The sequence below is a fragment of the Streptomyces sp. NPDC002701 genome (genome assembly GCF_042889045.1).
Lineage (GTDB): Bacteria > Actinomycetota > Actinomycetes > Streptomycetales > Streptomycetaceae > Streptomyces.
Genome location: NZ_JBIAQL010000011.1, coordinates 168,991 through 262,861, shown reverse-complemented (window position 1 = coordinate 262,861; position 93,871 = coordinate 168,991). Strand labels below are relative to the sequence as shown.

Annotated in this window: 77 protein-coding genes, 1 pseudogene and 1 riboswitch (1 of these 79 cut by a window edge); of the genes and pseudogenes, 36 read left to right on the top strand and 42 right to left on the bottom strand. The window is 72.3% G+C overall.

Annotated elements, in window-relative coordinates; translation table 11 throughout:
- The first annotated feature begins 429 nt into the window (after positions 1 to 429).
- The gene (locus ACFYXC_RS27275) at positions 430 to 879 is read left to right on the top strand and encodes a PTS glucose transporter subunit IIA (RefSeq protein ID WP_388918525.1); all 450 of its coding nucleotides are present in this window, start codon (positions 430 to 432) and stop codon (positions 877 to 879) included.
- 77 nt (positions 880 to 956) lie between these two features.
- Entirely contained in the window at positions 957 to 2,627 is a 1,671-nt protein-coding gene (gene ptsP / locus ACFYXC_RS27270) for a phosphoenolpyruvate--protein phosphotransferase (protein WP_388918522.1), read from the top strand.
- Between the two features lie 81 nt (positions 2,628 to 2,708).
- Here the strand turns inward: ptsP and ACFYXC_RS27265 are convergent, their stop codons facing one another.
- Both ACFYXC_RS27265 and ACFYXC_RS27260 read right to left on the bottom strand, forming a co-directional pair.
- Positions 2,709 to 3,605, bottom strand: coding sequence for a hypothetical protein (locus ACFYXC_RS27265; protein WP_389554406.1), 897 nt, complete (start codon positions 3,603 to 3,605; stop codon positions 2,709 to 2,711).
- Positions 3,606 to 3,693: 88 nt separating this feature from the next.
- Positions 3,694 to 5,661 carry an acetoacetate--CoA ligase gene (locus ACFYXC_RS27260; protein WP_389554405.1) on the bottom strand — a complete coding sequence of 656 codons (1,968 nt, stop codon included), beginning with the start codon at positions 5,659 to 5,661 and terminating at the stop codon, positions 3,694 to 3,696.
- 212 nt (positions 5,662 to 5,873) lie between these two features.
- Here ACFYXC_RS27260 and ACFYXC_RS27255 point away from each other — a divergent pair, with 212 nt between their 5' ends.
- Positions 5,874 to 8,237 (top strand): glycoside hydrolase family 31 protein, encoded by a 2,364-nt coding sequence (locus ACFYXC_RS27255; protein WP_389554403.1) that lies wholly within the window; start codon positions 5,874 to 5,876, stop codon positions 8,235 to 8,237.
- 33 nt (positions 8,238 to 8,270) lie between these two features.
- On the opposite strand, the gene ACFYXC_RS27250 is transcribed toward ACFYXC_RS27255, so the two are convergent.
- A complete protein-coding gene (locus tag ACFYXC_RS27250) occupies positions 8,271 to 8,807 on the bottom strand; it encodes an NUDIX domain-containing protein (RefSeq protein WP_388918511.1) in 537 nt (178 codons plus the stop codon).
- 59 nt (positions 8,808 to 8,866) lie between these two features.
- Entirely contained in the window at positions 8,867 to 9,676 is an 810-nt protein-coding gene (locus ACFYXC_RS27245) for a M15 family metallopeptidase (RefSeq protein ID WP_389554401.1), read from the bottom strand.
- 264 nt (positions 9,677 to 9,940) lie between these two features.
- Between ACFYXC_RS27245 and ACFYXC_RS27240 the strand changes: the two genes are divergently transcribed.
- The 5 genes from ACFYXC_RS27240 (at position 9,941) to glpK (ending at position 15,952) form a co-directional block, all read left to right on the top strand.
- Positions 9,941 to 10,375: a Zn-ribbon domain-containing OB-fold protein gene (locus ACFYXC_RS27240; protein ID WP_389554427.1), complete on the top strand. Its 435-nt coding sequence runs from the start codon at positions 9,941 to 9,943 to the stop codon at positions 10,373 to 10,375.
- Positions 10,372 to 11,562, top strand: coding sequence for a lipid-transfer protein (locus ACFYXC_RS27235; RefSeq protein ID WP_389554399.1), 1,191 nt, complete (start codon positions 10,372 to 10,374; stop codon positions 11,560 to 11,562). The genes ACFYXC_RS27240 and ACFYXC_RS27235 overlap by 4 nt, the downstream gene beginning before the upstream one ends.
- 114 nt (positions 11,563 to 11,676) lie before the next feature.
- A complete protein-coding gene (locus ACFYXC_RS27230) occupies positions 11,677 to 13,323 on the top strand; it encodes an EAL domain-containing protein (RefSeq protein ID WP_389554397.1) in 1,647 nt (548 codons plus the stop codon).
- Between the two features lie 356 nt (positions 13,324 to 13,679).
- The gene (locus ACFYXC_RS27225) at positions 13,680 to 14,405 is read left to right on the top strand and encodes an MIP/aquaporin family protein (protein WP_388918502.1); all 726 of its coding nucleotides are present in this window, start codon (positions 13,680 to 13,682) and stop codon (positions 14,403 to 14,405) included.
- A 35-nt stretch (positions 14,406 to 14,440) separates the two neighbouring features.
- Positions 14,441 to 15,952 carry a glycerol kinase GlpK gene (glpK, locus tag ACFYXC_RS27220; protein ID WP_389554395.1) on the top strand — a complete coding sequence of 504 codons (1,512 nt, stop codon included), beginning with the start codon at positions 14,441 to 14,443 and terminating at the stop codon, positions 15,950 to 15,952.
- Between the two features lie 64 nt (positions 15,953 to 16,016).
- Here glpK and ACFYXC_RS27215 read toward each other — a convergent pair whose 3' ends face one another.
- From ACFYXC_RS27215 to ACFYXC_RS27200, 4 genes are all read right to left on the bottom strand, one after another.
- A complete protein-coding gene (locus tag ACFYXC_RS27215) occupies positions 16,017 to 16,619 on the bottom strand; it encodes an ATP/GTP-binding protein (protein ID WP_388918565.1) in 603 nt (200 codons plus the stop codon).
- Between the two features lie 99 nt (positions 16,620 to 16,718).
- A complete protein-coding gene (locus ACFYXC_RS27210; RefSeq protein ID WP_388918496.1) occupies positions 16,719 to 17,114 on the bottom strand; it encodes a DUF742 domain-containing protein in 396 nt (131 codons plus the stop codon).
- A 9-nt stretch (positions 17,115 to 17,123) separates the two neighbouring features.
- A complete protein-coding gene (locus tag ACFYXC_RS27205) occupies positions 17,124 to 17,564 on the bottom strand; it encodes a roadblock/LC7 domain-containing protein (RefSeq protein ID WP_388918492.1) in 441 nt (146 codons plus the stop codon).
- On the bottom strand, positions 17,561 to 20,521 hold the full coding sequence (locus ACFYXC_RS27200) for a nitrate- and nitrite sensing domain-containing protein (RefSeq protein WP_389554393.1): 2,961 nt from the start codon (positions 20,519 to 20,521) through the stop codon (positions 17,561 to 17,563). Before ACFYXC_RS27200 ends, ACFYXC_RS27205 begins: the two co-directional genes overlap by 4 nt.
- Positions 20,522 to 21,127: 606 nt before the next feature.
- Between ACFYXC_RS27200 and ACFYXC_RS27195 the strand changes: the two genes are divergently transcribed.
- Positions 21,128 to 21,670 carry a hypothetical protein gene (locus tag ACFYXC_RS27195; RefSeq protein WP_389554391.1) on the top strand — a complete coding sequence of 181 codons (543 nt, stop codon included), beginning with the start codon at positions 21,128 to 21,130 and terminating at the stop codon, positions 21,668 to 21,670.
- A gap of 48 nt (positions 21,671 to 21,718) precedes the next feature.
- Here the strand turns inward: ACFYXC_RS27195 and ACFYXC_RS27190 are convergent, their stop codons facing one another.
- Entirely contained in the window at positions 21,719 to 22,975 is a 1,257-nt protein-coding gene (locus tag ACFYXC_RS27190) for an NAD(P)/FAD-dependent oxidoreductase (protein ID WP_389554389.1), read from the bottom strand.
- Between the two features lie 244 nt (positions 22,976 to 23,219).
- Entirely contained in the window at positions 23,220 to 23,540 is a 321-nt protein-coding gene (locus ACFYXC_RS27185) for a bifunctional 3-phenylpropionate/cinnamic acid dioxygenase ferredoxin subunit (RefSeq protein ID WP_388918480.1), read from the bottom strand.
- A 212-nt stretch (positions 23,541 to 23,752) separates the two neighbouring features.
- Here ACFYXC_RS27185 and ACFYXC_RS27180 point away from each other — a divergent pair, with 212 nt between their 5' ends.
- From ACFYXC_RS27180 to ACFYXC_RS27145, 8 genes are all read left to right on the top strand, one after another.
- Complete coding sequence (locus tag ACFYXC_RS27180) at positions 23,753 to 24,571, top strand: IclR family transcriptional regulator (RefSeq protein WP_389554387.1); 819 nt, start codon at positions 23,753 to 23,755, stop codon at positions 24,569 to 24,571.
- A 213-nt stretch (positions 24,572 to 24,784) separates the two neighbouring features.
- The gene (locus ACFYXC_RS27175) at positions 24,785 to 25,870 is read left to right on the top strand and encodes an S-(hydroxymethyl)mycothiol dehydrogenase (protein WP_388918474.1); all 1,086 of its coding nucleotides are present in this window, start codon (positions 24,785 to 24,787) and stop codon (positions 25,868 to 25,870) included.
- Positions 25,867 to 28,359, top strand: a complete 2,493-nt coding sequence (locus ACFYXC_RS27170; RefSeq protein ID WP_389554385.1) for an FAD-dependent oxidoreductase — start codon at positions 25,867 to 25,869, stop codon at positions 28,357 to 28,359. Before ACFYXC_RS27175 ends, ACFYXC_RS27170 begins: the two co-directional genes overlap by 4 nt.
- A gap of 132 nt (positions 28,360 to 28,491) precedes the next feature.
- Positions 28,492 to 29,646 carry an N-methyl-L-tryptophan oxidase gene (solA, locus tag ACFYXC_RS27165; protein ID WP_389554383.1) on the top strand — a complete coding sequence of 385 codons (1,155 nt, stop codon included), beginning with the start codon at positions 28,492 to 28,494 and terminating at the stop codon, positions 29,644 to 29,646.
- Between the two features lie 11 nt (positions 29,647 to 29,657).
- Positions 29,658 to 30,809, top strand: a complete 1,152-nt coding sequence (locus ACFYXC_RS27160; RefSeq protein ID WP_388918465.1) for an aromatic ring-hydroxylating dioxygenase subunit alpha — start codon at positions 29,658 to 29,660, stop codon at positions 30,807 to 30,809.
- Positions 30,802 to 32,268, top strand: a complete 1,467-nt coding sequence (locus ACFYXC_RS27155) for an aldehyde dehydrogenase family protein (protein WP_389554382.1) — start codon at positions 30,802 to 30,804, stop codon at positions 32,266 to 32,268. Before ACFYXC_RS27160 ends, ACFYXC_RS27155 begins: the two co-directional genes overlap by 8 nt.
- Before the next feature lie 156 nt (positions 32,269 to 32,424).
- Complete coding sequence (locus ACFYXC_RS27150; protein ID WP_388918459.1) at positions 32,425 to 33,999, top strand: APC family permease; 1,575 nt, start codon at positions 32,425 to 32,427, stop codon at positions 33,997 to 33,999.
- On the top strand, positions 33,996 to 35,576 hold the full coding sequence (locus ACFYXC_RS27145; protein WP_389554380.1) for a GMC family oxidoreductase: 1,581 nt from the start codon (positions 33,996 to 33,998) through the stop codon (positions 35,574 to 35,576). Before ACFYXC_RS27150 ends, ACFYXC_RS27145 begins: the two co-directional genes overlap by 4 nt.
- A gap of 126 nt (positions 35,577 to 35,702) precedes the next feature.
- On the opposite strand, the gene ACFYXC_RS27140 is transcribed toward ACFYXC_RS27145, so the two are convergent.
- The 4 genes from ACFYXC_RS27140 to ACFYXC_RS27125 form a co-directional block, all read right to left on the bottom strand.
- Positions 35,703 to 40,433, bottom strand: a complete 4,731-nt coding sequence (locus ACFYXC_RS27140) for a hypothetical protein (RefSeq protein WP_389554379.1) — start codon at positions 40,431 to 40,433, stop codon at positions 35,703 to 35,705.
- A gap of 110 nt (positions 40,434 to 40,543) precedes the next feature.
- Positions 40,544 to 41,422 (bottom strand): hypothetical protein, encoded by an 879-nt coding sequence (locus tag ACFYXC_RS27135; protein WP_388918450.1) that lies wholly within the window; start codon positions 41,420 to 41,422, stop codon positions 40,544 to 40,546.
- 130 nt (positions 41,423 to 41,552) lie between these two features.
- Positions 41,553 to 43,079 carry a hypothetical protein gene (locus tag ACFYXC_RS27130; protein ID WP_389554377.1) on the bottom strand — a complete coding sequence of 509 codons (1,527 nt, stop codon included), beginning with the start codon at positions 43,077 to 43,079 and terminating at the stop codon, positions 41,553 to 41,555.
- A 123-nt stretch (positions 43,080 to 43,202) separates the two neighbouring features.
- Positions 43,203 to 43,898, bottom strand: coding sequence for a GntR family transcriptional regulator (locus ACFYXC_RS27125; RefSeq protein WP_389554375.1), 696 nt, complete (start codon positions 43,896 to 43,898; stop codon positions 43,203 to 43,205).
- Positions 43,899 to 44,072: 174 nt separating this feature from the next.
- Here ACFYXC_RS27125 and ACFYXC_RS27120 point away from each other — a divergent pair, with 174 nt between their 5' ends.
- Genes ACFYXC_RS27120 through ACFYXC_RS27100 form a run of 5 tightly spaced genes read left to right on the top strand, consistent with a single transcriptional unit; the run spans position 44,073 to position 48,576 of the window.
- Positions 44,073 to 45,392 (top strand): MFS transporter, encoded by a 1,320-nt coding sequence (locus tag ACFYXC_RS27120; protein WP_389554373.1) that lies wholly within the window; start codon positions 44,073 to 44,075, stop codon positions 45,390 to 45,392.
- Complete coding sequence (locus tag ACFYXC_RS27115; protein WP_389554372.1) at positions 45,389 to 46,243, top strand: putative hydro-lyase; 855 nt, start codon at positions 45,389 to 45,391, stop codon at positions 46,241 to 46,243. The genes ACFYXC_RS27120 and ACFYXC_RS27115 overlap by 4 nt, the downstream gene beginning before the upstream one ends.
- A gap of 43 nt (positions 46,244 to 46,286) precedes the next feature.
- Positions 46,287 to 47,093 (top strand): LamB/YcsF family protein, encoded by an 807-nt coding sequence (locus ACFYXC_RS27110; RefSeq protein WP_389554370.1) that lies wholly within the window; start codon positions 46,287 to 46,289, stop codon positions 47,091 to 47,093.
- The gene (locus tag ACFYXC_RS27105) at positions 47,090 to 47,704 is read left to right on the top strand and encodes an allophanate hydrolase subunit 1 (protein ID WP_389554369.1); all 615 of its coding nucleotides are present in this window, start codon (positions 47,090 to 47,092) and stop codon (positions 47,702 to 47,704) included. Before ACFYXC_RS27110 ends, ACFYXC_RS27105 begins: the two co-directional genes overlap by 4 nt.
- On the top strand, positions 47,704 to 48,576 hold the full coding sequence (locus ACFYXC_RS27100) for a biotin-dependent carboxyltransferase family protein (RefSeq protein ID WP_388918431.1): 873 nt from the start codon (positions 47,704 to 47,706) through the stop codon (positions 48,574 to 48,576). The genes ACFYXC_RS27105 and ACFYXC_RS27100 overlap by 1 nt, the downstream gene beginning before the upstream one ends.
- 171 nt (positions 48,577 to 48,747) lie before the next feature.
- On the opposite strand, the gene ACFYXC_RS27095 is transcribed toward ACFYXC_RS27100, so the two are convergent.
- The 5 genes from ACFYXC_RS27095 to ACFYXC_RS27075 form a co-directional block, all read right to left on the bottom strand.
- Positions 48,748 to 49,602, bottom strand: a complete 855-nt coding sequence (locus tag ACFYXC_RS27095; RefSeq protein ID WP_389554368.1) for an SGNH/GDSL hydrolase family protein — start codon at positions 49,600 to 49,602, stop codon at positions 48,748 to 48,750.
- Entirely contained in the window at positions 49,599 to 50,792 is a 1,194-nt protein-coding gene (locus ACFYXC_RS27090; protein ID WP_389554367.1) for a glycosyltransferase, read from the bottom strand. Before ACFYXC_RS27090 ends, ACFYXC_RS27095 begins: the two co-directional genes overlap by 4 nt.
- Positions 50,789 to 51,952 carry a glycosyltransferase family 4 protein gene (locus ACFYXC_RS27085; RefSeq protein WP_388918422.1) on the bottom strand — a complete coding sequence of 388 codons (1,164 nt, stop codon included), beginning with the start codon at positions 51,950 to 51,952 and terminating at the stop codon, positions 50,789 to 50,791. The genes ACFYXC_RS27090 and ACFYXC_RS27085 overlap by 4 nt, the downstream gene beginning before the upstream one ends.
- Positions 51,953 to 52,126: 174 nt before the next feature.
- Complete coding sequence (locus tag ACFYXC_RS27080) at positions 52,127 to 53,545, bottom strand: HEAT repeat domain-containing protein (protein ID WP_389554366.1); 1,419 nt, start codon at positions 53,543 to 53,545, stop codon at positions 52,127 to 52,129.
- 298 nt (positions 53,546 to 53,843) lie between these two features.
- Complete coding sequence (locus tag ACFYXC_RS27075; protein ID WP_388918416.1) at positions 53,844 to 54,236, bottom strand: ankyrin repeat domain-containing protein; 393 nt, start codon at positions 54,234 to 54,236, stop codon at positions 53,844 to 53,846.
- Positions 54,237 to 54,557: 321 nt separating this feature from the next.
- Here ACFYXC_RS27075 and ACFYXC_RS27070 point away from each other — a divergent pair, with 321 nt between their 5' ends.
- A complete protein-coding gene (locus tag ACFYXC_RS27070; RefSeq protein ID WP_235799508.1) occupies positions 54,558 to 54,752 on the top strand; it encodes a hypothetical protein in 195 nt (64 codons plus the stop codon).
- Between the two features lie 37 nt (positions 54,753 to 54,789).
- Positions 54,790 to 56,388 (top strand): hypothetical protein, encoded by a 1,599-nt coding sequence (locus ACFYXC_RS27065; RefSeq protein WP_389554365.1) that lies wholly within the window; start codon positions 54,790 to 54,792, stop codon positions 56,386 to 56,388.
- A 222-nt stretch (positions 56,389 to 56,610) separates the two neighbouring features.
- Here ACFYXC_RS27065 and ACFYXC_RS27060 read toward each other — a convergent pair whose 3' ends face one another.
- Complete coding sequence (locus ACFYXC_RS27060; protein ID WP_389554364.1) at positions 56,611 to 58,110, bottom strand: PLP-dependent aminotransferase family protein; 1,500 nt, start codon at positions 58,108 to 58,110, stop codon at positions 56,611 to 56,613.
- Positions 58,111 to 58,210: 100 nt separating this feature from the next.
- Here ACFYXC_RS27060 and ACFYXC_RS27055 point away from each other — a divergent pair, with 100 nt between their 5' ends.
- The 4 genes from ACFYXC_RS27055 (at position 58,211) to ACFYXC_RS27040 (ending at position 61,663) form a co-directional block, all read left to right on the top strand.
- Positions 58,211 to 58,888, top strand: a complete 678-nt coding sequence (locus ACFYXC_RS27055) for a YitT family protein (protein WP_389554363.1) — start codon at positions 58,211 to 58,213, stop codon at positions 58,886 to 58,888.
- On the top strand, positions 58,885 to 59,652 hold the full coding sequence (locus ACFYXC_RS27050) for a glycerophosphodiester phosphodiesterase (protein WP_389554362.1): 768 nt from the start codon (positions 58,885 to 58,887) through the stop codon (positions 59,650 to 59,652). The genes ACFYXC_RS27055 and ACFYXC_RS27050 overlap by 4 nt, the downstream gene beginning before the upstream one ends.
- A 19-nt stretch (positions 59,653 to 59,671) precedes the next feature.
- On the top strand, positions 59,672 to 61,033 hold the full coding sequence (locus tag ACFYXC_RS27045; RefSeq protein ID WP_389554361.1) for an MFS transporter: 1,362 nt from the start codon (positions 59,672 to 59,674) through the stop codon (positions 61,031 to 61,033).
- Between the two features lie 255 nt (positions 61,034 to 61,288).
- Positions 61,289 to 61,663: an RNA polymerase-binding protein RbpA gene (locus tag ACFYXC_RS27040; RefSeq protein ID WP_003977404.1), complete on the top strand. Its 375-nt coding sequence runs from the start codon at positions 61,289 to 61,291 to the stop codon at positions 61,661 to 61,663.
- A 300-nt stretch (positions 61,664 to 61,963) separates the two neighbouring features.
- On the opposite strand, the gene fxsA is transcribed toward ACFYXC_RS27040, so the two are convergent.
- The 4 genes from fxsA to ACFYXC_RS27020 all read right to left on the bottom strand — a co-directional run bounded on the left by fxsA (position 61,964) and on the right by ACFYXC_RS27020 (position 66,172).
- Complete coding sequence (gene fxsA, locus ACFYXC_RS27035) at positions 61,964 to 62,572, bottom strand: FxsA family membrane protein (RefSeq protein WP_389554360.1); 609 nt, start codon at positions 62,570 to 62,572, stop codon at positions 61,964 to 61,966.
- A gap of 105 nt (positions 62,573 to 62,677) precedes the next feature.
- Positions 62,678 to 63,451 carry a polyprenol monophosphomannose synthase gene (locus tag ACFYXC_RS27030; RefSeq protein WP_389554359.1) on the bottom strand — a complete coding sequence of 258 codons (774 nt, stop codon included), beginning with the start codon at positions 63,449 to 63,451 and terminating at the stop codon, positions 62,678 to 62,680.
- Positions 63,452 to 63,965: 514 nt separating this feature from the next.
- On the bottom strand, positions 63,966 to 65,654 hold the full coding sequence (locus ACFYXC_RS27025; RefSeq protein ID WP_389554358.1) for an amidohydrolase: 1,689 nt from the start codon (positions 65,652 to 65,654) through the stop codon (positions 63,966 to 63,968).
- 77 nt (positions 65,655 to 65,731) lie between these two features.
- A complete protein-coding gene (locus tag ACFYXC_RS27020; RefSeq protein ID WP_388918388.1) occupies positions 65,732 to 66,172 on the bottom strand; it encodes an Lrp/AsnC family transcriptional regulator in 441 nt (146 codons plus the stop codon).
- A gap of 265 nt (positions 66,173 to 66,437) precedes the next feature.
- On the opposite strand from ACFYXC_RS27020, the gene ACFYXC_RS27015 reads away from it, so the two are divergent.
- Entirely contained in the window at positions 66,438 to 66,875 is a 438-nt protein-coding gene (locus ACFYXC_RS27015; RefSeq protein WP_389554357.1) for a hypothetical protein, read from the top strand.
- 348 nt (positions 66,876 to 67,223) lie between these two features.
- Positions 67,224 to 67,481: a hypothetical protein gene (locus ACFYXC_RS27010; RefSeq protein ID WP_388918382.1), complete on the top strand. Its 258-nt coding sequence runs from the start codon at positions 67,224 to 67,226 to the stop codon at positions 67,479 to 67,481.
- Here the strand turns inward: ACFYXC_RS27010 and ACFYXC_RS27005 are convergent.
- Positions 67,444 to 68,616: an acyl-CoA dehydrogenase family protein gene (locus ACFYXC_RS27005; RefSeq protein ID WP_388918379.1), complete on the bottom strand. Its 1,173-nt coding sequence runs from the start codon at positions 68,614 to 68,616 to the stop codon at positions 67,444 to 67,446. The genes ACFYXC_RS27010 and ACFYXC_RS27005 overlap by 38 nt on opposite strands.
- Before the next feature lie 321 nt (positions 68,617 to 68,937).
- On the opposite strand from ACFYXC_RS27005, the gene ACFYXC_RS27000 reads away from it, so the two are divergent.
- On the top strand, positions 68,938 to 70,209 hold the full coding sequence (locus tag ACFYXC_RS27000; RefSeq protein WP_389554356.1) for a glycoside hydrolase family 18 protein: 1,272 nt from the start codon (positions 68,938 to 68,940) through the stop codon (positions 70,207 to 70,209).
- Here ACFYXC_RS27000 and ACFYXC_RS26995 read toward each other — a convergent pair.
- From ACFYXC_RS26995 to ACFYXC_RS26985, 3 genes are all read right to left on the bottom strand, one after another.
- Positions 70,202 to 70,870 carry a TetR/AcrR family transcriptional regulator gene (locus tag ACFYXC_RS26995; RefSeq protein ID WP_389554355.1) on the bottom strand — a complete coding sequence of 223 codons (669 nt, stop codon included), beginning with the start codon at positions 70,868 to 70,870 and terminating at the stop codon, positions 70,202 to 70,204. The genes ACFYXC_RS27000 and ACFYXC_RS26995 overlap by 8 nt on opposite strands.
- 98 nt (positions 70,871 to 70,968) lie before the next feature.
- The gene (locus tag ACFYXC_RS26990) at positions 70,969 to 71,115 is read right to left on the bottom strand and encodes an SCO1431 family membrane protein (protein WP_388918371.1); all 147 of its coding nucleotides are present in this window, start codon (positions 71,113 to 71,115) and stop codon (positions 70,969 to 70,971) included.
- 179 nt (positions 71,116 to 71,294) lie between these two features.
- On the bottom strand, positions 71,295 to 72,671 hold the full coding sequence (locus tag ACFYXC_RS26985; RefSeq protein ID WP_389554354.1) for a peptidase C39 family protein: 1,377 nt from the start codon (positions 72,669 to 72,671) through the stop codon (positions 71,295 to 71,297).
- Positions 72,672 to 73,006: 335 nt separating this feature from the next.
- On the opposite strand from ACFYXC_RS26985, the gene ACFYXC_RS26980 reads away from it, so the two are divergent.
- A complete protein-coding gene (locus ACFYXC_RS26980) occupies positions 73,007 to 73,633 on the top strand; it encodes a uridine kinase (protein WP_389554425.1) in 627 nt (208 codons plus the stop codon).
- A 433-nt stretch (positions 73,634 to 74,066) separates the two neighbouring features.
- Positions 74,067 to 75,947: an AAA family ATPase gene (locus ACFYXC_RS26975; RefSeq protein WP_389554353.1), complete on the top strand. Its 1,881-nt coding sequence runs from the start codon at positions 74,067 to 74,069 to the stop codon at positions 75,945 to 75,947.
- Between the two features lie 150 nt (positions 75,948 to 76,097).
- Here ACFYXC_RS26975 and ACFYXC_RS26970 read toward each other — a convergent pair whose 3' ends face one another.
- From ACFYXC_RS26970 to ACFYXC_RS26925, 10 genes and pseudogenes are all read right to left on the bottom strand, one after another.
- Positions 76,098 to 77,189 (bottom strand): hemolysin family protein, encoded by a 1,092-nt coding sequence (locus ACFYXC_RS26970; RefSeq protein ID WP_389554352.1) that lies wholly within the window; start codon positions 77,187 to 77,189, stop codon positions 76,098 to 76,100.
- Positions 77,186 to 78,562 (bottom strand): hemolysin family protein, encoded by a 1,377-nt coding sequence (locus tag ACFYXC_RS26965; RefSeq protein WP_389554351.1) that lies wholly within the window; start codon positions 78,560 to 78,562, stop codon positions 77,186 to 77,188. The genes ACFYXC_RS26970 and ACFYXC_RS26965 overlap by 4 nt, the downstream gene beginning before the upstream one ends.
- Before the next feature lie 199 nt (positions 78,563 to 78,761).
- The gene (locus ACFYXC_RS26960; RefSeq protein WP_389554350.1) at positions 78,762 to 79,238 is read right to left on the bottom strand and encodes a PH domain-containing protein; all 477 of its coding nucleotides are present in this window, start codon (positions 79,236 to 79,238) and stop codon (positions 78,762 to 78,764) included.
- A gap of 23 nt (positions 79,239 to 79,261) precedes the next feature.
- Complete coding sequence (hisG, locus tag ACFYXC_RS26955) at positions 79,262 to 80,119, bottom strand: ATP phosphoribosyltransferase (RefSeq protein WP_388918354.1); 858 nt, start codon at positions 80,117 to 80,119, stop codon at positions 79,262 to 79,264.
- Positions 80,120 to 80,184: 65 nt separating this feature from the next.
- Positions 80,185 to 80,457, bottom strand: coding sequence for a phosphoribosyl-ATP diphosphatase (locus ACFYXC_RS26950; protein WP_388918351.1), 273 nt, complete (start codon positions 80,455 to 80,457; stop codon positions 80,185 to 80,187).
- A 34-nt stretch (positions 80,458 to 80,491) separates the two neighbouring features.
- Positions 80,492 to 80,977: a 6,7-dimethyl-8-ribityllumazine synthase gene (gene ribH / locus ACFYXC_RS26945; protein ID WP_362025837.1), complete on the bottom strand. Its 486-nt coding sequence runs from the start codon at positions 80,975 to 80,977 to the stop codon at positions 80,492 to 80,494.
- Between the two features lie 25 nt (positions 80,978 to 81,002).
- Positions 81,003 to 82,292 (bottom strand): bifunctional 3,4-dihydroxy-2-butanone-4-phosphate synthase/GTP cyclohydrolase II, encoded by a 1,290-nt coding sequence (locus tag ACFYXC_RS26940; RefSeq protein ID WP_389554349.1) that lies wholly within the window; start codon positions 82,290 to 82,292, stop codon positions 81,003 to 81,005.
- Positions 82,289 to 82,933: a nicotinamide riboside transporter PnuC gene (locus tag ACFYXC_RS26935; RefSeq protein ID WP_389554348.1), complete on the bottom strand. Its 645-nt coding sequence runs from the start codon at positions 82,931 to 82,933 to the stop codon at positions 82,289 to 82,291. Before ACFYXC_RS26935 ends, ACFYXC_RS26940 begins: the two co-directional genes overlap by 4 nt.
- Positions 82,930 to 83,538: a riboflavin synthase gene (locus tag ACFYXC_RS26930; RefSeq protein ID WP_388918342.1), complete on the bottom strand. Its 609-nt coding sequence runs from the start codon at positions 83,536 to 83,538 to the stop codon at positions 82,930 to 82,932. Before ACFYXC_RS26930 ends, ACFYXC_RS26935 begins: the two co-directional genes overlap by 4 nt.
- Before the next feature lie 152 nt (positions 83,539 to 83,690).
- A riboswitch (FMN riboswitch) is annotated at positions 83,691 to 83,821 on the bottom strand.
- A 1,146-nt stretch (positions 83,822 to 84,967) separates the two neighbouring features.
- Positions 84,968 to 85,855 (bottom strand): annotated as a pseudogene (locus tag ACFYXC_RS26925) (ROK family transcriptional regulator); the annotation flags it as partial.
- 133 nt (positions 85,856 to 85,988) lie between these two features.
- Here ACFYXC_RS26925 and ACFYXC_RS26920 point away from each other — a divergent pair.
- Positions 85,989 to 87,218: an MFS transporter gene (locus tag ACFYXC_RS26920; RefSeq protein ID WP_389554347.1), complete on the top strand. Its 1,230-nt coding sequence runs from the start codon at positions 85,989 to 85,991 to the stop codon at positions 87,216 to 87,218.
- 108 nt (positions 87,219 to 87,326) lie between these two features.
- On the top strand, positions 87,327 to 88,757 hold the full coding sequence (locus tag ACFYXC_RS26915) for a uracil-xanthine permease family protein (RefSeq protein WP_389554346.1): 1,431 nt from the start codon (positions 87,327 to 87,329) through the stop codon (positions 88,755 to 88,757).
- Here the strand turns inward: ACFYXC_RS26915 and ACFYXC_RS26910 are convergent.
- Entirely contained in the window at positions 88,739 to 89,872 is a 1,134-nt protein-coding gene (locus ACFYXC_RS26910; RefSeq protein ID WP_389554423.1) for a glycoside hydrolase family 6 protein, read from the bottom strand. The genes ACFYXC_RS26915 and ACFYXC_RS26910 overlap by 19 nt on opposite strands.
- 173 nt (positions 89,873 to 90,045) lie before the next feature.
- Here ACFYXC_RS26910 and ACFYXC_RS26905 point away from each other — a divergent pair, with 173 nt between their 5' ends.
- Positions 90,046 to 90,777: a DUF5995 family protein gene (locus ACFYXC_RS26905; RefSeq protein WP_389554345.1), complete on the top strand. Its 732-nt coding sequence runs from the start codon at positions 90,046 to 90,048 to the stop codon at positions 90,775 to 90,777.
- A gap of 153 nt (positions 90,778 to 90,930) precedes the next feature.
- Here the strand turns inward: ACFYXC_RS26905 and ACFYXC_RS26900 are convergent, their stop codons facing one another.
- From ACFYXC_RS26900 to ACFYXC_RS26890, 3 genes are all read right to left on the bottom strand, one after another.
- On the bottom strand, positions 90,931 to 92,622 hold the full coding sequence (locus ACFYXC_RS26900) for a flavin monoamine oxidase family protein (protein WP_389554344.1): 1,692 nt from the start codon (positions 92,620 to 92,622) through the stop codon (positions 90,931 to 90,933).
- Between the two features lie 56 nt (positions 92,623 to 92,678).
- Positions 92,679 to 93,473, bottom strand: a complete 795-nt coding sequence (locus ACFYXC_RS26895) for a carbon-nitrogen hydrolase family protein (RefSeq protein ID WP_389554343.1) — start codon at positions 93,471 to 93,473, stop codon at positions 92,679 to 92,681.
- A 334-nt stretch (positions 93,474 to 93,807) separates the two neighbouring features.
- Positions 93,808 to 93,871, bottom strand: partial view of an MFS transporter gene (locus tag ACFYXC_RS26890; RefSeq protein ID WP_388918324.1) — the 3' end only. 1,139 nt of this gene lie beyond the right edge of the window; the window shows 64 of its 1,203 coding nt (coding positions 1,140–1,203); its start codon lies off the right edge, out of view; it ends in the stop codon at positions 93,808 to 93,810.

Genomic DNA, 93,871 nt, shown 5'->3' with positions numbered 1-93,871 from the left:
TATCAACATATCTGGCGTTGATTTTTGGCACGCTGTTGAGTTCTCAAGGAACGGACGCTTCCTTCGTACTCACCCTCTCGGGCTTTCCTCCGGGCGCTTCCCTTCGTGTTCCCAAACTCTATCAGTGAATTTCCGTCTCTCTGACCACCGTTCCGCGGACATGCGAAACGAGACCCCGAGATAGGATCTGACAATTTGGGTGCTGCCTGGCCAGGACGCATGACTCGCATCGCTCGGCCTCAAGCAGGTGTATGACTCTACATCGGGCTCCGGAGCCGACGCAAATCGTTTCCGCCGGGCCCGACGTCCACCGGCCGGATCCTCTCGCGCGGAACCGTCAGTTCCCATGACTTACGCTGCTCAACAGGGCGCCGTCCGGGACAGGCAGTGACGGGCCCCCTATGAATCCCCGCCCCCGGGAGGCTTCCCATGACCACCGTGACGTCCCCTCTTGCAGGACGCACCATCGGACTCACCGCTGTACCCGATCCGGTCTTCTCCGGGGCCATGGTGGGCCCCGGTACCGCGATCGACCCCGTCCGGGAGGCTTCCGCGGCCGTCGCCCCCATCGACGGCGTCATCGTCTCGCTCCACCCGCACGCCTTCGTCGTGGTCGACGAGGAGGGGCACGGAGTGCTGACGCACCTCGGCATCGACACCGTTCAGCTCAACGGCGAGGGTTTCGAACTGCTCGTCAACAAGGGGGACACCGTGCGGCGCGGCCAGTCCGTGGTGCGCTGGGACCCGGCCGCCGTCGAAGCGGCCGGCAAGTCCCCCATCTGTCCCGTCGTGGCACTCGAGGCCACCGCCGAGTCCCTCTCCGACGTCAGCGTTGACGGCGAAGTGAAGGCTGGCGACGCTCTTTTCAGCTGGCGCTGACCTCATCGCCGTCAGCGACGGCACGCACAGCACGACAACACGGCGGCAGGCCCGCCGCTCTATCGGAGACGGGTGACATGGAGACAACGCTGCGAGGCGTCGGCGTGAGCCACGGTGTGGCGATCGGCGAGGTTCGGCACATGGGGACGGCGGTGCTCGAGCCGCCTGCCAAGCAGATACCGCCGCAGGACGCGGAGCGCGAACAGGGGCGCGCCCGCCAAGCCGTGGAAGCCGTCGCGGCCGATCTGATGGCGCGGGGCAATCTGGCGGGCGGTGAGGCGCAGGGCGTCCTCGAGGCCCAGGCCATGATGGCGCAGGACCCGGAGCTGATGGCCGACGTCGAGCGGCGTATCGCGGTGGGAAGCACGGCGGAGCGTGGTGTGTACGACGCGTTCGCCTCGTACCGCGCGCTGCTGGCGAATGCCGGTGAGTACCTCGCGGGCCGTGTGGCGGACCTCGACGACGTGCGGAACCGTATCGTCGCCCGGCTGCTCGGTGTGCCGATGCCCGGTGTGCCCGACAGCGACGAGCCGTACGTCCTCATCGCCCGTGACCTCGCGCCGGCCGACACGGCTCTGCTGGACCCGACGCTCGTCCTCGGTTTCGTCACCGAGGAGGGCGGGCCGACGAGTCACAGCGCGATCCTGGCGCGGGCGCTCGGTGTGCCCGCCGTGGTGGCGCTGCCGGGAGCCGGTGAGCTGGCCGAGGGCACCATGGTCGCCGTGGACGGCAGCACCGGTGAGATCTTCGTGGACCCGAGTGCGGAGAAGAAGGCCGAGATGGAGGCCGCGGCGGCTGCGCGCCGGGCAGCGCTCGCCGCGTCGTCCGGGCCCGGTGCGACCTCCGACGGGCACAAGGTGCCGCTGCTGGCCAATATCGGTGGTCCCTCGGACGTTCCGGCGGCGGTCGAGGCCGGTGCCGAGGGCGTGGGTCTGTTCCGCACCGAGTTCCTCTTCCTGGACGACAGCAAGAACGCGCCGTCCGAGGAGAAGCAGGTCGAGGCGTACCGCAAGGTGCTCGAAGCGTTCCCCGAGGGACGGGTCGTGGTGCGTGTGCTGGACGCGGGTGCCGACAAACCGCTCGACTTCCTGACGCCTGCCGACGAGCCGAACCCGGCGCTGGGCGTGCGTGGTCTGCGGTCGCTGCTCGATCACCCCGACGTGCTGCGTACGCAGCTGACGGCGCTGGCGAAGGCGTCCGAGGGTCTGCCCGTCTATCTGGAGGTCATGGCTCCGATGGTCGCGGACCGCGCGGATGCCAAGGCGTTCGCCGACGCGTGCCGGGCGGCCGGGCTGCAGGCGAAGTTCGGTGCCATGGTCGAGATCCCGTCGGCCTCGCTGCGGGCGCGCTCGATCCTGCAGGAGGTGGAGTTCCTGTCGCTGGGGACCAACGACCTCGCGCAGTACACCTTCGCCGCCGACCGTCAGGTGGGCGCCGTGTCCCGGCTCCAGGACCCGTGGCAGCCCGCGCTGCTCGACCTGGTCGCGATGTCCGCCGAGGCGGCCCACGCCGAGGGCAAGAGCTGCGGTGTCTGCGGCGAGGCCGCTTCGGACCCGCTGCTGGCGTGTGTGCTGACGGGTCTGGGTGTCACCTCCCTCTCCATGGGCGCGGCGTCGATTCCCTACGTCCGGGCGACGCTGGCCAAGTACACGCTGGCGCAGTGCGAGCGGGCCGCGGCGGCCGCGCGTGCCTGCGACAGCGCCGAGGAAGCGCGCACGGCGGCTCAGGCGGTGCTGTCCGGCGAGTAGTCGTCGGGCCGCGCGCCGGCTGCGCCGGATGGCTTCGATCATGGGGCGCCCCACCTGCCGGGTGGGGCGCCCCACGTGTGTTCAGTGGTCGTGTGCGGTCGTGGGCCGCCCTTCGTCGCCCAGGTCCGGCGGGACGCAGTAGTCGACGCCCGATTCCGGGGAGACGAGGTCGCCGGATTCGACGTCCGTGCAGTAGGCGTCGAAGACCTCCCCGGCGGTGAGCGGCTCCAGTCCTTCGCCCCGCAGGCGCCAGCCGTAGACCCGGTCGGTCGTGCCGGGCGTGCTGGTGCGCATGACGAGGCCGCCGGCGGTCCGGGTGGCGATGCCCAGGGCGAGGACGGTGGTGAACTCCAGGGCCTCGCCCTCGTCGAGGTGCGGTGTCCCGCGCTCGTCGTCGCTGCGCAGGACCGCGACCAGTGCCTCGGGCTCGGTGGAGACGCTGCACACGAGGTGCCGGTCGCCGGGGCCGGAGACTTCGAGGATGCGGACGAGCAGCTCCGAGGCGCGCAGGAAGGCGGCTCGGCCGATGTCCTCGCCGCAGGCCGCGCAGGTGCCGATGCGGGACAGGAGTGTGGTCGCGTACTCCCAGGTCGCCCGGCGGACGGCTTCGTCGATGAGGTGGGGGACGAGGGTGTCGAGGGTCTGGCCCTCATAGGGGACGGTCGCGCCGGTCGCGGCGAGCTCCGCCGTGAAGCGGGTGCGGGCGGCCGCGGTGTCGGGGTCCAGGTCGTGCTCGGCGCAGAATTCCGCGTACTCCTCGGGGTCGAAGAGCGCCACCGTGGTGTGGCCGCCCTGGGAGGCGAGGGTCCGGAGCAGGGTTTCCACCTGCTGGAGATAGCTCGCGTGGTCGTCGAAGGTGAAGGTGCGGTAGCGCCGCCGCATCGCGGTGAAGTCCTGCTCGTCGGTCAGCAGGCCGATGGTGCCGGCGATTTCGCGGCGCAGGACGCGTCGCATGGTCCGGTGCTGGGTGTGCGCCATGATTTCCCCCTGAGCGCGGTGATCAATGCTCACTCACCGTAACCGGCGGCACTGACAACGCCTTCCGGTCCGCGCCCTCGCGGGCCGGTCAGGCGCGGTCGCGGGCCAGTTCCGCGTAGAAGCGGAGGAGGTCGAGGTTGTCGACGGAGCCGGGATTGACGGCCTTTTCGAGGGGGGTGCCCTGGAGGAGGCGTTTGACCGGTACCTCGATGCGCTTGCCGGTCAGGGTGTGGGGTACGCCGGGGACCTCGATGACCTCGTCGGGGATGTGGCGGGGTGAGAGCTGTTCCCGGATGGTCTGTTTGATGCGGCCGAGGAGGGCCTCGTCGAGTACGGCTCCCGGTGCGAGGTGGACGAAGAGGGGCATCCAGTAGCCGCCGTCGGCCTGTTCGATGCCGATGACGAGGGACTCGCGGATCTCCGGGAGGCGTTCGACCGCTTCGTAGATGTCGGCCGAGCCCATGCGGACGCCCTGGCGGTTGAGGGTGGAGTCCGAGCGGCCGTGGATGACGACGGAGCCGCGCGAGGTGACGGTGATCCAGTCGCCGTGGCGCCACACTCCGGGGTAGGTGTCGAAGTAGCTGTCGTGGTAGCGGCTGCCGTCGGGGTCGTTCCAGAAGCGGATCGGCATGGACGGCATGGGGTTGGTCACGACGAGTTCGCCGACCTCGTCGGTGACGGGTCTGCCGCTGGGGTCCCAGGACTGGAGGTCGGTGCCGAGGCCCGGGGCCTGGAGTTCGCCGATGTGCACGGGGAGGGTGGGGACCGCTCCCGCGAAGCAGGAGCACACGTCGGTGCCGCCGCTGACGGACGCGATCCAGAGGTCGTCGCGTACCTCGTCGTGCAGCCAGCGGAATCCGTCGGGCGGCAGGGGCGAGCCGGTGGTGGCGACGCACTTGACGCGGGAGAGGTCGTAGTCGCGGGAGGGGTGGACGTCCGCCTTGCGGCAGGCCATGACGTACGCGGCCGAGGTGCCGTACAGGGTGGCGCCGGTGCGTTCGGCGATGCGCCACTGGGCGCCGGTGTCCGGGTGGCCGGGGCTGCCGTCGTAGAGGACGATCGTGGTGCCCGTCAGGAGGCCGGAGACGAGGAAGTTCCACATCATCCAGCCGGTGGACGTGTACCAGAAGAAGCGGTCCTCGGGGCCCAGGTCGCAGTGCAGGCCGAGCTGTTTGAGGTGCTCGACGAGGATGCCGCCCTGGGACTGGACGATGGCCTTGGGGAGGCCGGTCGTGCCGGAGGAGTAGAGCACCCAGAGGGGATGGTCGAAAGGCACCTCTTCGTAGACGGGTGCCACGTCCGCCGAGGTGAGGGCGGACCATTCCAGGGTGCCTTCGGGGGGATCGGTGCCGAGGAGCGGGATGTGGACGACGGCGCGCAGGGTGGGCAGTTCGCGGCGCAGTTCGGCGACCGTGTCCCGGCGGTCGTGCTCCTTGCCTCCGTAGCGGTAGCCGTCGACCGTGAAGAGGACGACGGGTTCGACCTGCTGGAAGCGGTCGAGGACGCTGCGGGCGCCGAAGTCCGGGGCGCAGGACGTCCACACGCCGCCGACGGCGGCGGTGGCGAGGAGGGCGACCACGGCCTGCGGGACGTTCGGGAGGTATCCGCTGACGCGGTCCCCCGGGCGCACGCCCAGGGCACGCAGTTCGGCGGCCAGGGAGCCGACCTGTCGGCGTAGTGCGGTCCAGCTGACGGGGCGGGGCTCGTGGGTCTCGTCGACGTACAGGAGGGCGGGTTCGTCCGCTCGGGTGTCGGCCGCGCGCAGGGCGTGCTCGGCGTAGTTGAGGGTGGCGCCGGGGAACCACTGGGCCCCCGGCATCGAGCGGTCGCCGAGCACGCGCGCATAAGGGGTGGAGAACCGAACGCCGAACCACTCGGTCACGGCCTGCCAGAAGGTGTCCAGTTCGTCCACGGACCACCGGTGGAGGGCGGCGTAACCGCCGTCGGCGGGGGCTCCGTGGTGTTCGGCGGCCCAGGTGTGGAACCGGGTGATCTGTGCCTGGGTGATGCGTTCCCGGTCGGGCTGCCAGAGCGGTGAGGGGTTCGGTGAGGTCATGGGGCGGCTCCCGGACTGCGCGCGTCGTGTGCGTGGACCGCGCACGGCTCGGGTGTGCGCGTCACGCGGCTGGGACGGACGATGCCATGTGATCGACTTTCACACCAGGGCGGGCCCCACATGGTCGGGCTCGTGAACATGTGGTCCTACCACGGGTGAACGGAAGCTGAACGAAGCGGTCGTAGGCCCATTCGGGTGGCAGGCTGAGCAGCATGAACGGTCGTGACCTGGTGCGTTCGATGAAAGCGGTCGGTTCGGCGGGGGCGGTCCAGGGCTTGCTCACCGTGCGGGCCGCGTGGCGCAGGAGGCGTACCGACGCCTCCGGGCTGCCGCCGCGGGGCGCCGAACGCGCGCGGGTTCCCGGGCCCGTGCTGTCCGTGGAGCCGGCGCCCGGCGGCGGTGTCGTCCGCTTCACCCGGTCGGAGCTGCGCATCACCGTCACGGCCGGCGGGGCGCTCTTCTGGGGGTGGGACGGAGCGGGGCCGGGGCCCTCGTACGCGCTGGCGGACGCCGCTCCCGAACCGGACCCGCGGGCCGTGCTCGAGCCCGACAAGGACGGTGCCTGGCGGGTGGTGGCGGAGCGGATGACGGTCGTCGTGTCCCGGCACGGCGCCGTGGAGGTGCTCACGCCGGGCGGGGTGAGTCTGCGGCGTGATCTGCCGCCGCGGTGGTGGGAGCCGGTAGGCGGTGGTCCCGCGCGCTGGATGCAGCGGTCCGAAGTGGCGGCGGACGCGCGGTTCTTCGGGCTCGGCGGGCGGGCGTCGGGGCCGCGGCTGCGGGGCGGGGTGTACCGGCTGTGGAACAGCGACCCCGGGCGGGCCTTCGGTCCGGGTGACGATCCGCTGTACCTCACCATGCCGGTGCAGATGGTGGTGGCCGACGCGGCCACGCATCTCGTGTTCCACGACAGTTCCTGGGACGGCTCCGTGACCCTGCGCGAGGGCGAGGAGGGTGCCGGGTCCGGGCACGACCGGGTGGGGACGAGTGAACTGCGCATGGACGGGGGGCCGTTGCGCTGCTGGGTGATGGTGGGCACTCCCGCGCGCGTGCTGCAGACCTGGTCCTCGCTGACCGGCGCGGCCGCGCTGCCGCCTGCCTGGGCCCTGGGGCACCAGCACGCGCGGGAGGACTTCGGGAACGAGCAGGAGGTACGGCGGGTCGTCGGCGGGTACCACGAGCGCGGGCTGCCGTTGGACGCCGTACATCTCGGCATCGACCATTTCGAGGCGCGGCGGGTGTTCACCGTCGACCGTGACCGCTTCCCGAAACTGCCGGTCCTCGCGGAGGAGTTGCTGCGGGACGGGATCCGGTTGGTGTCGGCCGTGGATCCGGCGGTCGGGGCGGAACCCGGAAACGCCGTGTACGACAGCGGCAGCGCCGAGGACGCCTTCGTGCGGGACGCCGCCGGAGAGGTGGTGCGCGGCGTGGCGCGGCCGGGCGAGGTGGTCCATCCGGACTTCACGCGCGCGCGTACGCGCCGGTGGTGGGGCGCGCTGTACGAGGAGCGGCTCGCGCAGGGCTTCGCCGGTTTCCGGCACGACATGAACGAGCCGGTGTCCTTCGCCGCGTTCGGTGAGTCGACGCTGCCCCGTTCGGCGCGGCACGACCTGGAGGGCCGGGGCGGCGATCACCGGGAGGCGCACAACGTGTACGCGCTCGCCATGGCGAGGGCGGCCTTCGAGGGGCTCCGTGAACTGGCGCCGCAGGAGCGGCCGTTCCTGATCTCTCGCTCGGGGTGGGCCGGGATGCAGCGTTACGGAGGGACCTGGTCCGGGGACGTGGCCACGGGGTGGCCGGGTGTGCGGGCGTCGCTGTCGCTGGTGATGGGGCTCGGTCTCAGCGGAGTGCCCTACTCTGGACCGGACGTGGGAGGTTCCGACGGCCGCCCGTCCCCCGAGCTGTATCTGCGGTGGTTCCAGCTGGGCGCGTACCTGCCGTTCTTCCGTACACACGGGGGTCCGCGGGCGGGGCGCAGGGAGCCCTGGGAGTTCGGTGACGAGGTCCTGGAGCACGCGCGTGCGGCGCTTGTCGAGCGGCGGCGGCTGCTGCCGTACTTCATGACGCTGGCGCATCTGGCCCGGCGTTCGGGGGCGCCGTACGTGCGGCCGTTGTGGTGGGGCGCACCGGAGGACAGGGCGTTGCGGGACTGCGAGGACGCCTTCCTGCTCGGTGACTGTCTCCTGGTGGCCCCTGTGCTGGATCCGGGTACGGACCGGCGTGCGGTGCAACTGCCGCGGGGCCGCTGGTACGACGTGGTGACCGAGGAGGCGTACGAGGGGCCCGCGCAGGTGCTGCTCGACGCTCCTCTGTCGCGCGTTCCGGTCCTGGTCCGCGCGGGCGCGGTCCTGCCGGTGCGGGGCGACGACGGTTCCGTGGAGCTGGAGGTGTGGGCGCCCGCCCGCGGACGGACCGGGGGCGGGCTGGTGGTCGTCGACTCCGGGGACGGCTGGGCGGAGCCGGAGGTCGAGCGGTATGTGACGCGCCGACAGGGCGGGCGCGTGGTCGTCGAGCGGGACGGGGACGACGGCCCGGGCGCGCCGTCCCTTCCCGTACGGGTACGAGGGCTGGAGTCCTGATCGCCTGGCGTCCGGGCGCAATCTCGGGGGTCCTTACACGTACCGGCCCTCGAACCAGGCCCGGGCCGCCAGGGTGTGCAGCGGGAAGGCGAGTTCGGCCGCCCCGCGCAGCAGGTGCCAGCCCTCGGTCTCGTCCGTCGCGGCGGACGGCGGCAGGTCGGTCGCCGGGCGCTCCGGGAGGGCTCCGAAGAGGAGCAGGTGCCCGTCGGGTGAGCTCAGTGCGTCGACGAGCCGGACGTCACGGCTCGCCGCGACGATGCCCGTCTCCTCCTTGAGCTCACGGACGACGGCCTGCCGCCAGTCCTCCTGGTGGTCGATGAACCCTCCGGGGAGGGCGATGCCCCCGCGCGCGGGGGCTATGGTCCGGGTGATGACGACCAGGGCCGCGCCCTTCGTGTCGTACACGGGCTGCAGGGCCACCGCGACCGGCAACGGGTTGCGGTAGGCCACGGCGCCGCAGGAGGTACAGGTGCGGGGCCAGCCGGAGACGTCTTCTCCGTAGGCTGCGCCGCAGCTCGAACAGTGGGTGCCCGGCGCGGAGTTGGCGGGCGGGTTCTGGGATGGGGACACGCCCGGGACTGTATCCGATGATCACAAGGACGTTTTGGCTGGCCGCCTCGAAGGGGGCCTCAGGGAGAGGCGACGAGCGACTTGGCCGACACCGGGAAGTCGAAGTACGTGTCGGGGTATGCCTCGGGCTTGTGGGTGAAGTGCCACCACTCCTCGGCCAGGTTCACGAAGCCGAGACCTTCGAGGGTGTCCTTTAGGAGCAGTCTGTTGGCCCGCTGGGTCCCCTGGACACGCGGGTCGAGCGTGTGCGACAGGGTGTCGAAGCAGTCGTACCCGGTGCCCATGTCCACGGAGTTGTCGGGGAAGCGCTCGTCCTGGGGCGCGAAGCAGGGCACGAGGGCCTCTCCGGGGACGTACGGCCGCGTCGGCTTCGCCGGAACCTTCACGAGCGTGAGATCCACGGTCGAGCCCCGGCTGTGGCCGGACTTCTCGGCGATGTAACCGTCCTCGAACAGGCGGGTCTTGTCGACGTGCGGGTAGAACTCGCCCTTCATGGTCTGGTCGTCGAGGTCCTCGGCCCAGCGGACGAAGTGGTCGACGGCGCGCTGGGGCCGGTAGCAGTCGTAGACCTTCAGGGAGTACCCCTGGGGCAGCAGGTGCCGCTGGGCCGCGCGCAGGGCCTCGGCGGCGGGCCTGGTGAGGATGCAGAGCGGTTGCCGGTAGCCGTCGACGCGCTCGCCGACGAAGTTGTGCGGGGTGAAGTAGCGGATGTCCTGGATGATCGTGCGGTCCACGGACGCGAGGGCCACGAAGTCCGAGGGGGCCTTCGGTCCTGGGGTCGCCCGTGAGGTGGCGGAGGCGCCGGTGACGGCGAGCAGGGCGGCGAGCGCGATGACGAGACCGCGTACCGCTGTGGTGAGTCGGGTCATGACCATGCGTCTATCAGGCGCGGGTTCGCCGGGGGAAGCGGTCGGATACGAAAGTGCTCCGCTGCGGTCCGTACCGGCAGGAACGGCCGGAACCACCCCCGTGGGCCCCGGCCGCCCCTACCGATGGTCGGACGCACAGGAGGCCCCGGCGGTTCTCGCCGGCGCGCTCCGGACCCCTGCCCGATCGGCGGGGTCCGTGGCAGACTTCTGACGTTCCGTCAGATCCCGTGCCGTGGAGGAACCGTGTCCCGCACCCGTACCCCCGTGGTCCCCGGCTGGTTCACCGGCGAGGGAGAGGACTTCCGGCTCCTCGGCACGCGCTGCTCGGCCTGCGCGTCCGTGTTCTTCCCCCGGGAAGACGCCTTCTGCCGCAATCCGGGTTGCTCGGGTGGCGATCTGGTGGAGGTGACACTGTCCAAACGCGGTCGTATCTGGTCCTACACGGACAGTCGGTACCGTCCGCCGTCACCCTACGTGTCCGATCCGGAACTCACATGGCGTCCCCACACGTTGATCGCTGTGGAGCTGCGGGCCGAGCGCCTCGTGGTGCTCGGGCAGGCGGTTCCCGGGGTCTCCGTCGCCGATCTGACGGTGGGCATGGAGGTGGAGGCCGTCCCCGGCGTACTGAACGAGGACGCGGAGACGACCTGGACGACCTGGCACTGGCGGCCGACGGGGGCGAAGGGAGTGGGGGCATGACGGGTGATGTGGCGGTGCTCGGTGCGGGCATGCACCCCTGGGGCAAGTGGGGCCGGGGTTTCGTCGAGTACGGGACGGTGGCCGCGCGCGAGGCGCTGTCCGACGCGGGCCTCGACTGGCGGGAGGTCGGCTCGGTCGTCGGCGCGGGCACGGTGCGGGGCGGCTATCCCGGGTACGTGGCGGGGGCGACGTTCGCCAAGGCACTGGGTTGGCAGGGAGCGCGGGTGGCGAGCGTGTACGCCGCGTGTGCCTCCGGGGCGCAGGCCGTCGCCACCGCACGGGCGCAGATCCTCTCGGGGCTCGCGGACGTGGTGCTCGTGGTGGGTGCGGACGCGGCGCCGAAGGGGTTCTTCCGGCCCGCGGGCGGGGACAGGCCCGACGATCCGGACTGGCTGCGGTTCCGTGTCCTGGGGGCGACGAATCCGACGTACTTCGGGCTGTACGCGCGGCGGCGGATGGCGGTCCACGGGGACACCCTGGAGGACTTCGCGCAGGTCAAGGTGAAGAACGCGGCGATGGGCGCGCTGAACCCGAACGCCCGCTACCGCAAGCCGGTCACGGCCGGGGAGGTCGCGGCGTCGGCCGTGGTCGCGGATCCGCTGCGGCTGCTCGACATCTGCGCGACCTCGGACGGTGCGGCGGCGCTGGTGCTGTCCAGCATGGAGTTCGCACGGCGGCACGGAGCGGCGGATCCGGTACGGATCCGCGCGGTGTCCACGGTGACACCGCGCTATCCCCACACGGTCCTCGACCTGCCCGACATCGCGACGGACTCGGCGGTCGCGGCGGAGCCGTCCGCCGACACGTTCCGCGCGTCCGTCGCGAGGGCGGCGTACGAGGAGGCGGGGATCGGCCCGGAGGACCTCTCGCTCGCCGAGGTCTACGACCTGTCCACGGCCCTGGAGTTGCAGTGGTACGAGGACCTCGGGCTGTGCGGCGAGGGCGAGGCCCCCAAGCTCCTGCGGGAGGGCACGACAACCCTGGGCGGACGTATACCCGTCAACGTCAGCGGCGGGCTCTCCTCCTTCGGCGAGGCCGTTCCCGCGCAGGCCATCGCCCAGGTCTGCGAGCTCACCCGGCAGTTGCGGGGCACGGCGGGTGACCGGCAGGTCGTGGGGGCTCGGGCCGCAATCACCGCGAACCAGGGGCTGTTCGGGCACGGATCGTCCGTGATCGCCGTCAGATGAGGCGACAGGCAGCCTCCACAGGACCACGGGCACGCTGTGTGACCGGCACGGAATCGTGCGTGAACAGCTCGTGAACCGGGCCTGGGCGTCCGCGGGTGCCGCCATCATGCTGACGTGCCCTCCTGGACGGATACTCTCCGATTCGCCTTCCAGCCGGTTGTCAACCTCACGACCGGAGGGGTCGCGGCGCTGGAGATACTCGTCCGCCCCGAGTCCGGAGACGTACTCGCCCAGGCCCGCCGGGACCCCGAACTCGACGGCACGCTGGCCGCGTCGGCGATGCGTGCGGCCGCCCGGCAGGAGACGCTCCTGCCGCTCCACGTGAACGTGTTCGCCGGCACCCTCGCCGATCTCGGCGGTCTCGCCGCGCTCCGCGACGCGGTGCGCGAGGCCGGGCGCATGCCGTGGGAGATCACGGTCGATGTCGGCCCGCCCTTCACCCATGTGCCGCACCGGGCGCTGGTCGAGGCGGTGGCGGCGCTGCGCGAGGAGGGCTTCCACATCTGCGCGGACGGCATCGGCGACGGGGACGTACCCCTGCGGGTGCTGGCGGACCTGGCGCCCGGCCTGGTGAAACTGGACGCGTCCCTGTTGTCGCGGCCCGCCGTGGTGCGGGCGATGCGGACCCTGTGCGAGCAGCTCGGCGCGCTGCTGTCGGTCGAGGGGGTGGAGACCGAGTCGCAGTGCGCGGCGGCGCTCGCGGCGGGCGCGCAACTGGCGCAGGGTGATCTGTTCGGGCCTCCGGCCCGCAGGCCCGCGGCGGATGTGTACGTGCCGGCCCTCTCCCCCGTCGCCGCGGCGGTGCCGCCCGACGGGCCGCCCGACGGGCCGCCCGTGCGGCAGTTCGTACGGCCCGCCGCGCTGTTGCCCGCTGTCGCGTCCGCGGGGCAGGTGCGGGCGCTGCTGACCGGATCGCCCGAGGTGTCCGGGGTGGTGCTCGTCGACGCCGCGGGGGTGCCCGTACGGTCGGTGCAGCGGTCGCGGTTCCTGCTGTCGATGTCGGCGCGCTACGGGCACGCCCTGTACGCCGACCGGCCGGCCGCCCGGCTCGGCGATCCGCCGCGTACGGTCGGGGTCGACGCCACCGCGTGGGAGGTCCTCGACGTGGTGGCGGACGGGGCGCGTGACCGTACGTCGGACGACGTGGCGGTCGTCGACCGGCTCGGGCGCTGCGTGGGCGTCGTACGACTGGCCGATCTCGTACGGGCGCTCGCCGAGAGCCGCGTGGAGGAGGCGGCCGGGCTCAATCCGCTCACCCGGCTGCCCGGTTCGGACGCCATCACCGAAGAGGTGGACCGGCGGATCCTCGGCGGCCGGCTGTTCTCGTTGAGCTGGCTGGACGTCGACGGCTTCAAGCAGGTCAACGACGGTGCGGGGTTCGCGGCGGGCGACGAGCTGATCCGCGCGGTGGGACGGGCGCTGCAGGCCGCGGCGGCCGGGGCCACCCGGGTGGGGCACATCGGCGGCGACGACTTCCTGGTCCTGGCGGACCCGGACGGGCTCGATCCGCTGGCCGCGTCCGTGCTCGACGCTCCCTGGTCGGCGGGCGGGCCGGCCGTCACGCTGTCCCTCGCGACCGTGCTGTGCGCTCCGGGGAGTGTGACCGACCACCGTCAGGCCGCCGCCTGTCTGGCCCCTCTCAAGAAGGCCGCCAAGGCCCTGCGCGGGACCAGCTGGGTGCTGGGCCGTGCGGGGGTGCAGGGTCACGAGGTCCGGCGCGGGTCGGACGCGGCACCGGCCCCGGCCGGCAGCCGGGCCTGAGCGGTCGAGGATCCGGGGCGCCGGGGCGGACCGCCGGCCGTCGGTCGGTGGGAGGCGTGCCCGTGAACCGTTGTCGCCCGCGACCTTGACGCTCCCACAGTGCCGGTGAACACTTCCGGTGTCAGTCGGCATCGTCGCATTCCGGCGCAATCAAGGCACTGTGCCGCGCGGTCTCCGGTCCGCGCCGACGGGTCATCCCCCACGGGCGATTCGACTGCTACGGCACGCTCGTCACGGACGCCGGGCGGGGCGCGGGACGTCCCTGCCTTCGGCTGAAGTCGCCAAGTCGCCATGGGAAACGCACCCTGCACGGTGGCCCGGAGCGGTCCGCCCCGGGCCTGGGCCTAGGAGCCGCCATGAGCAATGGAGATGTCTTCGTCGGTGAGGTCATCGGCACAGCGATTCTGATCCTGTTCGGCGCCGGCGTGGTCGCCGCCGTCGTACTCAACCACTCCAAGGCGAAGGACGCCGGCTGGGCCGTCATCGCTTTCGGCTGGGGCTTCGGCGTACTGGCCGGCGCGTACACGGCCGCGCCGCTGTCCGGCGGACACCTCAACCCGGCGGTGACGCTCGGCATCGCGATCGACACCGGCGACTGGGACCAGGTCCACTTCTACGTGGCCGGTCAGCTGGTCGGTGCCTTCCTCGGCGCGGTCCTGTGCTGGCTGGTCTATTTCGCACAGTTCCAGGCCAACGCCGAGGACGAGATCGCGCAGCCCACGCTCGGGATCTTCTCCACCGCGCCCGCCATCCGCCATCCCGTGGCCAACCTCATCACCGAGATCATCGCGACCGTCGGTCTGGTCCTGCCGATCCTGGCCTTCGGGCTCACCGAGGGACTCGGCCAGTCCGGCACCGCCATCCTGATCGTCGCGTTCCTGGTGGTCGGCATCGGTCTGTCGCTCGGCGGTCCGACGGGATACGCCATCAACCCGGCCCGTGACCTGGGCCCGCGCATCGCGCACGCCGTCCTGCCGATCCCCAACAAGGGCACGTCGGACTGGAGCTACTCGTGGATCCCGGTGGTGGGGCCGCTGATCGGCGGCGCGCTGTCCGGGCTCATCTTCAACGCGGCTTTCTAGCGCGGTCCACCGCAGAATCCGACGAAGGGGACGTCATGACGGACAGGTTCGTCGCCGCAATCGACCAGGGCACCACGTCCAGCCGCTGCATCGTCTTCAACCAGGACGGCGCGATCGTCGCCGTCGACCAGCGTGAGCACCGCCAGATCTTTCCCAAACCCGGCTGGGTGGAGCACGACGCCACCGAGATCTGGTCGAAGGTGCAGGCCGTCGTCGCGGGCGCGGTCGCGAAGGCCGGGCTCCGCGCCGACCAGCTCAGCGCGCTGGGGATCACCAACCAGCGCGAGACGACGGTCCTGTGGGACCGCGCCACCGGCAAGCCCGTACACAACGCGATCGTCTGGCAGGACACCCGTACCTCCGCGCTCTGCGCCGAACTCGGCGGGGCGGACGGGCAGGACCGGTTCCGCGAGCAGACCGGGCTGCCGCTGGCCAGCTACTTCTCCGGGCCCAAGGCGGCCTGGCTGCTCGACAACGTGCCGGGGCTGCGGGCCCGCGCCGAACACGGCGAGATCGCCTTCGGCACGATCGACTCCTGGCTGATCTGGAACCTCACCGGCGGTACCGACGGCGGCCGGCACGTCACCGACGTCACCAACGCCGGCCGCACCATGCTGATGAACCTCGAGACGCTGCAGTGGGACCCGTCCATCCTCTCCGCGATGAACGTCCCCGAAGCGGTCCTCCCCGAGATCAGGTCCTCGGCCGAGGTGTACGGAACCGCCGTGGGCCAGCTCGCCGGGGTCCCGGTGGCGTCCGCGCTGGGCGACCAGCAGGCCGCGGTGTTCGGCCAGGCGTGCTACGACGTGGGCACGGCCAAGAACACGTACGGGACGGGCAGTTTCCTGCTGCTCAACACCGGGAACACGCCCGTGCCCTCGAAGAACGGCCTGCTCACGACGATGGGGTACAAGATCGGCGCGGAGGCGCCGGTCTACTGCCTGGAAGGGTCCATCGCGATCACCGGCGCGCTGGTGCAGTGGTTCCGCGACCAGCTCGGCATCATCCGCACCGCCGACGAGATCGAGACCCTGGCGACGAGCGTCGACGACAACGGCGGCGCGTACATCGTGCCCGCCTTCTCGGGTCTGTTCGCGCCGTACTGGCGTTCGGACGCGCGCGGAGTCGTCACGGGTCTGACCCGGTACGTCACGAAGGGACATCTGGCGCGGGCCGTCCTGGAGGCGACGAGCTGGCAGACGCGTGAGGTCGTGGACGCCATGTTCCAGGACTCCGGGGTGCGGATCACAACCCTGAAGGTGGACGGCGGCATGACGAAGAACAACCTGCTGATGCAGCACCAGGCGGATGTCCTCGACGTGCCGGTGATCCGCCCGAAGGTCTCCGAGACGACCTGTCTGGGAGCGGCGTACGCGGCCGGTCTGGCGACCGGGGTGTGGAACGACCTCGACGAGCTGAAGTCGCACTGGCAGAAGGACGTCGAGTGGACGCCCTCCATGGAGGCGTCGGTCCGTGACCGCGAGTACCACAACTGGCGCAAGGCGGTGGAGAAGAGCTTCGGCTGGCACGAGGACGGCGCGGACTGAACCGGCGTTCCGCGTACCGAAGACCGTGGCCCGTACCTCCGTCCCCGGGGGTACGGGCCACGCCCTAGCTGGTGAGGGTGTGGCGGCGGTCGGCGAACGTCATCGCGTGCTGGACGACCTCGATGAGCACCTCCTTGACCGACTCCCGGCCGCGGGCGTCGCACAGGACCACGGGGACCGCGGGGTCGAGGTCGAGGGCCTGGCGGACGTCCTCGACGGGGTAACGGGCGGCGCCCTCGAAGCAGTTCACGCCCACCACGAAGGGGATGGCGCGCCGCTCGAAGTAGTCGACCGCCGCGAAGCAGTCCTCCAGGCGACGGGTGTCGGCGAGCACGACGGCACCCAGGGCGCCGGTGGCGAGCTCGTCCCACAGGAACCAGAACCGGTCCTGGCCGGGGGTGCCGAAGACATACAGCACGAGGTCCTCGCGGAGCGTGATGCGCCCGAAGTCCATGGCGACCGTGGTGGTGTGCTTGCCCTCCACCCCGCTGGTGTCGTCGACGGGGCGGCCCGCCTCGGTCAGGAGTTCCTCGGTGCGCAGCGGCTTGATCTCGCTGACGGCGCCGACCAGGGTGGTCTTGCCGACGCCGAAACCGCCCGCCACCAGGATCTTGAGGGTGACGGGCTCGACCGGGGCCTTGCCGCGTTCAGTGCGCCCGAGGATCATCGGTCTTCTCTCCAGCTTCAGCTTCAGTGGTGTCACGTGCTTCGGTGGTGCCGCGTGCTTCGGTGGTGCCACGTGGGCAGGGCGGGCCGGGCTCGCGGTTCACAGTGCTCGGAGGCCGCTGATCACGTCACGCAGAATGCTTTCGTCCGGCAGTTCAGCCGGCGGTACGGGGCGCCTCACACGAACCAGCTCGTCCTCCACCAGGTCGCCTATGAGGACGCGGACGACCCCGATGGGCAGGTCCAGTTCGGCGGCGAGTTCGGCGACCGACTGGGGTGCGTCGCGGCAGAGTTCGACGATGTCCACGTGCTCCGGGGACAGCGAGTTGTCCGCCTCCGGGTCCTGCGCGTGCTGCTCCGCCACCACCACCGCGATCAGGTCGAGGCGGTGCTGGCCCGGGCTGGTGGTGCGACCGCGCGTCATGGCATACGGACGGACCACCGGTCCGGCCTCGTCGTCGAACCAGTGGGACATCCCCTCACCGTCTCCGCTCATACCGTCCCACTACCCGCCCGCGGACAGTTCGCTGCGCGGGGCCGCCGCGAGATGCACGCCGACCCTCTTCACGAGGAGCGTCATCTCGTACGCGACCTGCCCGACGTCGGAGTCGGCGTCCGACAGGACGGCGAGGCAGCTGCCGTCACCCGCCGCCGTGACGAACAGGAACGCCTCGTCCAGTTCGACGACCGTCTGCCGGACGCTGCCCGCCTCGAAGTGACGGCCGACGCCCTTGGCGAGGCTGTGGAACCCGGAGGCGACGGCGGCCAGATGTTCGCTGTCCTCCCTCGTCAGGTCGGTGGAGACCCCCGTGGGGAGGCCGTCTCCGGAGAGCACGAGTGCCTTGCGGATGCTGGCGACACGCGCCACCAGGTCGTCGAGGAGCCAGTTGAGCTCCCCCGTCGCCGTGGTGGTCGTGGTGTGGCCGGCGGCCTTCGGTCCGGTCATCGACCGTCTCCCTTAGTCGTTCCTGGTGCTGTGCCGTCCTGGGCCTCGTCGCCCGCGGCGTTCTCCTCGCGGCCGCGCTGCCAGCCGCGCTGGAGCGAGGCCATCCGGCTGCGTACTTCGTCCGCGTCACGCTCCGCGGGCTCCGTCGTACGGGCCGCGCCACCGGCGGTGCGCCGGTCGGGGCCCTCCCTCAGCTGCGGGGCCAGACTGGCCTGCCGTACCCGCCGGGGCAGCGAACCGCCACCGCCGCCGGACGAGGGGGCGGGGCGGGTGTCGCCACTGCCGCTGCCGCTGCCGGCCGGGAGACCGGGACGGGTACCGCCCGGTTCGATCCCGCGACGCGCCCCGCGCCGGGGCAGGGCCGGGGCTTCGCCGTCCCCGCTCTCCCCGGCTCCCGGTCCACGCACGGCCGGGCCACCCGGCTCGGCGCCCGGACCCGCGGGCCAGTCGTCGACCGCGCCACGGCGGGTGGCGGACGCGTCCCCGGGCGCACGGACCCCCGGTCCCCGCCTGGCGCCCCTCGACCGCTTCGGCAGCTTCTCCAGCACGCCGGAGCGCTCGGGGGTCTCCGGGGCCGCCGACGGAGCCGGCCCGGGCCGGTCCGCGACCGCACCGGTGTCCGCGCCGTCCACCGGCTCGTCGCGCCGCGGTCCGGACCGGGTCACGGGACGCCCGTGGGAACTGACGAGCTTGGGGGTGCGGCGCCGCGGCAGGGGGACGCCGGGCTGCTCTTCGTCACCGCCGGAGAGCCGTGACGACTCGCGCGGCGGCTCGCGCCGCTCGTCCGCCGCCGTCTGGCCGCGGGAGCGGCGCGGGCGGAAGATACCGCCGTGTTCGGTGTCGTCGTCCCCGAGGGCGCCGGGGAAGTCGTCGAGTGCGTCCAGGTCGACGGGCGCCTCCAGTTCGACCGGTCCGTCGAGGATCGACGTCGACAGGCCGGGGAGCGTGACGGGCACCTGGGACAACGCGGCCCTGCGGCCCTCGTCGGCGGCGTTCTTGGTGTTCTGCGCGTTCTTCGCGGGCAGTGCCCGGTCGAGCCGGAACCCGACGCCGTTGGTGTCGGGCACGTCGTCGGAGAGCAGCGCGTCCGGCACGAAGACCACGGCGGTCGTCCCGCCGTACGGGGACGGCTGCAGGGAGACGCGTACGTTCTGCCGCTGGGCGAGCCGGCTGACCACGAAGAGGCCGAGCCGGTCGGTGTCGGAGAGCTCGAACTCGGGGGTCTCGGCGAGCCGGAGGTTGGCGTCGAGGAGCGCCTCGGCGGCCATGCCGAGTCCGCGGTCGTGGATCTCCAGGGTGAAGCCGTTGGCGACGCGCTCGCCGTGCACCTGCACGGCCGTGTGTGGCGGCGAGAACACCGTCGCGTTCTCCAGGAGTTCGGCGACGAGGTGGGTGAGGTCGGCGACGGCGGAGCCGGTGACGGCCATCCGCGGCAGCCGCCTGACCTCGATGCGCTCGTAGTCCTCGACCTCGGCGACGGCGGCACGTACGACGTCCATCAGCTGCACCGGCTTGCGCCACTGCCGGGAGGGCGCCGCTCCGGAGAGGATCACCAGACCTTCCGCGTGCCGGCGCATACGGGTCGTCAGGTGGTCCAGGCGGAAGAGGTCGGCGAGCTCGTCGGTGTCCTCGGTCCTGCGCTCCATCGTGTCGAGCAGGGTGAGCTGCTTGTGCAGCAGGACCTGGCTGCGGCGGGCGAGGTTCACGAACACCTCGGAGACGCCACTGCGCAGCTCGGACTGTTTGACCGCGGCCTCGACGGCCGAGCGCTGCAGGCTGTTGAGGGCCTGGCTGACCTCGCCGATCTCGTTCTTCTCGTACTCCAGACGCGGGACCTCGGTCTCGACGTCGACCTGCTCGCCCGCGGAGAGGCGGCGCATCACGCTGGGCAGCCGCACCTCGGCGGTCTCGTGGGCCTCCTGGCGCAGGCGGCGCAGGTCGCGGATGAGGCTGCGGCCGATGCGTACGGACATGAAGAGGGAGACCAGCACCGCGGCCAGGCCGAGTACGCCGGCGATGACGGCCTTGACGATGACGCCGACCGCGACGGGGCGGACCCGGTCCTGGAAGCGGTCGCCGGCCTGGGTGTTGAGCTTGTCGAGGCCGTCGAGGACCCCGTCCGCGAGGCCGTCCCAGCTCTTCGCGCTGACTCCTCGCGGGGTGCCCGGCGCGGAGGCGAGGACGGACTGCTCGGCGACGCGCAGGGGTGCGGTGGCGGCGTTCTTCCAGTAGCGGTCGTAGCGGACGCGCTCGGTGGAGGGCATCTGCGGCAGGTTGATCTCGTACAGGATCGAGCGCTGGGCGACCAGGTCGGAGATGTCGCGGGCCTCGTCGCGGGTGACACGGCCGACGACGAGAGCGGAACCGAGCAGGGCGTCCTCGCGGGCGAGCAGCTCACGGGCGCGCGACATGTTGACGAGGGCACGGCCCTGCTTGTCCACGTCCACGTTCTCGAGGACCTGGAGGTTGGCCAGCAGGATGTAACAGGGGTCGACCAGGCGGTTGTAGAGGTCGAGGGCCTGGGCGCGGGTGACGGTGTTGTCCTCGACGCTCTGGCGCAGCGACCCGACACCGTCGAAGGCGTCCAGGATCGCGGTGAGGCGCTCGGTGGTGTCGAATCCCATCTCGTCCCGGACGTCGTCGTCCCTGGCGTTCCTGCGGATCTTCGACACGACCTCGTCGGTGGCGGTCCGGGTCCGGCGCAGGTCGGTGAGGGCGTCGGAGGCGCGGGGGTCCGCGAGGTAGACGAGGGTCTGGCGCCGCTCGTCCTGGAGAACGCTGATGACGTCCTCGGTGGGATAGCCGATCTCCTGGACGATGAACGTCGTGTCGAACAACTGGTTGACCTCGCGTCCCGTCAGGACGGTGGCGAAGCCCCAGATCCCGGTCAGGGAAACGAGCGGCACGAGAAGCAGCGCCACGATCTTCCGGCGGATCGACTTCCCGCGAAAGCGCATGGCCTCCCCCAGCTCGACCCCCGGACACCGGGGGCACACATGTACGTCAACAAACGGCGTGAGCCTACTACCGACGCACAAGTATCTCGAAGACCTGTCCGGGCCGACTCGGCGCGCGGAGGAACGGGACATCCGCAGTTGTCCGTTCATTGCGGGAGATTGCCTCCCCGAATCCGACACGGGGCGGCGCGGGCGCTCCGGCCCGTACCTCTGATCTTTTTGGCCGGTTTTTTTCGGTCGCCGGGAATCTTCGGCTTACGTGGATCGTCTGTCTGTATGGAAGTTGGGGCGGAATCGGCTGCAGATGCCGGATGCCGCGGCCAGGCGGCATAATACAGCGCAAGCCGGGCAGCCGATGGGGAGCCGGAGTCTCGTGACACCGGAGCGAGCGGCTGTCGGGCGGTGGGGAGTGACGAGTTGATGGGCACGGCGGAGCGGTACGGGGCATCCGGGACTGGTGTTGCGACGATCGCGGAGGCGGAGCGGAAGCCACAGACCTCGGGCCGCGGCATTCCGGCCGATATTGCGGCGAGGAACCTCCCGTCCGGGGCGGGGCGGGTGAGCGGGGCCGGGACCGCGCCCGTCGCCGAGGTGCGGACGGCACCCATGACGACGGCGGGGACGGCTCCCGTCACGGACCTCACGAGGACCACGGAGACCGGTGAGATCAGTGAGAACGGTGGGGTCAAGGGGATAGAGACCCACGTCCTGCCGGACAGCGGCAGCGAACCGGTCCCGGAGGCCGAAGACCGGGGGCACTACCGGCCGTTGTGGGTGGAGGAGCCGGCGACCAGGCGGCGGCTGCCGGATCCCGTGCGGACGTCCGCGGTCCGGGCCGTCATCATCATCGCCGTCACCCTGATCCAGGCGATGGTCGCCTTCCTGTGCACGCTGGCCGGTTCCTGGCTCGCGTTCCCCATGGTGCTCAGCAGCGTGGCGAGCACGGTGGTGGCCACCTGGGCCGCCCTGGACGTCTGGGTGACCCGCCAGGTGTGGAACCAGCGCAACGGCGTGGTGTCGGAGCCGAGCAGCACCGCGCGTGCCCTGCGGCGCGAGCGGCGCAAGGCACGCCGTCAGGAGCGGACGGCGGCGCGGGCCGACGAGCGGATACGCCGGCGGGGCGGGGCGGGCCGGCTGTCGCACTCGTGACGCAGCGCCTCCCGAACGTCGCCCGCGCGGCGACGGTGCGCCGGTGTCCTAGGAGGCGGCCGCCCCCATCTCGTCGGCAGCACGGGCGAGTTCACGTCGGACGCGCATGAACGGGCGCGGGCGGTCCACGGAGAGCACCGCGGTCGTCCGGCCCCCGCGCTCGTACAGTGCGAGGAGACCGCCCTCGCCCGGCGCTCCGTCGGTGACCGTGCCCTCCGCGATACGGACGGTGTCGGTGTCCCGGCGCCGTCCGGCGAACTGGATCCGCGCTCCGTACTGGTCGGACCAGAAATAGGGCAGCGGTCGTACGGTCTCCGCGGTGTGCCCGGCGAGGAGGTTGCGCACGGCGACCCTGGGCTGCTCGGTGGCGCTGGTCCAGTGTTCGGCGCGGGTTCCGCCGACGCGGGCCACGTCTCCGACGGCGACCACCTGCGGCAGGGCCGTCACGCAGCCGGCGTCGCACGGCACGCCGTCGCCCGGCAAACTGTCGCGCGGTGCGAGAGGTGAGCCCTCCAGCCACGTGGTGTTGGGGATGGTGCCGATGCCTACGATCACGAGGTCGGCGGGGAGGCGGCGGCCGTCGGTGAGTTCCACCGCGGTGACCGTGTCGCCCCGGGTGGGGCCCGCGGTGGTGCCGTGCAGCGCGGTGGTGCCGTGCAGCGTGGTGGTGCCCTGCAGTGCGGTGACGCCCGTGCCGGTGATCAGGTCGACGCCACCGCGGCGGTGCAGCGCGGCGCACAGGGCCGCCATCCGTGGGCCGAGTTGCGGCACCAGTGGCAGCGGGGCCGCTTCCACGACGGTGACGTGGTGGCCGAGTCCGGCGCACGAGGACGCGGTCTCGGCGCCGATGAATCCCCCGCCGATGACGACGACGTGACGCGGGCCCGCGGTCAGTTCGGCGCGCAGGGCGCGGGCGTCGTCGAGGGTGCGCAGGGTGTGGACTCCGGCGGGTGCCGGGCCCGGGAGCCGGCGGGCCGAGGCCCCTGTGGCGATGACGACGCCGTCGCTGGGGACGGTGCGGCCGTCGTCCAGGAGGACGGCGCGGCCGCGGGCGTCGAGACCACGGGCGCGGACGCCGAGCAGCCACTCGGCGCCGAGTGCGGCGCTCTCCTCGGCGTCGCCGAGGGCGAGGTGTCCCTCGTCGGACCGGCCGGTGAGGAAGTCCTTGGACAGGGGTGGGCGGTCGTAGGGCGGGTGTGGTTCGTCGCCGACGATCACCAGCCGGCCGTCGAACCCCTGGTCGCGAAGCTCGCGGGCCGCGTACAGCCCGGACAGTGAGGCCCCGACGACGGTGACGGTCCTCATGCGCGGGGTGCCGGGCGGGGAGCCTGCGCGGGGCGGGCACCGTCGGCGGCCGGACCGGAGACCGGCGCGGCGCCCCACCCGGGAGAGCCAGGGGACACCCCGGCCCCGCGACCGGAGCGGCCGGGGCGACCGACGGCCGTTGCGGCGCCGCGTTGCGCGGTCCGCGTGGTGCCGTCCCCGGTGGTGGGCGTGGGAGGGTGGGGTGGCGGGCCGGGCGCCGTCGCGTTGTCCGTGGGGCGGGACGTCATGCCGCCGTTCCTTCCTCGGCCGCCAGGTGGACGTGGATGACGCCGTCGTCGACGGTGACGCGGTGGGTACGGACGGCGCGGCGCGCGGGAAGGCACGCCGGCTGCCCCGTGCGGAGGTCGAACGAGGCGGCGTGCAACGGGCATTCCACCAGGCAGCCCTCCAGCCACCCCTCGGAGAGGGACGCGTCCTGGTGGGTGCAGGTGTCGTCGATGGCGTACAGCTCGCCGTCGGCGTTGAAGACGGCGATGGGCGGCACGGTGTCGACACGGGCGGATTCGCCCTCGGGGAGGTCATCAAGGCGGCAGACGGGAATCACGGGCCCCCCTCTCGGTCCAGGGCACAGCCCCGGACCTCTCAGGTCCGGTCTGGTCCGAGACCTTCCTGGTCTTGGACTGTTCGGTAACATGATGTTTCGTATGGCGCACGAGGGAGCGCTATGCGCAACAGAATCCGCGCGGGACGCCCGTCACGTCAAGGGCTTCCGGCAGATGCGGCTCAAACGGGCCGCCAGGTGGTGAGAGCTGACCCATGACCCGCACTCAGAAACAGGCCGACCGAACAGAGGAGACGCCGGAGAGGCTGGGCAGAGGCGCGGGGAGCGCCGTCCAGTCGGTGGACCGCGCGGTGAGCGTGCTGGAGATCCTCGCCCGGCTCGGCGAGGCGGGCGTCACCGAGATCGCCGACGAACTGGAGGTGCACAAGTCCACGGCCTTCCGGCTCCTCGGCGTGCTGGAGAACCGGGGCCTGGTCGCCCAGGCCAAGGACCGCGGGAAGTACTTCCTGGGTGCCGGCGTACTACGCCTCGCGGGGGCGGCGGCAGTGCGTCTGGACATCTCCCAGGAAGGCGTCGGCGTCTGCCGCGAACTCGCGGACGAGCTGGGCGAGACCGCCAACATCGCGGTCCTCGACGACACCGCGGCGGTCAACATCATGCAGGCCCGCGGCGCCGCGTCCGTCACCGCGCAGAACTGGCTGGGAAGGCGCACCCCGCTGCACGCCACCTCCAGCGGCAAGGTGCTGCTGGCCCATCTGCCGGAGACGCTCCGCGAAGGGCTGCTGGCCAGGACTCTCCCGCGGTTCACCGAGCGCACGATCACCGGCACGGCCGCGCTGCGTGCCGAGCTGGAGACGGTGGTCGAGCGGGGTTACGCGATCGCCAGGGAGGAGCTGGAGCTGGGTCTGGCCGCGACGGCGGCGCCGGTGCGCGCCCACGACGGCAGGGTGATCGGCGCGATCAGCGTCTCCGGTCCGGTGTACCGGCTGGACGCGGACCGTCTGCCGGAGCTCGCCGAGCGCACGGCGGCGGCCGCCGCCGAGCTGTCGCGCCGGATGGGGTACGGCTTCTGACGGAAACGGAACCGGACACACCGGGGACGCAGGACAGGGCGCGGGGCCGGGAACACCTGGCCCCGCGCCGCTGTGTGTCGGGCGGATTTCGTGCGGCCCGCACCTTTTGCCAAGGGTTAACCTCCCCCTCTTGACGGCTCGCTCACGGCCTTCTCACTATGTTCCTCACAGCGCAACCCATAGTGCACTGCGCAACAGCAGAGGAGCCAGGTCGTGCCATACGAGGTTCGTGCCGTAGTCGCTGTGAAGAAGGGCGCACCCGTCGAGGTGCGGACGATCGTCGTTCCTGATCCCGGTCCGGGCGAGGTGCTCGTCACCGTGCAGGCCGGCGGGGTCTGCCACACGGATCTGCACTACCGGGAGGGCGCGATCAACGACGACTTCCCGTTCCTGCTGGGGCACGAGGCGGCCGGCACGATCGAGGCGGTCGGTGCGGGCGTCACCGACCTCAGGACCGGCGACTACGTGGTCCTCGCCTGGCGGGCCCCCTGCGGTTCCTGCCGCTCGTGCCGCCGTGGCCGCCCCTGGTACTGCTTCGACTCGCGCAACGCCGCTCGGCCCATGACCCTCCTCGACGGCACCCCGCTCAGCAACGCGCTGGGCATCGGCGCCTTCGCCGAGAAGACCCTGGTCGCGGCCGGTCAGGCGGTGAAGGTGGACGCGGCGGCCCGCCCCGAGGCCGCGGGCCTGATCGGCTGCGGGGTGATGGCCGGATACGGCGCGGCGGTGAACACGGGCAACGTCGGGCGCGGTGACACGGTCGCGGTCATCGGCTGTGGCGGTGTCGGCGACGCGGCCATCGCCGGCGCGTGCCTCAACGGGGCCATGAAGGTCATCGCCGTCGACATCGACGACAAGAAGCTCGACCTGGCGGAGCGGTTCGGCGCCACGCACACGGTCAACTCCCGTGGCACGGACGCCGTCGAGGCCGTACGCGCCCTCACCGACGGTTTCGGGGTCGACGTCGCCATCGACGCGGTGGGCCGCCCGGAGACCTTCCTGCAAGCCTTCTACATGCGTGACCACGCCGGTCTGCTGGTGCAGGTCGGTGTCCCGTCCCCGCAGACGAAGGTGGAACTGCCGCTGATCGACGTGTTCTCGCGCGGCGGCGCGATCAAGTCCTCCTGGTACGGGGACTGTCTGCCGAGCCGCGACTTCCCGTTCCTCGTCGACCAGTACCTCTACGGCCTGCTGGACCTGGACGCGTTCGTCACGGAGACCATCGCGCTCGACCAGGTCGAGGAGGCGTTCGCGAAGATGCACCGCGGCGAGGTGCTGCGTTCGGTGGTGGTCCTGTGAGCGAGCGGGCGAGCGAGCGGCGGGGCAGGTCCGGGGCGAACCCCCGCGTGGTCGTCGTGGGCGCCGGTATCGTCGGCTGCTCCCTCGCGGACGAACTCACCGCCCGCGGCTGGACCGACGTCACCGTCCTCGAACAGGGCCCGCTGCCCGCCCCGGGCGGCTCCACCTCCCACGCTCCCGGCCTGGTCTTCCGGACCAGCCCGTCCAGGACGCTCACCGCCTTCGCCCGGTACACGGTCGAGAAGTTCACCTCCCTGCGGGTGGACGGGGTCTCCTGCTTCGACCCGGTCGGCGGGCTGGAGCTCGCGACGACTCCCGAACGGCTCGCCGAGCTGCACCGCAGGGCCGGTTACGCCGCCTCCTGGGGCGTACGCGGCGAGGTCGTCGACGCGGCCCGCTGCAAGGAACTGTGGCCGCTGATCGACGAGTCGGTCGTCCTCGGCGGCTTCCACACGCCCGACGACGGCTTGGCCCGCGCCCTGCTCGCGGCCCGGGGGCAGCGGGAACGGGCCGAGAGCCGGGGCGCCCGCTTCCTGGACCGGCACACCGTCACGGGGATCGAGAAGGAGGACGGCCACAGGGGTGGCGGGCAGGCCGCCGGGGTCACCGCCGTCGTCACCGACCGGGGTGTCTTCCCCGCCGACCACGTGGTCTCGGCGGCCGGGTTCTGGGGCCCGGTCATCGGCCGCATGGCCGGCGTCGACGTACCGCTGCAACCGCTCGCCCACCAGTACGCGCGGACGAAGCCCCTCCCCTGTCTGTCGGGAGCCACCGCGGAGGCATCGAGGCCCATCCTCCGCTTCCAGGACCGCGACCTCTACTTCCGCGAGCACACCGACCGCCTCGGCATCGGCAGTTACGCCCACAAGCCGCTCCCCGTGGACCCCTTCACGGTCCTCGGCCACGGCGAGGCGCGCGCGAACGGCCTGCAGATGCCGTCCTCGCTCCCCTTCACCGAGGAGGACTGGGCGCCGAGCTGGGACGACTGCCGCCGGCTGCTGCCCGCTCTGCGCGACAGCGAGATCGAGGAAGGCTTCAACGGCGTCTTCTCCTTCACCCCGGACGGCATGCCGGTCCTCGGCGAATCACGTGCGGTACGGGGTTTCTGGCTGGCGGAGGCCGTGTGGGTGACCCACTCGGCCGGTGTCGCCAAGGCCGTGGCCGAGTGGATGGTCGAGGGCCGCCCGGGGCTCGACGTCCACGAGTGCGACCTCACGCGTTTCGAGGACGCCCAGCGCTCCCCCGCGTACATCAGGGACCGCGGCTCGCAGCAGTTCGTCGAGGTGTACGACGTGCTCCACCCGCTCCAGCCGATGGAGCGGCCGCGCCCCCTGCGGGTCAGCCCGTTCCACGCCCGCCAGCAGGAACTCGGCGCGCACTTCCTGGAGGGCGGCGGCTGGGAGCGTCCGCACTGGTACGAGGCGAACGCGCCGCTCGCCGCCGCCGCGGACGTACCTCCGCGGGACGCCTGGTCCGCGCGGTACTGGTCGCCCGTCGCGGCGGCCGAGGCGAGGACGACCCGCGAGAGGGTCGCCCTCTACGACATGACCCCGCTGCGCCGCCTCGAGGTCACCGGCCGCGGAGCTCTCGACTTCCTGCACGGCATGACCACCAACAACCTCCGCAAGAAGCCCGGCGCGGTCACCTACACCCTGCTCCTGGACGGGACCGGCGGCATCCGCTCCGACCTCACCGTCGCCCGCCTGGGCCCCGACCGCTTCCAGGTGGGCGCCAACTCTCCCGCGGACCTGGACTGGCTGACCAGGCATGCCCCCGACGGTGTGCACGTCCGGGACATCACGTCCGGCACCTGCTGCGTCGGCGTCTGGGGGCCGCTCGCCCGCGACCTCGTGCAGCCGCTCACCGGCGACGACTTCTCGCACGAGGGTTTCGGCTACTTCCGGGCCAGGGAGACGTACCTCGGCCATGTCCCCGTCACCGCGATGCGACTGAGTTACGTGGGCGAACTGGGCTGGGAGCTGTACACGACCGCCGACCTGGGGCTGCGGCTCTGGGACACGCTGTGGGAGGCGGGGCGGCCGTACGGCGTGATCGCCGCCGGGCGCTCGGCCTTCAACAGCCTGCGCCTGGAGAAGGGGTACCGGGCGTGGGGCGTCGACATGACGGACGAACACGATCCCTACGAGGCGGGGGTCGGGTTCGCCGTCCGGCTGGACAAGGGCGACTTCCTGGGGAAGGAGGCGCTGCGCCTGAGGGGTGAGCCCCGGCGCCGGCTCACTCCGCTGCTCCTCGACGATCCGGCGTCCGTCGTCCTCGGCAAGGAGCCGGTGTACGTCGACGGGGTCGCGGCCGGGTACGTGACCAGTGCGGCGTACGGCTACACGCTGGGGCGGTGTGTCGCGTACGCCTGGCTGCCGGTGCTGCCCGTGGGGACGGGGGTCTCTGTCGAGTACTTCGGGGAGAAGGTGGGCGCGACCATTGCGGACGAACCGCTGTTCGATCCGGAGATGAGCCGGATCCGGTGCTGAACGCTTCGCTTGGGGATTGTGTGTCGCGTGCGGGTCCGTGGGGGCTGGTCGCGCAGTTCCCCGCGCCCCTGAAGGCCCCGGTGGAGCCGCGCGTCGATACAGCCCCGCCACCCCTGGAAAACGGAGGTTCTCGTGTCCCCTTCCTATGACGTGATCGTTGTCGGGCTCGGTGGTATGGGCAGTGCCGCCGCCCATCACCTCTCCTCGCGTGGCGTGCGGGTGCTCGGGCTCGAGAAGTTCGGGCCCGTGCACAACCGCGGGTCCAGTCACGGCGGTTCACGGGTCACCCGGCAGTCCTACTTCGAGGACCCCGCGTACGTGCCGCTGCTGCTGCGCGCATACGAGCTGTACGAGGACCTGGAGCGGGCCACCGGCCGGGACATCGCCACGCTGTGCGGCGGGGTGATGGTCGGACGGCCCGACTCGCAGACCGTCGCCGGTTCCCTGCGCTCCGCCACCCAATGGGATCTGCCCCACGAGATGCTCGACGCGGCCGAGATCCGCCGCCGCTTCCCCACCCTCGCCCCGCACGACGACGAGGTCGCGCTCCACGAAGAGAAGGCCGGCCTGGTCCGCCCCGAGAACATGGTCGCCGCACATCTCCAACTCGCCACACGGCAGGGCGCCGACCTGCACTTCGACGAGCCGATGACCCGCTGGGAGCCGTACCGGGACGGTGTTCGCGTCCATACCGCCGAGAACACGTACACGGCGGGCCAGTTGGTGATCTGCCCCGGTGCGTGGGCGCCGCAGCTGCTCACCGACCTCGGCGTGCCGTTCACCATCGAGCGGCAGGTCATGTACTGGTTCCAGCCCCGGGGCGGGGTGCGGCCCTTCCTGCCGGAGAACCATCCCGTCTACATCTGGCAGGACGCGGCCGGCGTCCAGGTCTACGGGTTCCCGTCCATCGACGGGCCGGAGCTGGGCGCCAAGGTCGCCTTCTTCCGCAGGGGCCGCCCCTGTACGCCGGAGACCATCGACCGGACCGTCCACGCGGACGAGATCGGGGCGATGGCGGACCACATGGCCCGCTGCATCCCCGACCTGCCCGGCACCTTCCTCAAGGCCGCCACCTGTATGTACTCCAACACCCCCGACGAGCACTTCGTCATCGCGCGGCATCCCGCGCACCCCGAGTCCGTGACCGTGGCCTGCGGTTTCTCCGGGCACGGCTTCAAGTTCGTGCCGGTGGTCGGCGAGATCCTGGCCGATCTGGCCCTGACCGGCACCACGCGCCACCCGATCGGCCTGTTCGACCCCCACCGCCTCGCCGCCGCGCCCGCCTGAGGAGCCCGTCCGTGACGACGACCCCCGCCTCCCCCGCCGCCGCTCAGCTGCCTCCGAGCCTGGTCAGCACGCTGCCGGGGCACTACTACACCGACCCCGAGGTCTTCCGGCAGGAGCAGGAACGGCTCTTCGAGTCGATGTGGTTCTGCGCGGTCCGCAGCGCCGATCTGGGCGCTCCCGGCGCGTTCCGCACGGTCCAGGTCGGCCGCGAGAGCGTCCTGGTCACCCGGTCCCGTACCGGCGGGCTGCGCGCCTTCCTCAACGTCTGCCGGCACCGCGGGGCCCGCCTCTGCACGGAGGAGGCCGGCGAGGTCCGGCGCACCCTGCAGTGCCCGTACCACGCCTGGACGTACGACCTCGACGGGAAACTGATCGCGGCGCCGAACCTGGTGCGGATGCCCGATGTCGACCGCACGGAGTACGGCCTGGTCAAGGTCGCGCTGCGGGAGTGGCTCGGGTACGCCTGGGTGTGCCTGGCCGACGAGCCGCCGTCCTTCGAGGAGACGGTGGTGGGCGCGGCCGTCGAGCGGCTCGGGAACGCGGCGGCCATCGAGCACTACGGCACGGAGAACCTCGCGCTCGGCAGGCGCATCACCTATGACGTGCGCGCGAACTGGAAGCTGATCGTCGAGAACTTCATGGAGTGCTATCACTGCGCGACGATCCACCCCGAACTCACCGATGTGCTTCCGGAGTTCGCCGACGGCTACGCCGCCCAGTACTACGTGGGCCACGGCGCCGGGTTCGGCGAGGAGGTCCGTGGCTTCACGGTCGACGGGAGCGCGGGATTCGACAGGCTCCCCGAGGTCGCCGAGGAGCAGGACCGCCGTTACTATGCGATAACGGTCAAACCCACCGTGTTCATCAACCTCGTCCCCGACCATGTCATCTTCCACCGCATGTTTCCCCTCGCCGAGGACCGGACGATCGTGGAGTGCGACTGGCTCTACGCCCCCGAGGTCGTCGAGTCGGGCGCCGATGTGTCGAAGTCCGTGGAGCTCTTCCACCGGGTGAACACCCAGGACTTCGAGGCGTGCGAGCGTACGCAGCCCGCCATGGCGTCCCGCGCCTACCGCGGGGGCGGGGTGCTGGTGCCCACCGAGCACCACATCGGGACGTTCCACGAGTGGCTCAGAGGCATGCTGGGAGGCAGGGATGGCTGATCTCTACATCGGCGGCACCTGGACGGGCGCGCGGGAGGGAGGCACCCGGGAGATCCGCTGTCCGGCCGACGGGTCCCTCGTGGCCGTCGTCGACGAGGCGGGCGGCCAGGACACGGCCGACGCGATCGCGGCCGCGCGCCGCGCCTTCGACGAAGGCCCCTGGCCGCGGACCCCCGCGAACGAGCGCGGGGACCTGCTCCTGCGGGTGGCCGATCTGCTGGCCCGCGACAAGGACGTACTCGCCCGGGCGGAGTCCCTCGACACCGGCAAGCGCCTGGTGGAGAGCGAGTACGACATCGACGACATCGAGAACTGCTTCCGCTACTTCGGACGGCTCGTCGCGAGCGAGTCCGGCCGCGTCGTCGAGACCGGCACGGCGGGTGTCGACAGCCGGGTGGTCCATGAGCCGGTCGGCGTGTGCGCGCTGATCACCCCCTGGAACTATCCGCTGCTGCAGACCGCGTGGAAGGTCGCCCCGGCGCTGGCCGCGGGCAACACGTTCGTGCTCAAGCCGAGCGAGCTGACCCCGCACACGGCGATCCACCTGATGCGTCTCCTGGAGGAGGCCGGGCTGCCCGCGGGCGCGGCCAACCTCATCCTCGGCGCGGGCCCGGAGGCGGGCGCTCCGCTGGGCGACCACCCCGGCGTGGACCTCGTCTCCTTCACCGGCGGTCTGCGGACCGGTCGCGCGCTGATGGCAGCGGCGGCCGGGACGGTGAAGAAGGTCGCCCTCGAACTGGGCGGCAAGAACCCGAACATCGTCTTCGCCGACGCCGACTTCGAGACGGCCGTCGACATGGCGCTGACCGCCGTCTTCCTGCATTCCGGGCAGGTCTGCTCGGCCGGGGCGCGGCTGCTCGTCGAGGACTCCCTGCACGACGGGTTCGTCGACGAGGTCGTCCGCAGGGCGAAGCTGATCAGGCTGGGCGGACCGTTCGACGAGCGGGCGCAGACCGGCCCGCTGATCTCGGCGGCGCACCTGGCGAAGGTCGAGGCGTACGTCGCCCAGGGGATGGAGGAGGGCGCGATCCTGCGCTGCGGCGGGGAGCGGCCCGCCGATCCCCCGCACCCGGACGGCTTCTACTACCCGCCGACCGTGCTGGACGAGTGCTTCGGCGGGATGTCCGTCGTCCAGGACGAGTCGTTCGGGCCGGTGCTGACCGTGGAGCGGTTCACCGACGAGGGGGAGGCGGTGCGGCGGGCCAACGACACCGTCTACGGGCTGGCCGGCGGTGTCTTCACGTCCGACGAGGCCAAGGCACAGCGCGTCGCGTCGGCCCTGCGCGTGGGAACGGTCTGGATCAACGACTACCACCCGTACGTCCCGCAGGCGGAGTGGGGAGGCTACAAGCAGTCCGGGTTCGGGCGGGAACTCGGACCTGCCGGCCTCGCCGAGTACCGCGAGACGAAGCACATCTGGCGCACGACGAACCCGAGCCCACAGGGCTGGTTCTCCTAGGGGTGATGACGACCACCGGGCCAATGACCGCGAAAAAGCCCGCACTTCATCACATGATCCGGCGCTCCGCACCTTAAGATCCAGACCGCACCGACGACCCCGCACGAGCCGCACCTCCTCCCGCCCGGGAGAACTCCCCATCCCAGGAGGCCGCTCATGACCGACCCAGTACGACCGCCGGAGAGACAGGGCCACGACGACTCGGAGCTCGCCGAGTTCGGCTACCGACCCGAGCTGAAACGCACCCTCGGCAACTTCCACACCTTCGCCGCCGGGATCAGCTACATCTCCATCCTCACCGGCACCTTCCAGCTCTTCTACTTCGGCTACGGCAGCGGCGGGCCCGCCTACTGGTGGTCCTGGCCCATGGTCTTCGTCGGCCAGTTCATGGTCGCGCTCTGCTTCGCCGAACTGGCCGCCCGCTATCCCGTGGCCGGCTCGGTCTACAACTGGGCCAAGAAGGTGGGCAATCCGCACCTGGGCTGGCTGGCCGGCTGGACGATGCTGATCGCCTCGGTCGTGTCGATCGCGGCCGTGGCCCTCGCCTACCAGCTGACGCTCCCCCAGATCTCGGACACCTTCCAGTTCGTGGGCGACGGCACGGGCAAGTACGACGTCGCCACCAACGCCGTACTGCTGGCGTCCGTCCTCATCGTCTTCACCACCCTGGTGAACGCCCTCGGTGTGAAGCTGATGGCCAGGATCAACACGGCGGGCGTCTTCATCGAGCTGATCGCCACCGTCGTCCTGATCGTGCTGTTCGCCGTCAACATCACCCGCGGGCCGGGAGTCGTCCTGGAGACGAACGACACGGGGGCGGGCCAGCCCGGCGGCTACCTCGGCGCGTTCCTGATCGCGTCGCTGGCGTCCGCGTACGTGATGTACGGCTTCGACACGGCCGCCTCGCTCGGCGAGGAGTCCCTCGACCCGTCGCGCAACGCGCCGCGCGCCATCCTCCGTGCCATCGTCGCCTCGTTCGTCCTCGGCGGACTCGTCCTGCTGCTCGCGCTGATGAGCGTGTCCAGTCTGAAGGGCGAGCAACTGTCCACGGACGGCCTGCAGTACGTCGTTCTCGACGTGCTCGGTGAGGACGCGGGCAAGGCCATGCTGTGGTGCGTCTTCATCGCGGTCACCGTGTGCGCACTCGCCGTGCACACCGCGGCGATCCGGCTGGCCTTCGCGATGGCCCGCGACAACAACCTGCCCGCCGCGTCCAGCCTGGCCAAGGTCCATCCGCGCTTCCAGACCCCGATCGTGCCCGCGGTGATCATCGGCGTCCTGGCGCTGGCGATCCTCGTGGTCAACATCCGCCAGCCGCAGATCTTCACCGTCGTCACCAGTATCGGCATCATCCTGATCTATCTCGCGTATCTGCTGGTCACCGGGCCCATGCTGGTGGCCAGGCTGCGCGGCAGGTGGCAGCCCGCGGGCGAGGGCAGGTTCTCGCTCGGCCGCTGGGGACTGCTCGTCAACATCGTCGCCGTGGTGTGGGGCGCGGCCATGATGCTCAACCTGATCTGGCCGCGCGCCGCGGTCTACAACGCGAGCGCCCCGTACCACTGGTATCTGCGCTGGGGTGCCGTCCTGTTCGTCGGCATCGTGATGGGGGGCGGTTTCGCCTACTACTGGTTCGTGCAGCGGCACCGCACCGGGGTGCTCGCGGAGCACCGGTACCGGGCGGCGGCCGACACACCCCCGCCACCCGCTTCCGAGGAGGTCGGTTCCCCATGACGGAGAACGAGGACAGGAACGAGGACAGGTACGAGGACGAGTTCGACTACGTGGTGGTCGGCGGGGGCACCGCGGGCAACGTGGTCGCGGCCCGGCTCTCCGAGGACCCGTCCGTCACGGTGTGCGTCCTGGAGGCGGGGCCCAGTGACGTCGGCGACGACGCCGTCATGAAGCTGGAGCGCTGGATGGGGCTCCTGGAGTCCGGCTACGACTGGGACTACCCCGTCGAGCCGCAGGCCAGCGGCAACAGCTTCATGCGGCACGCCCGCGCCAAGGTCCTCGGCGGCTGCTCCTCGCACAACTCCTGCATCGCCTTCTGGGCACCGGCCGAGGACCTGGACGACTGGGCCGCCGCGGGCTGCACGGGGTGGAGCGCCGCCGACCTCTTCCCGCTCTACCGGCGGCTGGAGAACAACGACGCTCCGGGTGAGCACCACGGCCGCACCGGCCCGGTGAAGCTGCGTACGCTCAAGAGCGACGATCCCTGTGGCACCGCCCTGCTGGAAGCCTGCGCCCAGGCGGGCATCCCGACGACGCCGTTCAACGCGGGCCGGACCGTCGTCCGGGGCGCCAACTGGTTCCAGATCAACTCCGACGAGAACAACATCCGGCAGTCCTCGTCGGTGGCGTACCTGCACCCGGTCCTCGGCAAGCGGCCGAATCTCGACGTACGGACCGGGGTGCGCGCCAAGAAGCTGGTGCTCGACGGGCGGCGCTGCGTGGGCGCCGAGTACCTGGACCCCGACCTGATCCACACCCGCACGGTACGGGCCAGGCGCGAGGTGGTCGTGTCCTGCGGCTCGATCGACAGCGCGAAGCTGCTGATGCTGTCGGGCATCGGGCCCGCCGGACATCTGCGCGAGGTGGGCGTCGACGTGGTGGTGGACTCGGCCGGCGTCGGCGAGAACCTCCAGGACCATCCCGAGGGCGTCATCATGTGGGAGGCCCGGCAGCCCATGCCGACCGTCTCCAGCCAGTGGTGGGAGGCGGGCATCTTCTACGACACCGAACCGGGTCTGGACCGGCCCGACCTGATGTTCCACTACGGCTCGGTGCCGTTCGACATGAACACCGCGCGGTGGGGTTATCCGACCTCCGAGAACGCGTTCTGCCTCACGCCGAACGTCACGCGCGCGAGGTCGCGCGGCACGGTGCGGCTGCGTACGCGCGACTACCGCGACAAGCCGCGGGTCGATCCCCGGTACTTCACGCACGAGCACGACGTGCGGGTGATGACGTACGGGCTGAAGCTGGCCCGGCGGATCGCTTCGCAGCCCGCGCTGAGCGGGTGGGCCGGGGCCGAGCTGGCGCCGGGGCCGGACGTGCGGACGGACGAGGAGCTGCTCGACTACATCCACAAGACGCACAACACCGTCTACCACCCGTCCTGCACGGTGAAGATGGGGGCGGACGACGATGCCTCCGCTCCCCTCGACGCGCGGTTGCGGGTCAAGGGGGTGGAGCGGCTGCGGGTCGCGGACGGGTCGGTGATGCCGGACCTCGTCTCGGTCAACCCGTGCATCACGACGATGATGATCGGCGAGAAGTGCGCGGACCTTTTGAAGGAGGACGCCTAGGGCGCGTCTCCTCGGGGGCGCGGGGAACTGCGCGACCAGCCCTCACCGGGCCGCCAGTTCGCCCACCGCCGCGTGGTCGCGGGTCGCCGCGGGTCCGTTGGGCTGGTCGCGCAGTTCCCCGCGTCCCTAGACGGCCCCTGACGGGGCTGTCGGGGCCGGGCGCTTGTACATGCGGGTCGCCGTGATCTCCGTGTGGGACGCCTCCCCCGCGGGGGTCTCCTTCGGGAGGCCGGGCCGCAGGTGTTCCTCCACGCTGATGTACTTCAGGCCCGCCCGCAGGTCCGCGTCGTTGCGCAGGCGGATGACCAGGGGGAACTCCGCCAGTGCCGTGGTGTCGAACAGACCGGTCGTGTAGAGGAGCTGGACGCCCAGCGCGTCGGACACGGCCCGCTGCAGCTCCAGCAGATACGTCGCGTTGGCGCGCCCGATGGGGTTGTCCAGGAACAGCGTGCCGGCGTGACGGTGCTTGTCCCGGCCCCGGTCGTTCGAGCGCAGCGCCGCCATGGTGCAGTAGAGCGCGATGGCGGCGGTGAGCAGCTGGCCGCCGGAGAACACGTCGCCCATCTGCCCGACGGGGACGCGCTCGGCACGCAGTACGGCGTCGGGCTTGAGGATCTCCACGGCGACACCCTTGGGCTGCAGGGCCGCGGCGACTCCCCTCAGCAGCAGGGACATCCCGTCGCGGCGCAGGTCGGAGTTCTTCCTGACGGCCGCCCTGGTCGCCTCGTCGACCACCTCGCCGAGCCGCTCGGCGAGTGTGGCCTGGTCGGGCTCCTCGAAGCGGATACGGAGGAACTCCTGTCCGGACCACTCCCCCAGCCCTTCGGGCAGCCGGGACAGGCGCTGGGCGGACCGCAGGGTGGCGAGCGCGGACTCGACCAGGCCGCGCAGCCGGTCCACGATCGAGTCGCGGTTGCGCTCCAGCTGCGCCAGTTCGTCGGTGAGGACCCGCAGCCGGGGCGCGAAGGCGTCCGCCCATTTCTGCGCGTGCTCGGGCAGCGCGGACGCGGGCAGCTCCCGGATCTGCTGGCGGGCGGGGGTGCGCACCTGCTCGTAGCGCGTCGAGTTGGCATGCCGTACGAGGACGTCGCTCGCCTCGCGCACGCCGGCCTCGGCGGCGGAGAGGTCGGCCGCGCAGCCCCGCAGGGAGCGGCGGGTCCCGGCGGCGGACTGCCTGGCCTCTTCGAGGGTGCCGGGGTACGGCTCGGTCTCCTCCTGCTCGTCGTCCGCGTGCTCCCGCAGGAGGTCCCGGAGCAGGGCCGCCGTCTCGTCGAAGCCGCCGGCCGCGTCCTCGGCGGCTCGGTGGGCGTCGAGCAGTTCGGTGTGGGCGGCGCGGGCCTGGCCCAACGCCTCGGTGCGGGCGGCGAGTTCGCCGGTGGCGGTGCGGAGCAGGCTCTGCGCGTGCCCGGCGTCGCGCGGCACGAGGTCCTCGGGCAGCTCCGTGTGGGCGTCGCCGTCCTCGGGCGCGTGCCGCTCGGCCTCTCCGCGCAGCCGGCCGAGCTGTTCGCTCGCGGTCGAGACACGGCCTTCGAGGAGCGCGACCAGTTCCTCGGCGCGGGCCGCGGCGGCCTGCCGGGAGGGGCCGTCGGAGCCGTCGGTGGACTCCAGGAGCTGGGCGGCGCGTGTGCGTACCTTGTTGGTCAGCCGGTTCAGCTCCGTGAGCGCCGCGCTCTCGTCGCTCTCGGCGCGGGCCTGCTCGGCGCGCAGGTCGGCGCCGACCCCGACCTTCTCGTACAGCTGGGAAGCGGCCCGGTACGCCTCGCGGAGGGCGGGCAGCGACGTCTTCGCGGCACCGGGATCCGCGTCCGGTACGTCGTCGGGGGCGCCCGCGATCTCCGCGCGCTCGGCGCGCAGCGCCCGGGCCGTGCGCCGGGCGTCGTCGGCGGCGCGCTGGGTGCCGCGCCGGTCCTCGTCGGCGGCGCGGGCCCGCTCCAGGCAGGACTGGGCGCGGGCCTCCGACTCGGCCGCCTCGTCGGCGAGTTCGCGCAGTCTGACCTGCCAGCCGGCCCGCTCGCGCAGCCGGAAGGCGAGTCCGGCGAGCGCGTCGGCGGCCCGCCGGGCCCGCTGTGCGGCTTCCTGCCGTTCGTCCCGCACGAGGGCCGCCTCGGCCGCCGCCTCGTCGGCCTCGGTCCTGACGGCACGGGCTTCGGCGAGCTCGGCCTCGGCCTCCTCGGCGAACGTGCGCGCCTCGTCGGCCGCGGTGGCCAGCTCGGTGAGCCGCCCCGCCGGGCAGCCCGTCCGCCAGGAGGCGAGCCGCGCGGCGAGCTCCCGGTCCTTGGCGAGCCGGGCCGCCACCGCGCGGATCTCGTCGTCCCGGCCGGCCGCGCGCGTGCGCAGCGTCTGCCGTTCCTCGTCGGCGGCGTGCTCGTCGTGCATGGCCGGGTTCGGCGGTACGAGGAACACGTCGACGCGGTCCCCGTCACCCGCGCCGGGCGCCGGGGTCGGGGCGAGCAGCGCGGCGGCCGTGCCGACGGCCACAGTGGAACGCGGCAGCAGCGCGGCCTCGATGAGCGCGTCCCGGGCCCGCGCGTGGGTGTCCGGGTCGGTGATGATCACACCGTCGACGAGTTCGGGCCGGGCGGCGAGCACGCGCGCGTGGTCGACGGGGTCGACGGCCTGGGCGAGGTAGCGCCAGCCGGGCAGTGCGGGGATGCCGTGCTCGCCCAGGTACTCCACGGTGGCGAGCACGTCGGGTCCTGGCGGCAGCAGTCCGCCGTCCCCGAGCGCGCCGAGGATCCGGGCGTCGTCCGCCGCTGCGGTCCGCAGGTCGAAGAGCTGTCGTTCGGCGGAGGCGACCGTGCCGTCGAGGAGCTGCCGGAGTTCGTCGGCGTAGTGGTCCAGCTCCTGGGCGGTGAGGGGGCCGTCGCCCGTGGAGTCCCCGGCCCGTCCCTGCGCCGCTCCTCCGTCGTCGGCGGCGTCCTGGGCGGCCACCGGGTGGCGGGGTTTCGGCAGCGACGGACGCCCGGAGTTCCCCGAGCCGCTCCCCGTACCGCCTCCCGCACCGCCGGCAGCCCCCGGCAGGCTCAGCAGTTCGGCCAGCCGCTCCTCGCCGGCCAGCGCCTGCGCGGTACGCCGTTCCGCGTCGTACGCCCGCTCGGCCGCCGTCGCCGCGTCGGCCGCGCGGGCCGCCGTCAGTTCGGCGCGGGACTCGGCGGACGCGGCTTCGCGGGCCTGGTCCGTGGTGCGGCGGGACGCCTCGCGCGCGGTGTCCCACGCGGCGACGGCGGTCTTCTCTGCGTCGCTCGCGGCGAGCGCGGCACGGGCGGGGTCGGCGTCGGGGGCGGTGTCGTCGAGCCAGCCGGCGCGGACCGCCTCGGCGGTCTCCTGCTCCACCTCACCGAGCCGCTGGCGCAGGTGGCCGATCTCGCTGCGGGCGCGCTGCGCCTCGGTGGCGGCGGACGTCGCGTCCCGGTGGGCGGCCTCACCGACTTCCTGCAGTGCGCCGGACCGCTCCTCCTCCTCGTTGGCGGCCTGCTCGGCCCCTTCGGCGGCCGCGTGCAGGGCGCGTACGAGATCGGCGGCGGCCCGGGCCCGGGCGGCGAGCGCGGGTGCTGCGTCCCGCTCCGCTTCGAGGATCGCGGCCGCCACGCGCGCGGAGCGGTCGGCGGCGGCGCGGTGCCGCAGCACGGCCTCCGCGGCCTGCCACGCGGCGTGCAGCGTGCGCGCGTCGGCGAGTTCCCGCTTCTGCGCCGCTGCCTGCTTCTCGGCGCCTGCGAGTGCCAGCGAGGCGTGCCGGTAGGCCAGTTCGGCCGCGATCAGCGCGCTGCGCTGCCTGGCGGCGTCGGCCTCGGTGACCCGGTGGGCGGCGGCGGTGACCTGCTGGGCGAGGTCGCCCGTGCGTCCGCGCTCCAGGACGGCGCGGGCGGAGAGCCGCCGGGCCAGTGTGCGCGTACGCCGCTCGGCGGCCGTGTGGATCTCCCGCGCGCGGGAGCGCGCTCCGGCCGCCTCGACGATCCGTCCGAGCAGGTCCACCGATCCCGCGGTGAACTCCCGCTCGGCGATGAGCTCGGCCCGCCGCCCCAGCTTGTTGCCGAAGCCGCCCACCAGGTCGGCGAGGCCGTCGGTGTCCCGGGTGTCGGTGACCGCGCGCAGCAGCAGGTCGGTGAAGTCGGAGTCCTTCTTGACGGCGAAGAGGCCGGCGGCCTCGCCCTCGTCGGCGTTCATCTCGCGCTGGTAGCGGAAGAGTTCGGGGTCGAGACCCAGGTCGCCGAGGTGCTCGATCCAGCGGTCGTGGATCTCCTCCCAGTGCACCTCCAGGTGCGGATACGCCTTGCCCGCCTCGGTGAGCGCGTCCCGGAAGCCCTTCATGGTGCGGCGCCTGCCCTGCGCGCCCGACGCGCCCTCGACGGGCGGGCGCACCGCGGTGGCCTCGGCGACCGGCAGGTTGTCCAGGCTCAGCCCGGGTCCGGGCCGGAAGGAGTACCACGCCTCGGCGAACTTCCGCGGGTCGTTGGAGACCTGCCGTCCGCGCCACTCGCTGACCTTGCCGACCACGACGCACTCGCCGGTGAGGGTGTGCTGCCACTCCAGTGCCACGTGCCCGCAGTCGTCCGCGAGCAGGAACTTCCGCAGCACGCCGGAGCTGGCGCCGCCCAGCGTGTTCCGGTGACCGGGCAGCATCACCGAGAAGATCAGCTTGAGCAGGACGGACTTGCCGCCGCCGTTCTCCAGGAAGAGCACACCGGCGGGCGCGGGGCGGCGCGGCGGTCCGACGGGCTCCTCCTCGAAGAACTCCGCCTGCGTGGGCGCGGGGTCGGGCACGGGAGCGCCCACTCCGCGCAGGTCCAGCACGGTGTCGGCGTAGCGCGCACCGGCAGGCCCGATGGAGTAGAGGCGGACCCGGGACAGCTCGTACATGGCGGCGGACTCTCGTAGTCGTGAGGGGAGTGTCGTGAGGGAGGTGTCGTCAAGGGGTGTCGTGGGGGGTGCGCCGGCCGGTCACGAGGGCCGGCCGGCGCCGTGGTCGGTCACGAGTGGAACGGCAGCCCGGCGTCGGCGGCCAGCTCCAGATCGTCGGTGTCCTCGGCGGGCAGCAGGCTCGCGGTGCCGTCGGTCACCGGCACCACGCCCAGCTCCAGCAGCTCGGCCAGGGCGGCGCTGCCCGCCATGTCCCGTACCTGCAGCTGGTAGCGGGCGGTCGTCCGGTACGTCCCTCCGGCGTCGTCCCCGGTGCGCTGCAGGAACCCGGAGTCGGTGAGGAACGCGGCCGCCTTGCCGACGATGCCGGTGGTGGATCCGGCCAGTCTTCGCGCGTCCTTGGTGGCCCCGGCGGAGCTGCGCCGCGCCCAGATCCGCCAGGCGGCCTCGAGCCCGGGGGCGTCCGTCGCCGGGTCGGTGTTCTCGCCCTGCTCGTCGGCCCGCTCCTCCAGGCGCCGGCATGCCTGCCGGACGAACGCGTCGACGCCGTTGACCGAGACCCGCCCGATGTATCCGTCGTCCGCGAGGTCCTCGGGCCGCGGGAAGGCCAGGGCGGCGACGGCGAGATGGGCGAGCCCGTGCAGGAACCGGTCGCCCGAGTCGGCGGACGCCCGCCGCGCGTAGTCACCCATGCGCACGGCGAACACCGAGTCCTCGGCGGCGGTCACGGCCATGCCGGCCCGCGGGGACACCTCCAGCACGACGAGCCCGAGCCCGGTGGCCACGGCGTCGGCGAGTCGAGCGAACGGCGGGTCCTCGCGGTAGCGCCGCAGCAGTTCGGTGTACTCCTGGTCCCGCGCGGGCTGCAGTCTGGGCTGCAGCCCGAACGCCACGAGCCGTGCCGCGTCCGCGGTGTCGGCAGGGGTGACGGGGGCGCTCACCGCCGCGGCGACCGCCTCCGGCTCACTCCACTCGACCTGCTCACTCACGACTGCTGCAACTCCTTCGACTCATCGGCGGGGCCAGGGACGAACGCCCCGTCAGGGGCACTTCCAGGCGCGCGGGGAACTGCGCGACCAGCCACGGACGGCCCGCGGTCGGACGACGGCCGGCGGGGCACTACGCGACCTCCGACCGGCCCGCGGTCATCCCGGCCACATCCAGCAGGGCCATCCCGACTATCAGATCCGCCCCGCCGAACTCCGGATCGTCCAGCTCGACCCCGTCGTCCACGGCGAACAACAACCGCTCCTCACCCTGCCGGTACGCGGTGCCGACCGGCGGACTCGCCGCATGCACGGCCAGCAGGGCCACCAGGTACGGCAGTTCGGGGTCGCGCCGCCGCGCGTCCGCGAGCAGCCCGGACAGCCGCCGCGGCGCGTCGGCCGGCAGGTCGAGCAGCTCCATGGCGGCGGCCAGCTGCTCCTCGCTGAACCGGCTGTCGTCCGGGGTGGCGATCAGGTCGGGCTCGGGCATCTCGGCACCGAGATGCTCCCGCTCCACCGGCGGTGTCAGCAGCAGGTCGACCAGGTCCCCGACCCGGACCGACGCGGGGGTCCGAAGCCCCGTCCCGCGCGCGAAGAAGGCGTCGGTCACCCGCAGCGCCCGCTCCACCGGCAAGGGCAGCACGGGGGCGACGAGATGGCCGTACAGGTCGATGCCCGAGGTCGTCATCGGCGTCGCGAACGCCTGCCGGTCCTGCTCGGCGCGGAACAGCGGCCCGGCCTCCAGGAGGCGGGACTGCAGCTGCGTATGGCGCCGGATGCAGTCCTTGACGATGTCGACGAGCTCGGCGGCCCGGCGCTTCTGCTCGGGGTCCTCCGACTCGTCCCGGGCCTTGCGGATGTTGGTGAGGATCGCGTTCTCGTGGCGGTAGCGGTCGGCCACGTGGTCGAGGGCCTCGGCGATCATGTCGGGCACGGCCTGCAGCCAGTCCACCGCCCGGACGTTGCGCCGGGTCGCGTCCAGGGCCCTGCGGAGCGTCTCCGAGTACTGCACGGTCCGGTAGCGGGCCTGCTCGGCGGCGAGCTGGGCGTCCGCGAGGCGGCCCCGGCTGATCAGCACCTCCAGCTTGACCTCGGCGGCGATCTGCGCGCTGGTGACGTCGGTGTCGAGGGCGCCCACGAGGACGTTGACCGCCTCGTCCGTCGTGCGGAGGTACACGCTGCCGCCGTGGCCCGGCACCTCCTCGATCAGCTTGAAGTCGTAGTCGCGGCGCACGTACGAACCGTCCGGCGCGAACGTGCCGTACACGGCACGGAAGCCGCGGTCGACGCTGCCGACGTTGATCAGGTTCTCCAGGACCCAGCGGGCCACCCGTTCGTGTTCGGCGACCGGCCGGCGCGGGGCCTGGGCGGCGATGCGCGGGATGAGCCTGGCCACTATCTGGTCGTGGTCGGCGCCCGTGTCGAAGTCCATGTTCAGGGTGATGAGGTCGATGGCCGCGAGGGCCACCTCCGCCATCCCGTACACCGAGTACTCACCCGCGAGGTTCGCCTTGCGCACGTCGAGGTCGTGCAGCGGGGCGGTGCAGGCGAGCGCGCGCAGGCGGCGCGCCAGGCCCTCGTCGGCGGCCGGGCCCGGCGCCGGGCGCGGCGCCGCGCTGAGCTGGGGCGGAACGCTGTCCGTGGGTGCGGGTGAGGTCACGGTGCACAGACTAGGTCCTGGGTCTGACAACCACCGAAACGCTCCGCTGGGTGCGGGTGGGGTACTTCGGGCCGGATGTCCCGTGCGGACCGGATGTGGCGGGTCGCGCGGTTCCCCGCGCCCCTAGAGGGGCTCCGCCGCCACCCGGCGACTGTAGACCTCCGTGACCCTTTTGCGGGAGTCGTCGAGGTATACGGCCAGCAGGCTCTCGGCCTCCGTCCGGTCGCCGTCCTGGAGGGCCTGGAGGATCTGGCCGTTGCGGGCGAGGTAGGGCTCGTGGAGGCGTCTGGGGTCGTCCACCAGGTGGAAGGCGAGGCGGAGTTCGGCGAAGACGCTGCGCATCAGCTCGCCGGTGCGGGCGCTGCCGGCGAGGGCCACCAGTTCGCGGTGGAAGTGGATGTTGGCCGTGCCCAGGCCCTTCCAGTCGCTCTCGCGGGTCGCCCGCCGCCCGTCCGCGACCGCCGCGGCGAGGCCGTCCACCGCGTAGGGCGGTTCGCCGAGCCCGCGGACGACGGCGCATTCGACGAGGCTGCGGGTGCGGTAGATGTCCTCGACGTCCTCGACGGTCAGGACCCGCACGAAGACGCCCCGGTTGAGCTGGTGGACCAGCAGCCGCTCGTGCGTGAGCAGCCGGAACGCCTCTCGCAGGGTGTTGCGCGAGACGCCGAGCGCGTTGCCGATGCTGTCCTCGGAGAGGCGGGTGCCGGGCGGGAAGTACCCCTCGGCGATCCGGCTCCGCAGGATGTCCGAGACCCGCTCGGCGGTGCTGGTGCGGCCCAGCAGCGCGCGGTCGTCCGCCAGTCCGTTCAGTTCGGCCACGCCCGAATTCAATCGCAGATACCAGAACGAAACAACATGGGTATTGAGGGATCGTTCAACGATCCTCTACCTTGCTCAGTGGGCGCCGGCCGCTCCCCGGTCCGGGGCCGACCGCTCCCGCACGGCACGGCTCAGTCCCGAAGCACCCTCCCGTCCCATATCTGCGAGGTGCCCATGAGCACGACCCCTCCACCGCAGGCCCCGCCCGCCGGGCAGCGCACCGCGTCCGGTGAACCCGTCGACGACGAGGGCGCGTTCGCGTGGCTGCGGGCTCTCGGTCCGCGTGGCCGCCGTGCCTTCGGCGGCGCGTTCGGCGGCTATGCCCTGGACTCGTACGACTACTTCACGCTGCCGCTGAGCATGGTGGCCCTGTCGGCGTACTTCGGTCTCAACAGCGGCCAGACCGGTCTCTTCACGACCGTCACGCTCGTCGTGTCCGCGATCGGCGGCGCGGCCGCGGGCGTCATCGCGGACCGGATCGGGCGCGTCAAGGCACTGATGATCACGGTCATCACGTACGCGGTCTTCACCGTGGCCTGCGGCTTCGCGCCCAACTACGAGACGCTGCTGGTCTTCCGCGCGCTCCAGGGCCTCGGCTTCGGCGGTGAGTGGGCGGTCGGCGCGATCCTGGTCGCCGAGTACGCGAGCCCCAGGCACCGGGGCCGTACACTCGGCGCGATCCAGAGCTCCTGGGCCGTCGGCTGGGGACTCGCGGTGCTGGTCTACACGCTGGTCTTCCAGTTCCTCGACGACGACATCGCCTGGCGCGTGATGTTCTGGACCGGGGCCCTGCCGGCCCTGCTGGTCGTCTGGGTGCGCCGCCACGTGCAGGACGCCCCGGAGGCGGCCGAGCGGCGCAGGAAGAGCCCCGAGAAGGGGTCCTTCGCCGCGATCTTCAAGCCGGGCACGGCCGCCTCGCCCGGACTCCTGAGGACGACGCTCTTCGCCGTGCTGCTCTCCACGGGCGTGCAGGGCGGTTACTACACGCTATCGACCTGGATCCCGACGTACCTGAAGACGGACCGCGGACTGTCCGTCGTCGGCACCGGCGGCTATCTCGCGTTCCTGATCTCCGGGGCCTTCATCGGCTACCTGACCGGCGGGTACCTCACCGACAGACTGGGCCGCAAGCGCAACATCCTGCTCTTCGCGGTCCTCTCGGCGGTCTGCATCCTGGCCTACGCGAACATTCCGAGCGGCGCCGACACCCTCGTCCTGGTGCTCGGCTTCCCGCTCGGGTTCTGCATGTCGGCGATCTTCAGCGGTTTCGGCTCGTTCCTCAGCGAGCTGTACCCGACGGCCGTACGGGGCACGGGGCAGGGCTTCACGTACAACACCGGCCGTGCCGTGGGCGCGGTCTTCCCGACGCTGGTCGGTTTCCTGGCCGACAGTTGGGGTGTCGGCGGCGCGCTGGTCTTCGGCGCGATCGGATACGGTCTCGCGGCACTGGCCCTGATCGGTCTCCCCGAGACCCGTGGGAAGGAGCTCCTGTGAACCGGGCACCACGTACACGGCCCCACCCTGCCGGCCTTCTCGACGCGCAGGAGCACGACCACGACCGGACGCACGCGCACGCGTGGAGCCCGGCGGAGGCACGCGCCCGGTTCCGTGCGGGTCTGTCGGGTCCGACCGCGGGCTGGGCGACGGGGTACACCCAGGCGAACCTGATCTCGGTGCCGGCCGACTGGGCGTACGACATGCTGCTGTTCTGCCAGCGCAACCCGAAAGCCTGCCCGGTCCTCGACGTCACCGACGCCGGGTCCCCGACGACCGTCCTGGCCGAGGGCGCCGACCTGCGCACCGATCTGCCGCGCTACCGGGTGTGGGAGCACGGTGAGCTGGTGGAGGAGCCCACGGACGTGGTGGCGCGCTGGCGCGACGACCTGGTGTCGTTCCTCATCGGGTGCAGCTTCACCTTCGAGGGGGCGCTGACCCGGGCGGGCGTGCCGATGCGCCACATCGAGCAGGGACGCAACGTCTCCATGTACGTCACCGACCGCCAGTGCCGTCCCGCCGGGCGGCTGCGCGGGCCCATGGTGGTGTCCATGCGTCCCGTGCCGCCCGAGCACCTGCCCGTGGCGATCCGGGAGACCGGTCTGCTGCCCGCGGTGCACGGCAGCCCGGTGTACTGCGGGGACCCGGGCGCCCTCGGCATCGCGGACCTGGGCCGCCCCGACTTCGGCGACCCGGTGGTCGCCGAGCCGGACGACATCCCGGTGTTCTGGGCCTGCGGGGTGACGCCGCAGGCCGCGGTGACGGCCTCACGGCCGCCGTTCGCGATCACCCACGCACCGGGCCAGATGTTCGTCACCGACGCCCGCGACGAGCAGTACCGCGTCGTCTGACCACGTCGCCCGACCGCGCCGTCCGAACGGAGAACGGACCTTCATGACCTCCACCGACACCCCTGGCGACAGCTCCGCCGGCCCGCCCGCCGACACCGCGGTCGATCTCAACGCCGATCTCGGCGAGGGTTTCGGCCGCTGGCACCTGACCGACGACGAACAACTGCTGTCCGTCGTCACCAGTGCCAACGTGGCCTGCGGCTTCCACGCGGGGGACGCCGCCACCATGCGGCGGGTGTGCGATCTGGCCGCCGAACGCGGTGTACGGATCGGCGCCCAGGTCTCCTACCGGGACCTGGCGGGCTTCGGGCGCCGCGCGATGGACGTGCCGCCCGGCGAACTGGCGGCCGAGGTGGCGTACCAGATCGGCGCCCTGGAGGTCTTCGCCCGTGCGGCGGGCGCGCGCGTGGCGTACGTCAAGCCGCACGGCGCGCTCTACAACCGCATCGTGCGGGACGAGGAGCAGGCCGGGGCGGTCGTGGCCGGGGTGCTGCTCGCCGACGCCACACTCCCGGTACTCGGGCTGCCGGGCTCCCGGTTCCTGGCCGCGGCCGGCGCGGCGGGGCTGCCGGTCGTCACCGAGGCGTTCGCGGACCGCGCGTACACCGACGAGGGCACGCTCGTGCCACGCGGCCGGGAAGGCGCGGTGATCACCGATCCGGACACGGTCGTGGAACGCTCGGTGGACCTCGCGCGTTCTGGAGTCGTGAAGGCACATTCCGGGCGTGACATCGCGGTACGGGCCCGGTCGCTGTGCCTGCACGGCGACACGCCCGGCGCGGTCGACCTCGCCCGCCGGGTCCGGGCGCGGCTCGCGGAGTCGGGTGTCCGCGTGGAGGCGTTCGTATGAAGGCGTTGCCGGTCGGGGACCGTGCCCTGCTCGTCGAGGTGTCCACGGACGAGGAGGCACAGGCCCTGCACGCCGAGCTGCTCCGCCGCCGCGCGGAAGGTTCCCTCTCGGTACGGGAGATCGTTCCCGCAGCCCGGACGGTCCTCCTCGACGGCCTCGACGAACCGGCCGGACTGGCCGCGCAGCTGGCCGGCGCGCGGCTCCCGCCGGTCCCCCCGCCCTCGCGGGAGGCCGTGGAGATCGCCGTCCGCTACGACGGCCCCGACCTGGCGGACGTCGCCCGGCTCTGGGGGGTGCCCCCGGACGAGGTGGCGCGGATCCACGCGGCGGCGGAGTTCCGGGTCGCCTTCTGCGGGTTCGCGCCCGGCTTCGGCTATCTCACCGGGCTGCCGGCCCGCTACGGCGTGCCCCGGCACGCGACTCCCCGTACGGCCGTCCCCGCGGGGTCCGTGGGCCTCGCGGGCCCGTACACCGGCGTGTACCCGCGTTCCTCGCCGGGCGGCTGGCAACTGATCGGCACGACGGACGCCGTCCTGTGGGACCACACACGCGAGCCGGCCGCGCTGCTGTCGCCGGGCACGCCCGTCCGCTTCGTCCCGGTGGACTCCTGATGACCGACCGCGCGCTCGTCGTCGTACGCGCCGGGGCGCTCACCACGGTGCAGGACCGGGGGCGCCCGGGCCACGCGCACCTCGGCGTACCGCGCTCCGGCGCCCTGGACGCGCCCGCCGCCGCCCTCATGAACCGGCTCGTCGGCAACCCGCCCGGCGCGGCCCTCCTGGAGACGACCCTCAACGGCTGCGACCTGCGGCCGCGGTCGGCGGTCACGGTGGCCGTGGGCGGCGCCCCCTGCCCCGTCTCGGTGAACGGCCGCCCGGCGGCCTGGGGAGCCCCGGTGCGCGTACCCGCCGGGGCACTGCTGTCGGTGGGGACGGCCGTCGCCGGAGTACGCACCTACGTGGCCGTGTCCGGTGGCGTGACCGTCGAGCCGGTGCTGGGCAGCCGCTCGACGGACCTGCTGTCGGGCCTCGGCCCGCCGCCCCTCACCGACGGCACGGTCCTCCCCCTGGGCAGACCGGGCGACCTCCCCGCGCCCGTGGACGTCGTCCCGCAGCCGTCCCCGCCCACGGAACTCGTCCTGCGGGTGACGCCGGGCCCCCGCGACGACTGGTTCACGGCGGCGGCCCTGCGCATCTTCACCTCGCACACCTACCGGGTGTCCTCGGCGAGCAACCGCATCGGCCTGCGAACGGAGGGGCCCGCCCTGGAGCGGGCGACCGGTGGCGAGCTGCCCAGCGAGGGCATGGTCCTCGGTGCGGTCCAGGTCCCCCCGGACGGCAGACCGGTGGTCTTCCTGGCCGACCACCCGACCACGGGCGGCTACCCGGTGATCGCGGTGGTCCACCCCCCCGACCTCCCCCCAACAGCCCAGACCCCCCCAGGCACCCCAGTACGCTTCACCCCAAAGGGAACGCGCTCCTAAGGGGCGCGGGGAACGGCGCAGTCCTTTGCCTTTGGGGGCGCGGGGAACGGCGCAATCTTTCGCCTTCAGGGGCGCGGGGAACGGCGCAATCCTTTGCTTTTGAGGGGCGCGGGGAACTGCGCGACCAGCCCCCACACACCCGCACCGAACAACAGAGGCCGGCGCCAGCCACTACGCCACGTCGGCCTGATCCACCACCGCAAGCCCAGCCAGCGCAGCGGACACCGCATGGGACGCAGCAAGATCGAGCCGCACCCCCGTACCCCGCACCCGGTGCCGCACCTCGGACGCGGCCAGCGAGACGAGCTGCGGCAGCAGATCGGTGCACCGCCGGGCCACCCACCCGGTCCCGGCGGTGGCCAGCCACCACAGACTCGCCGACCGCGTGGGCTCGGGAAACTCCGGCTCGGGACGCGGCACGGGCCCCGTCGCGAGCCCGGCCTCCACCAACAGCGCGTGGAAGCGCAGGGCGAACTGCCGGTGCCCCCGCTCCCCCGGGTGGAGCCGGTCCGCGCTCCACATGGCCCGGTCGGCGACCCAGTCGCCCTCCGCGGCATGCAGATGCACGGCCCCGTACCGCTCCGACAGCGCGTGCACGACCGCGTTCACGGCCCGCTGACGCCGGGCGAGCGGCCGGGCCAGCGCCCCCGGCAGCCCCAGCATCGTCCCGGGGTCGGGCAGGCAGGCCGTGAGGAGAACGGCACCTTGTCCGGTGAACGCCGCGTACACCGTGTCGAGCCGTTCGGCCACGGCCCGGATGTCGAAGGTGCACCGAAGCGTGTCGTTCACCCCGACGACGACCGAGGCGATGTCCGGCCGCACGGCCAGCGCGGCCGGCACCTGCCGCTCCAGGACGTCACGCGTCTGTGCGCCGCTGATCCCGAAGTTGTGGAACTCCACCGGTGCGTCCGGCGGGGCGAGACCGGCGGCGAGCAGCGCGGCCCAGCCGCGCCACCCCTCGCCCACGGGATCCCCCACCCCTTCCGTGAGGGAGTCGCCCAGCGCCGCGAACCGGAGGGGTCTCATGCGACGCCCTCCCGGGGCCTGGTGACCGCCCGGCCGGCCGCGGGCGCGTCCGGTCGCCCCACGCGGACGGGCGCGTCGTGCGCGGTGAGGAACGCCTCCACGGCGGCGGGCCACCCGAAACAGGCGGCACGCGCGCGTGCCGCCTCCCGCCGCTCGTTCTCGGGCCGCTCCATGAGCATCCGGACCGCGACACCGAAGGCCGCTCCGCTGTCGGCGGCGGTGGCCCCGGCGGAGCCGATGACCTCGGGGAGGGCGGAGGAGGCGCTGGCGACGACGGGCGTGCCGCAGGCCATCGCCTCCAGGGCGGCGAGTCCGAAGGTCTCGGCGGGGCCCGGCGCCAGGCACACGTCGGCGGATGCCTGCAGAGCGCCGAGGTGTGCGCGGTCGGCGACGTGCCCGAGGAAGGTGACCGGCAGCCTCCGCTCACGCGCCCGCTGTTCGAGCCTGGCCCGCAGCGGCCCGTCACCCGCCACCACGAGCACCGCGCGCCTGCCGCCGCGCAGCAGCGCCTCCAGCGTGTCCAGAGCCGTCACCGGCCGCTTCTCGACGGACAGCCTGGAGCACATCACCAGCAGGACCTCGTCCGGGCGCGCGTACCGGGCGCGGATCCCCGGGTCCCGCAGGGCGGGGTGCCGGCCCTCCAGGTCGACGCCCAGCGGGGCGCGTACGACGTTGCGGGCGCCGATGCGGACGAACTCGCGCTCCGCGAACTCCGTGGTGCACACCACCCGTGCGTAGTGGTGGGCGGTACGGAGGTTGAGGGCGTCGGAGGTCCGCCGGGCCAGGCCCGCCGACATGCCCCAGGTGCGCAGGACGCCGTCGGCGGTCTCGTGGGACACCATCACGGCGGGCACCCTGGCGCGCCGCGCCCAGACACCGGTCCAGCGCAGCGTCGTACGGTCGGAGACCTCCAGGCGGTCGGGGGCGAGCGTCTCGAGGAGCGCCTCCACACGCCGCCTGTCCGTGAGGACGCGGTAGCCGCCGGTGCCGGGCAGCAGCGGGCCGGGCAGGGTGATGACGCGTCCCTGCTCGGTCTCGCGGTCCGAGGTGCGTTCGCCGGGCACGATCAGTACGGGCCGGTGCCCGGCCGCCCGGTAGCCGGCGCCCAGTTCGCGCAGCGCGGTCCGCAGGCCCCCGGAGGCGGGCGCGACGAAGTTGGCGAGCCGGACGATGCTCAGGGACGGGTTCATGCCGCCACCACCGCCCGTCCGGCGAGGACGTCCGTGTAGTGGTCGATGAGCTGGTCCCCGACGGCGGCCCAGGTGCGGCCCTCGACGGTGCGCCGCGCCTCGGCGCCGAAGGCGGCCCGCAGGGCGGGGTCGGCGGCGAGCGACCGGACGGCGTCGCGCACGGCGGCCTCGTCTCGGGGCGGTACGAGCAGTCCGGTGCGTCCGTGGGCCACCAGGTCCAGCGGGCCGCCCGCGGCGGGGGCGACGACGGGGACGCCGCTCGCCATGGCCTCCTGGACGGTCTGGCAGAAGGTCTCGAACGGGCCGGTGTGCACGAAGACGTCCAGTGAGGCGAAGATCCGGGCGAGTTCGTCACCCGTGCGGCGGCCGAGGAAGACAGCTCCCGGCAGCGCCTGGCCGAGGCTCGTCCGGCTGGGTCCGTCGCCCACGACGACCAGGCGTACACCGTCCAGGCCACAGACTCCGGCGAGGAGTTCGATCTGCTTCTCGGGGGCGAGCCGGCCCACGTAGCCGACGATCAGCTCGCCGTTCGGGGCGAGCTCCCGGCGCAGCGTGTCGTCCCGGTGCTGCGGCCGGAAGCGGACGGTGTCGACGCCGCGCGGCCACAGCCGCACCCGGGGCACACCGTGCGCCTCCAGGTCGTGCAGGGCGGCGCTGGACGGGGCGAGCGTGCGGTCGGCGGCGGCGTGGACGGAGCGGATACGGCGCCAGGCGGTGGCCTCACCCGTGCCCATGTACGTACGGGCGTAGCCGGCGAGGTCGGTCTGGTAGACGGCCACGGCGGGGATGCCGAGCCGGCCGGCGGCGGCCATGCCGCGGACGCCGAGGACGAAGGGGCTGGCCAGGTGGACGATGTCCGCGCGGTGTGCGGTGATCGCGGCGGCGACGCGTCGGCTGGGGAGGGCGACGCGGACCTGGGGGTAGCCGGGGAGCGGCAGGGAGGGGATGCGGACGACGGGACACGGTGCGGAGGCGTCGGTCCCGTTCCCGGGGGAGGCGTCTCCCGGTCCGGTCGGGGTCGAGTGCCTGGGGGAGGTTGCCGGAGCGACGACAACGGGGGTGTGACCACGCTCGACGAGGTGCCGGGCGGTCTGGAGCGCGCAGTGGGCCACGCCGTTCACATCGGGGGGAAAGGATTCGGTCACGATGACGACACGCATACGGGTGTTGTCGTCGTGCTGGACGTGGACGCGTCAACGTGGATCTTTCCGGACGAGGAACGTCCCATGAGCGTTGTGCTCCGGGTGCCCTCGCATCACGGACCGGTCACGCTCCGGCGTCCGGGCCCGTACCTGCGGGATACGGGCCGACGTCGGAAGGCGCACACGCGGGTCTCACACGGCGGACGCGTCCGGTCCGATCCGGCTGCGGACCGCGGTCTGCACGTCGGCCTCCTCGGCCGGGTCGGCGGCGAGCCGCCGGAGCTGGTCGACCACGCGGGCGTCCCCGGTCTCGGCGTGCCGTGCGGCCACTTCGCGGGTGGTCTCCTCGCAGTCCCAGAGGCACTCGACGGCGAATCCGGCGGGGAAGGAGGGATCGGTGGCGGCCAGCGCGCGGGCCGCCCGCCCGCGCAGGTGGGACGAGGCGGTCTCGCGGTAGACGTGCCGCAGGACGGGGGCCGCTCCCGCGATGCCGAGGCGTCCGGCGCCGTCGACGAGGGTCCACAGGGTCTGTGCGTCGGGGCCTTCGCCCCGCACCGCTTCGCGCAGGGCTTCGAGGACGAGTTCGCGGTCCTGGGCGCCGCCCCGGCAGGCGAGGACGCGGCCCGCGGCCTCTCCCAGGGCGTCGGGCCGGTGGGCCCAGCCGCGGGCCCGCTGCACGGCGGCGACGCTGCGCATCCGTTCGAAGGCGTCCACGGCGGCGTCCACGACGAGCCGTGAGCCGGCGGCCTGCGCGGCCTCGACGAGATCCAGTGCGTCGGGATCGTGACTGTCGGCCAGATAGCGCAGGGCGGTACACCGCGCCCCGTCGTCCCCGGTGCGGGCGGCCTCGACGATCTCGGGGCGGTCCTCGGGACCGGCGACGGCCGTCAGGCAGCGCGCGGCGGGCACATGGAGGGCGGCGCCGCGTTCGATGCCCTGCTGGGCCCACGCGAAGACGGCCCGCACGCTCCACCCGGGGCGGGGCCCGGGTGGCCGCATCTGTTGCTGCCACCGGTCGAAGGAACCGGCTTCCTGGGCGCCGCGCACGCGCGCGCCGATGGATTCGCGGGGATCGTCGGCCCACAGCCGCCAGGGCCGGGGTTCGAAGGAGTCCCGTACGACCGCCGCCAGTTCGGCCTCTCCCTCGGGGCCGGCGGGGAACCGGGCGAGCACGGGGGCCGCGAGGGCGCGCAGACCGGCGTCGTCGTCGCGCAGCGCCAGTTCGTCGAGGGCCCACGCCCAGTTGGTGCCGCAGGCGGCGTACCGGCGCAGCAGCTCCAGGGCGTCCCGCCTGCCGTACGAGGCGAGATGGCCGAGGACCGCGAGCGCGAGGCCCGTGCGGGACTCGTCGGTGTCGAGCACGTCCGCCGCGTCGAAGAGGTGCGCCTCGATCTCGTCGAGGCCGCCGCCCAGATCGAGGTAGAGACGGGCGTAGTACAGGGAGCGGTTCTCCACCTGCCAGTCGTGGCGGGGGTCGTTCAGCACGCAGTGGTTGAGCGCCGCGAGCGCTTCGGCGCGCGGAGCGGTGAGCGCGTGCAGCGTGCCGTCGCCGCGGCCCCTCTGGAGCAGGCCGAGCAGCGTACCGCTGGGCGCTATGACCGGATCGAACATGGGAAACAGCCTCACATCAAGCGTCGACGCAACCGGGGACCTGCTCTACCTGGCCGCGTGACAACACGTCGGGGCGCCCGCCGTTTCCTGCTTGCTGCAGACCATCTTCCTGCCTCTCGTCGGTGGCCCGTACGGGCCGCATCACGGTCCGCGCGGTGCGGCAACACCTGCCCAGCCATCGCGTCCGTGAATCACGACGTCATGATGACCCAGCCGTTCTCGCTGCCGCGACCGCATTTCCGGCGGCCCCGTTCCGCCTCCCCCAAAAATCTTGTTTCGCCTGGTCAAGGCGGATGGTTCAGTGTGCTCCGAACAGTTCGAGCAGTTCGGTCTTGGCGAACATCCGGGCCGTGTCGACCGCGGAGGGTGTCCCCGCCGAGGGGTCCGCGCCCGCGTCCAGGAGAACGCGGATGACCGCGTCCGCGCCCTTGAAGACGGCTCCGGCGAGCGGGGTCTGGCCGCGGTCGTTGACGCGGTCGGCCTCGGCTCCGCGCTCCAGGAGGGCGCTCACGGCGTCGGCGTGGCCGTGGTAGGCGGCCAGCATCACGAGTGAGTCGCCGCGGTCGTTGGTGAGGTTGGCCGGGACACCCGCGTCGACGTACGCCACGAGCGCTTCGGTCTGTCCCCGCCGGGCCAGATCGAAGATCTTGGTCGCCAGCTCCACGACCTCGGGGTCGGGGGCTTCACTCATCGACGGGACCACCTCTCACTGCTACTGCGGGTACGTGCGGCCGCCAGTGGTGCGACCGAACGAGTGATTCGCCAGCGTACTGGCTTCGCGGGCACATGACCGGGCTCACCCGAGGCAAGGATCACCACGAAACCGGCAAAGTCACCGATCCGTCGTTCGAGCACCCGACCGAGTGACCTTGTCGAGCAGGTCCGTCCCGAGCAGGCCCATCAGAGTGAAATAAGAGGTTATTCACCCAGTTGCACCTTTTATCGTATGGATACATCCTGTGATCCTGGAAGTACTCATGGTGACTGTCCCCATCGACCAGGAGAAACTCTCATGATCCTGTCCATCTCAGGTGTGGTCCTGCTCGGCATCATCGTCTTCCTCTTCTTCCGCAAGGACGGCCTCAAGGCATCGCACGCGATGGTCTGCGCCCTCTTCGGGTTCTACCTCGCGGGCACGGCCATCGCACCGAGCATCACGGCGGGCGGCGCGAGCCTGGCCGGTCTGCTCGGCGGGATCAAGTTCTGACGCCCATCCCGTTCGCACGCACCTCCAGGAGACAGCAGTGGCCCGGCGCCCCCTTCCCCGCATTCTGAGTACCGGCAGCACACAGATCGCCCGCAGCCGGGACCTGGCCCGGACGGCCGCCGACAGCGCCACCGACGTCCTCCACCCGCTGATCACGATCAGTCGTGGACTGCGCCGGCTGGCGGCCGCCGGGCGGCGCAAGTGGGTGGACACCCCCAAGGACCGGCGCGGTCCACTGCTGTTCCTGGTGGCCTCGGTCGTGCTGGTCGTGGCCCTCGTCCCGTACGGGCCGCTGCTCGCCGTCATCACCCTGATGGCGGCGGCCGCGTGGCAGGGCAGGGACCGCACCCCGGCCACGCCGGACGGTCCCGACGAGGCACAGAGCAAGCGTCTGGAGTCCCTCTACGAGGCGCTCGTCCCCTACTTCTCGGTCCCCGAGGACCCGGCACCGCTCTACACCCACGGCGGGGAGTGGGCCAACGCGTTCGAGTCCTACGAGTTCGACGACACCGGCCGTGTCTCGCACCTGTCCGTCCGCTACCCCGCCTACTTCACGGACGGGGAGGCGGCCTCCCGGGCCCGCATCGAGCAGCTGCTGCACGCCAAGTCGGGCCGCGGCCGGGAGTACCGCTTCGTCTGGGACGAGGAGGGCAACCAGCTCACGGTCGCCGTCCTGCCTCCCCTGCCGACCGACATCGCCGCCCAGCGGTTCGTCACTGCTCCGGGCGAGACCGTCCTCGGTTTCACCGACCCGGCCGACGTCCGGCGCACCCTGCCGCTCGCCTTCGGCGAGGAGCGGCGGGACGTGCCGCCGGTGGTCTGGCGCACCGGTGTGCGCTCGACCGAGCCGCACCTGCTCGCGGTCGGCGGGCCCGGCAGCGGCACGACCACCTTCCTGCGCTCGATCGCGCTGCAGGCCCTCCAGCACGGCGACGTGCTGATCGTCGAGGGCGGCGGTACGGGCGAGTACGCGTTCCTGACGGGGCGCGAGGGCGTCCTGGGCATCGAATGCGGCCTGGCGGGCGCGCTGGCCGCTCTCGAATGGGCGGCGCACGAGACGGAGCGCCGGCTCCTCGCGGCGAACCGGGCCCGGCAGGCCGGGCTCACTCCGCCGGAGGACACGAGACGTCCCCTGTGGCTCCTGCTGGACCGGCCGACCGGGCTCGGCCACCTCGCGGCGACCGACGGCCGCAAGGATCCGGGAAGCCTCCTCCAGGTGCCGCTGCGCCACGGCCGCGCGACCGGGGTGACGGTGGTGGTGGCCGAACAGTTCGACTCCGTGGAGTCGCTCGGCGAGGCGGTACTGGCCCAGACACGCGCGCGCGTCGTCCTCGGCCCGGCGTCGACGGCCCAGCTCGGGGCGGTGCTCGGAGCGCCGCCGCACACGACTCCCGCCCCCGACGTCCCGCCCGGCCGCGGGTACGCCCGGCTCGGCACGGGCCCGGTCCACCGCCTCCAGGTGCCGGCGACCCCGGACCCGTACGACGAGGCGACGAGCGAGACCCACCGCCAGGCGGTGCTGGCCCTGCTGCCCGCCCCCACCACCCCCGTGGACGCGACCCCCGCAACCGATCCCGCGACCGATCCCGTACGAGTCACGGCACCGGGCCCGGTGGGCGTGGTCGCGGAAGGCTGAGCACAGGGCGCTGAGCGCAGGGTGCTGGGCACCGGCCGGTGAGCGCACGGTGCTGAGCGCAGGACGGTGAGCGCACGGTGCTGAGCACCGGCCGATGAGCACAGGCCGGTGAGCACAGGCCGGGGCCGTGGGCCGGCCTCCCGTTCGCCGTGGCCGCCCGCGCGGTTCCCCGTGCCCGGCCGCCCGCGCCGTTCCCCGTGCCCCTCCGGGGCCCGGGAGGCGTCACGCCACGAACGTGCGGGACGCCTCCGCCACCCCGTTGGCTCCTGTCTCGACCAGCCGCGCGGCCGCCGCCAGCCGCGCGGCGGCCTCGTCGGCGACCGCCCCGCCGACGGTGAACGGCAGCCGGACGTACCCCTCGAACGCCCCGTCCACCCCGAAGCGCGGCCCGGACGGCACCCGTACACCCACCCGCTCCCCGACCTCGGCCAGCCGCGAGCCGGACAGGCCCCCCGTGCGCACCCACAGGGTGAGCCCGCCGCGCGGCACGTCGAACTCCCAGCCGGGCAACTCCCGGCGCAGGGCCGCCACCAGCGCGTTCCGGTTCTCCCGGGCCTGGCCGCGCCGCACCTCCACGGCCTGCTCCCAGCCGCCCGTGCCGAGCAGCCAGTTGACGGCGAGCTGCTCCAGGACGGGGGTGCCGAGATCGGCGTAGGCGCGCGCCGCGACCAGGCTGCGGATCACGTCGGGCGCGGCGCGGACCCAGCCGATCCGCATGCCCGCCCAGAACGCCTTGCTGGCCGAACCGACCGTGACGACCGTCGACCCGCCCGGGTCGAAACCGCAGACGGGGCGCGGCAGTTCGAGTCCTTCGTCCAGGTGCAGCTCACTCATCGTCTCGTCCACGACCAGTACGGTGCCGGCCGACCGCGCGGCGTCGACGAGCTGCCGCCGCTGTTCCTCGTCGGCTAGCGCGCCGGTCGGGTTGTGGAAGTCCGCGACGACGTAGGCGAGACGGGGCGCCGCGTCGCGCAGCACCTGCCGCCAGCGGTCCATGTCCCAGCCCGCCAGCCCCTCGGCCATGGCGACGGGTACCAGCCGGGCCCCGGCCTCGCGCATCAGCTGCAGGATGTTGGCGTACGAGGGCGACTCGACGGCGATCCGTTCCCCGCGCCCGGCGAAGAGATGGCAGATGGCGTCGATGGCGCCCATGGCGCCGGTGGTCACCATGATCTGCTCGGGCATGGTGGGGATGCCGCGCGCGGTGTACCGGTCGGCGAGCGTCTGGCGCAGCGCGGGCAGCCCCGCCGGATAGTCCCCGTGCGTGTGGGCGTACGGCGGCAGTTCCTCCAGGGCCCCTCGCACGGCGCGGGTCAGCCAGGGCTCGGGTGCGGGCAGGGCCGCGCAGCCCAGGTCGATCATGGAGCCGAGGGTCTCGGGCGGCAGGGGTTCGAGGCCGCGCGCGGGCAGCGGGTTGCCCGCCGGTACCGCGGTCCAGCTGCCCGCCCCCCTGCGGGACTCCAGGAAGCCTTCGGCGCGCAGGGCCTCGTAGGCGGCCGCCACGGTGGTGCGGCTGACGGACAGCGAGAGGGCCAGCTCACGCTCGGCGGGCAGCCGTGCCGCCACGGGGACCCGGCCTTCGAGGACGAGCAGCCGGATGCCGTCGGCGAGGGCGCGGTAGGCGGGCGGGCGGCGCGTGCCGGGGCCCGCAGGACGCTCCTGCTGCGAGGTGAGCAGTCGCGCGAGCTGTGCGGCGCCCACCGCTGAAGTCCACTGCGCCATGATGACCAGTCCACCTTTCCCGAATTGGCCATGGAAGAGCTTTCTCCCCGAGCCACAGAGTGTCACGGGTCAGTCCACTACCACCACCAGGGGCCACATCGTGTCCACTCCCCCGCCTCCTCCCCTCCCGTCGGGGCACCTCCCCCGCCGGCTCCTCCAGCTGTACGCGGGTCTGGCGCTGTACGGAGCGAGTGCGGCCCTGCTCCTGGAGGCCGGCCTGGGCATGGAGCCCTGGGGAGTGCTGCACCAGGGCCTCGCCGAGCTGACGGGGCTGACGGTCGGCGTCGTGTCGATCATCGTGGGAGCCGCCGTCCTCGTCCTGTGGCTCCCGCTGCGCCAGCGCCCTGGCCTCGGCACGGTGTCCAACGTCTTCGTGGTCGGCCTGGCGATGGACGGCACGCTCGCCCTGCTTCCGCAGGCGCACACCCTCACCGTCCGCGTCCCGCTGATGGCGGCGGGCATCCTGCTGAACGGTACGGCGACCGGCCTCTACATAGCGGCCCGTTTCGGTCCGGGCCCGCGTGACGGGCTCATGACCGGCTTCCACCGACGCACCGGCCGTTCGATCCGCCTCGTGCGCACGACCCTCGAAGTGGCGGTCGTCACGACGGGCTTCGTCCTCGGCGGCACGGTCGGCGTGGGCACGGTCCTGTACGCGCTCGCCATCGGTCCGCTGGCCCAGCTCTTCCTGCGCGTGTTCGCCGTCTCCCCGGCATCACCGGGCGGCAGTACGGCCGTTGCCGCCGGGCCACCGGCACCGGCGATACTCCCGAGGTGATCCCGCGCATACGCCATCCCTACCTCGACCACCCCGGGCCCATCGCCTTCGCCCACCGGGGCGGAGCCGCCGACGGGCTGGAGAACACCGTGGCCCAGTTCCACCGCGCGGTCGGCGCCGGCTACCGCTACATCGAGACCGATGTGCACGCCACGGCGGACGGACGGCTCGTCGCCTTCCACGACGCGACCCTGGACCGGGTGACCGACGGGGCGGGCCGGATAGCGGACCTCCCCTGGGACGACGTACGCCACGCGCGCGTGGCCGGCGCCGAACCGGTCCCCCTGTTCGAGGAGTTGCTGGAGACCTTCCCCGAGGTCCGCTGGAACGTCGACGTCAAGGCGGAGCCCGCGCTGCGCCCGCTCCTCGACCTGATCGGGCGCACCGGCTCCTGGGACCGCGTCTGCGTCGGCTCCTTCTCCGAACCGCGGGTCGCCCGCGCCCAGCGCCTGGCGGGACCTCGCCTGGCCACCTCGTACGGCACCCGGGGCGTCCTGGGGCTGCGTCTGCGCTCGTGGGGCCTGCCCGCCGCGCTGCGGGACTCGGCGCTCTGCGCCCAGGTTCCCGAGGCGCAGTCGGGGGTCCCCGTGGTGGACCGGCACTTCGTGCGCGCCGCCCACGCGCGCGGGCTGCAGGTCCACGTGTGGACGGTCAACGAACCCGGGCGGATGCACCGGCTTCTGGACCTGGGCGTCGATGGCATCATGACCGATCACATCGAGACGCTGCGCGGGGTCCTGAAGGACCGCGGCACCTGGGTCTGACGGGGAAGCGAGGGCACGGGTGGGCACCGACACCGTGCGGGAACGGGTGGCCGACGGGGCCGCCGAACGGCGGCGCGAGCAGCGCGGCTGGTATTTCTACGACTGGGCGTGCTCCGTCTACTCGACCAGCGTCCTCACGGTGTTCCTCGGCCCCTATCTGACGTCGGTCGCCAAGGCGGCCGCGGACGCGGACGGGTTCGTGCGTCCGCTGGGGGTCCCCCTGCGTGCCGGCTCGTTCTTCGCCTACTGCGTGTCCGCGGCCGTGATCCTGTCGATCTGTGTGATGCCCCTGGCGGGCGCGGCGGCCGACCGGACGGGCCGCAAGAAGCCGCTCCTCGCGCTCGCCGCCTACCTGGGTGCCGCGGCCACCGCCGGCATGTTCTTCCTGGACGGCGACCGCTATCTGCTGGGCGGCCTCCTGCTCATCGTGGCCAACGCCTCGCTGACCGTCTCGATGATGCTCTACAACTCCTACCTGCCGCAGATCGCCCCGCCCGAGGAGCGTGACGCCGTCTCGTCGAAGGGCTGGGCCTTCGGCTACGGGGCGGGCGCGCTGGTCCTGGTGGCGAACCTGGTCCTCTACACCGCTCACGACAGCTTCGGGGTCTCGGAGTCGACGGCGGTCCGCATCTGCCTGGCCTCGGCCGGCGTCTGGTGGGGCGCCTTCACCCTCATACCGCTCAGACGTCTGCGCGACCGGCGTACGGCCGGCTCCCACCCGGACGACGCGGGCCCCGCCCCGCGCGGTTGGCGGCACCTCGCGGCCACCGTGCGCGACATGCGGCGCCAACCGCTGACGCTCGCCTTCCTGCTCGCGTACCTCGTCTACAACGACGGCATCCAGACGGTCATCTCGCAGGCTTCGGTGTACGGCTCCGAAGAGCTGGGCCTCGACCAGTCGACACTGATCGTCGCCGTGCTGCTGGTCCAGCTGCTCGCGGTGGCGGGCGCCCTCGGGATGGGGCGGCTGGCGCGGACGTACGGCGCCAAACGGACGATTCTGGGCTCGCTGGTCGCCTGGACGGTCACGCTCGGCGCGGGCTACTTCCTGCCGGCGGGTGCCCCCGGCTGGTTCTTCGTCCTGGCCGCCGGGATCGGGCTCGTCCTCGGTGGCAGCCAGGCGCTGTCCCGCTCCCTGTTCTCGCATCTCGTCCCGCCCGGCAAGGAGGCCGAGTACTTCGCGGCGTACGAGATGAGCGACCGGGGCATGAGCTGGCTGGGCCCGCTCCTCTTCGGCCTGACCTACCAGCTGACCGGAAGTTATCGGGACGCGATCATCTCGCTCGTGGCCTTCTTCGTGCTGGGATTCGTGCTGCTCGCGCGCGTTCCGGTGCGGCAGGCGGTGCGCGACGCGGGCAACCCCGTTCCGGCGAGGATTTAGCACTCGGCGCCAAAGGGCGGTAGTGTACGCGTTTGGCCTGCCAGGCGTACCGTTACTGCGCGTCAAAGATGCCGAAACGCTAGGTGACATCTGCTGTCAGATGTGACAAACCGGGCGCGGGTGGGTACACCAAGGGCAGCTACGACGGCGATGCATGAACCCGGAACGGGAATCTTTACCGCCGACCGGACGTTGACCGGATGACGACGACAGCGACACCTGTCCTGTGGGCGACAAGCCCGGGAGGCACGATTCATGAGTGAGCGAGCTCTTCGCGGCACGCGCCTCGTGGTGACTAGCTACGAGACGGACCGCGGCATCGACCTGGCCCCGCGCCAGGCCGTGGAGTACGCATGTGAGAAGGGCCATCGATTCGAGATGCCCTTCTCGGTGGAGGCGGAGATCCCGCCGGAGTGGGAGTGCAAGGTCTGCGGGGCCCAGGCACTCCTTGTGGACGGCGACGGCCCTGAGGAGAAGAAGGCCAAGCCCGCGCGTACGCATTGGGACATGCTGATGGAACGGCGTACGCGGGAGGAACTCGAAGAGGTCCTCGAGGAGCGCTTGGCCGTGCTTCGATCCGGAGCCATGAACATCGCGGTTCACCCTCGGGACAGCCGCAAGTCCGCGTAGCCCCTCCGGGGGTCGGGCGGCATACAGCGCACGCACGCGACCGCGGGCTCCGTACCTGGAGGTACGGCTCCCGCGGTTCTGTGCGTCCGGACGACCGCGCGTCCCTTGGTACCGGGCCCGCCCCGAGTCGGCCGCGCGGTTCCTCGCGCCCCTGAGGGGCGCCTCCCGCGGGCAGAGCTTCCCGTGCGGGTTCGATGCGGTTGCTCGCGCAGTTCCCCGCGCCCCTGAGGCGCGCCTCCCGCAGGTAGAGCTCCCGTGCGGCTTCGTCGTGGTTGGGCGTGCGGGTTTCCGCGTCTCTGATCAGCCCGTCAGCGGGGGGCGTGCGGTCTGGTTCTGCTGGTGGTTCTGCGGGGTGTCGTCGCGGATGACCTCGCCCTGGACGACCTTCCCGTCGGGCCGATGCATACGGGCCTGCTGGAAGGCGCCCCCGAAACTCCCCGTCGCCTCCCGCACCTTGCGCTCGAACGTCCGCTCCGCGTACCTGCTGACGGCCTTCTGGACCGGCGGCACCAGCAACAGCAGCCCGACCACGTCGGAGACGAGCCCCGGCAGCATGAGGAGCAGGCCACCGAGCATCATCAGCCCGTTGCCCTCGGAGTTCGTCCGCTCCTGCGGCAGCGCACCGTCCTGCTGCCGCTGCAACGTCTCACTCAGCGCGCGGAACGCCCGCCGGCCGGCCCGCTTGATCACCACGGAGCCGAGGACGAACCCGCCGACCAGCAGCAGAAGCACCGCGAAACCGCTCGCCGCGCCCGCCACCACGGTCAGCAGCCAGACCTCCAGCACGAGCCACGCGACCAAGCCCAGGGGCAGGAACCTCAGCAGCCGGGAACGCCGGGGCCGCGCGGAGCCGGAGGTCGCGGAGGATGATGCGGATGCGGAGGGCGGGATCGGAGCGCCAGTCGTCATGCCTCCAGTGTGCCTGCCCGGGGCTCAGTACGGCATAAGCGGCCGGTCAGCCCTGCCTGTGCGACGGCCCCCGGCCCCACCGGACCCGTCCGGACCGGGCCGGGTTCAGGCGCCGGGCTTCTTGCGCCCCAGGACGCGCCCCGCCCGCTCCCCCACGCCCCACGTGGTGACCCGCCAGAGGGCCTCCACCAGGATGTCCCGGCTCATCTTGGAGTCGCCCAGTTCACGCTCGACGAAGGTGATGGGCACCTCGACCACGTGACAGCCGGCCGCGACGGCCCGGCGGGCCAGGTCGACCTGGAAGCAGTAGCCCTGCGAGGACACGTCGCCGAGCCCGAGCCGCTCCAGCGTCTCGCGCCGGAAGGCCCGGTAGCCGCCGGTGACGTCACGGATGGGGACGTCGAGCAGGACGCGTGAGTACAGGCTTCCGCCGCGGGAGAGGAACTCCCGGGACTTGGGCCAGTTCACCACCCGGCCCCCCGGCACCCACCGGGACCCGAGCACCAGGTCGGCGCCCTTGAGCGCGGTCAGCAGCCTGGGCAGTTCCTCGGGCTGGTGCGAGCCGTCGGCGTCCATCTCGACCAGGACGCCGTACCCGTGCTCCAGGCCCCAGCCGAAACCCGCGAGGTAGGCGGCGCCGAGCCCCTCCTTGCCCTTGCGGTGCAGCACGTGGACGTGTTCGTCCTCGACGGACAGCTCGTCGGCGAGCTTGCCGGTGCCGTCGGGGCTGTTGTCGTCGGCGATCAGGACGTGCGCCGCGGGCACGGCCGCCCGCACCCGGCCGACGATCGACTTGATGTTCTCCACCTCGTTGAAGGTCGGGATGATCACCAAGGTCGTGCCGAGCGGACCGAACCGTCGCTCAACGCCGTCGTTCACAGCTTCCCCTTAAGACTTCCGTGCGAGAGGTGCTCCACCTTAGCGAGCGTCACTCTTCGCGCAGGTAGGGCGGCGGCCTGAAAGTCCCACAAGAGGGTCACAGAAGGGATGGGAACTGCGGATCGGGGCCCGGCGCCCTTCGGGCCGGCCTGGGACCCGCTGGCTGCGGGTCGACCGAGAGCCGTTGTCTACTGAGCGTCCGGGCCCCACCCGGGTCACACCATCCGGCCGGAACGTTCCCTCGCCCCGTGGCACGGTCGCTGGGCCTGGCTCCCAGTGGTGGCGCGCCGGTGCGGCACACCACCCCTGACCCAACTGCGCTGCGGCGACTGCGCGGAAGTTCACCGGTCGGACGTCCGGTGGTGGACCCGCCGAACCTACCGGCCACCTGCCGCTCACTGTCAACAGTCACGCGACCTGCGGTTCTTCCGGAAAGCGCCTGGTCAGCGCAGAGGATACGCAGGTCGTGCGACGGGCCGCCCGGCCATGATCGCCACCGCGCCACCCCGGGACATCACTCGTCCGGCCGTACGAATACCGTCCGGCCGTCCACCACCGTACGGAGGCAGACGGGGAGCCCCGCGCCGGGTGACAGGTCGGGCAGCCCGGGGGTGCCGGAGCGGGGGTCGGTCGACCAGCGGGCCACCCGGTCGTCCGGGGCCTGGACCACCAGTTCCTCGGTGCGCCACACCGCGTAGTCCGCGGGCGCGCCCGGTACCAGCACCCCCGCGTCGTCCCGTCCGACCGCCCGCCAGCCGCCCCGCGTGTGCGCCGTGAACGCGGCGCGCACCGACACCCGGTGCTCGGGCGTCCGGTGGAAGGCCGCGGCGCGGACGGTGCCCCACGGGTCGAGCGGTGTCACGGGGCTGTCGGAGCCGAAGGCCAGGGGCACGCCGGCCCGCAGCAGGGCGGCGAAGGGGTTGAGCGTACGGGCCCGCTCGGCACCCAGGCGCTCGGTGTACATGCCGTCCGCGCCGCCCCACAGCGCGTCGAAGGCTGGCTGGACGGAGGCGGTGAGGCCGAGGTCGGCGAACCCGGCGATCGCCTCCGGCGTCAGCATCTCGGCATGCTCGACGCGGTGCCGGGCGGCCCGTACGCGGGCCGGGCCGACCTTCTCGGCGGCCGCGCGCATGCCGGCGACCACGGAGGCCACGGCGGCGTCCCCGATGGCGTGGAAGCCCCCCTGGAGCCCCGCCTCGGTGCACGCCACCACGTGGGCGGCGACGGCGGCGGTGTCCAGGTAGGCGGTGCCCGTGTGGTCCGCGTCGGCGTACGGCCGGTGCAGACAGGCCGTGTGCGAGCCGAGGGCGCCGTCCACGAAGAGGTCGCCCGCGGCGCCGGCCGCTCCCAGGGCACGGGCCTTGGCCACGTCCTGCTCGGCCCAGTAGCCGACGACACGGGGGCCGCGCTCCTGCGCGGCGAGGCGCAGCAGTCCGGTGAAGTCGTCCTCCGAGGAGATCTCGGGGCCCCCGCACTCGTGCACGGAGCCGATGCCGAGCGAGGCGGCGTGCCGCAGGGCGGCGCGCTGGGCCTCGGTGCGCTGCAGCGGCGTCACGGCTGCGAACGCGGCGGCGCGTACGGCGTGATGGGCGTCGCGCGTGAGCGGTTCGCCGTCCTGGAACCCGGCCGCCGAGCGGACGCCCGGCACGAGGTCCAGCAGGGCCGTGGTGACGACGGCCGAGTGGACGTCGATCCGGCTGAGGTAGAGCGGGCGGCCGCCGGTGGCCTCGTCCAGCTCGGCGCGCCCCGGGGGGCGCCGCTCGGGCCAGCGGGAGGCGTCCCAGCCGTGGCCGAGGAGCGTCCGGTCGGCGGGACGGGAGGCCGCGGACTCCCGTACCCGGTCCAGTGCGTCGCCGAGGGTGCGGGCACCGGAGAGGTCGAGGCCGGTGAGGGCGAGGCCGGTGGCCGTGGTGTGCACGTGTGCGTCGGTGAACGCCGGGGTGACGAGCGCCCCTTCGAGGTCCACCACCTCGTCGACGCCGTCCGCGAACGCGTCAGCCGCGCCCTCCGAACCGACCCAGGCGACCTGTCCGCGTTCCACGACCATCGCGGTGGCGAACGGGTCGGCGGGGCTGTGGACCTCCCCGCCGCGCAGCAGCACGGTCAGCGGCCCCCGGGAGGGGTCGTCCTGGCCGGACGGTGTCGTGCGCGGCGTCCTCGCGGGGGCGGGGCGGGGCTCGGGGTCGGTGGTGCTGTCGCTCATGGGGACAGTCTCACCCCTCGGCGGGGCCGCCCGGTGCGCGGGTCCCGGGCGGTGAAGGGGTCCCCGTCAGATTCCCGTCAGATCTTCGGCGGCCGTGCCTCGTACGGGGTCGACAGGACCACCGTCGTCCGGGTGGACACCCCTGCCAGCGTGCGCAGGCGGGCGAGGAGCTCCTCCAGCTCGTGCGGGGTCGCGACGCGGACCTTGAGGATGTAGTTCTCGTCGCCGGCGACGCTGTGGCACGCCTCGATCTCCGGCACGCCGGCCAGGCGTTCGGCGATGTCGTCCGGGGCGCTCGGGTCGAACGGTTTCACCGAGATGAAGGCCGTCAGCGGCAGTCCCACGGCTTCCGGGTCGACGACCGCGGCGTAACCGCGGATGACGCCGCGCTGTTCCAGGCGGCGCACCCGCTGGTGCACGGCCGACGTGGACAGGCCCGTGGCCTTGCCCAGGTCGGTGTAGCTCATCCGCCCGTCTTCGACGAGCAGCTGCACGATGTGGCGGTCCAGCTCCTCCATGGCCCAGAACCTACCGTGCGCTTGATCCCCCCGGATACTCAGCGGCGCAGGTCATACCCGCTTCGTGAGGGGTGCGGAGCGGGCGGGCGGCTGCGGACGGGGGACAAACCAGCCGGGTCGGGCACCTGGGGGCAGCATGTGACGAACGCCACATGGGGCCGGTCGCTTCCGTGATGCTCTCGTGATTACCGCGGAGACGGGACGGGAAGTGCTTGCTGTGGCCGACGTCGCAGTGCACGTCGGCCCACCTGAGGGGGAGTAGCCCATGCAGAGTCTGAAGCGTCTTGGCCGTACCGCGTCCAAGCGGCAGCAGCCGGTCGTCGAGCCCGAGCCGGAGGGCGTCGAACCGGACGCCCTGGACGGCGAGGAGCTCGACGCGTACGACACCTTCGAGATGTACCGGGTGATCTGCCCGGACTGCGCGCAGCCCATCGCGCTGCTGGCGGGCGAGGAGAGTCTCCCGGAGCACGCCCTCTGCGCGTCGCCGTGGAACCCCTTCGGGCTCACGGTCTGCGCCGGCACGGGCCGCGCGGCGGCCGACGCCCGTCCCGCCGACGAGACGACGGAGGTCCAGGAGCAGGACACGGCCCTGCTGCTGACGCTCCCCCAGGGACTCGACTGGCGGACCCAGCCCTTCTCGCACGTCGGTGGCCCCGGCTCGCGGCCCCTGCGGGTGCCGGCGATGCGGCGCCAGGCCGCCTGAGCGCCCTCCGGCCCGGTCCCTGCCGAGGGATCCGCGTGTCCACGTGACTGCCCCGCACCACGGCGCGGACCGCCGTGGTGCCGGATCGGTGTGTCCGGATCCGCCGGCTCGGCGCCCCCTCGGCGTCCACCCACAAGGGCGGGCCGCGAACTCACTGGCGAATTCGCCGGTAGGTGACCTGTCCGGCCCGGTACGCGTTGGCCCGGTATGACCTCTACGTACGCAGAGACGGGCCGTCGCCGCGGGTATGTTCTCCCCTTCGCAGAATCGGTTGCCCAGGGGACGGGGACGCAGGGGACGCACGGGATCCACGGAACGCAGGGAGTCCAGGGGACACAAGGGACCCAGATGAGGCAGGGGGTCCAGGAGCCGCAGTGGACGCGGGTGTCCCCGGAGCCGCAGGAGTCCCACGGACCCCAGCAGAACGGATCCCAGCAGACGCTGGACCCACCCATCTACCGCGCCATGGTCCGCGCCTGGGCCGACCGCGGCCGGACCCTGCCCGGCCGCCACGACCCCGAGTGGACCAGGCTGGTGGCCCCCGCGGTGATGTACGGGTACGGGAGGTTCAGCGTGACTCGGGACCAGCGAGGTGACGGGCGATGACCATGCGCTGGATCTGGTTGGTGCCCTCGACGATCTGGAGCACCTTGGCCTCGCGCATGTACCGCTCGACGGGGAAGTCCGCGGTGTAGCCGTAACCGCCGAGCACCTGCACGGCGTCGATGGTGACCTGCATCGCGGCGTCGGTGCAGAACAGTTTCGCCATGGCCGCCTGCCGGGCGAAGGGCCGTCCCGCGTCACGCAGCCGGGCCGCGGTGAGATACAGCGAACGGCCCGCCTCGATGCGGGTCGCCATGTCCGCCAGCATGAAGCGCAGGCCCTGGAAGTCCGCGATCGGCCGGCCGAACTGCTCGCGCCCCGTGGCGTAGGCGACCGCCTCGTCCAGGGCGGCCTGGGCGACCCCGACGGCGCACGCCGCGATGCCGAGCCGCCCGGAGTCCAGCGCGGACAGGGCGATGGCGAAGCCCTGCCCCTCCTCGCCGATGCGCCGGTCGTCGGGGATGCGTACCCCGTCGAAGTGGACCTGGGCGGTGGGCGAGCCCTTCATGCCCATCTTCTTCTCGGGCACCGCGGCGCTCAGCCCCTCGGCGTCCCCGGGCACCAGGAACGCGGTGATGCCCCGCGCCCCCTCGCCGCCGGTCCGCGCGAGCACCGTACAGAAGTCGGCGACGCCGCCGTGCGTGATCCATGCCTTGGTGCCGGTGAGCACCCACGCGTCGCCGTCCCGCACGGCCTTCGTACGCAGGGACGCCGCGTCCGAGCCGGATGAGGGCTCGGAGAGGCAGTAGGCGCCCAGGAGGCCGCCGCCGAGCATCGCGGGGAGGTGCTCGACCTGCTGCTCCTTGGAGCCGTAGGTGGCGAGGGCATGGCAGGCGAGCGAGTGCACGCTGACCCCCAGCCCCACGGTGAGGCGCACGGCGGCGAGCTCCTCCAGGACCTGGAGGTAGACCTCGTACGGCTGGTCTCCGCCGCCGTACGCGGAGTCGTAGGGCAGACCCAGCAGTCCCGACTCCGAGAGGAGGGTGAAGATCTCGCGCGGGAAGCGTCCCGCGTCCTCCTCCTCCGCCGCCTTCGGGGCGATCTCACGCTGCGCGATGTCGCGGACGAGCGAGATCAGATCCCGGGCCTCGTCCGTGGGCAGTTGCCGGTCCACCGGCTGCGGGGCGCGGTCAGGCATGGCGACGCTCTCCTCCCTGTCGGGCACATCGGCGAACGCACACCTGGGTGGGGCTGCCCCGCCGGTCTCACTGGGCGCCGGCGATGCTCGCGCCCCCGGGTCACGGAAGCGGCTGATCAGCGGCCGTGCGCAGTGAGTATGCCCGATCGGAGGCAGCACGTCACCAGTTAACGACCGCTTACTCTAGAGTAAAGAATCGCCCTCCCGAATTGGTCCGAACCATTGACCGACTGGTCTAGTCCTCCTACTGTTTCGCTCCAACGCTTCACCGCGTTCATGCCAATCGGCGACTGTTCTCCTCTCCCCCACGAGGAGACCCCGATGCTCACCTCATTCCGCCCCCGCGCCCGGTTCCGGGCGCTGCTGTCCGCCGCGTGTTGCGCCGCCCTCGGCGCGGGGCTGCTCGCCGGCGCGGGTACCGCGGCCGCCGCGCCCGAGAAGACCGCCGTCCCCACCGCCGCCACCCGAACGGCCGCCACCCCCACGGCGGCCGGCTCCAAGGTCGTCGGCTACTTCACCGAATGGGGCACCTACGACCGCAAGTACCTGGTCAAGAACATCCAGACGTCCGGCTCGGCGGCCAAGCTGACGCACATCAACTACGCCTTCGGCAACGTCACCGGCGGCAAGTGCGCGATGGGCGACGCCTACGCGGCCACCGAGCGCACCCACACCGCGGCCGAGTCGGTCGACGGGGTCGCGGACACCTGGGACCAGGCGCTGCGCGGCAACTTCAACCAGCTGCGGGAGCTGAAGAAGAAGAACCCGAACCTCAAGGTCCTCTGGTCCTTCGGCGGCTGGACCTGGTCCGCGGGCTTCACGGAGGCGGCGAAGAACCCGGCGGCGTTCGCCCAGTCCTGCTACGACCTGGTCGAGAACTCGAAGTGGGCGGACGTCTTCGACGGGATCGACATCGACTGGGAGTACCCCAACACGTGCGGCCTGACCTGTGACACCAGCGGGAGGGCCGCGTACAAGAACCTGATGTCGGCCGTCCGCGCCAAGTTCGGCGGCTCCGCGCTCGTCACCTCGGCGATTCCGGCCGACGCCACCGCCGGCGGCAAGCTCGACGCGGCGGACTACGCGGGCGCCGCCCAGTACGTCGACTGGTACAACCCGATGACGTACGACTTCTTCGGCGCCTGGGACGCGGCAGGACCGACGGCTCCGCACTCGGCGCTGAACTCCTACACCGGGATACCGAAGGCCGGCTTCCACACCTCCGCGACGATCGCCAAGCTCAAGGGCATGGGCATTCCCGCCTCGAAGCTGCTGCTCGGCATCGGCTTCTACGGCCGCGGCTGGACCGGGGTCACCCAGGCGGCGCCCGGCGGCACGGCGACCGGTCCGGCGGCGGGGACGTACGAGCAGGGCATCGACGACTACAAGGTGCTCAAGGCGAAGTGCCCGGTCACCGGCACGGTGGGCGGCACGGCGTACGCCAAGTGCGGGAACGACTGGTGGAGTTACGACACCCCGTCGACCATCGCCGGGAAGATGAGCTACAAGAACGCACAGGGTCTGGGCGGCACGTTCTTCTGGGAGCTCAGCGGTGACACGTCGAACGGCGAACTGATCAAGGCGATCAACTAGTCGCGGCGGTACGGTGCGCGGCCTGCGGGGCCGGGTAGCTCACGTCGAGTTCCTCGACGGCGCGCATCGTACCGCCGAGCATCTTCACCAGCAGCTCGCGCATGAGGTCGCGCGGCAGGCCGCGGTGGACGATCCAGTCGAGGGTGGCCCCCTCGACACTGCACAGCCAGCCGAGCAGGGCCGTACGAGGCAGCGGGCCCACCTTCCGCCGCCCGTACGCCCCCTCGGCGATGGTCTCGACGATGGCTTCCCGCACACCGTCCCGGATGGCGTGCACCTCGGCGTCGAAGCCGACGCCGCCGCTGATGATGGTGCGGTACGCGGCCTGGTTGTGCTCGGCGTAGCGAAGGTAGCCGTCGATGGTGCGGTGAACCCGTTCCTCGGGGGGCAGTTCGACACCGCCGGCCGCCCGGGAGACCAGCTCCGCCACCGAGTCCTCGACGATGGCCAGGTAGTAGCCGCGCTTGGACCGGAAGTAGTAGTAGATCAGTCCCTTGGCGACGTGCGCCTGCTTGGCGATGTCGTCCATCGACAGCGCGTCGTAGGACGTGTCGGCGAACAACTTCCGCCCGATGGCGATGAGTTCGGCACGGCGGGCCGCGGAACGTTCGGTACCGCGCGCTCCGGGGCGGTCGGCACCGCGCTGTGGGCTGCTGCTCAATTCCGGACCTGTCTCCAACCGCGGGCGGGACCTCCGCAGTATGGCAGAGCCGTACGATCAGCTTGTTCGATCCGCCCGGACGGCCGTCGCGGCGATCGTCAGACCAGGCCGAGCTGGGTCACGAACATCGCCAGTACCAGCACCAGGGTCCAGCCCATGACGTGCTCGAGGATCTTCGGCCCGTCGTCCTTGGGGCCGCCCGTACGGGCACGGACGCGTCCGGCGGTGGCAGAGGTCGTGGTCATGGCAGCTCGCTCACGGTCGATTCGATGGACTCCCCCCACCGGTCCGTCCCACCTTGCCACCGGATCGGGCTCTTGCGGGAGAGAGCTTGGTCACGCGGCACCGATGGCTGTGGCGAGCACCACAGGGGCGGCCCCTCCGCGTACGAGGAGCCGCCCCAAGGCCGTGCCGGCCCGCGTGCTCAGCGGACGCCCACCGCGGCCAGGGCCTTGCGCTGGCGCGCCGTGGGGCGGGCCGGGAAGTAGAGGTAGCAGACCCCGCCGGTGCCGGAGACGACCTTCCCGGCGGCGTTGTACCTCTTCGTGCGGAGCCAGATGTTCTCCCACTCGCGCCGCCGGTAGACGCGCCGTACCGCGTCGTTGTCGGGCGAGGCCGGGTCGTTGGCGATCACGTCGCCGTCGGCGGTGAAACCGATGACCGTCATCAGGTGCCCGGACGTGCCGTACCCCGCGCCGGTCAGCTCGGTCGCCAGGAACGACTGGGAGGTGATGACCGGGACACCGGCGGCGATCAGCGTCTCCAGGTCGCCGAGCGAGCCGAGCCGGGTCACCACGCCCTGCAGATCCTTGTAGGTGGCCGCGTAGGCGGCGTTGAAGGGCCAGTTGCCGCAGCCGTTGTACTGGTAGTCGAAGGTGTACCGCGCGGCGTGGCACACCTGCGGGTCCGCGTACGCGGGGTCGACCCAGGCCAGCGCCTCCGCCGTGGGCTTCCGCCCCCAGTACTCGATGATCATCTGGGAGGAGGTGGGGCTGCACCAGGCTTCGCCGCCGTTGTCGTACTCGGGGTACTGGCCGGCGTGGATCTCCTGCGAGTACCGCGGCACCGCCAGCTCCCGCGCGAGGCCGGGCGACGACGCCGGGACGGTGAAGCGGTCCGGGACGTCGGAGCCCATCGCGCCGAGCCGCCACACGGTCGGCGTGACCTCGCTGCCGGGCCTGCGGTACAGCGTCAGCCGCAGCCGGTACGACACCAGGCGCAGCCCCGAGGCGGGGTCGTCGACGGCGAGGGTGTCCGTCCAGACACTGCTCTTCCCGTCGCTCTGGTCGTCCACCGAGGTCCGCCGGATGTCCTCGTCACCGGCCGCCCAGCGGCCCAGCACGTACCAGGGGGTGTCCGTGCCGTCGGAGTACGTGCCCGCCAGCTCGATGTGCAGCCAGGTGCCCGCCGGGGTCCGCGCGTTCCAGGAGGCGATGACCTCGGTGGAGGGCACGCCGAGGCGGTGGACGGGCGAGGTCCAGCGCGCGTACTCCCAGGTGGCGGTGGTCCCGGTGTGCGGGTCGGTGTAGTCGGTACGGCCCGCGGGCGTCCGGATCTCCAGGCCCGGGCGCGCCCCGGACACGGCACGGGTGCCTTCCGCGGTGCCGCCGCGCCAGTCGGTGTACGAGGTCCAGGCGTGGTTGTCCACGAGCGCGGGGGCCGCTTTCGGTGAAGTGGCGGCCGGGGCCTTCGCGGCACGGGCCGTGGTGTCGGCGGCCGCGGGGCTCGTCGCTCCGGCGGCGGCCGCTGCCACCGCCGCGGCCAGGACGGTTCTGCGGGACGGCTGGTCAGCTCTGGTCATGGACGGGAGACCCCCAGATGTCAGGTGTCCGAACGGGCCCGCCGAGTGCGCGGGAGACGCGTGGGCGATGTGTGGGTGTGCGCCAACTATGGAGCGTGATCAGCGCTTCTGCCAGCGCTTCGGACGCTGCGGCGCCGACCAATATTGGTCGAGACCACTGGCGGGTACGGGGCTCACCGGCGCGGTCCGCGCGCGACAGCCGCGGCGCGGGCGCGGGAGACCTCCCGGGCCGGCGGCCGACCGGCCACGCGCCCGCTCGCCCATCGCTCCACACCGCCCTCGGTAGAGTGCTTCCTCCGCATACGCACGCCCCCTCCGCACCCCGGGAAGCCCCCATTCACCTCCACACCCTCGCCCAGCGGCTGCTCCGGCTGCCGCCCTCCTGCGGCTCCGTCCGGCTCGTCGGTGTCGACGGACACGCGGGCTCCGGCAAGACCACGTTCGCGGCGGGCCTGGCCGGGGCACTGGGCGGAGCCCCCGTGCTGCACCTGGACGACATCGCCACGCACGACGAGTTCTTCGCGTGGGACGGGCGGCTGCTCCGGGAGGTCGTCGAGCCGCTGGGCCGCGGGGAGAGCGCACGCTATCGCCCGTACGACTGGCGACTGCGGGACTTCGGGCCGGCCCGCACCCTGCCCCACGCGCCCGTGATCCTCGTCGAGGGGGTCGGCGCGGGCCGTCGTGCGCTGCGGCCGCGGCTTGCGGCGCTGCTGTGGATGGAATTGGGCCATGAGGAGGCGTGGGCGCGGGGGCGCCGGCGGGACGGTTCGGCCCAGAGCGACTTCTGGGAGCGATGGGTCCGGGCGGAGCGCCGACACTTCGCCGAGGATCCCTCGGAGCCCTTCGCCGACCTTCTGGTACGGCAGTGTTCAGACGGATATGAGGTGCTCCCGGGGCCTGCCGGGACACCCGGGAGGGGACCGTCCGTCACGGACCGTGACGGGCCTGCGTCTGTGTGGTGAAGTGGTGAAGAGCGCTGTCCGAGAAGTTGCCTGAGTACCTCAACTCGGCTTGACCGACGGGTCGTACAGGTCTTACGTTCTCAATGTGCGGTCTTTCGGGACCGCCCCCAGGACGCGAAGCCCCCGGTTGTTCCCCCGTGATCGGGGGCTTCGTTCTGCCTCGGGACGTTTTCCGGACGCCTCGGGGCTGGATTCGTTCACCCACAGTGACCGTCCCGAGTGCGCCCCGTCCGCTCCCACCTCGAAGAACGGTCGTGCGGCACCCTACGGCGCGGTGCTCCCCCGCAGGTACGATGCCTCTTGGTGCGACCTTCGGACGGCTGCTCTCCGCACCGCACGCAACTCCCGTCCGCGGCACAGCGGTTCGACGAAGACTGCCGACGGGCACCGGCCCGCCCGGTGATCGACGGGGGCACGGTTTGTGGGGGACGTGATGGACTTCGGCACGCAGGGCCCCGAGGCCCCGGCCGACCTCGCCTGGCTGCGAGGTGTGGACGCCTACACGATGGGGGCCTATCCGCAGGCGGAGGAGGAGTTCCGCGCCGCGGTCCGGATGGATCCGGGCATGGCGGACGGCTGGCTCGGCCTGCACGCACTGCGCATCGACACGACGACCGCGCTGCTCCGGATGTTCCGGCACCGCGACCGCTTCGGAGAACAGCGCGCCCGCCACCGGCGCACCCTCAACTCCTGGTACTGGCTGGGCTGGTGGGTGCAGCCGGTGCTCGAATCGCCCCGGGACCTGCTGCTCGCGCACTCCTCGCACTGGCTGGACGGACGCCATGTCCCCGAGCTCGACCGGGCGTTGGCGGGTCTGCCCCCGGTGGACACGGACCCGCAGGTCCGGTTCCTGCACGCCTGCCGGGCCTATCTCGTCAAGGACTGGGAGCAGTTGGTCCGCAACACGGACCCGCTGATCAACGATCCGATGCTGGGGATCGAGGCGGGCCTCTTCGGCGGCATGGCCCGCGTGCGCCTGGAGATGTACGGACAGGCCGAGCCGCTGCTGTCGTCCGCGCTGATGCGCTGCCGCAGCGAGCAGCCGCAGCGCAAGGAGCTGCGGTACTGGCTGGCGCGGGCGCACGAGGGCACGGGACGTTCCGCTGCGGCCCTCCCGCTGTACCGGGCGGTGCACAGGGTGGACCCGGCGTTCATGGACACCTCGGCCCGGCTCGCCGCGATCTCCGAGGGCGACGGGTACGACGACACCGCCGACCTCGCGGCGATCACCCTCACCGGGATCGGTCAGGACATGGGTCAGGACATGCTGGACGGACCCGACGGCATCGACCCGCTGTTCGGCGACGGGGGCCGGGACCTGAGGCTGTCGGAGCCCGACCTGCCGCCGGCCGGCGCCCTGGCGTCAGAGTCGGACCGGGTCCGCGAGAAGGCCATCGTGCCGGTGCTGCCGCCGCATCTGCCGAGCGGGCCCACCGATCCCGCACTGCTGGAGGAGGCGCTCTCCGAGCTGGAGCGGATGGTCGGTCTGGAGCCGGTGAAGCGGCAGGTCAAGGCGCTCTCGGCGCAGCTGAACATGGCGCGGTTGCGCGCCGGGCAGGGTCTGCCGGTGCAGCCGCCCAAGCGGCACTTCGTCTTCTCCGGCCCCTCCGGGACCGGGAAGACCACCGTGGCCCGCATCCTCGGCCGGGTCTTCTACGCGCTCGGACTGCTCGGCGGTGACCATCTCGTCGAGGCCCAGCGGGCCGATCTGGTGGGCGAGTATCTCGGCCAGACCGCGGTGAAGGCCAACGAGCTGATCGACTCGGCGATCGGTGGGGTGCTCTTCGTCGACGAGGCGTACTCGCTGTCCAACTCGGGCTACGGCAAGGGCGACGCGTACGGGGACGAGGCGCTGCAGGTCCTGCTGAAGCGGGCCGAGGACAACCGGGACCACCTCGTGGTGATCCTCGCGGGCTATCCGGAGGGCATGGACCGGTTGCTGGCCGCGAATCCCGGGCTGTCGTCCCGGTTCACGACCCGTGTCGACTTCCCGTCGTACCGGCCGCTCGAACTCACCTCGATCGGCGAGGTGCTGGCCGCCGAGAACGGGGATGTGTGGGACGAGGAGGCCCTCGACGAGCTGCGGTCCATCAGTGGGCACGTCGTGGACCAGGGGTGGATCGACGAACTCGGGAACGGTCGTTTCCTGCGTACGTTGTACGAGAAGAGCTGTGCGTACCGGGATCTGCGGTTGTCCGGGTATCCGGGGCATCTCAGTCGGGACGACCTGTCCACGTTGCGGCTGGCCGATCTGATGCAGGCGTATGGCGAGGTGTTGTCGGGGCGGGGGCCCCAGGATCCCGCCGGGGGGTAGCCCGCCGGGGGCGGGTGCGCCCACCGGGGCGGGGTTGTCCGTCGGCGGGCGGGTGGCGGCGCCGTCGTGGCTTGTCGCGCAGTTCCCCGCGCCCCTTGGGGCGGGTGCCGGGCGCCCTTTTCGGAAGGCGCGCCCGGTTTTCCGTGTGCTTCAGCTGGCCAGGGCCTGTGTTGCTGTTTCCGGGGAATCCTTGCGGGGGTCGTTCACCCGTATCGGTGGGGGTTTTCGGTGGGCCGGGTCCTTCACCTCGCCCACCAGGAGTTCCAGGACGTCCTCCAGGGCCACCAGGCCGAGGACCCGGCCGGACGCGTCGGCGACCTGGGCGAGGTGCGTCGCGGCGCGGCGCATCACGGTCAGGGCGTCGTCCAGGGGGAGTTCCGCGCTGAGGGTCGTCATGGGACGCCACACCCGCTGCGGCACCGCCCGCTCGGACTCCTCCAGGTCGAGTACGTCCTTCACGTGCAGGTAGCCCATGACGGCGCCGGTCTCCGCGACCACCGGGAAACGCGAGTACCCCGTGCGGGCGGTGAGCGCGACGACCTGGCCCGGGGTGACCGAAGGGCCCACGCCGACCAGGGACTCCCGGGCCAGGAGGACGTCCGTGACCGGGCGGGAGCCCAGTTCCAGCGCGTCCTCCAGGCGCTCCTGCTCCCCCGGTTCGAGCAGACCGGCCTGGCCGGCGTCCTCGACGAGCCGGTTCAGCTGCTCGCTGGTGAAGACCGCCTCGACCTCGTCCCTGGGCTCGACGCGGAAGAGTCGCAGGATGACGCGGGCACAGGCACCGAGGGCCACGGTGACCGGCTTGCACAGCCGGGCGAAGGCGACCAGGCCGGGGCTGAGCCACAGCGCGGTCTTCTCGGGGGCGGCCATCGCCAGGTTCTTCGGCAGCATCTCGCCGACCACCAGGTGGAGGAAGACGACCGCGGCGAGGGCTATGACGTAGCCGAGCGGATGGATCATGCCCTCGGGCAGGTTCACGGCGTGGAACACCGGCTCCAGGAGGTGCGCCACGGTGGGCTCGGCGACCGCGCCCAGCGTCAGCGAGCAGACGGTGATGCCGAACTGCGCGGCGGCCATCATGTGCGGCAGGTTCTCCAGGCCGTACATGACCTGCCGGGCCCGCGCCGTGCCGAGCGGTTCGATCTGGCTGCGCCGTACGGAGACCAGCGCGAACTCGGCGCCGACGAAGAACCCGTTGGCGAGCACGAGCAGGCCGGCGAACAGGAGTTGGAGCACGCTCATCGGACGGCCTCCACCGCGGCGACGGAAGCGGGTGCGGACACGGGCGCATCCGCGGGGGCGGAGCCGGCGGTGACGGTCCTGACCAGCCGGACCCGCTCCGCGCGGTAGTGCCCGACCTGGCGCACCGACAGACGCCAGCCCGGCAGCTCGGCCCGGTCACCGGGCGCCGGGATACGGCCGAGCAGGTCGGCGACGAGGCCGGCGACCGTCTCGTACGGGCCCTCGGGGACGTCCAGGCCGATGCGCAGGAGGAGGTCGACACGGCAGCTGCCGTCGGCGTCCCAGGCGGGGCGGCCGTCCTCGGGCGGTGCCGCGGCGAGTTCCGGCACGTCCTGTCCGTCGTGCTCGTCGCGGACCTCGCCGACGAGTTCCTCGACGATGTCCTCCAGGGTGACGACCCCGGCCGTGCCGCCGTACTCGTCGACGACGACGGCGATGGGCTGTTCGTTGCGCAGCCGCTCCAGGAGGGGCTGCACGGGCAGCGTCTCCGGGACGAGCAGCGGGGCCTGGGCGATCCTGGTGACCGGCGTGCGCAGCCGGTCGTGCGAGGGCACCGCGAGGGCATCCTTCAGGTGCGCCATGCCGACGATCTCGTCGATCCGCTCCCGGTAGACGGGGAAGCGGGACAGGCCCGTGGCACGGGTGAGGTTCACGACGTCCTCGGCGGTCGCGGACGACTGGAGGGCGCTGACCCTCACCCGGGGGGTCATGACGTGCTGCGCCGTGAGGTCGGCCAGCGAGAGCGTCCGCACGAACAGGTCTGCGGTGTCCTGCTCCAGTGCGCCGGCCCGGGCCGAGTGCCGGGCCAGGGAGACCAGCTCGCCGGGTGTGCGGGCGGAGGCCAGCTCCGCGGTCGGTTCGACACCGAAGGTCCGCACGAGCCGGTTGGCGACGGAGTTCAGTCCGGCGATCACCGGCCGGAACAGGGTGGAGAAGGCGTGCTGCGGGCCTGCGACGAACCGCGCGACCTGCAGGGGCTTGGACACCGCCCAGTTCTTCGGCACGAGTTCGCCGATCACCATCTGCACGGCCGAGGCCAGCAGCATGCCGACGACCACGGCGACACCGGACACGGCGCCCTCGGGGACACCGACGGCGGTGAACGGTCCGTGCAGCAGTTCGGCGAGCGCCGGCTCGGCGAGCATGCCGACGACCAGCGAGGTGATGGTGATGCCGAGCTGGGTGCCGGAGAGCTGGAAGGACAGCTCCTTGAGGGAGTCGACGACGGTACGGGCCCGTCGGTCGCCCTCCGCCGCCGCCTTCTCGGCGTCGGGGCGCTCCACCGTGACGAGACCGAACTCGGCGGCCACGAAGAAGCCGTTGGCGAGGATCAACAGGAACGCCGCTCCGAGGAGCAGCAGGGGGATGGTCATGCCGCCGCCGCGATGGGTCGGGAGGGGGCGGCGCAGGTACTACAGGACGATCCGTCCATCGCTGGAGGGAGTCACTCCTCGAATAGCAGGGGGCCGCTGAGTTCCGGGGGGAAGGTCAGTGGCGGAGGCGCAACGAGAACGCCTCCGCCCACCAGATTAATCAAGACAGGGGTCCGTACGGCAGGGTGGGAGCCCGGAGTCAGCCGTGATGTTCGTCGTGTTGCCCGTCCTGCCCGCCGAGGGAGTGGGCCTCGACGAGGGCCCGCAGGGCACGGGCGTCGCGGATGGCGTGCTGCTTGGCGATGCCCGGCTGGATGCCGAGCGCGGGCAGGCTGGTGCCGTCGCTGAGGTTCAGGAACACCCAGGGGTCCCCGGGACGCAGGTTGACCTGAAGGATCTCCGCCCAGGCCAGCCGCCGGCGGCTGGTGATGTTGACGACGGTGACCCCGGCCTCGTCGGCGACGACCTTCGGGCGGGCCAGCAGGACGAGCACGCCGAAGAGCAGGGCCCCGGTGAAGACGAAGCTGAGCCGCTCCCCCGGGCCGAGCTTCTCCAGCAGCAGCGCGACCGCGGTGATGACCACGAAGATCGCGGCGCCGGCGGTCAGCAGCACGGCACGGGTGCGCCCGGGGCGGAAGGTCACGGGGAGAGCGGGGAGCTCTGGTGCGTCGGACATGGCGAGCGGTTCCTCGAAGGTCCTCAGAGACGGCAGGCGTGGATGGCCGTGGTCAGGATGGCCCGGGCGCCGATGTCGTACAGGTCGTCCATGATGCGCTGGGCCTCCTTGGACGGGACCATGGCGCGGACGGCGACCCAGCCCTCGTTGTGGAGCGGCGAGACGGTCGGCGACTCCAGGCCCGGGGTGAGCGCGACGGCCTTCTCCAGCTGCTCGACTCGGCAGTCGTAGTCCATCATCACGTAGGTCCGCGCGACGAGGACGCCCTGGAGGCGGCGCAGGAACTGCTGGACCTTGGGTTCGGCGTCCCCGGTGGTCTCCGCGCCGGTGCGGCGGATGACGACGGCCTCGGACTTCATGATCGGCTCGCCGAAGACCTCCAGGCCCGCGTTGCGCAGCGAGGTGCCGGTCTCGACGACGTCCGCGATGACCTCGGCGACCCCGAGCTCGATGGCCGTCTCGACGGCGCCGTCGAGGTGCACGACGGACGCGTCGACGCCCTGGTCGGCGAGGTACTTCCCGACGATGCCCTCGTACGAGGTGGCGACGGTCTTGCCGGCGAGGTCCGCGACCGATCCGGCCGTGCCGGGCTTGGTCGCGAAGCGGAAGGTGGAGCGGGCGAAGCCGAGCGGCAGGATCTCCTCCGCGTCGGCCGCGGAGTCGACGAGCAGGTCGCGCCCGGTGATGCCGATGTCGAGGCGGCCGGAGGAGACGTAGATCGCGATGTCGCGGGGGCGGAGGTAGAAGAACTCGACCTCGTTCTCCGGGTCGACGATCCGGAGCTCCTTGGCCTCCCGGCGCTGCTGGTAGCCGGCCTCATGCAGCATCTCCCCCGCGGGGCCTGACAGGGAACCCTTGTTGGGGACGGCGATGCGCAGCATGAGGTCGGCTTCCTTCGTTCGAGCGTGGGCGGGCGTGCGTACGGGTGCGGCAGGGGGACGAGGGCTCAGAGGTGGGCGTACACGTCGTCCAGGGAGATGCCGCGGGCGACCATCATCACCTGGACGTGGTAGAGCAGCTGCGAGATCTCCTCGGCGGCTGCTTCCTTGCCCTCGTGCTCCGCGGCCATCCAGACCTCGGCGGCCTCTTCGACGACCTTCTTGCCGATGGCATGGACCCCCTTGCCGACCAGTTCCGCGGTGCGGGAAGTGGCGGGGTCGCCGTGGGCTGCCTTGTGCTGGAGCTCGGTGAAGAGCTCCTCGAAAGTCTTCTTGGCCATGGTGGTTCTCACCCTACGCGCTCGCGGGCCCGTGTCAGCGCCAGGGTTCGGATACCGAGCGCAGGGTGGCCGCGGTCGCCACGGCCGCCGTCACCGCCTCGTGCCCCTTGTCCTCGTTCGAGCCCTCGATGCCCGCGCGGTCCAGGGCCTGTTCCTCGGTGTCACAGGTCAGGACGCCGAAGCCGACGGGGACGCCGGTGTCGATGGACACCTGGGTGAGGCCCTGGGTGACGCCCTGGCACACGTACTCGAAGTGCGGGGTGCCGCCGCGGATGACGACGCCGAGCGCGACGATCGCGTCGTAGCCGCGGCCCGCGAGGACCTTCGCGACGACCGGCAGCTCGAAGCTGCCGGGGACCCGCAGGAGGGTCGGCTCGTCGATGCCCAGCTCGTGCAGCGCGCGCAGCGCGCCGTCGACGAGTCCGTCCATGACCTTCTCGTGCCACTGTGCTGCGATGACGGCGACCCGCAGGTCACCGCAGTTGCGTACGGACAGTTCGGGTGCGCCCTTGCCGCTCACGTCTGTGTCTCCTCGTGCTTCTCAGTCACTGGTTGCCGCAGGCGGACACGGCGGTCGTGTCCAGCCAGGGCAGGTCGTGCCCCATCCGGTCCCGCTTGGTGCGCAGATACCGGAGGTTGTGCTCGCCCGCGGTCACGGGCATCGGTTCGCGGTCGGTGACCTCCAGGCCGTGGCGGACGAGCGCGTCGGTCTTGTCGGGGTTGTTGGTCATCAGCCGCAGGCTGCGGACGCCGAGGTCCTCGAGGATCTGGGCGCCGGCCGCGTAGTCGCGGGCGTCGGCGGGCAGGCCGAGTTCCAGGTTGGCGTCGAGGGTGTCGCGGCCGCGCTCCTGGAGCTCGTACGCGCGCAGCTTGGACAGCAGCCCGATGCCGCGCCCCTCGTGTCCGCGGAGGTAGACGACGACACCGCGGCCCTCGGCCTGGATGCGCTCCAGGGACGCCTCCAGCTGAGGGCCGCAGTCGCAGCGCAGCGAGTGGAAGACGTCACCGGTGAGGCATTCGGAGTGGATGCGCACCACGACGTCGGCGCCGTCGCCGATCTCGCCGTGGACCAGCGCCACGTGCTCGACGCCGTCGACGGTGGAGCGGTAGCCGTAGGCCGTGAACTCGCCGAAGGCGGTGGGCAGATGCGTCTTCGCCTCGCGGCGGACGGTGGGTTCGGCGGTGCGGCGGTAGGCGATCAGGTCCTCGATGGAGATGATCGTCAGTCCGTGCTTGCGGGCGAACGGGATCAGTTCGGGCAGCCGCAGCATCCGCCCGTCCTCGCCGGCGATCTCGACGATGGCCCCGGCGGGCCGCAGGCCCGCTAGCCGGGCGAGGTCGACGGCGGCCTCGGTGTGGCCGTTGCGGACGAGCACGCCGCCGGGCTTGGCGCGCAGCGGGAAGATGTGACCGGGCCGGACGAAGTCGGCCGCCCCGGCCAGTCCGCCGGCGAGCAGTTGCAGGGTGGTGGCGCGGTCCGCGGCGGAGATGCCCGTGGTCACCCCGAAGGCGGGGCCCGCGTCGACGGAGACCGTGAAGGCGGTGCGCATCGACTCGGTGTTGTTCTCGACCATCTGCGGGAGCTGGAGGCGGTCGAGCTCGTCGCCCTCCATTGGCGCGCAGATCAGGCCCCGGCACTCGCTCATCATGAAGGCGATGATCTCGGGGGTGGCCTTCTCGGCGGCGATGACGAGGTCGCCCTCGTTCTCGCGGTCCTCGTCGTCGACGACCACGACCGGGCGGCCGGCGGCGATGTCCGCGACGGCCTTCTCGACCGGGTCGAGGGCGAAGTCCTCGATGTTGTCCGTGCTGTACCAGACGGGTGCGCTCGTCATGCCGGGGCTCCTTCCAGGACGGGCTGCCCGGCCTTGCGGGAGCGCAGCCACCAGTCGCGCATGCCCCACAGGACGAGCGCGCCGTAGATGATGTAGACGAATCCGGAGAACGCGAAGCCGTTGGCGAAGTTGAGCGGCACGCCCACCAGGTCGACGAGCAGCCAGGCGAACCAGAACTCGACCATGCCGCGCGCCTGGGCGTACATCGCGACGACCGTGCCGACGAAAATGTACGCGTCGGGCCACGGGTCCCAGGAGAGCGACGGGTACGCCGTGAAGAGGCCGCCGACCGCGAGGGTGCCCACGGCGGCGGCGCCGAGCAGGTATCCGCGCTCGCGCCAGGTGGCGAACCGGACGGCGATGGAACCGTCCTGCGCGCCGCCCCTGCCGCGGTTCCACTGCCAGTAGCCCCACACGGCGACGGCCATGACCACCAGTTGCTTGCCCGCGCTGCCCGAGAGGTGGGCGGTGGCGAAGGCCGCGAGGAGGATGGCGCCGGACAGGAACTGGACGGGCCAGGTCCAGATGGAGCGGCGCCAGCCGAGGGCGAGGCCGATCAGTCCGATCACGTTGCCGATCATGTCGGCCCACTTGATGTGCTGGTCGAAGAGCGTGAACGCCTCGGAGTTGAGCCAGTTCACCGTGTCGCCCCCTGTCCCTGCGGGCCGAGCAGCCGCTCGACGTACTTGGCGATCACGTCGACCTCAAGGTTGACCGGGTCGCCGGGCTGCTTGCGGCCCAGCGTGGTCAGGTCGAGGGTCGTGGGGATGAGGCTGACGGTGAAGAAGTCGGGGCCGGCGTCGACGACGGTCAGGCTGATGCCGTCGACGGTGATGGAGCCCTTCTCGACCACGTAACGCGAGAGGTCCTTCGGCAGCGAGATCTTCACGATCTCCCAGTTCTCGGACGGCTTGCGTTCGAGCACCTCGCCCGTGCCGTCCACATGGCCCTGCACGATGTGCCCGCCGAGGCGCTCGCCCACGGCCATCGGCCGTTCGAGGTTGACGCGGGAGCCGACCGTGAGGGCGCCGAGGCTGGAGCGGTTCAGGGTCTCCGCCATGACGTCGGCGGTGAACTCGCCGTCCTCGTGGTCGACGACGGTCAGACAGACGCCGTTGACGGCGATGGAGTCCCCGTGACGTGCACCTTCGGTGACCACGGGGCCACGCAGCCGGAAACGGGAGGCATCGCCGAGGTTCTCGACGGCGGTGACTTCACCCAGCTCTTCGACGATTCCGGTGAACACTTCCCGGGTCCTCCTGCCTCTTCGGGCACGGACTCCGGGGCCTGTCGATGACGACAGATATGAGCGAGCGGGGACACCGGGGCGACGCCGCGTAGGGACGTGCCCCGCAGGACACGTCGAAACAGACGGCGGCGCGCACGAATGCCCGCCCGCCGCGCACTGCCTCCCATCCGGACTTTAACCGTCGGTCCAGGAATTTCACCTGGTCAACCGGCCGCTGGAAGCGACCGGGTCGCGGACTGTAACCGCCGGTTCGGACTTTCACCGACCCCGGAGTGCGCTGCTTCTGGTACAGACTCAGTGTGCCACGCCTGATCCACGCCCATGAGGGTGAATGTTGTGGGGTGGCTCACAGAGTGTACCGATGGGCTTCACGGGACACTCGTGACGCGTCGGCCTCGCCACGGGCGAGGCGTTCCGGTAATGGTCCGAACCTATTGACGCTTTGGTCTATACCTCTCTAGGGTCTGCGTTCACCGGCGCCTTTCCGGGTCCGCGTTCGCCGACCCGCCCCAGATCGACCCGGCGGCGGTGACGGAGGCCCTTGCCCCGCCGCCGGGTCTCCGTTCCCCCGGGCACGGGCCCCGGTTCACCTCTCCGGCGGTGCGAACAGCTCGTCCTGGGCCCCGTCCCGCGCCATCAGCAGCGCACCGCGCAGGACGGCGCCGCCGCCCAGCGTGCCCGCCCGCACCTCGGTGGGCAGCGGCGTCATCCGGGCGAGCCGGTCCCGCACCCGGGCGGCGAGCACCTCGCCGCCCGCCCGGCCGATCTCCCCGGCGAGCACCACGCATCCCGGGTCCAGCACGGCGACCACGGACGCGGCACCGAGGGCGACGCGATCGGCGAGCACATCGAGAAACGCGCCCGCCGCGGAGACGCGCCCCGCCCCGAGCCCTTCCACCGAGCCCGCGCCCGAGCTCGACCCGACCACCCCGGCCGAGCCGAACCCCTCCGCCGAGCCCGAAGCGGGCCTCGACCCGGACACCACGTCCGAGCCGAACTCCTCCACCGAGCCTCTATCGGGCCTCAAGTTGGACACGGCGGCCGAGCCGAACCCCTCCACCGAATCCGAAGCGGGCCTCGACCCGGACACCACGTCCGAGCCGGTAGCCCCCACCGAACCCAAAGCGGGCCTCGACCCAGGCACCACGGCCGAGCCGAGCCCTTCCACCGGCCCCGTAGCGGATCTCGACCCGGACGACACCGCGGCCGAGCCCGAAGCTCCCGCCGGGGCCGGGTCCGGAACGGGGTCCGGGACGGGGCCCAGGTCCGGGGCGCGGTCCGGGTCCGGGGCGCGGTCCGGGTCCGGGGCGGGATCCGGAGCGGGATCCAGGTCCGGGGCGGGTGACGAGTCGGATGCCGAGGGCTTCGTCGCGCTCCGGGCGGGAGCCGGACCGACGGCGCGCGGCACCGCCTCCCGCACCAGCGTCACCGCCTCCCGTACCAGCGCCGCCGCATGCGGTTCATGGGGCGCCGGCGGCGCCACGACCCCGTGCAGGTGCGCCAGTTCGGCGATCGCGGCGGCGCTCGCGAGGGAGTGGAAGCCCCCCTCGCAGTCCGTCGCGGACGGCAGGCCGCCGGTCCCCGGCACCGGCAGGAAGCCGATCTCCCCCGTACCGCCTGAGGCACCCCGGCGCAGAACGCCGTCCAGGACCACGGCGGCGCCGATCCCGTGCCCGAACCAGAGCAGCGCGAAGGTGCCCCGGTCACGGGCGACCCCCTCGCGCTGCTCGGCCAGCGCCGCGAGGTTGGTCTCGTTCTCCACGACGACCCGGGCCGGCAGCCGCTCCTGGAGGACCGCGACGAGGCGGCGGTGCCATTCGGGCAGGCCGGAGGAGTCGCGGAGTTCGCCGGTGGCGGGATCGATGAGACCGGGCGCCCCGACACCGACGGTGTGCAGCCTCTCGACGCCCGCCTCCTTGGCCGTACGTTCGACCAGCGCGACCGCCTGCTCGACGGCGGCCGCGGTGTCGGTCTCGTCCGCGATCGGCACGGACGCCTCCGCCAGCACCGAGCCCAGCAGGTCCGCGACGACCACGGACACGCCCTCGGTACGGACGTCGAGGGCGGCCAGGTGGGCCCGGTCGGCGACGATGCCGTACAGCCGGGCGTTCGGGCCGCGCCGCTGCTCGCCCGACTCCCCCACCACGCCGATCAGTCCGGCCGCGGCGAGGCGTTCCACCAGGTCGGCGACCGAGGGCCGGGACAGGCCGGTGAGCTGCTTCAACTGCCCGGCCGTCAGCGGGCCTTCCTGCTGCAGCAGCCGCAGGGCGAGCCGGTCGTTGATGGCCCGGGCGGTGCTCGGTGATGCGGGCATGCCGGGATCCTTCCAGATCGGGGCCGCCCGGTCGGCGGTCCCGAAAACCATCTATCTATCAGGCAGGGTGCCTGATAGTTTACGGCGGCAGCGTGGCGAGGCACGGCAGGAACGACAGGGAGGGCCCGGGAAAATGAGTGCAGTGGTCTACGGCCGACGCGAGGTGAGGCGTTCCCGGTACGCCGTGTCGGCGGTGTTCGCCGTGCACGGAGCCGTCACCGGCTCGTTCGCGACGCGCGTTCCGTGGATCCAGGACCACGCCTCGGTGAGCGCGGGACAACTCGGCCTGGCACTCGCCTTCCCCGCGATCGGCGCCTCCGTGGCGATGCCGCTCGCGGGCGGCGTCAGCCACCGCTTCGGCGCCCGCGCGGCCCTGCGCGGACTCATGTCACTGTGGACGCTGGCCCTCGTCCTCCCGGCACTCGCGCCGAACCTGCTCACCCTGTGTCTGGCCCTGTTCGTGTTCGGCGCGACGGCGGGCATGGCCGACGTGGCGATGAACGCGCTCGGCGTCGAGGTGGAGAACCGGCTCGACAAGTCGATCATGTCGGGGCTGCACGGCATGTGGAGCGCGGGCGCCCTGGTCGGCTCGGCCGCCGGCACGCTCGCCGCGCATCTGGGCACGGACGCCCGGGTGCACCACGCGCTCGCCGCGGCGGCGCTCACCCTGCTGGGCATCGTCGCCTCCCAGGGCGTACTGGACCTGCGCGCCACGGAGGACGACGAGGCGCCCCCGCGGTTCGCGCTGCCGCCGAGGTCGGCGCTGCTCATCGGCGCGATCGGCTTCTGCGCGGTGTTCGCGGAGGGGGCGAGCCTGGACTGGTCCGCGGTCTATCTGCGGGACGTCATCGGCAGTTCGGCGGGGCTCGCGGCCGCGTGCACGACGGGCTTCACCCTGACCATGGCGCTCGCCCGGTTCGCCGGTGACGCGGTGGTGGACCGGTTCGGCCCGGTGCGCACGGTGCGGGTCAGCGGCCTCCTCGCCACCGCGGGCGCGCTGCTCGTGGTGCTGGCGGAGAACGCTCCGCTGGCCATGGCCGGCTTCGCGCTGCTCGGCCTCGGCATCGCGGTGGTCGTCCCGCTCTGCTTCGCCGCGGCGGGCCGCAGCGGCCCCAACCCGGCCCAGGCCATAGCGGGCGTCGCCACCATCACCTACACCTCGGGCCTGATCGCGCCGTCCGCGATCGGCACCGTCGCGGACGCGACGAGTCTTGTCACGTCCTTCGTCCTGGTGACCGTGCTGGCCTTCGGTCTCGCCGCGTTCGCGGGTGTGCTGCACGCCAGCGGCCGTACGACGAATGCCGAGGTGGCCGCCGCGCGCGGCGGGGCGACGGACACGAAGGTTCCGGATTCGAGGCCCTGATCCGGCCGCTCCCCCGGCGCCGCCCTACCATGACGCTGATCTTCACGTACGGAAACACGTACGGAAACTCAGGTACAGGTACAGGTACAGAGAAGGCGGCTATCCACCATGGACCTCGGCGTGCGCTGGAAACTGCACGGTGACGGGCGCACGCCCGCACCCGGAGCGGTGGTCCGCCCCGACGAACGGCTCTCGTGGCCCCGGACGGCCGGGCTCGGCGCCCAGCACGTGGTTGCCATGTTCGGGGCGTCCTTCGTCGCGCCGGTCCTGATGGGCCTGGACCCCAACCTCGCGATCATGATGTCGGGCGTCGCGACGGTGATCTTCCTGCTCGCGACCCGCGGCCGGGTACCCAGCTATCTGGGCTGTTCTCTCTCCTTCGTGGGCGTCGCCGCGGTGATCCGCGCGCAGGGCGGTTCCAGCGCGACCGTGACCGGCGCCGTGTTCGTCGTCGGCGTCGCGCTGTTCCTGGTCGGTCTCGCGGTCCGGCGGTTCGGGGCGCGGATCATCCACGCGGCGATGCCGCCGGTCGTCACGGGCGCGGTCGTCATGCTGATCGGCTTCAACCTGGCACCGGTCACCGCCGCCACCTACTGGCCGCAGGATCAGTGGACGGCGCTGCTCGTGATGCTGTTCACCGGTCTGGCCGTGGTGTGCCTGCGCGGTTTCTGGTCACGGATCGCGATCTTCCTCGGTCTGGTCCTGGGATACGCGATCTCCTGGATCTTCGACCTCGTCCTCGGACGCATCCACTCGGCCGACGCGAGCGGCAAGGTGACCGACCACTGGCGGCTGGACCTCTCCGGCGTCGGCAGGGCGGACTGGATCGGGCTGCCGGACTTCCACGGCCCGTCCTTCGAGTGGTCGGCGATCCTCGTGGCACTGCCCGTCGTGATCGCGCTGATCGCCGAGAACGCGGGCCATGTGAAGGCCGTCGGCGAGATGACCGGCGACTCCCTGGACGACAAGCTGGGCACCGCGATCTCCGCGGACGGTGTCGGTTCGATGCTCTCCACCGCCGTGGGCGGCCCGCCCAACACGACGTACTCCGAGAACATCGGCGTCATGGCCGCGACCCGGGTCTACTCCACAGCCGCCTACTGGGCCGCCGCCGGCTTCGCGCTGCTCTTCGGTCTCTGTCCGAAGTTCGGCGCGGTGGTGGCCGCGATCCCCGGCGGGGTGCTCGGCGGGATCACCGTGATCCTGTACGGAATGATCGGACTGCTCGGCGCGCAGATCTGGCTCAACGCCGGGGTCGACCTGCGCAATCCGCTGAACCTGGTGCCGGCCGCGGCGGGCATCATCATCGGCGTCGGAAACGTCACGATGACCTTCACCGACACCTTCTCGCTGAGCGGGATCGCGCTCGGCACGCTGGTCGTCATCACCGGCTACCACGCGCTGCGGGCGCTGGCCCCCGCGCACCTCAGGACGCAGGAACCACTGCTCGACGAGGGCACGTCCTCGTACGGCTCCGAAGCACGGGAGGGTACCGAGGGCGGCCCCGGTCCGGGGCCGGGTCAGCGCGCCAAGTCGTAGGCGTAGTCGGGTGTGAAGGTGCCGGGCGTGCCGCGGCAGCCGTCGGACTCGCCCGGCAGCTTCACCCACAGATAGGCGTCGATCCGGGCCTCGCCGGTCGTGAGGGTCGGCGCCTGCCCGAGTCTGCGGCCCGCGGGGTCGCACCACTCCCCGTCGGCGGGGGCCCCGTTGCCGTTGCGGCTGGTGTCGATCACGGCGCCCAGGCCCGGGGGGCCGCCGAGCGCGTCGAGGGTCCGGCGGACGTACGCGACCTCGTCGCCGGTGCGGTTGAAGTTGGAGACGTTGCTGAAGATCCCGTCCGAGGAGGCGGCGGACGCGGCACCGGCTCGGCGCAGCAGTCCGGCCTGCTTCTGCGGCGGGTTCCAGTCCGAGTGGCCGGCGTCGAAGTAGACCCGCGCCTTCGGGTTCGCCGCCTTGAGGACGCGGCCGGCGCGGGCCAGCGAGGCGAAACGGGCCGACCGCTGTCCCTCCGACAGACAGGCGGACTGGGCGATCGCGTCGGGCTCCAGGATCACCACGACCTCGGCGGAGCCGAGGCCCGCCGCGAACTTCTCGATCCACCCGTCGTACGCGCCGAGGTCGGGCGCGCCGCCCTGCGAGGCCCCGCCGCAGTCGCGGTCCGGCACCGCGTACGGAACGACGACGGGCACGCCGCCCTTCGCCGCTCCGGCCGAGGTGACCGCCCTGACGCGTGCGGTGATGTTCGACGGCGTGTAGTCCGCGAACCAGACCGCGGCGGGCCGGTCGGCTATCCGGGACTCGATGACGGGACGGCGCGGATCGTCGTGGTTCGCCCTGACCCAGTCGAGGACCTGGGAGTCGGTGTGGCGGTACAACCGCACGGACGCGGGCTCGCTCCTCGGCGTCGTGGACGCGGACTTCGAGGGCTTCGGGGCCGGCCGCGCCTCGGAGGCGGATGCGGACGCGGACGGCGAGGGCGACGGCGAGGCGGAGGCCGTCGCGGACGAGGGCGTCGGCACGGCGGGCAGCGGCTGGAGGAAGGGTGAGCCGGTCACCTCGGGGCGCGCCTCGTCGCTGCCCCGGCCGTCGTCCAGTGCGGACAGCATCCCCGTCACGGTGCCCACCGCGACGACGGCGGAGGCCAGCGCCAGCATGGCGCCGCGCCGGGCGGCTCGTCTGCGCTCCGCCCTCCGTGCGGCCAGGCGCTCGGCACGTCGGCCTGCCACGTGGTACTCCCCCCTCCCCCGGGTCCCGCGTGTTCCCCCGTTCTGGGGAAGCGCTCGGCCCGGCGGCCCTCCGCACAGCCTATGCCTGGGACCCTGCCCCCATGGTGCGGTGGGAATGCTTCGGGGAAGACGCGGTCCGTGTGCACGACCTCGACGGGGTGGTCCGCCGGATGCGTGCGCTCGGAGCGGACTGGCCGGCGCGGGACGGGGTCGCGGTCTTCAACCGGGTCTACCTCGCCGTCACGGAGGAGGTCGGCAGACGCCTGGACGCGGGGCACTTCGCGGACCCGCGGGCCGCGCTGACCCTCGACGTGCGGTTCGCGGAGCGCTACCTCGCAGCCGTCGGAGCGGTCGCGCGGGAGCGCCGACCACCCGCCTGCTGGCGGCCGCTGTTCCAGCTCCGGGGTCATCCCGGAGTACGGCCGCTGCAGTTCGCCCTCGCCGGTATCAATGCGCACATCGGGCACGATCTGGCGCTCGCGGTGGTGGACACCTGTCGTACGCTCGGCTGCGAACCGGCCGAACTGGAGGACGAGTTCGACCAGGTGGGCGAGGTGCTCGTCGCTCTGGAGGAGCGGATCCGGGAGGATCTGATGCCGGGGCCCGATCTGTTGCAGATCGCCGACCCGCTGACGCATCTGCTGGGGGCGTGGAGTCTGGAGCGGGCGCGGGACGGGGCCTGGGGCGCCGCCCGGGCCCTCTGGGCCCTGCGGGAACTCCCCGACCTGGCCGGGGAGTTCGTCGTGCGCCTCGATGACGGGGTGGGGCTGGTGGGGCGGTGCCTGCTGACCCCGCTGGAGGTCGGGCCGTACGCCGGACCGCCCGGACCGTAAGTCGGCTGCGGGCCGGTGGGGGCTGAGCGCGCGGTTCCCCGCGCCCCTGAACCCCGGGCGCCCCTCAGGGGCGCCGGGAACTGCGCGACAAGCCCCCACCGGCCCGCGGCCGAGAGCCGGACCGGCAGCCCCGCCCGCCCCCGGAGGGACCCGTCAGTCTTCGGGGAGTTCCAGCGGAGCGATCTCGTCGTAGAGGTCACCGGGACCCGGATTCGTCGGGTCGGTGGCACCGCCGAAGTGGTGCATGACGCCCCAGACCGCGTTGAGCGCGGTCTGTACGGCGCCCTCGGCCCAGCCGGCCGTCCAGGAGATGTCGTCGCCGGCAAGGAAGATGCCCCGCTTGTCCTCGGGCAGCCGGTCCTGCATGAAGTGCGTGAACAGGCGCCGCTGGTAGCGGTAGTGCCCGGGCAGGTTGGCCTTGAACGCGCCCATGAAGTAGGGCTCGTTCTCCCAGGAGACGGTGACCGGGTTGCCGATGATGTGCTTCCTGATGTCGACCTTCGGGTAGATCTCGCCGAGCGACTTCAGCATGACCTCCATCCGCTCGTTCGCGGACAGCGGCAGCCACTTGAGGCTGTCGTCGCACCACGTGTAGGAGAGGCAGATGACGGCGGGCCGGTCCGGGCCGTCGTCGAGGAGGTAGGTCCCGCGCGTCATGCGGTCGGTGAGCGTCATCGACATGACGTCCCGGCCCGTCCGCTCGTCCTTGTCGAGCCAGAAGGGCCGGTCGACCGGCACGAAGAGCTTGGAGCTCTCCATGTAGTGGGTGCGCTCGATCGCGGTCCAGTGGTCGATCGGGAAAAGCGCGTCGTCGCAGGCGACCTTGGAGAGCAGCATCCAGGACTGCGCGGTGAAGATCGCCGCCCGGTACGTACGGATGTCTCCGGAGGCGTCGGTGACGGTGATCCGGTTGCCCGCGGTGCGGTGGAGGCGGGTCACGGCGGGCCGGGGCTCGCCGCCGTGGAGCGAGGCCAGCGAGGTCCCGTACGCCCAGTGCACGATCTTCTGCGGCTCGCGCTCCCACAGGCGCAGGGGGAGCTGCTGGCTGCCGCCGACGATGCCGCGGTGATGGTCGTCGGCCTCGGTGTAGACGACGCGCAGGATCTCCAGGATGGAGTTGGGGAAGTCGGTGTCCCAGCCGCCGGTGCCGAAGCCGACCTGGCCGAAGATCTCACGGTGCCGGAAGGACCTGAACGCCTCGGAGTCGCAGAGGAATCCGTAGAAGGTCTGGTTGTCGAGCTTCTCGACCAGCTTCGCCCAGATCTCGCGGATGCGCGGGACGTCGCGCTCGCGCATCGCCCGGTTCATGTCGGAGAAGTCGGCGCCCTCCTCCAGGCAGGTGTTCCAGGCGGCCGCCACGTCGCGGTAGACCTGCGGCAGGTCGGCCATCGTCTCGGCGTAGTGCGACTCGCCCTTGAGGTCGACGACGGTCGAGGGCGTGGCCTCGGAGAGGGGGTTGGGGAACGCCGCGGTCCGCAGCCCCACCAGGTCGATGTAGTGCTGGAGCGCCGTGGAGGACGGCGGGAAGCGCATCGCGCCCATCTCGGCGGTGAGGGAGGGGTCGCAGCCTTCGAAGCCCACCGTCCGCAGCCGGCCGCCGATCTCGTCGGCCTCGTACACGACGGGCTTGAGGCCCATCTTCATCAGCTCGTACGCGGCCACGATGCCGGAGAGGCCGCCGCCGATGACGGCCACCTCGGTGCCGAGCTCGGTCGCGGGTATCTGGCCCAGGCCCGCGGGGTGCGCGAGGAAGTCGTCGTACGCGTACGGGAAGTCCGGGCCGAACATGGTGATCGGCGGCTGCGCGTCGGTGTGCGGGACGGCGGGGGGCACCGTGGACGTCATGGGGTACGGACTCCTTGCGCAAGGGCTTCGGCGGGGCTGTGGTGGGGCGGCGCGTGTCAGACGAGGGACCCGTAGAGACGGGGGCAGCGGTCCTTGAGATACGGGTTGGTCTCGCGCGAGGCGGCGAGGAACACGGGGTCCACGTCGCCCAGGACCAGTTCCTCGGCGCGGCCCGCGCGGGCCCGGGCGCCACCGTCGGGGCCGGCCAGGGTGGAGAGCCCGACGAACTCGAACTCCCCTTCCTTCCCGGCCCGGTTGACGTACGCGACGTACATCTGGTTCTCGAAGGCCCGCACCGGCACGACCGATTCGGCGACGAAGTGGAACGGGTGCATCTGGGCCGTCGGCACCACGAGGAGGTCGGTGCCGGCGAGGGCGTGCGCGCGGACGTTCTCCGGGAACTCCACGTCGTAGCAGATCATGAGGCCGACGCGGAGGCCGTTCAGCTCGGCCTGCACGACCGGTTCGTCGCCGGGGGTGAACCACTCCTGCTCGAAGCAGCCGTAGAGGTGGGTCTTGCGGTAGTTCGCGAGGCGCGTGCCGTCGGCGGAGATCAGCTGCGCCGAGTTGTGGACCGGGCCGGAGTCCGCTGCGCGCTCCGGATAGCCGTAGACGACGGCCAGGCCGTGCCGGCCGGCGATCTCGGCGACCTCGTCCGCGGAGTCCCCGTCGGCGGGCTCGGCCAGCCGGTGCACGTCGGCGCCGATCGCGTAGCCGGTGAGGAACAGCTCCGGGGCGATCAGGAGCCCGGCGCCCGCTTCGGCGGCACGGGCCGCGGCCTCGTCGAGGACCTTGAGGTTCTCGACGACGGATCCGGGCCGGCCGGAGCTCTGGAGCAGGGCGGTGCGCATGCGTGTTCCTCACCGGGCGGAAGGGTCGGGGGAGGCCGTAGGGACGGCCAGATAGACGCTACGGGCGGGGTGTCGGACGGACAAGGAGGAGCCGTTGCGCGCCGGTGGACGATTCGTTGCGTCCACCGGCGCTCCGGCGGCGATTCGTTGCGCACCCGGGCTGCTCACCGGCGCCGCCGAGCTGTACCGGTCCACAGGGGACGACATCGCGTTCTCCCTCGCCCCCGCTGCCGGGCGCGAGGGCGAGCGGATCGGCGTCACCGTCCACGACACCGGCCCGGCCGGGCCGATCGGCTCGATCGGCTCGATCGGGCCAGGAAGGGCTCCGGCGGCCTCAAGGCCGTGCCACGGCCTCCGGACCTCTGAGGCGTTCCTTCCGTCCGGCGGCCACGACCAGC

What these genes read in the sequence shown, in the direction of transcription:
- ACFYXC_RS27180 (WP_389554387.1), top strand. Translation starts at nt 23,753, where the DNA reads ATGACCCGCACTCAGAAACAGGCCGACCGAACAGAGGAGACGCCGGAG.
- ACFYXC_RS27225 (WP_388918502.1), top strand. Translation starts at nt 13,680, where the DNA reads ATGAGCAATGGAGATGTCTTCGTCGGTGAGGTCATCGGCACAGCGATT.
- ACFYXC_RS27200 (WP_389554393.1), bottom strand. Translation starts at nt 20,521, where the DNA reads ATGCGCTTTCGCGGGAAGTCGATCCGCCGGAAGATCGTGGCGCTGCTT.
- ACFYXC_RS27020 (WP_388918388.1), bottom strand. Translation starts at nt 66,172, where the DNA reads ATGGAGGAGCTGGACCGCCACATCGTGCAGCTGCTCGTCGAAGACGGG.
- ACFYXC_RS26920 (WP_389554347.1), top strand. Translation starts at nt 85,989, where the DNA reads ATGAGTGCAGTGGTCTACGGCCGACGCGAGGTGAGGCGTTCCCGGTAC.
- ACFYXC_RS27260 (WP_389554405.1), bottom strand. Translation starts at nt 5,661, where the DNA reads ATGACCTCACCGAACCCCTCACCGCTCTGGCAGCCCGACCGGGAACGC.
- ACFYXC_RS27010 (WP_388918382.1), top strand. Translation starts at nt 67,224, where the DNA reads ATGAGGCAGGGGGTCCAGGAGCCGCAGTGGACGCGGGTGTCCCCGGAG.
- ACFYXC_RS26940 (WP_389554349.1), bottom strand. Translation starts at nt 82,292, where the DNA reads ATGACGAGCGCACCCGTCTGGTACAGCACGGACAACATCGAGGACTTC.
- ACFYXC_RS26915 (WP_389554346.1), top strand. Translation starts at nt 87,327, where the DNA reads ATGGACCTCGGCGTGCGCTGGAAACTGCACGGTGACGGGCGCACGCCC.
- fxsA (WP_389554360.1), bottom strand. Translation starts at nt 62,572, where the DNA reads ATGACGACTGGCGCTCCGATCCCGCCCTCCGCATCCGCATCATCCTCC.
- ACFYXC_RS27150 (WP_388918459.1), top strand. Translation starts at nt 32,425, where the DNA reads ATGACCGACCCAGTACGACCGCCGGAGAGACAGGGCCACGACGACTCG.
- ACFYXC_RS27015 (WP_389554357.1), top strand. Translation starts at nt 66,438, where the DNA reads ATGCAGAGTCTGAAGCGTCTTGGCCGTACCGCGTCCAAGCGGCAGCAG.
- ACFYXC_RS27080 (WP_389554366.1), bottom strand. Translation starts at nt 53,545, where the DNA reads ATGTTCGATCCGGTCATAGCGCCCAGCGGTACGCTGCTCGGCCTGCTC.
- ACFYXC_RS27210 (WP_388918496.1), bottom strand. Translation starts at nt 17,114, where the DNA reads ATGAGCGGAGACGGTGAGGGGATGTCCCACTGGTTCGACGACGAGGCC.
- ACFYXC_RS27195 (WP_389554391.1), top strand. Translation starts at nt 21,128, where the DNA reads ATGACGACGGCGGGGACGGCTCCCGTCACGGACCTCACGAGGACCACG.
- ACFYXC_RS27090 (WP_389554367.1), bottom strand. Translation starts at nt 50,792, where the DNA reads ATGAACCCGTCCCTGAGCATCGTCCGGCTCGCCAACTTCGTCGCGCCC.
- ACFYXC_RS27085 (WP_388918422.1), bottom strand. Translation starts at nt 51,952, where the DNA reads ATGCGTGTCGTCATCGTGACCGAATCCTTTCCCCCCGATGTGAACGGC.
- ACFYXC_RS27205 (WP_388918492.1), bottom strand. Translation starts at nt 17,564, where the DNA reads ATGACCGGACCGAAGGCCGCCGGCCACACCACGACCACCACGGCGACG.
- ACFYXC_RS27005 (WP_388918379.1), bottom strand. Translation starts at nt 68,616, where the DNA reads ATGCCTGACCGCGCCCCGCAGCCGGTGGACCGGCAACTGCCCACGGAC.
- ACFYXC_RS27155 (WP_389554382.1), top strand. Translation starts at nt 30,802, where the DNA reads ATGGCTGATCTCTACATCGGCGGCACCTGGACGGGCGCGCGGGAGGGA.
- ACFYXC_RS26960 (WP_389554350.1), bottom strand. Translation starts at nt 79,238, where the DNA reads ATGTCCGACGCACCAGAGCTCCCCGCTCTCCCCGTGACCTTCCGCCCC.
- ACFYXC_RS27000 (WP_389554356.1), top strand. Translation starts at nt 68,938, where the DNA reads ATGCTCACCTCATTCCGCCCCCGCGCCCGGTTCCGGGCGCTGCTGTCC.
- ACFYXC_RS26900 (WP_389554344.1), bottom strand. Translation starts at nt 92,622, where the DNA reads ATGACGTCCACGGTGCCCCCCGCCGTCCCGCACACCGACGCGCAGCCG.
- ACFYXC_RS27075 (WP_388918416.1), bottom strand. Translation starts at nt 54,236, where the DNA reads ATGAGTGAAGCCCCCGACCCCGAGGTCGTGGAGCTGGCGACCAAGATC.
- ACFYXC_RS27060 (WP_389554364.1), bottom strand. Translation starts at nt 58,110, where the DNA reads ATGGCGCAGTGGACTTCAGCGGTGGGCGCCGCACAGCTCGCGCGACTG.
- ACFYXC_RS27235 (WP_389554399.1), top strand. Translation starts at nt 10,372, where the DNA reads ATGACGGGTGATGTGGCGGTGCTCGGTGCGGGCATGCACCCCTGGGGC.
- ACFYXC_RS27120 (WP_389554373.1), top strand. Translation starts at nt 44,073, where the DNA reads ATGAGCACGACCCCTCCACCGCAGGCCCCGCCCGCCGGGCAGCGCACC.
- ACFYXC_RS26985 (WP_389554354.1), bottom strand. Translation starts at nt 72,671, where the DNA reads ATGACCAGAGCTGACCAGCCGTCCCGCAGAACCGTCCTGGCCGCGGCG.
- ACFYXC_RS27100 (WP_388918431.1), top strand. Translation starts at nt 47,704, where the DNA reads ATGACCGACCGCGCGCTCGTCGTCGTACGCGCCGGGGCGCTCACCACG.
- ACFYXC_RS27275 (WP_388918525.1), top strand. Translation starts at nt 430, where the DNA reads ATGACCACCGTGACGTCCCCTCTTGCAGGACGCACCATCGGACTCACC.
- ACFYXC_RS26975 (WP_389554353.1), top strand. Translation starts at nt 74,067, where the DNA reads ATGGACTTCGGCACGCAGGGCCCCGAGGCCCCGGCCGACCTCGCCTGG.
- ACFYXC_RS27245 (WP_389554401.1), bottom strand. Translation starts at nt 9,676, where the DNA reads ATGACCCGACTCACCACAGCGGTACGCGGTCTCGTCATCGCGCTCGCC.
- ACFYXC_RS27145 (WP_389554380.1), top strand. Translation starts at nt 33,996, where the DNA reads ATGACGGAGAACGAGGACAGGAACGAGGACAGGTACGAGGACGAGTTC.
- ACFYXC_RS27215 (WP_388918565.1), bottom strand. Translation starts at nt 16,619, where the DNA reads ATGATCCTCGGGCGCACTGAACGCGGCAAGGCCCCGGTCGAGCCCGTC.
- ACFYXC_RS27025 (WP_389554358.1), bottom strand. Translation starts at nt 65,654, where the DNA reads ATGAGCGACAGCACCACCGACCCCGAGCCCCGCCCCGCCCCCGCGAGG.
- ACFYXC_RS27040 (WP_003977404.1), top strand. Translation starts at nt 61,289, where the DNA reads ATGAGTGAGCGAGCTCTTCGCGGCACGCGCCTCGTGGTGACTAGCTAC.
- hisG (WP_388918354.1), bottom strand. Translation starts at nt 80,119, where the DNA reads ATGCTGCGCATCGCCGTCCCCAACAAGGGTTCCCTGTCAGGCCCCGCG.
- ACFYXC_RS27140 (WP_389554379.1), bottom strand. Translation starts at nt 40,433, where the DNA reads ATGTACGAGCTGTCCCGGGTCCGCCTCTACTCCATCGGGCCTGCCGGT.
- ACFYXC_RS26950 (WP_388918351.1), bottom strand. Translation starts at nt 80,457, where the DNA reads ATGGCCAAGAAGACTTTCGAGGAGCTCTTCACCGAGCTCCAGCACAAG.
- ACFYXC_RS26965 (WP_389554351.1), bottom strand. Translation starts at nt 78,562, where the DNA reads ATGACCATCCCCCTGCTGCTCCTCGGAGCGGCGTTCCTGTTGATCCTC.
- ACFYXC_RS27255 (WP_389554403.1), top strand. Translation starts at nt 5,874, where the DNA reads ATGAACGGTCGTGACCTGGTGCGTTCGATGAAAGCGGTCGGTTCGGCG.
- ACFYXC_RS26990 (WP_388918371.1), bottom strand. Translation starts at nt 71,115, where the DNA reads ATGACCACGACCTCTGCCACCGCCGGACGCGTCCGTGCCCGTACGGGC.
- ACFYXC_RS27190 (WP_389554389.1), bottom strand. Translation starts at nt 22,975, where the DNA reads ATGAGGACCGTCACCGTCGTCGGGGCCTCACTGTCCGGGCTGTACGCG.
- glpK (WP_389554395.1), top strand. Translation starts at nt 14,441, where the DNA reads ATGACGGACAGGTTCGTCGCCGCAATCGACCAGGGCACCACGTCCAGC.
- ACFYXC_RS27070 (WP_235799508.1), top strand. Translation starts at nt 54,558, where the DNA reads ATGATCCTGTCCATCTCAGGTGTGGTCCTGCTCGGCATCATCGTCTTC.
- ACFYXC_RS27110 (WP_389554370.1), top strand. Translation starts at nt 46,287, where the DNA reads ATGACCTCCACCGACACCCCTGGCGACAGCTCCGCCGGCCCGCCCGCC.
- ptsP (WP_388918522.1), top strand. Translation starts at nt 957, where the DNA reads ATGGAGACAACGCTGCGAGGCGTCGGCGTGAGCCACGGTGTGGCGATC.
- ACFYXC_RS27105 (WP_389554369.1), top strand. Translation starts at nt 47,090, where the DNA reads ATGAAGGCGTTGCCGGTCGGGGACCGTGCCCTGCTCGTCGAGGTGTCC.
- ACFYXC_RS26910 (WP_389554423.1), bottom strand. Translation starts at nt 89,872, where the DNA reads ATGCTGGCGCTGGCCTCCGCCGTCGTCGCGGTGGGCACCGTGACGGGG.
- ACFYXC_RS27265 (WP_389554406.1), bottom strand. Translation starts at nt 3,605, where the DNA reads ATGGCGCACACCCAGCACCGGACCATGCGACGCGTCCTGCGCCGCGAA.
- ACFYXC_RS27095 (WP_389554368.1), bottom strand. Translation starts at nt 49,602, where the DNA reads ATGAGACCCCTCCGGTTCGCGGCGCTGGGCGACTCCCTCACGGAAGGG.
- ACFYXC_RS26895 (WP_389554343.1), bottom strand. Translation starts at nt 93,473, where the DNA reads ATGCGCACCGCCCTGCTCCAGAGCTCCGGCCGGCCCGGATCCGTCGTC.
- ACFYXC_RS26970 (WP_389554352.1), bottom strand. Translation starts at nt 77,189, where the DNA reads ATGAGCGTGCTCCAACTCCTGTTCGCCGGCCTGCTCGTGCTCGCCAAC.
- ACFYXC_RS26905 (WP_389554345.1), top strand. Translation starts at nt 90,046, where the DNA reads ATGGTGCGGTGGGAATGCTTCGGGGAAGACGCGGTCCGTGTGCACGAC.